The sequence below is a fragment of the Marinovum sedimenti genome (assembly GCF_054052205.1).
In genome coordinates, this window is sequence record NZ_CM133223.1 from 1,363,363 (window position 1) to 1,478,373 (window position 115,011).

Genomic DNA, 115,011 nt, shown 5'->3' on the forward strand with positions numbered 1-115,011 from the left:
TTACGCTGCCAAAACGCGCAAGCTTTTGGACGACAGCAACACCGATCTGACAGTTGAAATTGACGTGCTGCGCGACAGGCTGCAGCGCGAAGGGGTGCGGCTCGACTGAGCCGACACCGGTATTTACGGGGAAGGGAAACCCATGTCGCAAAATGTACGTGAGAGAGCCGAACAGGATTTGGCAATGGTTGAACAAGTAAGTGCGATGGTTCTGCCCGAACCAGTTGATGCCAACGCAATTGTGTCGTTGGAACAGGCCGATCCGGTGGTGGGTGGCGAAATCCGCCAGCGGATGGACGAAATCGACATGGACGATACCAATTCCATCGTCTCGTTCGGCTCGGCCGCCCAAGCGGAATTGCAGGAAATCAGCCAAGCGATGCTGCAGGACGTGCGCAACAAGGATGTCGGCCCCGCTGGCGACAGCCTGCGCAGTATTGTCACCACCATCCGCGGCTTTTCCGTCAACGAGCTTGATGTGCGCCGCGACCGGTCGTGGTGGGAAAAACTGCTCGGCCGCGCCGCGCCGTTTGCCAAGTTCACCGCGCGTTTTGAAGAGGTGCAGGGCCAGATCGACCGTGTCACCGACAATCTATTGACGCATGAGCACAAGCTGCTCAAAGACATCAAATCGCTTGATATGCTGTACGAAAAGACGCTCAATTTCTACGACGAGCTGGCGCTGTATATCGCCGCCGGTGAGGAAAAGCTGAAAGAGCTCGACTCGCAGGACATTCCGGCGAAAGAGGCCGAGGTCAAAGCCGTGGCCGAGGATCAGCAGGTGATGAAAGCGCAGGAATTGCGCGATCTGCGCGCCGCGCGTGACGATCTTGAGCGCCGGGTGCATGACCTCAAACTGACCCGTCAGGTGACGATGCAATCGCTGCCCTCGATCCGTCTGGTACAGGAAAACGACAAATCGCTGGTGACGAAAATCAACTCGACGCTGGTCAACACCGTGCCGCTTTGGGAAACCCAACTGGCGCAGGCCGTCACCATCCAACGCTCGGCCGAGGCCGCAATCGCAGTGCGTGACGCCAATGACCTGACCAACGAATTGCTGACCGCCAACGCCAAGAACCTGCGCGACAGCAACAAGGTGATACGTCAGGAAATGGAGCGCGGCGTGTTCGACATCGAAGCGGTCAAACAGGCCAACGCCGATCTGATCGGCACCATTCAGGAAAGCCTTCAAATCGCCGACGAAGGCAAAGCGCGCCGCGCCGCCGCCGAAGAAGAGCTTAAGCGGATGGAAAAAGAGCTGCGCGATACGCTGGCCTCGGCCAAGGCGAAAAAGACCGGGCTTGGCGATACCGCCGGCACCGCCGTTCCGGCGGCCTGACGCGATGGGCGGTTTGCGGACCTTTGCCGTGATCATGGGCAGCGCGCTGGCGCTGTCCGCCTGCGCGGTGCCGGTCGATCCTGTGCCCGTTCCGCCCGAACGCCCGGCGCAGCCCGCCCCCAAACCTGTGATCCAAACCAAGGCACCGTCCGAAGACAGCCTGCGCCTTGCCGCCTATTACACCCGCGTCGAAAGCGAGCTGGTGGCTCAGGGGCTGCTGCGCACCGGTGGCGGCGGGCCCGACACCCAGTTCAGCCGCCGCATGCTGATCGAGAACTTCGAGCGCATCGCGTTTTACGATGAATACCTGCGCGGCGGCGGGCTTCAGGCCGCGCGCGGGGGCGAAAGCCGCCTCAAACGCTGGTCGCAGCCGGTGCGCGTGACGGTCGAGTTCGGCAGCACTGTGACCGACGCGCAAAAGGCGATCGACCGCGGCGAGGTCAAACGCTATGCCGCCCGGCTGGCGCGCATCTCGGGCCACCCAATCACCGTGACGGACAACAATCCCAACTATCACGTCCTCTATATGTCCGAGGATGACGGCGATGTCCTGCCCGACCGGATCAAGCAACTCGTACCCAATATCAACGAAAACGCGCTCAACATTTTCCGCGATCTGCCGCGCGCCATCCATTGCCTTGTCATCGCCTTTTCCAGCGAACCGGGCGGCCATGAATACGCCAAGGCCATCGCCTTGATCCGCGCCGAGCACCCCTCGCTTTTGCGCAAAAGCTGCGTCCACGAGGAACTGGCGCAGGGCCTCGGCCTTGCCAACGACAGCCCGCGCGCGCGGCCTTCGATCTTTAACGACGATGACGAATTTGCCCTGCTGACCACACATGACGAATTGCTGCTCAAGATGCTCTACGACCGGCGTCTGACGGCGGGCATGTCGTGGAACGAGGCCAAACCGATTGTCGAAACACTTGCCGACGAAATGCTCGGCGGGCCCAGCTAGGGCCAAGGTTCAGTAAGGGAGACACGCCCGATGGGTATTTTCGATTTTCTCAGCGGACAATTCATCGACGTCATTCATTGGGTGGATGACAGCCGCGATACCATGGTCTGGCGGTTCGAGCGCGAAGGCCACGAAATCAAATACGGTGCCAAGCTGACAGTCCGCGAAGGACAGGCAGCGGTGTTCGTGCACGAAGGCCAACTGGCCGATGTCTTCACCCCCGGTCTCTACATGCTCGAGACCAACAACATGCCGATCATGACGAGCCTGCAACATTGGGATCACGGCTTCAAAAGCCCGTTCAAATCCGAGATCTATTTCGTCAACACCACCCGTTTCAACGATCTGAAATGGGGCACCAAGAACCCGATCATGCTGCGCGACCCCGAGTTTGGCCCAACGCGCATCCGGGCCTTTGGCACCTACACCGTGCGCATCAAAGACCCCGCGCTGTTCATGACCGAAATAGTCGGCACCGACGGTGAATTCACCATGGACGAAATTTCTTACCAAATTCGTAACATCATCGTGCAAGAATTCTCGCGCGTGATCGCTGGCTCCGGCATCCCGGTGCTCGACATGGCCGCCAACACCGCCGATCTGGGCAAGATGATTGCCGCCGAAATCAGCCAGATCATTGCGGGCTACGGCCTTGTTATCCCTGAATTCTATATCGAAAATGTCTCCCTGCCCCCCGCGGTCGAACAGGCGCTCGACAAACGCACCTCGATGGGCCTCGCAGGCGATCTGGGCAAATTCACCCAGTATTCCGCCGCCGAAGCCATGACCAAAGCCGCCTCTAATCCAAACGGCGGCGGCGGCATGGGCGCAGGCCTCGGCATGGGGATGGGCATGGCGATGGCCAACCAGATGTCCGGTAACATGGGCGGCCAGATGGGCAACCAAGGCCCCTGGGGCGCGCAACCCGCCCAGCAGGCCACCCACGCCGCCCCGCCCCCACCTCCGGTCGAGCATGTCTGGCACATCGCCGAGAACGGCCAAACCACCGGCCCCTTCTCCAAGGCCAAACTGGGCCGCATGGCCACCAGCGGCGAAATCACTCGTGAAACCTATGTCTGGACCGCCGGGCAAGACGGCTGGAAGCGGGCCGAAGACGTCCAGGAACTGGCGCAACTCTTCACCATCCTGCCCCCACCGCCCCCCGGCATGTAACAGCAAAACGCCCCCGGCTTCTTCTGTTCAAAAATACCTCGGGGGGAGGACGCAGACGGGGAAGCAGTACGGGGGGGCAGCGCCCCCCACCCCCAACGGCGCCTCCCCTCCGAACACCCGAAAAAGGCAACGTCCCATGACCGACACCTTCACGCCCCCCCCTGCCCCAGACGCCCCCAAAGACGAACACAGGTTCCCCTGCGATGTCTGCGGGGCCGACATGCGCTTTGATCCGGGAACGGGCGGGCTGAAGTGTGATCACTGCGGAAACACCGACGAAATCGGGGCCGGTCCCTGGGGCGGTGCCGCCCTCCGAGAGCTGGACTTCCAAACCGCCCTCGCGGAAAAACTGCCGCAAGAAGAGATCGAGGAAACCCGCGTCTCCAAATGCCCGAACTGTGGCGCCGAGGTCGAATTCGACGCCCAGATCCACGCCCGCGAATGCCCGTTCTGCGCCACGCCGGTGGTGATCGACACCGGCCTGCACCGCCATATCAAACCGCGCGGCCTGCTGCCCTTCGCGCTTGAGGAACGTCAGGCCCACAAGGCAATGACAGATTGGCTCGGCAAACTGTGGTTCGCGCCAAACGGGCTTCAGGAATATTCCCGCAAGGGCCGCAAGATGGACGGCATATACGTCCCCTACTGGACCTTTGACGCCGACACCAAAAGCGCCTATCGCGGCGAACGCGGCACCGTTTATTACGAAAATCGCACCGTCACCCGCGATGGCAAACGTGTCACCCAGCGGGTCGCCAAGGTACGCTGGCGCAGCGTCTCCGGCCGGGTCGCGCGCTTCTTTGACGATGTGCTGGTACTGGCCTCGCGCTCGCTTCCCAAACGCTACACCGACGCGCTGGAACCTTGGGATCTGGCCGCGCTTGAGCCCTATCGCCCCGAATTCCTTGCCGGTTTCCGCGCCGAGGGCTATGCGGTTGAACTCAGCGAAGGCTTTGCCGAGGCCCGCGCCCATATGGACCGCATGATCCAGCGCGACGTGAAATTCGACATCGGCGGCGACCGCCAGCGCATCCACGACATCGACACCACCGTGCGCGATGTCACCTTCAAACACATCCTGCTGCCGGTCTGGCTTGCCGCGTACAAATACCGGGGCAAGACCTATCGCTTTGTGGTCAACGGCCGCACAGGCCGGGTCCAGGGCGAACGCCCGTGGTCGGCCATCAAGATCACAATCACGGTGATCCTCGGGCTGATCGTCGCCGGCATTGTCGGATATTTCTGGGCGATGTCACAACGGTAGGCTGACGCACCTCCCAGGCACGTCAGCCATCACCGAAGGCATGTTCTCTTACGAGAGGATGCAAGCTTGGTCCCCTCAAAGGTTGACATAACGGGCCAATCTGCTCCCATTACCCACGCAATTGGCACCGACTTCGGTGACGCGATTATGGCATAGAGCGATAAGGAAATACCGCATTCCCCCGAGACATGTTGCCTCAGTTTGCCCTAACACTTGCGCCAAATCCGAGAATCCGTCATGTTAGCGCCAACATTTTAATCTCAAAAACGGGAATACGCTATGATCCTCTGCTGCGGAGAATCGCTGATCGACATGTTGCCGCGCGAATCGACCCGGGGTGAGACGGCTTTTGCCCCCCACACCGGCGGCGCGGTTTTCAACACTGCCATCGCCCTGAGCCGGCTGCGCGTTCCCACCGGATTCTTCGGCGGTCTAAGCCATGATCTCTTCGGTCGCCTGCTCGAAGACGAGCTCGCCGCCTCCAACGTCGAAACCCATCACTGCCCGCGCAGCGACCGGCCAACCACGCTGGCCTTTGTCACCCTGACCGATGGCCAGGCGAGCTATTCGTTCTACGATGAAAACACCGCTGGCCGGATGCTCTCCGAGGCTGATCTGCCCGATCTCCCCGACCAACTGTCGACGCTGTTCTTTGGCGGCATCAGCTTGGTCAGCGAGCCCTGCGCCGACACCTACACCGCGCTGGCCGAACGTGAGGCGGGCAAACGCCTGATCATGCTCGACCCCAACATTCGCCCCAGCTTCATCAAAGACGAAGCCCGCTACCGCGCCCGCCTCGACCGGCTTCTGGCGCTGGCCGATGTGGTCAAGGTTTCGGACGAGGATCTCGGCTGGATCACCGGCAGCCCCGACCCGCAATCCCTGGTCGACAAAGGCGCCGGTCTGGTGCTGATGACCCGAGGCGGCGACGGCGTGCTGGCGCAAAACGCCACCGGCACGCTCGATCTGCCCACCGTCAAGGTCGAGGTGGTCGATACCGTCGGCGCGGGTGATACCTTCAACGCTGGCATGCTGGCCGGTCTGCACCAACAGGGCATTGGCTTCAAAGACGCCTTCAAGCAAGCCTCGCTCGAAGACATCCGCCCCGCGATCGAGCTTGGCATGCGCGCCGCCGCCGTCACTGTCAGCCGCGCCGGTGCCAACCCACCCTGGGCGCACGAACTGTCGTGAGAGCGCTGCTGCAACGGGTATCCGAGGCCGCAGTCCGGGTCGATGGCACTGTCATCGGCCACTGCGGCCCCGGCCTGTTGATCCTGATCTGCGCGATGCAGGGCGACACCGAGGCCGAGGCGACAAAGCTCGCCACCAAGGCCGCCCGCCTGCGCATCTTCCCGGACGAAAACGGCAAGATGAACCGCGCAATCACCGACATCAACGGCGAGGCGCTGGTGATCAGCCAGTTCACGCTGGCCGCGGACACAAGCCGCGGCAACCGCCCCGGCTTTTCCGCCGCCGCCCCGCCTGAAACCGGCGAAGCGCTCTACCTCGCCTTCGCCGAGGCCCTGCGCAGCCAGAACATCGCCACCCAAACCGGCCAGTTCGGCGCCGACATGAAGGTCAGCCTCACCAACGACGGCCCAATCACCATCTGGCTCGACACCGAGGCCTAGAGCGTGACGCGCAAAACCTGACGCACCCAACACTGCCTGAAATCAATGATTTCAACGCATTAGGTGAGGCTCGTTGTCTCAGGGAAGGCGCGTAACGCCCAAAGCCCCCTACCCCTGCCGTTTGACAAATTCCGTAAGGATCACAATCCGCTGGCCGTCCACCCGGCCCTCGATATGGCCCGCATTCTCCGCCACCAGCGAAATCCCACGCACCGCCGTGCCCCGCTTGGCCGTGAACCCCGCGCCTTTAACCGGCAGATCCTTCACCAAAACCACGGTATCCCCGGCGCTCAACACCACCCCATTGGCGTCGCGATGTACCACATCAAGCGCCAAACCCACGCGCGCCGCCTCAACCAGATCGTCCTCCAGCGCGCCACTGGCCAGCACATCCTCGGCCCAAGGCGCCTCCAACCTGATCAGGATCTGCGCCGCCGCCAATTTCGCAGCAGGGTTCTCCGACCAAACCGCGCCATGCAGACACTGCCAATGCGGCCCATCCTCAACCACACCAGCCACACCCGCACCGCAAACGCCACACAGCGCAACCGCGCCTTCTTCTACCGCCTCAGGCGCTCCACACAGCTCACAAGTCATCGATGTCCTCCGGGGCTTCTTCTCGTTCTAAAGCGTTACGCGAATTACCTAAAACAACAAACATCACCTAATGCGTTGAAATCTTTGATTTCAGGCAGTGTTAGGTGATTCAGGTTTTTCGCGTAACGCTGTAACTACGCATATCCCGCGTCCGCCACCAGAGCCGCCGCCGAAATTCCGGGCTCACCGCGCCGCAACCGCCAAAAACCGGCGCGCCCACAGGGCGCTCCTTGTGAAAACCTCAGCCTTCCCGAAGCGCCTCACGGCTCTTGTAGAGTGGCTTCATCAGGTACTGCAAAACCGTGCGCTCGCCGGTGTGCAATTCCACCTGCGCCTGCATGCCGGGGCGAATTTCGATCTGGGCCTGCCGGTCGGTCAGGCTCGCCATATCCACCCGAAGCGTCACCCGGTAATGCGGGTTCTGCTCGGCCTCGCGCACCCGTTCATCCTTGAAGGTATCGGCGGAGATGAAATCCACCCGCCCCTTCAATGTGCCATAAATCGTGTAATCATAGGCGGATAGCTTGATCGTCGCCTCCTGCCCCCGGCGAATGTTGGCAATGTCCTCGGGCCGCACCTGCGCCTCGACAAACAGCTCTTCATCCATCGGAATGATCTGCAAAATCTCTTCGCCCGGCCGCACCACGCCGCCAATTGTCGTCACGTTCAGGTTGTTCACCACCCCGTGCATCGGCGAGCGCAGGATTGTCCGGTTGAGCTGATCGAGACTGGATTTGAGGTTCTGCTTCAGCGTCGCCAGCTCTTTGAGCGTCTCGGAATATTCCTCGGCGCGTTGCAGATCGGTCTGCGTCACGACCTCGTCATAGCGGATCTTGGCGTCGGCATGGGCCTTGCGCGCCCGCGTCACCTCGATCAACGCCACCACCTCTTTGGCCAGCATGTTCTCCATCAGCCGCAGCTCGCTTGCCGCCTGATCCATCACATGTTTCGCGCCCGTCTTGCGGCTGACGTAATCGGTTTGCCGCGCTACCAAAAGCGCGCGCTCCGAGGCCACCATCTCTGGCAACCGCACCCCCAGCACCACCGGCACATTGAAATCATCCGCTCCGGCCAGCTCGGCCTCGATACGGATGCGGCGGATTTCCAGCGCCGCGATCTGATCCTCCAGATCGTCCACCGAGGTTTGAAACTGCGTCGTGTGCAACCGGGCCAGCATATCGCCCTGCATCACCACATCGCCTTCGCGCACCATCAGCTCCGCCAAAATCCCGCCTTCGAGGTTTTGAATGATCTGCGGCCGCGATGACGAGATAAACGCCCCGTCCGCGCGCACAATCTCATCGATCCAGGCAAACGCCGCCCAAAGGATAAAGGCCCAGACCGTGATCGCACAAAGCCAGATCGTCAGCGATGGCCCCCGCAGCCGCGCCTGCATTTGCCCCGCCAATTGCGTCGATGTCGCGCTCATCCGCGGACCTCCCGTGCGTTGGTAAGATGCTCCAGCACCTTGTCGCGCGGCCCGTCCACCGCCAGCCGCCCGTTCTGCAACACCATCGCCCGCGTCGCCAGCGACAGGATCGGAACGCGGTGGGTGGCAATCAACGCCGTCCGCCCGTCAAGCCAGCTTTCCAGCCGTGAAATCAACGTCTTCTCCAGCGTTTGGTCCAGCGCCGCCGTCGGTTCATCCAGCAGACAGATCACCGGATCCTGCAGCCAAAGCCGCGCCCAGCCGATGCTTTGCCGCTGGCCAATCGACAGCCCGGCCCCGCCATCACGGATCTCAAGATCCAGCCCCTTGGGATGGGTTTTCACGAATTGCCCAAGCCCCGCAAAGTCCAGCGCCTCGAACAGCCGGTCGTCATCCTGCTCAAGCAGGTTAAGGTTAAGGTTGTCGCGCAGCGAGCCCGAAAACAGCCGCACCTCCTGCCCCAAATACCCAACCGAGCGGCGGATATCGCGCGGCGCGATTTGCCCCATATCGGTGCCATCAAGCAGGATACGCCCCGTCGTAGGCGCGTACAGCCCGGTCAACAACTTCAACAGCGTCGATTTACCCGAGCCATTGGCCCCGAGAATGGCGATCTTTTGCCCCGGCGTGATGCCAATACCGGGAATGTCGAGCACCGCTGGCGCATCCTCGTCATAGCGATAGGTCAGCTCGCGAATTTCATAGCCGCCGGCGAAACTTTCGCGCCGCAGATAGCTGCGCGCAGGGTCTTCGTCCTGCGGCGCTTCGGCCACGCCGTCCAGCCCATCCAGTGCTGCGCGCACATTGCCCCAACGTGCCATAGTGGCCGCCAATTGCGTCAGCGGGGCCAAGGTCCGCCCGGTCAGAATACCGGTGGCGATAATCGACCCAACGGTAAATTCGCCTTTGAAAACAAGGTACGTCCCGGCAATCACCGCACTGACATAGGTCGCCTGCTGCACCCCTTGGCTCCAGAACGTCAGCGCCGAGGCCAGCCTGCGCTGGTCCGAGGATTTCAGCGATTGCAGCGCGGTCAGCTCGGCCCAAAGCCGGCGAAACCGGTCTTCGCCGCGCTGCGTTTTGACGGTATCGAGCTCCGACACCGCCTCATGCAACAGCCGCGACGATTTCGTCGACGCCCCCTGCATTTCCTTGGTCAGCCGGATCATTTTGCGCTGCAAGAACACCGACGGCAGCACCATCAGCGCGCCGCCGAGCACCAGCACCCAAACCACATTGCCTGCGATCGAAGCCACCAGAAACAGGAACACAAAGACAAACGGAATGTCGGCCACGGTGCCCACGGTCGAGGCGGTAAAGAACTCGCGCACCGAGGAAAATTCCCGCATCGAGGCAAACAACTGCGACGGCGAGCGCCCCGGCAAATCCGAGCGCATGCCCAGCACCCGGTTCATCAACAGCGTCTGCACGTTCAGCTCGATCTGCCGCCCGGCGCCGTCAATCAACCGCGCCCGCGCCAGTTTCAGCGCCGCTTCCAGCACCAGCGCCAGCATCGCGCCGCCCGCCAGCACCCAGAGCGTGGCCTCGCTTTGGTGCGGGATCACCCGGTCGTAAACCTGCAAGGAAAATAGCGCCACCGCGACGGCCAGCAGGTTCGCCACCAGCGAGCCAAGCGCCACTTCGGCGAAATAGCGCGAGAATTTGGGGAATTGGCTCCAGAACCAATGGCTGCGGCCCTGCCCGGTGGCGTGGCTCGCCGCCACATCCTCGAGCGGCGCTTCCGCGCGCACCAGATGACCGGTGAAATACGGCGTGAACTCGGCCAGCGGCACCGAGGTGCGATTGCCCGGACAGCTGGCGTCAAACACGCTGAGGTGCCCGGCCTCCTGCCCCAGCACCAGCACCCATTGCCCCGATGTCATCTCGGCCATCGCAGGCCAAAGCGATGCGTCAAACTTCGTCGTCGGCGCGACAACCGCCAACAGCCCGGTCGCGGCCAAGGCATCGGCCAACGCGCTGGCGTCAATCTCGCCCTCGGCTCCGGCGTTTTCGCGCAGGCTGGTTTCGATATCGCGTGCCAACACCTCGCGGCCCAGCAGGCCAACATAGGTCTTGGCCAAAGCCGCGCGGGTCTTGATCCGGGCATCGCGGCGCGACGGTTCCGGTGCCAGCGTGGCGCGGGGTTCCGAGTCCTCGACCGGCCGCAATTCGGGTTTGCCCGCCATGCGCGGGGCCACGGATTTCAGCCAGGCCGTCAAATCGACCGCCCGTCAGCCAAAAGCCCATAGTCGCGCGCGAGGGCAATCTGCACCCGCGCCAGATCATATTTCAGGGAAATCGCGGTCTTGGATTGCTTGGCCCAGGTTTCATACACCCCGACCACATCCATCACCTGCCGCGCCCCGCCTTTGTACTGCGCCTGAAACAGATCAAGGTTGCGCTTGGCCTGCCGCGCCAGCTTGTTCGCCTCAACCAACTGTTTCGCCAGCGCATTTTCGCGTTGGCGCAGGGCGGCCATCTTGCGGCGGGCATCCTCATCAGCCTGTGTCACCTTGCGCTGCGCCGCTTCGCGCGCGGCGTCAATCGCCTTGAGGCTGGCCCCGGTGCCCAGACCCAACAGCTGATCAGCGGCGACCGACAGGCCATAGTCCGCTCCGTCCCCCGTCACCGTGCCACTGGCTTTCAGCCCCGGCAGATGACCGGCGCGGGCAATCTTGGCCTCGGCAATGGTGCGGTCCCGGTCTGCCTCGGCGCGGAGCACTTCGAGCGGCTGTGAGCGGCCCGCATCGACATGCATCGCCGGCACGCCGCGCTGATGGTCAAGCGAGGTTCCGGCCATCGCCGCCAGCTCTGCCAAAGCGGCACGGGCATCACCCTGCGCCGAGTCACGCTCGGCCCGGATCTCGGCCAGCTTTTGTTGAATGATGTTAAGGTCAGAGCGGTCCGAAACGCCGCCTTTGACCCGTTCGTTCATCACCCATTCGAAATGCCCCATATCGGCCAGCGACCGGTCCGAAACAGAGACCTGCTCGCGCCCCTCTTCGCCCGACAGATACAGCGACAGCGCGTCATGCACGCGGGCGTTGCTGTCTTCCGACAGGCTGACGGCGGAAAATTCCACATCATGGGCGGCATAATCGCGCTCGGCCTTCTTGCGGCCGTTGTCATACAGCACCTGCTCGACCAGCAGCGATGTCACCAGCTCGCCCAAGGAGTTGAGCGAGATGTTCGGCCCGATGCTTGGCAACCAGTTCTTTGACGCCGCCTGTGCGCGCAGCCGCGCGGCCCGCAGTTCTGCCTCGGCGGAACGTGCCGAAGACGCCATGACCGCATCAGCCACCGCGCCATAAGGAGATTTCGGTTCCAGGATCGACCGTCGGGATTGCAGCGTTGCGATGATGGCCGAGGCCTCACCGCGCTTCATCGCCGCCTGCTCGGTGCTCGCCGCCTTGCTGTCGGCCGCCGGTTCGGCCTGCATAAAACGTGTGACTGCATTGCCGGTGCCATCGCCGCCCGCCATACACCCGGTCAGCAACAGTACACAGGGCATAAGCCCCACCACACGTTTCCCCCTCGTCTCGATCCGCCGCATCCGCGCACTGCCTTTCGCGCTTGTTATTGGTGTCAGGGACGCCACAGCCAAGGCCGAGGCGTCCCCGAAGCTGGATCAGATCACCACGTTGGTGATGTCGTCATCGATCAGCACCGTGGCACTGCCAAGTTGGTATTCCACAAAGGTCTGGCCACTTGGATTGGTGACTGTCCCCACCTGTGTCGCGCCTGTCAGCGTCACCTGATCGTCCACCCCGCCATAAACCGCCAGCGTATCGCTGCTTTGCGACAGCGCGAGGATATCGGCCTCGGTCAGCGTCAGATGCGCCTCTTCGGCAAACTCCAGATCGACGATCTCGACGTTGTGCGCCCCAAGGCTTGGGTTGTCCAAAGACACTTCGGTGCCCGCAACCTCATCATCAAGCACAAGGTAGGTCGACCGGGTGTTGCCCGCGCCGTCCGCCGTTGAGACAATCAGATCCGAACCGTCAGGCACGGTGCCGGAGAAGAAGTAATTGGTCTCTCCGATCGCCTGAACATCAAAGGAGGTCATCGCCACATCGCTGATGTTGCCGAATTCCGAAACCTCCAGCACGTCCTGCGGATCAGCGACCAGTTGGGTCGAGATGCCACGAATGCCCGAGGTGTCCTGCGTGATGCTTTCCACAATCGGGCCTTCGGGGGCCAGAGTGTCGATGCGCAGGGTTTCGGTGGTCTCAAGGGTGTTGCCCGCCGCATCGGTGGCCGAGATCACAAAGTTGGCGTCATATTCGCCCGGTGCCACATCGGCAGCGGGGATATTAACCGACCATGCGCCGCTTCCGCCGACAGTCGCCGTGTAGGCGGTGCCGTTGAAGTTGAGCACAACCGAAGAGCCTGGCTCGACCTGCCCCGACAGCATCAGCACACCGCCCGCTTGCAGCTCTTGCGCGCTGACGATGCCATCGGCACCCGCCGAGGTGCCGCCAACGTTCAGCGTGTTGACGAAGGTATCCACCCGCACCGGTTCGCTTAGCTCGGCGACGTTGCCCGCGGCATCCGTGCTTTCGACATGCACCATCGAGGCATATTCGCCACCCGGGATCGCGCCGCCCTCGAAAAAGGCCGACCAGTTGCCATTTGCATCCACAGCCGCCGGACGGGTCTCGCCCTCGATGGTGACCATGACCGTCGCGCCCGGCTCGGTGGTGCCGGTGATGGTGACGCCCTGGTTGGCCTCGTCATTGTTGATAAGATCGTCGGCCCCGGCCGAAACCGTCAGGTTGGCGAAGTTATCAACCTCGGTATCAACATGCACCGTATCGCTGACGCTTAGGGTGTTGCCCGCCGGATCGGTGATTTGCGCAGTGATGTCGGCGGTATAGGTGCCGGGCGCAATTTCCGAGCCGGTGTAGGTGGTTGTCCAGTTGCCGTTGATGTCGGTCACTGTGGTGTGGGTCACGCCCTCAAGCGTAACGGTCACCACCGCACCCGGATCAGACGTCCCGTGGATCACCACGCCATCCGAAGCTTCGCGGTCGTTGATCACGTCATCGCCCTCAATCGGGTTGGTCGACAGCGCCAAGGTGCCCGCCACCGTGTCAAAGGTCACGTTTTGGGTTTCGGTGCGGGTGTTGCCCGCCGGGTCTGTCGCCGCCAGCGCCAGCGGAACGCTGACCTCGCCTGCGGGCAATTCACCCGGCATGAAGAACACGCTCCACGCGCCGGTTGCATCCACAGTCGCCGCGTGGCTGGTGCCGTTCAGCGACACGACAAGCGTGCTGCCCGGTTCAACCTGCCCCGTCAGGCTCAGCCCTTGCGAGACTTCCTGCGCGTTAACCACACCATCCGCGCCGCCCGGCGTCACACCCAGCGACAGCGCGTTGACCGCGGTATCGACAGTCACAGCGCCGGTTGTGCTGGCGGAGTTGCCCGCCGCGTCGGTCGATGTGACACGCACCGGCACGTTAAGCTCGCCCTCGGGCAGATCACTCGCCGCATAGGTCACGGTCCAGGCACCATTGGCACCGGCAGTGGCGGTCTGGGTGATGCCGTTCATCAAGACAGAGACCGATGCACCCGGCTCGGCTGTGCCGCTGACATCCACCCCGTTGGTGCGTTCGACCGCGTTGATCACGCCGTCGCTTGCGATGCTGGCATCGTCAAGCGTGACGGCGGTTTCGGTATCGACGTCAAAGCTGCCGTTGGTGGTGGCGGTGTTGCCCGCCCCATCCGTGGCTGTCGCTGTGACGGGCACGTTCTGCGTACCGGTCGGCACGTCGCTCGCATTGAACGACACCGTCCAATTGCCCGCCGCATCCGCCACCGCGCCCTGCGTCACACCCGCCATCACCACATCAACTGTGGCACCGGGCTGCGCTGTGCCGGTGATCGCAACACCCGCCGCATGTTCGGCGGCGTTCACGGTGCCGTCACCGCCAATCGCACCCTCATTGATCGTCACCGACGTTTCAGTGTCGATCTTGACCGAGCCTGTGGTGGTGGCAGTATTGCCCGCCGGACCGGTCGAGGTGACCGAGACCGGAACGGTCTGCTCGCCCGTCGGGATCTGCGCCGTATCAAACGTCACAGTCCAGTTGCCCGAGGCATCCGCGACCGCGCTTTGCGTTGCACCTGCGATGGTCACATCCACCGTGGCGCCCGCTTCTGCGGTGCCGGTGACATCGACACCCGCATCGCGCTCAGCGGCACTGATCACGCCGTCGCCGGCGATGATTGCATCGTCCAAAGTGACGGCGGTTTCGGTATCAACATCAAAGCTGCCCGTGGCTGTCGCGTTGTTGCCCGCAACGTCGGTAGCTGTCACCGAGACCGGAACTGTCAGCGTGCCGGTCGGCACATCGGCAGAAGCGAACGTCACCGTCCAATTGCCCGAAGCATCCGTCAGCGCGCTTTCGGTCACACCTGCGATTACGACTTCAACCGTGGATCCGGGCTCGCCCGTACCGGTGATTTCAACACCCCCAGCATGTTCGGCGGCATTCACCAAGCCATCGCCACCAATCGCACCCTCGTTGATCGCCACCGAGGTTTCGGTGTCAATCTCGACAGTGCCAGTGGTCGAGGCGCTGTTGCCCGCTGCGTCCGTCGCGGTCACAGAGATCGGAAGGCTTTGCGTGCCAGTCGGCACATCGGCCGGGGCAAAGGTCACGGTCCAGTTGCCAGAGGCATCCGCCACCGCACCCTGCGTCACACCCGCCATCACCACATCAACTGTGGCACCGGGCTGGGCTGTGCCGGTGATCGCAACACCCGCCGCATGTTCGGCGGCATTCACGGTGCCGTCACCGCCAATTGCACCCTCATTGATCGTCACCGAGGTCTCAGTGTCGATCTCGACCGAGCCTGTGGTGGTGGCCGTGTTGCCCGCCGGACCGGTCGAAGTGACCGAGACCGGAACGGTCTGCTCGCCAGTGGGGATTTGCGCCGTATCAAACGTCACAGTCCAGTTGCCCGAGGCATCCGCCACAGCGCTTTGCGTCGCGCCTGCGATGGTCACATCCACCGTGGCGCCCGCCTCTGCGGTGCCGGTGACATCGACACCCGCGTCGCGCTCCGCGGCACTGATCACGCCGTCGCCGGCGATGATCGCATCGTCCAAAGTGACAGCGGTTTCGGTATCGACATCAAAGCTGCCGCTGGCTGTCGCAGTGTTGCCCGCAACGTCGGTGGCTGTCACCGAGACCGGAACATTCAGCGTGCCAGTCGGCACATCAGCCGAGTCAAACGTTACCGTCCAATTGCCCGAGGCATCGGTCAGCGCGCTTTCGGTCACACCTGCGATAACAACCTCAACCGTGGCACCGGGCTGCGCCGTGCCGGTGATCTCAACACCCCCGGCATGTTCGGCGGCATTCACCAAGCCATCGCCACCAATCGCACCCTCGTTGATCGCCACCGAAGTCTCGGTGTCAATCTCGACAGAGCCGCTTGTGGTGGCGGTGTTGCCCGCCGGATCGGTCGACGTGACCGAGATCGGCACGGTCTGTTCGCCGGTCGGCACATCGCCTGCGTCAAAGGTCACGGTCCAGTTGCCCGAGGCATCCGTCACAGCGCTCTGCGTTGCACCTGCGATGACCACATCCACGGTTGCGCCCGCTTCTGCGGTGCCTGTCACCTCTACGCCAGCGTCGCGCTCAACAGCGTTCACCACACCGTCGCCCGCAATCGCACCCTCGTTCAGCGTGACAGAGGTTTCGGTGTCGATCTGAAGCGTGCCGGTCGCGGTCGAGCTGTTGCCCGCCGGATCTGTCGCTGTCACCGTCACCGGAACGTCAACTTCACCCGTCGGAACATCCTCGGGATCGTAAGTGACCGTCCAGTTGCCGCCCGGACCGGCGACCGTGGTTTCGGTCACGCCGTTCATCTCCACCTCAACGGTGGATCCGGGTTCTGCGGTGCCTGTCACATCCACGCCATCGGCGCGCTCTTCTTCGTTGATCACGCCATCGGTTTCGACAGTCGTGTCATTGATCGAAACTGTGTTCTCGGTATCGATCTGAACCGTGCCCGAGGTGCTGCTGGTGTTGCCGGCGGCATCTGTCGACACCGCAGTGATCGGCGCATCATAGGCCCCATCGGCAAAGCTGTCGGCGGGCAGCGTAAAGCTCCAATCGCCTGCGGCATCCGCCGTCACCGTCTGGGTGATCCCGGCCACAGTGACCTCAATCGTTGCGCCCGCTGTTGCGGTGCCGCTGATCGCCAGGTCGCCTGCGGCTTCCATGCCGTTGACAACGCCGTTGCCGCCGATTGCACCGGTGTTGATGGTGATATCGTTGGGAATGGTGTCAACCGTCAGCGTCTGCATCAAGGTCGAGGTATTGCCGTGGATGTCGGTGGACACGATTGTCACGTCAGCGGAATATTCGCCGGTGGCGATTTCCGTCGATGTGAAGTCAACGCTCCAGTTGCCGTCGCCATCGACAGTTGTGTCATGGGTCGCGCCATCGATGGTCACAGAGATCGCCGCCCCGGCTTCGCCCGTGCCTGTCACGGTCACGCCGTTGGGATGGCCCGCCAGATTGACAAGATCGCCAACATCCGCGGTGCCGTCAGTCACGGCAATAACCGGTCCGGTCAGATCGATCAGAATGCTCGGGCCGGTGAGAGTTTCCGAGTTGGTGCCCTCGGACACAGTAACCTCGGCGACGTAATCGCCGTCTGCCGGGAAGTTGGGGCCGTCGAAGACAACCGACCAATCGCCATTTTCATCAATTTCGTTCACGACGGTGATGCCGCCGATCACAACCGAGACCTCTGCGCCGGGATCGCCGGTGCCGGTGACGGTCACAACCTCGGTGGCGCCATCGCCACCCACAACAACCGCGGTGTCATCCACAGTCGGCTCAACCCAAGTCGGGTCGCCGCCGCCAGTATCTCCGCCGCCAGTATCGCCACCGCCAGTATCGCCGCCGCCAGTGTCGCCGCCGCCAGCATCTCCGCCGCCAGTGTCGCCGCCGCCAGTATCACCACCGCCAGTGTCACCACCGCCAGTATCGCCGCCGCCAGTGTCGCCGCCGCCAGTGTCTCCGCCGCCGGTATCGCCGCCGCCAGAATCGCCACCGCCGGTATCGCCGCCGCCAGTGTCGCCATCTCCAGAACCATCGCCAGAGCCGCCACCCGAACCGTCGTCACCATCACCGAGGAGAGCCGCCGCACCGACCGCAGCCGCCGCGCCAGCGGCCCCGACACCAAACAGCGAGCTTCCGCCAAGCAACCCCGCCGCCAACATCGACACGTCGTTTTCGCCGGTGCCATAGGTCTCGACCGAGGCCACCTCGGGCCGGTCGTAATAAATCAGCGCGTCGTCAGGCGTCCACTTGCCCCACTCGGCCGTGCGGCCATATTCCGCGAACAATACGCCGCTGTCACCCTCGGCAAAGAACACCTCATCCAGCACGCCATCGGTGCTGAGAAACAGCCTGGGCTTTTCGCCGCTTTCCGCGAAATAGCCCTGCAACACGATCACCCGCCCATCGGCCAGCTCGATATGCAAATCCTGATCGACGCGGGTGTAGCCGCGCATGTCAGATTTGGACAGGTTGAAGGAGGTTTCAGAACCGGGAAGGGCCTGAACAAGTACGGGGTCGGATTGGGCCGTAACAGCATCACGCTGCACGGAACCCGCCCGCGTACGGACGACGTAATCGATCGCATTCATTATATCACCGCTCTACATCGCGCGACCTCATTCAAACGCGGGTCACGTCGTTTCATTGCTTTAAGAACTAACTGATCCGATTGCCCCAAAAAAGACTTTTTTAGAACCAATCCGCCAAATAACCGGCAAAACCAGTGACATCGGACACAGTTTGCCTGTCGACCGGTTGTGCATCTGACGTGTCGTGAAATGGATTTTGGCCCGGAACGCCCTGAAATTGTTTGGCCCCGTTCCGACTCACTGCACCGGCATATTCTGATAGGTAGATCCAAGCTTACCCAACGCCATCTCGGGTTGCATTATGAGACTGTGGCACCGAAGTCACGAGAAACCGCGCAAAACTGCTTAAAATTTAGGCGTTTGTGAGATCACCCCGCCAAGCGCCGAGGCACCCTGCATCCGAGTCAGGGATCGCCCAACCCATTGGCAACGGTAGATTACGTGGCGGAAAGCGCCTGATCAACGGCCTCTAAAAGGTTAACGCGAGATACAGGTTTCATCAACCGAATATCCTCGGGCCGAAGTCCGTTGCCATGCACCGTGGCCTCGCTGGCGTAGCCCGACATAAAGATCGCCGGCAGATCGACATCGATTTTACGCAGCTCGCGCGCCAGTGCCGGGCCCTGCAATGCGCCGGGCATAACGATGTCGGTGATCAACAGATCGTAGGGCCGGTTCGCGTGAAACATCTCCAGCGCCTGCGTGCCGTTCAAAGCGGTTTCAACCTCATAGCCATTGGTCGTCAGCGACCGCCGAAGCACGTCGAGAATCTCGGGCTTGTCGTCCACCAGCAAGACCCGCACTCCGGTGGGTTCCGCCGCTTCGACAGGGGGGCGCACGTTGGTCACGATACTCTCACTGTCGGCATCGACAGCGGGGAAATACATCTTGATCGATGTGCCGCTGCCCAGCTCGGAATAGATCCGCACAAAGCCGCCACTTTGCTTGACGAACCCCTGCACCATCGACAGGCCAAGACCGGTCCCGGCCCCCACCGCCTTGGTGGTGAAGAACGGATCAAACACCTTTTGCAGCGTCGCTTCCTTGATCCCGGTGCCGGTGTCCGTCAGCGCCAGCATGACATAACGGCCCGGCGGCACATCCTCTTCGATATCATCGGCATGGGGCTTGTCGACCCTGAGATTGGTGGTCTCGATCGTCAACTTGCCGCCGTCGGGCATGGCGTCGCGGGCATTGACCACGGTGTTGATGATCGCGCTCTGAAGGCTGGCCGCATCCAGGTTCACTGGCCAGCACCGGCTTTGCAGATTGGTCTCGACAGCGACATTGGCCGGGATGGCGCGCAGCAGCCAGCCTTCGGTTTCCTTGACGATGGCATTGACGTCCAGAACCACCGGGTCCAGCGGCGATTTGCGGGCAAACGCCAGCATCTTCTTGACCAGATCACCGCCGCGCCAGGCCGCAGACAGCGCCGCCTGCAGGGTTTCCTTTTGGCTATAAACGCCCTCTGCTTCGGTGTCGTCCGCCTCGTCGATGGCCAATTCCAGATTGCCGATGATCACCGCCAACAGGTTGTTGAAGTCATGCGCAATACCGCCGGTCAACTGGCCGATGCTTTCGGTTTTCTGCGCCTGATAGGTCAGCGCGCGTTGCCGTGCCAATTCCCGTTCCTGGGCGTATTGTTCGGTCTGGTCGACCACGAGAACCATCCAGCGCACCGCGCCGTCCGGCAGCCGCTCGGGAAGCCCACGCGCGAAGAGCAACTTTCGTTCGCCCGTGGGCGTGGTGATCGGACAGATCATGCTCAGCGGGCCAAGCGTGTTCATAGAGGCGATCAGGGCCGCCGCGATATCCTCACGGGCTTTGGCAGACGACAGCATATCCCAGATCGCGGAGGAATTGCGCTCGACCGTTTCGGCATCGACCCCCCACAGCTTCATGCAGGATTGAGGGTTGAGGAACTTCACTTTGTCGTTGTCCCCGGGCGTGGTGTTGCCTGCGGGGATGGTATAGGTCAGCGCGGACCCCGGCAGGTTTTTCAACAGACCGCTCATCTGAACCTTGGCGTGTGACAGATCGCTTCGGGTGGCCTGGTTCCGCATGGCGAACCAGTTGGCAGCAATCACCGGCAACAACACCAGCAAACCGAGCAAGGCGTCGCGGATGCGAATAGCGCGCATTTCGGCGGCTTTGGGCGTCCACCCGGTGCTGGGCCGCAGAAAGAACAGAAACTCGCCGGACGGATACCGGATTGACGCGCGCATCGGTTCAAAATCGCCTTCACCCTGCATGTTTTGCGGAAGGTCGGGCGGCGGCGCGTTGGTTGGCTGGAAGGCATAAAAGTAGTCCAGGGGCCCCAAAAGGGTGTCACCGGCAATCGCGCCAATGTCCAAATCGAACCGCGTGACCACAGACACCAACCCTGTCAGGACAATTGTATCCTGTTGGGAGGCCCGCACTCCGGCGCGGGCACGCACCTCGACCCGCCCCTCGAGCGACACGTTGATATGGGTCAGCGCCGCCGGTACGACATGCGCCAACTGAGCTGCCGGATCAACCGGTTGCGGCCCCTCCTCCACAATCGGGCTGCTTCCGATGTAAATCTCGTTGCCCTCAGTGGGATGGACAATTTGCGTCACAAAGCCCGGTGCCAATTCGACCCGATCCAGCGTGCCGGACACATCGACGTAAGTGTCGACAAGGTCCGCAAAAGCCGTTTGGTCGATGTCAAAGTCGGTGTCGATCTGATCAGCCAACCGCCGCGCGCTTCTTTGCGTAGAGGTGACGGTGGCTTCGACGCGCTGCTGCGCCGTCGCAAGGATCGTATCGGCCTTATCGCGCCTGTCGTGCAGCAACGCCGTCACTTCCAGACGGTCCGCGACAAACATCCCGATCAAAAGCGCCAGAGCAACGATCATCGAGGGAAGAAACCTCAGCACGTACATTCACCATTCCAGCGCAACCTATGCGATCCTGCGAGTTTTAGCGAAAACACGGTTTCCGTCAATGTCTGCCACCGCGGCTTAAGGCTTCTGACTGCACGTCTTTTTAGCGATTTCTCTGGTTTCTAGAAGAAACACAGAACAAACGGTGCCTAAAGGGCAACCCCCGCGCGGCCCTGATGAACGACACCGTTAAACAACACTGGTAAACGACACTGGAAAACCACACAGGAGCCAGCCCCGCGCAGGCCCGCAAGCGCCCACAGGTCAGCCCACCGCACTGGGATAGACCATCGCATCCGGCCAACAAGACTGGGTTAACAAGGCTGGGTTAACGGGGCTGGCCAACGGTATTGGGTAACAAGACTGGCCAACCGGCCAAGCCACTGGACCAAGGCGTCCGAAAAGCCGATTGCGCCTGATCTATAGTTAGCCACCCCGAGCGCAGAACGCCAAGGCTTCCTCACACCACCACAGCGGCCCCGGCCTCAGCCCTGCGAATGCCAGTCAGCACGCAGGGCAACACAGCCCAACGGCCCACTAACACAGCAACCCGCCCGCAAACCTACCCGTCGACCCGCTCCATCACCTCGCCAAGAACGCGCGTCAGCGCCGCGTCCGAAAACGGCTTGTCCAGCTTGGCCGTGATATACCCCGCCGCGCCATCGGGCATTTCGGCATATCCTGTCGCCAGAATGATCGGCAGCATTGGGCGCAGCTCGCGCACTTTGCGGGCCAGTTCCGCGCCGGTCATACCGGGCATCGCGTGGTCGGTGATCATCAGATCAATGTCGTCGCGCGCCTCTATTATCGCAAAGGCCTTGGCCCCGGAATGCACTTCGATCACCTCGTGGCCAAGATCCTCAAGCATACCAACCGTGCCCATCGACACCAGCACATCATCATCAACCGCCAAGATCGTCATCCGCGATTTGGCACCCTGTGTGCCACTCGCGTCGGGCACAACAGCGGCCTCCGGTTCAGGTTTGCGAACCTCATCCTGCGACACCGGCAGGTAAATCAACGCGCGGGTGCCCTTGCCCGGTCGGCTCTCAAGCTGGAACGACCCGCCCGATTGCTTGGCCAGACCATGCACCATCGACAGCCCCAGTCCGGTGCCCTTGCCCACGCCCTTGGTGGTGAAAAACGGCTCCATCGCGCGGGCCAGCGTGGTCTCATCCATCCCTTCGCCGGTGTCGGCCACGCCAATCTCGACATAGGCACCGGGGTCAAGATCGCGCGACGCCGAGGCATCTGTCGCCCGCGCCGTCAGCGTCAGCCGCCCGACGCTGTCCATCGCATCGCGACCGTTTACCGCCAGATTAAGCAGCGCCATTTCAAGCTGGTTGGTGTCGGCCTTGACCTGCGGCAGCCCCTCGGGAACATCAACAACAATCTCGATCTGCGGCCCCAACGAGCGTTGCAACAGGTCGCGCATTCCCGACAGGGTTGGGCCAATCTCGATCGTGCCGATATCCAGCTCTTGCTGGCGCGCAAAGGCCAGCATCCGCTGCGTCAGCCCCGCCCCGCGGTCGGTGGCGGCAATCGCATTTTCAAGGTAACGCCCCACCGTATCGTCCGGCACCATGCGCCGCCGCGCAAGGTCAAGGCTCGAGCGGATCGCCATCAGCAGATTGTTGAAATCATGCGCAACACCGCCGGTCAGCTGCCCGATCATCTCAAGCTTCTGACTTTGCCGCAGCGCGGCCTCGGCGCTGGCCAAAGCCGCATCATTCTTGCGCCGCTCGGTGACATCGCGCCCCGACGCGAATATCCGCCCGTCCTGCCCCGAGGCCGTCCAGGCAAACCAGCGATAACTGCCATCGCGGTGTTGCAGACGGCATTCAAACGGCGCCGTCACCGGCTGTTCCGCCACATCGGCAAAGGTTTTGCGCGTCTTGCGGAAATCATCCGGGTGCACCAGCCGGATGATGCTGCGGCCCAACAGTTCGCCCTCGGTCCAGCCCAGCAGCCGGCTCCACGCGCGGTTTACCACCAAAAGGTTGCCGTTTTCCTCCGACACCGCCATCAGATCAAGCGACAGGTTCCAAGCTTCGTCGCGCTGGCGCGTCAGATCGCCAACAGTTGCCTCGCGGGCCAGAACCTCGTCATGGATGTCGGTGCAAGAGCCGTACCAGCGCACAATGGCACCGGTTTTTTCGTCCCGCACCGCCTGCGCACGGCCCAGCACCCAGCGGTAACTGCCGTCCCGGTGGCGCAGCCGGTATTCAATCTCATAGGGTTGCCCGGTTTCCAGCGAGGTGCGCCAGACTTCCCAGGCGCGCTCTTGATCGTCGGGATGGAACATGCCGTTCCAGGCCTCGCCATCGGTCGACCCCTCCGGCACGCCGGTAAACTTGTACCAACGGTCGTTGTAATAGTCGTGGAACCCGTCTGGCAGGGTCGACCAGATCATCTGATCGATAGAATTGGCAATGGTGTGGAACTTGGTCTCGCTCTCGCGCAACTGCGTTTCCCGCAGGATCAGCTCCTCCATCCGCTCGCGCGCCTCATACTGGCGATGGCGCGCCTTAAGCGCCGAGCGCACGGCCCGCAGCAATTCTTCCGCATGCAAAGGCCGCGACAGCAACACAACGTTGCCGAGCAGATCAATCTGTTGCTGTGCATTCATCGACCGGGCGCTGCCGGTGCCATTGGCCAGCACGACAAAAGGGATGTCCGCCCATTCCGGCTGATGCGCGAGGGTGTCTTGCATGTCAGAGCGGTCAACGCCGATCAGGGCCTCTTCGGTGACAAGAACCGCCCCCACCCCAACGCGGATGGCCATGCCCAATTCGGCAAGGCTGGGCATGATCAGACAGGCAATGCCCTCCGCCAGCAACAGCCTTTGCGCCACGGCGGCGTCCCGGCCATGCGGGGCCAGAATTGCCACAGTCTGTTCCGACGCAGCGGGCTGTTCGGAGAGGCTGGGCTGTTCAGATGCAGCGCGCGGTTCCGTCGCCTCACCCTGCGCCGTCACCCCGGCATGCTCCGTCACCCCAGATAGCCCAGTCGCCCCGGATATCTCCGCCGTCCCGGATTGCTCCGTCGTACCGGAGGCGTCGTCGGCCTGGGAGGTCACTCTTTGCGGCCCCGGGCCGAACGGCTCAGGGTCATCAGCTCACTGCCGTCGCGCGAATACACCGGGCTGCCGCCCAGAATGTCGGAAAAGCTGCTGATCGGATCGCCAAACTCGATGCCGCCACTGTCGATCCTGAACTCTCGGATCGAGCGTTCATGGTCAGAGGTCCGCGTCTTGATCACAGCGATGGATTTGCGCATCTCGCCCTTGGCCTCGAAGAACCGCAACAGCATGACCGTATCGGCCAGATAGCTGATATCAACGTCGCTGCGCAGATCGCCCATCACCCCATGTTGGCCCAGCACCAGCAAGGACACCACGCCTTGCTGCGACAGATAGCTCAGCAATTCGTGCATTTGCAGCACAAGAAAATTGTCGCTCGGCATCGCGTGCAGATAGGCGTTGAGGCTGTCAATCACCACCACACTGGCATCGTCGCGCTCAACAGCCACCCGCACCGCGCTGGCAAATTCACCGGGCGAAAGCTCGGCCGGATCGATCTGGCGGATCATCAACTGGCCATTGTCGACATAGGGCTGCAAATCCATCCCAAGGCTTTTAGAGCGGATCATCAGCGTCGACAGCCGTTCGTCAAACAGGAAATACGCCGCGTTCTGCCCGCGCTTGAGCGCCGCCATCATGCAGCACACCGAGGTTGTCGTTTTGCCCACGCCCGCCGGGCCGGCCAAAAGCGCGTTGGTGCCGGGGGCCAGCCCCTCACCCAAAAGCGCATCCAGCCCGGGCATCCCGGTGGTCACCGGCTCATTGGAAAATGCGCGCTTGTGATTGGCGGCAATCAGACGCGGATAGACCTCGATGCCGCCCCGCTCGATGGTGAAATCATGATAGCCGCCGTGATACTTCAGGCCGCGCATCTTGATGACGCGCAGGCGGCGGCGCTCGGACCCGAAATCATTGGCCAACTGCTCCAGCGAAATCACCCCATGCGCGATGGAGTGCAGCTGCAAGTCGCCGGGCTCTGCCGTGCGGTCATCCAGCACCAGCACAGTGCAATTGCGCTTGGCAAAGAAATGCTTGAGCGCCAGCACCTGACGGCGATAGCGCAGCGGGTTTTGCGCCAAGAGCCGCAGCTCGGACAGGCTATCGAGCACCACCCGCGTCGGGTTGACCTGTTGCACCTTCTCGATCACGCCGCGCACGGTTTCGCCCAGTTCAACCTCGCTTGGGTGCAGCAAAGATTGCTCGTTGGCGGCCCCGAATTCATCCTCGGCCACCATCTCAAACAGGTTGATCCCATCCAAAGACCAGCCATGCGAATAGGCCACGGCCTGCAGCTCGGCCTCGGTTTCCGAGAGGGTGATATACAGCCCGGTTTCCCCGGACGCTTGCCCCTCAAGCAGGAACTTCATCGCCAGCGTGGTCTTGCCCGAACCGGGGGTGCCCTCAACCAGATAAAGGCGGCTGGCCGTGATGCCGCCGCGCAGAACTGCGTCCAATCCATCGGTTCCGGTCAGGATGCGGCCGGGGCCGCTGTGGTCAATTCTGTTCATGCTACCTTCATCTGACTAAACGTATTTCATGGCCCACACACCGAGCTTCTCTGCGTATACTTGGCGCAGCCCATGCATATTGCAAGCCGAACGACGCGCGTCCCGCAGGCATTTGCCTTGTAAACGCGCGACGGCGCGAATGGTTCCGCCGCCCTTAAAACGCTTTTGAGGATTGAGACAGACTGGGAGAGTTGCGCCACGACAGCCCGCCCGCACACACACAGGCACCGCTGCGCTCAAGGTCGCTGTGACAGGGAATGGCGGCGCAGGATTGGCTGTGATCACGGGGCCCGCCACCGCCCCTGTCGGCCCCCAAGGGCCGACAGTCGCAACGCTCTGCGCCCGGCCTTAGGCGCGCCGTGGACGCAGCCGCGCGAAAACGCTCCGGCGCAGCTCGGCAGGCGTAAACGCAAAGATCAGCACCAAAAGATCGATGGCAAGGATGCTCGTCGCAATCGGCCGCTCAAGAATGAACCACGCGCCATCGTCGGAAAACAGCAGCGTGCGGCGGAAACTGCCCTCGGCAATCGGCCCCAGGATCAGCCCGATCACAATCGGCGCCAGTGGATACCCATAGCGGCGCAGACCAAAGCCGAGCACGCCAAATATCAACATCACCCACAGGTCATCCACCCGCGACTGCACCGAGTACACGCCAACGATCGACAGCAACAGAACGGTCGGCACGAGGTACTGCTTGCGCACCTTCAACACCCGCACAAACAGCGGCGTCATCAACATGCCAACAAAGAACAGCACCACATTCGACACCAGAAACGCGAGGAAAATCCCCCCCACCGCATCGCCCGACAGCGAGAACATCTGCGGCCCCGGCACCAGCCCCAACAGCAGCAACGCGCCGAGCAAGACGGCAGTGGCCGCATCCCCCGGAATGGCCAGCGCCAGCGTCGGGATCATTGCCCCGCCACAGGCCGCGTTGTTGGCGGCTTCGGTGGCGACAACGCCGCCCTCGGCCCCCTCACCATATTTCGCGTCGCCCTCAAGCGGGTGACTGCGGGCAATGGCATAGGCGGTGAACGAGGCGATGATGCCGCTTGCGCCGGGCAAGGCGCCAAAGAACACCCCAATCGCGGACGAGCGCAGCAGGTTCTTCCAATGCCGCAGCGCCATCCACAGCGCGCGCATCGAAATGCGCACCGGCTGCACCTCTGGCTTCTTGCGAAACCCACCTTCAAGAATTTGAAACGCGGCCTCGGACAAAGCAAACAGCCCGACAATGATGGCCACGATATGAATGCCCCCCGACAGCGCGTTGGTGCCAAAGGTAAAGCGCGCGGCGTTCGACAAAGGGTCACTGCCGATCATCGCGATCAACACGCCCAGCGCGCCGGTCATCAAGCCTTTGATCGTGCTCTCATTCGACACAACCGAGATCGACAACAGCCCGGTGATCGCCAATGCGAAATACTCCGGCGGGCCAAAGTTGGTGGCCACATCGGCCAAGGCCGGCGCGCCAAAGATCATCACCACCCCGCCCAGAATGCCGGCCAAAGCGGACGAGGCAATCGCCAAGCCAATGGCATCCGCCGCGCGGCCATTCCGCGCCATCGGATAGCCGTCAAGCAGGGTCGCGGCGGCCAAAGGCGTGCCCGGAATGCGCAGCACAATCGCGGAAATCGCCCCGCCGCAGGAGCCTGCGACAAAGATCGCCATCAACAGGCCCATGCCCGCCACCGGCTCCATATGGAAGGTCACCGGCAGCATCAGGATGATCCCGATCAGCGGCCCAAGGCCCGGCAACACGCCGACAATCATGCCAACCACGGTGCCGAAAATCACGCCGCCAATCACTTGCCAGGATTGGAAACTGTCGAGGCCAGAGAGCAGAATATCAAACATGGTCTCTATCCCTGTCCCAATAGGCCAAGCCGCCCCTGCGGCAGCACCACCCGCAAAAGCTCTTCAAACACATAGCCCACCGCAAAGGTCAGCAGCACCGCGACCAGCAGCGCCATCCAGATGGGCCGCGCCTTGAGCAACAAGAACAGCGCCAGCAAGAACGCCCCCGTCGCGGGGTAAAAGCCAAGCAGCGGCAGCCCAAGCAGATAGGCAACCAGCGCCGCCGAAGCGACAAGGCAGCGCAGCGCATGATCGCGCGTGGTGCCGTGACGAAACTCAGAGCTCAACAGCACACGGCGGCGCAAAAGCTGCACCAGTTGCAGCGCACAAAGCCCGAGGATCAGATTGGCCACCAGCCGGGGAAACAGCGCCGCATTGTTGACGGCATCGCCGCTGGCATAGCCCTGATCGGTCAGCGGCCCGAGGATTTGCTGATGTACGAAAAGCGCCACTGCGGTGAACACCGCCAGCAGCGCCCATTCCCCGGCGGCCACGCGGTCCACCACATGGGGTGGCATGTCCGGATCGGGCCGTCCTGTTTCGGTCTCGCTCATCTGCGCCTCCCCGCTTGTACGATGGGCCGCACCGGATGCTCCGGAACGGCCCTTGGTGTCGTTAGTGGTTTACTTCTTAAGCTGTTCAGCTTCCCAGGTGATGGCATCCTTGGCAGCCGCAATTTGCTCACCAATCGGGCCAACGATTTCTTCGTAGCGCTCTGGCGGATACATCGTGGGCAGGAAGCCCGCCGCCTTGAGCTTGTCCTGCACTTCGGGGCGGTTCAGCGCCGCTTCCATCGCGGTGTTCAGCGTGGCGACAACATCCTCGGGCGTGTCCTTGTGCACGAGGAACCAGTTCCAACCCGACGGCGCAAGCCCGGTCAAGCCGATGTCGAGGCCGAGATCGTCAAGCGTCGGGGTGTTTTCGTCATAGGCCGCAGCCACGTCTTTTTCGTTGGTGAAGGCCACCAGCGTCTTGAACGCGTCTTTGTTGGATTGAAAGGTGATCGGGTCATTGAAGCTGAAATCCAGCAGCCCGCCGCGCAGATCCTTGAACGCATCGCCATCCTGGGGATAGGGGATGTTGCGGGCATAGACGCCCTCGGTCTGCATCATCTTGGCCAGCACCATATGCGGGATATTGCCAATCGAGCCCGAGGAGTAACGCGCCTTGCCGGGGTTGTCCTTGAGGTACTGGATAAAGGCCGCATAGTCGGGGAACCGTTCGTCATCCTTGCGCACAACCACGGCAAAGGGCACGCGGGTGGCCGACCACAGCGGGGTGAAATCGGTGTGGGTGAACTCGGTGTTGCCTGCCAGCGGTTGCAGCACCAAAGGCGCGACCCAACCGTCGATCAAGGTATAGCCGTCCGCCGGCTTTTCCATCGCGGTGTTGAAGGATTTGACGCCAGCGGCACCGGGGGTCGAGACGACACTGATATTGGTGCCAAGCTCGTCGCCCATCGCGTTGGTGATGATCTGCGCCATGGCGAAGGCCGATCCCGGCCCCCATGGGAACATCATCTCGATATTGCGCGAGGGGTAATCCTCGGCGGCACTGGCCACACCCGCGATGGGGGCGATCAGGGCCGCGACGGCGGCGGTTTTGATGAGGGTTTTAAGCATAGGTCCTCCCTAAGGTTTGCTTATAGGTGTTTGATGTCAGGATGCACTTGGCATCGTTTGGCTGTCGGCAGGTTGGGCAGCACCGGTCGTGTCACTGGTCGTGGCACTGGTCGCAGCCCCGGTCACAGCACCGGTCACAGCACTGGCCGCTTCGCTGCTCGACCGGGCGATCTGCGCCGCACCGGCGACGTAAACCGTGGTGCCGGTGGTAAAGCTGTTGTCGGGCGCAAGCAGAAACAGCGCCGGGCGCACCACGTCTTCGGGTTGCCCTGCCCGTCCCGCCGGATTGGCGCTGCGGATAAACTCTTGCCAATCGGCGCTGTCAGCGCGGCGAAAGGCGTTGCGGTCGGTCTGGATCAGGCCGGGCGCGATATTGTTGATCATCACGTTGTCACGGGCGCATTGCACCGCGAGGTTTTCCACCAGATTGCGCAGCGCCGCCTTGGTCATCGCATAGATCGGCATCTCTGCCCCCGGCGCGACCTCTTGCACCGACCCGATGGTGAGGATGCGGCCGTATTGCTCGGCTTGCATCCGGGGCAGCACCGCCTGCAACAGTGCGATATTGGCGGTGATGTTCACCTGCAACTGTGTGGCAATGTCGCTCGGCGTCTGACGCCAGAACACCTTGTTGACCTGCGCGCTGGCCGACAGCACCAGCGTATCAATCGCGCCAATCTGGCGCTCGCAGTCGCCCACCAAACGCGCGGCAGCATCAGCCTCGGCAATGTCACTCTCAATCGCCACGGCCTGTCCACCGCTGGCCTTGATCTCAGCCACCAACCGGTCGGCAGCACCCTCGTGGCCCGCTGCGGCATCCGCCCGCGCCGAATAGGAAATCGCCACCTTCGCGCCCTGTTGCGCAAGGCCTTTGGCGATGGCGGCGGCAATGCCGCGGCTGGCTCCGGTGACAAGGGCGGTGTGGCCTGCAAAGCCTGCGTCGGGGGTCATGGCAGTGTCCTTCTGTGTCATGCGTCCGGCCCCGCACCGGGGGTTCCGGCAAAAGAGGCAAGCGCCTGTGGCACGGCGGCCTCGGCGGGCGCCAATGCCGACGTGTCGGGAATAAAGCCGAAGCCGGGGCTTGCAGCAGTGGCCACACGCCCGCCGCCAAGCGCGGCAGGTTCGGGGCGGATACGGGCGGTCATCTCGCTCTCGCCAATCTGGCGCTCGAGGATAAGAAACGCTGGCAGGCTCGCCGCCAGTTCAACCGAAATCGCATCCAGCACCGGCCCCACCGGATTGTGCAGGCTGGTCGCCACACCCGAGGCGGCGGCAAGGCGCAGCATCGCCACCCCCTCTTGCACACCCGTCAGGCGCAGGTCGGGCAGCACAACATCATGGCCACCCTCGGCCAGCAAAGCCGCCATCCCGGCGCACCCGGTCACATTCTCACCCCCGGCCAGCCGCGCCCCGCCGCTATGGCAGGCCGCGCGCAACCGGCGTTGGTCTTCGGGCGCAATCAGCTCCATATCAGCAGGCTCTTCGATCCAGACAACGCCCATCCGGGTCAGCTCGGAAATCACCGTGCGCGCGCCCTGAAGGTCAAACCGCGCGTGGCAATCGACGAACACATCCGCCGTATCGCCCAGCGCCTGACGCACCGCATCAACGCGCGCAAAGCCCTGCTCCATCACCGTGCGCCGCTCGGTCCAATCAAGCAGATCCCAGCGATAGCCATCAAACGGCGCGATCTTGACCGCGCAGGCCGCTGTTGTATCGACCATCTCACGGGCACGGGCGGCAAAGCCATCAGGGCTGCGATCCGCAATCCCCCGGTTGATATTGGCATAAAACGGCACCGCATCGCGGCGCGCCCCGCCCATGATCTCGGCCAATGGCATCCCGGCGCGGCGTGCGGCAAGGTCAAGCCCCGCCTGCTCCACCGCACTCAAAAGCGCGCGGCGCCCCGGTGCAATCTCGGACTGGCGCAGCGCGGCCAGCAGCGGCTGCACACCGCGCACCGGAGCCTCGGCCACAAGCTGCGACAGATGCGCAACCAGCCCGGAAATCTCGGCCTCGTTGCCAAAAGACGTTGCCTCGCCCCAGCCCTCATGGCCCGCCCCGTCGCGCAGACACAGCAACAGCCAGGTTGTCTTGGCCGAGACATCCGCACGCCAAAGCGTCACGTCGGTAAGGGGTGTGGTCAGGGTCATTTCGTCCTCCTTCCCACAATGTGGAACGTTTTTCAGTGTGTGTCAACATGTGAACCATTGCGTTATTCCCTCCCTTTATGTGATACAGTTAGGCAAGTGACCCCGGCGGAACGAAAGGATGAGGCGCATGCAGATCGACGACCCTCTCGAAAATGCCGAGGACGTGCCTGGCGCGCAGTCCCTCACCCGCGGGATCGATTTGCTGCTGCTGCTCGGGCGGTCCTCTCCTCTGACATTCCGGCAGATTCAGGATCATCTGGGCCTGACCAAAGGCTCGTTGCACCGGCTGCTTTCGGCCCTGCGCTCGCGCCGTTTGGTGCGCTATGACCGCGACACCCGGCGCTATGCGATCGGGGCCACCGTGATGTCACTGGCGCGCGGCGCGCTGGACCGCGACGCCACCGTGCGCGCCTGCCAATCCGAGATGTCGCGCCTGTCACACCTGCTCAAAGTGCCCTGCTGCCTTTATGTCAGCGACGACGATTCGGTCTTTGTGCTCGACGCCGCCGATCCGGCAGGGCGCACCGTGCGGGTCTGGCCGCGCCTCACGATCAAAGACAGCACACCGGGACAGGCGATGCTCGCGGGCCGCCCCGCCGAGCAGAAAAACGAATACTCCGCCGACCTGCAGCGCACCCTGAGCAAGGCGCGCGCCCTCGGCTATGTGGCCAGCTACGGCGACCCGCTCGCGGTTGCCGCCTCGGTGCTTGATGGCGAGGGCACGGTGGTTGGCGCGCTCTGTTGCCAGTTCGATGCAGCGGGCACACAGCCCGAAAAGCTGCACGACGCCGGTCAGATGATCCGCGAGGCCGCGCGCCGCGCCTCGCATCATGTCGGCGTCACCCAACGGCTGAACGAACAGGTGATCGCGCCCCGCCCCAAGACCGGCTTCAAGGGCCGCGTGCACGACACCGGCCGCGATTACGTGGGCGAAAGCCCCAGCTGGTGCGCACAAACCGGGCGGCTCTGGTGGCTCGATGTGCTCGCCCCGGCGCTGCGCTGGCTTGATGTCGAAACCGGCGAAAGTGGCCGCACCCTGCTTGAGGGGCTGACCGGCGGGCTGGCGCTGACCACCGGGCCCGAACTGCTGTTGACCGGCGAGAATGGCCTGTCGCTGTTTGACCCCGCCAGCGGCGCGCAAACCCTGCTGATCGACCCCGAGGCGCACCGGCCCGAGAACCGCTTTAACACCGTCGGCGTCGACCCCGAACAGCGGATGTGGGCCGGGACCATGCCGCTCGACAACCTCGAGAAAAGCGGCACGCTCTATCGCATCCACCCCGATCTGACGCCGGAAATCATCCTGCCCGAGATATACCTGCCCAAGAACACCGCGTTCAGTGGCGATGGCCGCCGCGCCTATCTGACCGAGCAAGACCCGGTTGAGGGCCGCGCCGTTCTGATGGCGTATGAGCTGGGCGAGGATGGCCTGCCGGTCTCGCGGCGCGTGCTGTTCGAAGGGTCGGACACCGGTGGCCAACCCGCTGGCCTGACCATCGACGCCGAGGATTGCCTTTGGGTGGCGATGCGCGGTGGCTGGTCGGTGATCCGCCTCGATACCGATGGCAAACAGATCGCGCACCATCCCCTGCCGGTGCCGATGCCCACCGCGCTCACCTTTGGCGGGCCCGACCTCGACAGCCTGTTTGTCACCTCGACCTACCTGCGCCTGCCCCCCGGCTATAACGACATCGCGCCCCTTTCGGGCCGGTTGATCGAGCTGAAACCCGGCGTCGCGGGGCGCGCACCTGTCCGCATGAACCTGACGACCTGACGCCACTCCACCTGCATGACACTGGAACGCCCATGACCCCGACCGATTTCGATTTCACCCTGCGCCACGATGCGATGGCGCTCACTGCCGAGGTGCCGCTTTGGGATGCCGAGCGCGGCTGCCTGTGGTGGGCCGACATCCAAGGCCAGCGCCTGCTGCGCCATGTGCCGGGCGGCGCGGAGACGATGATCGCCCTGCCCGGCCAATGCGGGCTGATCGCGCTGGGTGAAAGCGGGCGGCTGGTGCTGGGGCTGGAAAACGGGCTGGTTGCGCTCGACCCGGAAACGATGGTGTGGGAGAGCCTGAGCGACACCGAATCCGACGCCCCCGAACGCCGCCTCAACGATGGAAAACCTGACCGGCGCGGGCGGCTCTGGTTCGGCTCGATGGACATGTCGGGGCGCGGCATTCCCACCGGCGGGCTGTTCCGGCGCGACACCGACGGCACTGTTGTCAAAGTCCTAAGCGACATCGCCATCCCCAACGCCATTGTCGGCGATCCGCAGGCCGATGCGATCTGGTTCACCGACACGCCAAGCCGCAAACTTGAACGGCTCGACCTTGACCCCGACGGCAATATCGCACAGCGCAGCACTCTGCTGACCCTGCCCGAAGGCGCCCATCCCGATGGCATGAGCATGGACGGCGAAGGGCAGCTCTGGCTTGCGCTTGTCGGTCCGGGTGAACTGCTGCGGATCGATCCGGCAAACGGCGAAATCCGCACCCGGCTGTCCCTGCCGGTGCGCCGCCCGACGATGGCGGTCTGGAGCGACACCACGCTGTTTGTCACCAGCCAGCGCCGGTTCCTGAACGCCGAAGAGCTGGGCCAGCAACCGCTTGCCGGCAATCTTATTGGCGCAGACGGTCCTTGCGGAGCCGGGCCTGTTTTGCGGGTCGCAGGGGTCTGACACCAGCCCCGGCCCGTCACTCCGGCCTGTCACTCCCGCCTGCGCCACGGCACGGGCCGGAAAGACAACACAGCAGGCCTGACCCCGCGCCAGAACCGCATTATAACGCTGGCATTCCCGGCAATTTGGAGATTGAGTGAGGCCAAATCGGGCTTTCACGCGCTTGCACAGCCAAGCCTTGGCCCCGGATCAAACCCCGTGCCAAGGTGCGCAAATGGAAGACCTCCACCGATCAATCCGGCTGCTCTACACCGGCCAAAGCCTGCGCGCCCGGCGGTTTCGCTATGGCGTGATTGTGTTTGACGCGCTCACCATCGGGTTTTTCATCGCCACCGCGGCGCTGCCGACCACCCCAACCCTGACCGCGCTTAACACCGCGCTCGGCGTTGTCATCGTGCTCGACCTTGCGGCCCGGCTGTGGATCTCGGACAACCGCCGCCGCGAGCTGACGCGCATCTATACGATCGCGGATGTGATCGTTGTGCTGTCGCTGCTGCTTGCGCCGTTCATCACCGGGAACTTCGCGTTCCTGCGGGTGCTGCGCGGATTGCGGCTGATCCATGCCTATCACCTGCTGCGCGATCTCAGGCGTGACAGCCTGTTTTTCCGCCGCCACGAAGATGCGATACTGGCCGCCGTCAACCTGCTGGTCTTTATCTTCGTAACCACCTCATTTGTCTTCGTTCTGGCGTTTGAGGAGGGCGCGGGCATCGCAGGCTACGTCGACGCGCTGTATTTCACGGTGGCCACACTGACGACAACCGGCTTTGGCGACATCACCATGACCACCACCAGCGGCAAGCTGTTGTCGGTGTTCATCATGGTGGTGGGCGTTGCCTTGTTTGTGCAACTGGCGCGCGCCATTTTCCAGCCCTCGAAGATCAAATACAAATGCCCGGACTGCGGGCTAAACCGGCATGAACCCGACGCGATCCACTGCAAACATTGCGGCGAACCGTTGAAGATTGAGACTGAGGGCGACACCGGGACATAGCCAAAGCACCAAGCCCATGGCGCGCGATCACAGGCTGACCGCCTCGATCTGGCGCAAGATTTCCGAGGTCTGATCCGCCGCCCCCTGCGCCAGCCTGTCGCGCGCAAGGCGGGCCGCTGGCGCAACCGAGGCCGGGCTGAAAATGTCTTGCGCCGCGCCGCCGCGACGGCGGATTGTCAGATAGGCCAGATGCGTATCAACCGCGCCGTACTGGTATTTATAGGGCTCATTGCCATGGCCCAGCTCATAGCGCGTCACCCCCATACCAATCGCCGCCTCAATGCAAAAGGCGTTCAACAACAACCCGATACAGGGCAAATCATCCCGGTGGTCGCGCGCCGCAATCAGGCCTTTCATCACCCTGCCCGGCCGGTCCACCAGCCGTGCCAAAACACCGATCGGCTGCTCCGCGCGCCAAAGCACCGGCATGAACAGCGCCCTCCGGCTTTCGCATCGCTGCAACAGCGCACGCTGCTTGGTCTGGTAACGCCGCATCGCCTGCCCCGAGAGCGTCTCGCCCCAGCGCGCGCGCCAAAGCCGCTGCAAGATGTCGGCGCTGGCGTCGAAAGTCTGCGGCGTGGTCAGCGTGATGCGATAGGGTCCATCGTCCAGATAGCGGCGGCGAAACCGGCGGATCTTGCTGCGAGTGCTCTTGCTCACCACGCCCTGCAAATAGCCCTCGAAACTGTCGGGCAACGCCACACTCGGCACCCGAAGCTGATCGGTGGTGCTGGTGTTGCCGGTGTAAGTCGGCCAATCAACGCGAAACCCGTCATCCTCAAACGCCTTGGCAAACAGCACGGCACGATGCGGCGCGGCGACATAGCGCAAAGAAATGCGCTTCCACGGCAGACGCGTCAGCTGCTGCGCCAGCGCCTCAATCGCGGCCTCTTCCCGGTCGGGGTCGCACAAAAACCCGGTGGCGTCGCTCAGCCCAAGCCGACCAGCGGCCTCATAGCGCGTCTGACACGCCGCACTGCTTTCGCTCCAATGAAAGGCGTGGCGCAGGGGCAGGATCGCAACAATATCCTGCGGATCGCCGCCGCGCACCACCAGCACATGCCAGGTGCCGGGGTTGTCGGTCAGCAGGCTGTTCATCCAGTCCCAAGACAGGAAAAACCCCGCGTGCGGGTCGATCCGGGCCAGATGCTCCCAGCCAGCGCGCAGCCGGTCCAGCGCCTCGAAACGATCAATCACCTCGGTGCGAAGGTCACTCTGGGGTGCGGGTTTCAAAGCGGCTGTCAGGTGCAAGGGGCATCTCCGTTCGATCTTTGCAATGACCCCTAGCAGGCAAATGCGGAGCGAATGTGCCGTAAATGGGAAGCCGCAAAGGCCGCACGAACGCGCCATGTTGCGCCATGCGCGGCAACGCTCTTGCGCGCGGCCCGCGCCGATCCGCGACCGCCCGCTGACCGCAGTGCCCTTGCCGCAGACCCGCGCGCGACCGGGCAGGTTCGATCAAAAGACCGCCGGCGCGCTATTGCGCGCACCGGATAAGGCCGCGGCAGCATCGCCGCTGCGCTGGCCTGGGCACTGCTGGCGCTTACAATGCCAGCGCGCGACGCGCCGGCCACAGTGCGCGACCATCGGCGCGACCGGGACGGTTTAGGCACCACCATCGCGCGTCATGCCGAGCAGCCAGTCGCGCACACGCAAGGACGCGTCCGACGTGCCCTGCCGGGGCGTCAAAAGATGGAAGTCCGATCTCCCATCAAGCGCGCTGTCAATCGGCTGCACCAGACGCCCGGCGGCGAGGTCACGCTGCACAAGGTGGCGACTGGCCAGCGCAATGCCCTGCCCCGCAAGCGCCGCATCAAGGCTCAGCGTCGTCTGGTTAAACCGAAGCCCACGCGGCAGCTTTGCCTCCCTCCCGAACGCCGCGTCAAAGAACGCCGGCCACAGGTCGTGCGTGTCATGCAGCAAGGTCATACCCGACAGCGCCGCCGCGTTGAGCGGCAGATCCTGCCCGTCCACCAAACCCGGCGCGCAAACCGCAATCACCTCTTGCGCGAACAAAAGATCGGCCCGAAGGCTCGCCCCAAACGGCGGCCGCCCCTGCCGCACCGCAAGGTCAATCCCGTCGGCATGAAAGCTCGAAACGCGCTCGGTGGCGGTGATGCGCAGATCGATGTCGGGATGGGCCTGCGTGAACTCTGCCAACCGCGGGATCAGCCATTTCGACGCGAAAGTGGGCGTCACGCTGATCGTCACCCGCGACGGGGCCGAGCGCAGCGCCGCCGTCGCGTCAGTGAGTTGCGCGAACGCCCGCGACACCGCCGCGTGATAGGCGCGGCCTTCATCGGTAAACGCCAAACCGCGCGGCTCTCGCAGGAACAGGCGCAGACCCAGATGCGCCTCAAGCCCGCGCACCTGCTGGGCGACGGCCCCTTGGGTCACGCCAAGATCCTCGGCTGCCGCGCGAAACGACAATAGCCGGCCCGCGGCCACAAAGGCTTTGAGACTGTTCAGAGGGGGAAGGTCGGTTTCCGTAAGCACGATAGTTTTCCTACACCCACACAACAGGACATCTGGCTGGTTGCACCACTCTAAACCCCTTATCTGCTTAACGATAGGAAAAACCAACACTTCCCCACCGGCAAGGAGCACACATCATGACAATAGAAAAAGTAGCGTTGGTCACCGCAGGTGGCAGCGGCACCCTCAAGGGCGGGCAGATCGCCTTTGTGGTGAAATGGGTGGCCTCAATCATCCAGATCCTCGGCTACACGGCCACCGGCTTTGGCTGGTCGCCGTGGAACCTCTACCTGTTCCTCGTCGGCGTGTTGGGCTGGCTGATCGTCGGCGTATTGTGGAACGACAAGGCCATCATGCTGATCCACCTCGTCGCCCTCGGCTCGATGCTCGTGGGCATGGCGAGCCAGTGAGGCAAGGCCCCGCCCGCGCCGCCGCTTTCGGTCAGGCGGACGGCCTCATACAGCATCCCGCACGCGGTGACCGGGGCAACAGTGACAGACAGCAAGGGTCGCACTCCGCACCACCACCACTGACGGTAAGCGCGAAACGCAAAGGGCCGGCGGCACCTAGCCGCCCGTCGCCCTCTGAGGTCAGTACAGCCCGGCGGACCGGGCGCGCAGACGGACCAGACCAAGCACCGTATCGATGGTCGGTGTCGGGGTGTCAGTCACCCGCCCCAGCTCCTGCACCGAGGCGACAAGCGCGTCGATCTCCATCGGGCGCCCCTGATCAAGGTCTTGCAGCATCGAGGTCCGGTGCGCCCCCACCGCCGCGCCCCCATCGATCCGGCGATCCACGTCGATCGGAAAGCGGATGCCCAGCGCCTCGGCCACCTCCTGCGCCTCAAGCATCATGGTCCGGGCCACCGCGCGGGTGCCGGGATCGGTGCACAGCACATCAAGCGTCGCATGGGTCAGCGCGGAAATCGGGTTGAACGACAGGTTGCCCCAGAGCTTCACCCAGATCTCATCGCGCAGCTTGGGCCGCACCGGCGCTTTCAACCCAGCCGCCGAGAGCGCCCGGGACAGCGCCAGCGCCCGCTCGGATTTCGTTCCGTCCGGCTCGCCCAGCGAAAAGCGATTGCCCTCGATATGCTTGACGACACCCGGCGCGATCACCTCGGCCGCCGGATAGACAACGCAGCCGAGCACCCGGTCGGGGCCAAAGCCGTCCCATTGCGCATTGCCGGGATCGACAGTCTCTAGCCGCGTGCCCTCCAAAGCGCCGCCGTGTTTGTGGAAATACCACCACGGCACACCGTTCACACCGCTGACGATGGTTGTGTTCGGCCCGATCAACGGGGCCATCCCGCCCACCAAGGGCGGCACCGAATGCGCCTTGAGCGTGACAACCACATAGTCCTGCGGGCCGAGGTCCGCCGGATGATCCGAGGCCGACACCGGCACGCGGATCTCGCCGCTGTCTTCGATAAGCCGCAGCCCGTTTGCCTTCATCGCCGCAAGATGCGGGCCGCGCGCGACCAGGCTGACATCGGCCCCGGCCTGCGCCAGTTTGGCCCCCATATAGCCGCCGATGGCACCGGCGCCGAAAATACAGATCTTCATGTCGTCGTCGCCTTATGCCGGTTCCGTCAGCCCCAGCTTCTCGGCCATGCCGATCCGCTGCATCTTGCCCGTCGCGCCCTTGGGGATCTCATCCAGGATCACCACCTTACGCGGCACTTTGAAATCGGCCATCCGCCCGGCGGCAAAGGCGCGAATGCCCGCCTCATCCGTCCCTGCGCCGTCCTTCAGCACCACAGCCGTCGCCACCTCTTCGCCAAGCTTGGGATGCGGCAGCGCGAAGGTCACAACCTGCGCAACGTCGGGATGGTCCATCAACACGCCGTCCACCTCAAGCGGCGAGACCTTTTCGCCGCCCCGGTTGATGATCTCTTTCAAACGTCCGGTCAGGCTCAGGAACCCCTCGCCGTCCAAGGCCCCCTGATCGCCGGTGCGAAACCAGCGCCGGCCCTCGGCCTCAAAGAAAGTCTTGGCATTGGCCTCCGGGTTGCCTTCATATCCCGGCGTCACGTTCGGACCCGAGATCACCACCTCGCCGGTGCCCTCCATCAGCCGGTTTTCGGTCTCATGCGCAATGCGCACCTCGGGGCCTGCCGCCACCCCGACAGAGCCGGGTTTTTGCAGATCAAGCCGGTTGCAGCACATCTGATGCGCGGCTTCGGTCATGCCATAGGCCTCGATCACCGGGGCCTGAAAGGTGTCGTGCAACTGCGCCATGACCTGCGCGGGCAGCGAGGCCGACGACGAGCGCAAAAAGCGCAGCGGCACCCGGCGGATTGTCTCGGCATTGCGCCCGGCGCGCGACAGGATCGCCTGATGCATGGTGGGCACGGCGGTGTACCAGGTGGGGCGGCTGTCCTCGAGCAAAGCGAAAAACGACAACGCGTTGAAACCGGGGGTGCAAAAGATCGACCCGCCCGCCACCAGCGTCGCCGACACGGCGGCGATCAGCCCGTGAATATGGAACAGCGGCATGACGTTCATGCAGCGGTCCTTGGGCGACAGCGCCAGCGAACGGGCAATGTTTTGCGCCGAGGCGGTGACGTTGGAATGCATCAGCGGCACGATCTTGGGGCGCGATGTGGTGCCCGAGGTGTGCAGGATCAGCGCGACATCCTCGGCCTGCGTCTGTGCCTCCGGCGCGGGGGCCGCCGCTGCGGAGGGTTCAAGCCGGAAGCCGCCCGCGGTCTCGGGATCGGCGTGCAGCCACAGGATGGTCAGCCCCGCCCGGCGTGCCGCCGCATGGGCCGGACCGTCAAAACCAGCCTCAAGGATGATCGCCTTGGCGCTCAGGTCGTTGAGGTAAAAGGTATATTCCTCCTCGCGGTACGACGGGTTCAGCGGCGCGGTCGTGGCAGCCTGTGCCACCGTCACAAAAGCCGAGGCCATGGCGGCGCCATTGGGCAGCACGATGGCCACCCGGTCCTGCGCGCCGATCCCCGCCGCCCGCAATTGCGCGGCGACATCGGTTGAGAGTTTGCGCAGCGCGCCATAGCTCATCCAGGCACGGTCTGGCGCGCCAATCGCGGGGGCGGCGTCGGGATGGGGGGCAAGAAGCTCGGTCAGGGTAGTGATCATGGGATTGGTCCTTGTCGTTCGCAGTCATTCAAACTTTGGAATCGGTGAGTTTCGGGCGCTTGCTGGGAAAGTGCGGATGCTCTTTGCCCCGGCTGCGCAGGGTGGCGGCCAGCGGCCAGAGGAAGAACAGCAGCGCAATCGCAAGAAAGCCGGCCGAGAGCGGACGCTCGACAAAGGCCATGACATTGCCCTGCTCAGCGATCAGCGTCTGACGAAAGCTCTTCTCCATCAGCGGCCCCAGCACCAGCGCCAGCACCAGCGGCGCCAGCGGATAATCGGCCTTGCGCAGCGCATATCCCGCGATGCCAAACCCGGCGATCAGCCAGACGTCATGCATCTTTTGCGAGGGGGCGAAGCCGCCGACGATGCAGAGCACCAGCACCAGCGCGCAGAGCACGGTAAACGGCATCCGCAGCGCCCAGACAAACAGCGGGATCAGCGCAATGTTGATGGCGACCGCGGCGAAATTCGCGGTGTAAAGCGACGAGATCAGGCCCCAGACGAAATCCGGCTGTTCGAGAAACAGCATCGGGCCGGGCACCAGCCCCCACATCACCATCCCGCCCAGCAACAGCGCCGTGGTCGGCGAGCCGGGAATGCCCAGCGTCAGCATCGGCAACAGCGACCCGGTCGAGGCGGCGTTGTTGGCGGTCTCGGGGGCGACGACGCCTTCGATATTGCCCTTGCCAAAGCTGTCGGGGTCTTTCGACGTTTGCTTGGCGATGCCATACGCCATAAGCGAGGCCGGAGTGGCCCCGGCGGCGGGCAGCATGCCAACAAAGAACCCCATAAACGAGCCAAGGCTCATGGTCTTCCACAGCCGGCTCATCGCGCGCAGCCCATCCGCAAGTTCGCGCAGGGTGATCTTGGCCGGGGTGACTTGCGGCGCCGTCTTTGAGGTCTCGATGGTATACAGCACCTCGCCCACCCCATAGACGCCAATCGCCAGCACCAGAAACGAGATGCCCGCGTAAAAGCCGGGCATATCGCCGAAAATCAACCGCGGCTGGCCCGAGATCAGGTCAAGCCCGACGGTCGACAGCACCAGCCCGAGGCAGATCATCACGATGGTCTTGAGCACGTCATCGCCGCCCAGCCCTACAAAGGTGGTGAAAGCCAGCAAGACCAGCGCAAATTCCTCGGCCGGGCCGAAAGCCAGCGCCAGATCGGCGAGCGGCGCGGCAAAGATGGTGAACAGCACCACCGACAGCGTGCCCCCGACAAAAGAGGCAACAGCGGCGGCAATCAGCGCCAGCCCCGCGCGCCCCTGTTGCGCCATAGGGCGGCCATCAAAGGTGGTGGCCACGGCGGTCGAGGCGCCGGGAATGCCCAGCAAGATCGAGCTGACCGCACCGCCATACATTGCGCCGTAATAGATCGCGGCAAGCAGGATGATCGCCGACGCGGGCGGCACGATAAAGGTCAGCGGCAGCACGATGGCCACCCCGTTGACCGAGCCAAGGCCCGGCATCGCGCCGATGAACAGCCCGGCCGTGACGCCAAGGATCACGATCATCAGATTGACAGGAGACAGCGACGTGGCAAAGCCATCCGCGAGAAGTGCTAAGGTTTCCATAGAGTAGCGCCCCTTAAAAGAACATGGCGTAAAGCGGGAAGAACAGCGGTTCCGTGATGCCTTTGGGCAGCAGGATCTTCAGCGTGGCTTCGAAGAAAAAGAACAGGAACACCGGCGTGGTCAGGGTGATCGACAGCACCAGCACCCAGCCGTGTCCGCCGTAAACCTTGAGATACCAAAGCAAAAACAGCACCAGCGCGACATAGGCGCCCACGACCTGCATCAGAAAGATCGTGACCAACAGCGCGCCCGTTACCAAAAGCACCGGCCGCAACATGGAGCGATCAAACGAAACGCTGGCCACCGCGCCCGCCGCAAAGCTTTTAAACAGGATGCCCCCCGAGGCCAGCAACATCGCCAGCGACAGCCAGAAGGGAAAGGCACCGCCCCCCGGCCCGCCGGTCTGGCCGTTCCACCCGATCGGCAGCGCCACCGCGTGCCACATGAAATACGCCGACAAGGCCATGATGGCCCCGGCAATGGTCCGATCCGCCGTCATCATCGTCCGGCTCCCCCCAATGTTCGAAAATCTGACAGAACTGGCCGGTCCGCAGACCGGCCATGAAAAAGGTCTTGGCCAAGTTAAATCTTGTGACCAAAACAGTCGCTATGACGGGATCAGGAGTTTCCGGCCATCTCGGTCAGGATGGCGTCATGCTTCGACCGTTCCTCGAGGAAATAGGCCTGCAAGTCCGCCCCGGTGAGCATATCTGACACCAGCGCCTTCTCCCGCGCATAGGTCTGCCATTCCTCGGTCTCGCTGAGCTTCATCAGCATGTCGGTGTAATAGGCCACCGCCTCGGCGGGCATGCCCTTGGGCGCCACGAAAGACCGCTGCATCCAGTAAACGATGTCATGGCCCTGTTCGCGCGCGGTCGGCACGTCGGGAAAGACATCAAGCCGCTCGGGGGTGAAGGCCACGATCGGGCGCACCTTGCCCGCCTGCCAAAAGCCCATCTGCTCGGCCGGATTGTTCACGGTTGCGTCGATGTGGTTGCCGACAAGGTTCTTGGCCACAGTGCCGCCGCCCTTGAACGGAACATAGGTGTGCTTGATGCCGAACTGCTTTTCCAGCATCGCGGTCACAAGGCTGTCTTCCTGCCCGGTGCCGGTGCCACCCATCTTCCATTTGCCATCCGCGGCCTTGACCGCCGCCACATAGTCATCAAGCGTTTTGATGTCGCTGTCGGCATTCACCCAAAGCACAAAGGTGTCCATCGCCATGCGCGCCAGCGGCTGGAACTCGGCGATGTCGACGCCAATGTCGGTGCGCAGCGGCGTGGTGTAATAGCTGTTGAGCGTCGCCATGATGGTATGGGTGTCGCCCTCTTTGTCTTTCAGATAGCGCAGCGCCTCGGCCCCGGACCCACCGCCCTTGTTGACCGGCAGAACCGGCATATTGGACAGGCTTTCCTTCTGGATGATCGACTGGAACAGCCGCGCGATCCGGTCGGCCCCGCCGCCCTGCCCGGCCATGATCACCATTTCCACCGGCTTTTGCGGCTGCCAGCTGTCTGCCAAGGCGGGTGCCCCAGCCATAAGGCTGGCGACAGCGACGGCCATGAACGTCCGGCGTTTCATCGTGTTAATCATGTTAGTCCTCCCAAAGACGGTGCCGCCTTGCCCTCCCGGCACCCGAGGCCCAAACCCCGGAAAGCAGCGCTTTTCGATGGGATCACTTTGGCGGAGACTGGCAAAACGTCACGAAAAACCGGGTATGGACGTAAATACATATTGCAACATGTGAATTTGTTGTAACTATTGTAAACATGACAAAGACCCTGATCGGCCCCAAGCTGCGCAACCTCCGGCGGCTTCACAACGAAACGCAGGCCGAAATGGCCCGCAAGATCGGCGTGAGCGCCGCCTATGTGAACCTGCTGGAAAACAACAACCGCAGCCTGTCGGTGCAAGTGCTGATGACCCTGACCGAGGTCTACGGCGTCGATGCCAAGACCCTTGTGCAAAACGATGAGGCGCGGCTTTTGTCCGAACTGCGCGATGCCTCGCGCGATGCGATCTTTTCCGGCGAGGTGCCCGACCTGCAAGAGCTGCGCGCCGCGTTGGACCATGCCCCGCGGCTGGCCGACCAGTTCCTGCGTCTGCACCGCTATTTCCGGGTGCTGGCCGATCATGTCCAAAGCCAGGAAGCCACCGGCGAGGGCGTGACCCGCACGCCGCAGATCGAGATCGACCAATACTTCCGCGCCAGCGCCTGCCATTTTCCCCGGCTGGAACAGGCGGCCAACGACATCCGCTCGCGGATCGCCGGCACGCAAGACGATATGTATGCGCTGCTCAAGCGGCATCTGCGGGTCGAGCATGGCTTTCAAAGCGAACTGCGCCCCCTGTCAGAGATGCCCGACAGCCTGATGCAATTCGACGAAGAGGCCCGCCACGTTGCCCTGTCGGAAGCGCTCGACCAGAGCAACCGCAACTTTCAACTGGCGCATGTGATCGGCCAGATCGAGGTGGGCGACAGCGTGCGGCAGATGGTGGTCGAGGCGGCACTGGAAAGCGCCGATGGCCCGGCGCGGCTGGAAGTGGAGCTGATGAACTACCTCGCGGCGGCGATCCTGATGCCCTATGCGCCCTTCCTCGCCCTCGCGCGCAAGACCGACTACGATCTCGACCGGCTCTCGGCCAGTTTCGGCGTGACCTATGAGCAGGTCTGCCACCGCCTTGTGACCCTGCAAGACCCGGCAGATCGCGCCATCCCCTTCTTCCTTGTGCGGCTCGACCGGGCGGGCAACGTCACCAAACGCTTCAGCGCGCTGCCCACCGCGCTGGCCGAGCGCGGCGGCAATTGTCCGGTCTGGAACATCCACCAGGCGTTTCAACAGCCCAGCGTGATCCTGCCGCAGTTCATCCAACTGCCCGAAGGCGCGCGGTTCTTCACCATCGCCCGCACCTCGGACCGGCCAGTGTTTTCCCGCAGCACCCAGGATCGCCGTGTGGTGGTGGCGCTCGGCTGTGCCAGCGAACATGCGGCGCGGGTGACCTATGCCCAAAGCCTCAACGCCCGCGACCCGGATGCCTATGCGCCGATGGGCATCAGCTGCCACACCTGCCCCCGGCAGAAATGCGCACAACGGGCGCACCAGCCGCTGCACATGACCCTGACCGTCAACAGCCACCGCCGCGGCGCAACGCGGTACGAGAGCTGACGGGGTTTGGCAACGAGACAGTGAACGAGGCAGGACCTGTCACATACGTTCCCGTCGCCCAACTCACCTAGGCTCCAGACTCATTACCTTATAGCCAAAACAGGACGGTTGCCGCGAGAGCGATGGCAGATAGGAATACCTTGGGACAGCGGTCGTATCGGGTGGATATCCTACGCCCGTCTTTCAGACGACCGAACATGATTTCGATCCGGTTGCGTCGCTTGTACCGGCGCTTGTCATACTTCACCGGTGTCTTACGCTGCTTTCCGCCGGGGATGCAGGCGCGTATGCATTTGTCTTGCAACGCTTTTCTGAACCAATCGGCGTCATAGCCGCGATCCCCGAGCAACCAGTCGACATCCGGCAGGCTGCTGAGCAGGGCCCGTGCCCCGATGTAATCACTTCTGTGGTTGCCGCCCGTAGTGCAAGAAGCTTTTGACCCTATTAGCGTGTGATCGAGTGCGAACTTCTGTCAGGCCTTCATGATGCGGCGTTTCCAGAAGCCGCGGGCCGGGATGGTGATCAGCAGATTGGGTCCAAATCTCACTTTCGAGCTCAAAGCTCGTAGCGATTTACTGGTCTTCCCAATCCAGATCTGTTCGATCATTTTGTCCATTCAGGTCGTCGTCTTCTCACACTCCCCTCGGCACGGGCCCTAGCGGTTCGACATGAGCATCATGCCACGACCGCCATTGCCGGATCTCCGTAATCTTTGTTCTTTGTCAGCATCGCCCAAATCTGGCGGGCCATCTTATTGGCGAGCGCGATCGCGACCAGCAACTTGGGTTTGCGCATCAACATGCGTGATAGCCAGCGACCCTCTGCAATGGTGCGCTGTCCAAGCCAGTTCAGTCGCGACATTGCGCCGATGATCAACAGGCGTCGGATATCAGCTTGACCAGCCTTGGTCATGCGACCAAGGCGCTCCTTTCCTCCGGAAGAATGTTGCCGAGGCACAAGGCCCGACCAAGCCGCAAAGTTGCGCCCAGTTTTGAAGTCCGCCATGTCGGGACCGAACGCTTCGATTGCGACAGCCGTCAGCGGTCCAACACCCGGCATCGTCTGGAGCCGGCGTGCACTGTCTGACTGGGCGGCCAGCGTCTTGAGCTTCGTGGTGCGCTCAATGATACGCGCGGTTTTCTCTGCGATTTGCACGAGTAAGTCCAAGCACTCTTCCCGGATCAGTGCATGCAGGTCGCCGGTCTCATCCTGCACAAACGCCGTCATACGAGTGAGGTGGGACATGCCGATTGGAAACATATGGCCGTGTTCATAGAGGAGCGCCTGCAACGCATTCACATCTGCGGTCCGCTGATGCACCAGGCGTTCCCGGGCACGGAAAACGGCAGCGCAGGACTGCTGCTCGACGGTCTTGGGCTCCACGAAACGCATCTCGGGCTGGCGTGCCGCAATGACAATCGCGTCGGCATCGGCCGCATCATTTTTCTGCCGCTTCACAAAGGGGCGCACATATTGCGGTGCGATAAGCTTTACCTCGTGCCCAAGAGCTTCCATCTCACGGGCCCAGAAATGCGCGCTGCCGCAGGCCTCGAAAATTACCATGCCGGGCTCTTGCTGCGCCATGAACGCGGGAAATTGGCTCCGCGTCAGCTTCTTGCGGAACTGAACCTCTCCCGTTCGAAGGGCACCATGAACTTGGAAAACTGTCTTTGCCAGATCGACCCCGATCATCATATTCTTCATCTCGCCGTCCTCCTCTGCACGTGGCGTTGAACACCACGACCTTGGCACATTGCGATGCCGTCCAGGGAGGGCGGCAACCACTCCATCTGACCCGCTGCCCGGCAGTCGAAACGCAGTTTCGATGAGAGGGGGGCCGGCAGAGACAAAGAAGTTGATCGGACGGCCCTTGCTGTCGCAGATGGCATGTAGCTTGGTGTTCATGCCGCCATTGGTGCGGCCCCCTCTCGGGCATTGCTGCGCAATACCCTGCCGGGCAGTGGATCGGGCGGCCACGCCCCCTTTTTTCGCGCCCAGACTGGACGCTGTGCAATGCGCCTGCAGGTAAGTGGCGTCGATCATCACTGTCTTCTCTTCGCCGTGCTGAGCGGCCAGGCCAGCCATCATCTGCGCAAAAACACCCTTGTCTCTCCATCGCTTCCAACGATTGTAAAGTGTCTTATGGGGACCATACTCTTTGGGCGCATTGCGCCACCGTAAGCCAATGCGGTTTATAAAGATAATCCCGCTCAGGACGCGCCGGTCGTCAACGCGAGGCTTGCCTTGGGACTTCGGAAAGTAAGGCTCCAAGCGCGCAATCTGCGCCTCGGTCAGCCAGAAGAGATCAGACATGTCACCACTCCGTTTTCAAAGCCGTGAAACACGCAACAGACCCAAAATCAATGGGTCCTGACCCTTAAAAACAACCCTTTGACCAGCCAACGATATTCGGGTTTCGGCTACCAGTGGTGGATTCAAGAGAGCACAGGAGCCATTTGGGCCGACGGCTATGGCGAACATTTCCTTATGATTGATCCCGCTCATGAACTCGCGCTGGTCGAGCGCAACTTTAGTGGAAACTCGCTGCTCAGCACAGTCCGCTGGATGTTAAGCCGCATCAAGTTTTCAGGATCGTTAGGCGGGCTGATGGCCGCGCATACGATGTTGGTACAAAATTCCGGCGGCTGACGGACACCGTGTCATGTGTTGAGCCACATTCCAACTTGCACGCGAAGCCAAAGCGATCACCTACAACTGCTTCATTAACGGCCGCCTTGCCGACCACCGTGCCGATAAAAGCGAATATCCACGTCCCGCCCAGTCTGCCAAAGCGTTGCCTTCGGTCTTTCGCTGCTCAAGTTGTGGATGGCTGGGTGGGTCCGCCAAGATGCCGCGGAGCTAGCAAGATCCTGGAGATGCCGCGCTGCGTCGGAGGTTGGCTCAGTGCCCAATCCTACAGACACGCGTCTTTGCGCCAGCCGGTTTAGGGTGTATCCTCGAGGCGTGGAGGGCGCGATTGATGGTCGACACGCGTGATTTCGAAAAGATGGAGCGCGATGGATGGGGCACACCATCAATTGCAAGAAACTATGCCGATGGTTTCGACATGGCCACTCGACTTGTCGCCCGAAAGCTGGCGGATGCTATAAACGCCGGACCGAATGCCGAGGTTCTCGATGTATGCACTGGTCACGGTGTGGTTGCAGCAGAGCTCGTCGAGAGAGGAGCGACGGTAACCGGGCTGGATTTCTCGGAAGCCATGATCTCGCTCGCCCGTGACGCTGTTCGCGGGGCGCGGTTCCTTCAAGGGGACGCCATGGACATGGATTTTCCCGACGCGAGCTTCGATGCCGTGACAATCGGCTTCGGGGTGCCCCATTTCCCTGACCCTGTCCGTGGCCTGAAAGAGGCCGCCAGAGTTTTAAAACCGGGAGGCGTAATCGCGTTTTCTATTTGGCACGGCAAGGGCTCGGACGGTTCGTTCGGCTGGCTATTCGATGCCGTCGGTCGGCTCGCCGATCCGTCGGTTACCCTGCCGGAAGGGCCGGACGCGCATGTGCTGGCTGACATCTCTGTCGCCAGGCCACTGGTTGAGGACGCGGGCTTTGCTGACGTCAAACTCGTTGAGGTCAAATCTGAACTGAGTGTTCCCAGCCCTGACGCGCTTTTCGATATCTTCGACGCTGGTGCAGTGCGCGCCGCTTCGCTGCTCCGTCGACAACCCGCTGCGAGGCGGGCCGCCATCCGAAATGATTTGGCGAAGCGAACCTATGCAGAAGGGACCAAGGTGGCGCGGGGTTTTCTTGTTCCAGCTCCATCTGTCGTCGTATCGGCTGTGCGTTCCTGACAATGACCTGCTTGAGTGATCGTTACGCGCTTCAGGTGAACGGCAGGTTCGCCCTCAACTGGACTGTACATAGAGCATTGGCAAGTGTTTGAGGACGCTCCCAGCGCTTGACGCCCCAATTTGCCTCAGGCCTGTGCCGCGTTCCATGAGCACACCCGCGCGGCGACCGACTCGAGGTGCTCGTCGAGGCTCTTCCCGGTCAACCGTTTACGCGGTTTTAGGTCGTGGTCGCCGTCTTCCAGCCAGAACAGATTGACAGCGGCCGAGAGCGAATAGCCAGCGACCTCCTCATGGGAGCCGAACGTGTCTCGGGTACCTTGGCAGATGAGCGTGGGACAGGTGAACTCGGTGAGATGGTCGTAACGGGTCTTCTCGGGTTTGTTCGGCGGGTGGAACGGGAAACCGAGGCAGATCAGTCCTTTGATCCGGCCCGCGTCGTAAAGGCTCTGAGCGGCAAGACTGGCGACACGGCCGCCCATGCTCTTGCCACCAATAAAAAGCGGGCCGTCGCACGCGAAGGCGTCGATGGCGGCGAGGTACTCGGGCACATAGGTCTCGGCCTTGGCAGGCGGGCGCTTGGAGCCGCCTGTGCGGCGAGCCGCCATATAGCTGAACTCGAACCGAGCGACGCGCAGGCCACCTTCGGCCAGCGCTTCGGCAACCGTGGTCATCCAAGGCGTGTCCATAGCTGCGCCTGCTCCGTGGGCCAGGAGGAGGGTCGTCCGACCAGAACCGTCACCGTTCAGCAGGAAATCCATGAGGCTCTCCAGATATAGTAAAGGCGCCCATTGGGCGCCCTAGATGTTGACCATGTCCGGTCTTCGCGGGATCCTTGCCCCGATTCCGAGACAACTTTGCCCCGTTTCACACCCTCAGTGCGTCCACGGGCTCCGGCGATCGACGGCAAAGTTCTCGGCGTAGCCGCGCGCGCGGACGTTAGGCTTGCGCGTCTTGGGATCGCTCACCACGGTCTCGATCCCCCGGTCGCGGGCATAGGCCAGCGCCGCTTCCTTGCTGTCAAAGGTCATGCGAACCTGCGTCTGCGTGTCCTGCGACGATGTCCAGCCCATCAAAGGGTCTACCTCGCGCGACGCGGATGGGGCGAATTCCAGCAGCCATTGCCGGGATTTCGCAGTCCCGGACTGCATTGCGTTTCGGGCCGGTTGAAAAATGCGTGCGCGCATAGGTATGTCTCCGAATGTTGCCCCGGTTATCCACAATCGCGCAGCGTTTTTCAAGCGCATACAGACTCGTACGCGATTCCCGTGAACACTTACCTAACACGCGATTTCTCAAGCAATTTCTGTGGGATACGCAAGCACAGCTTGGCTGTCAGTCGTGTCGCGGGGAGCGAGGGGTGGGTAGTTGCGACACATTCGACAGCCAAGCCTGCTGCTTGCAAAAAAAAGTTACTATTTCGTAAACTACATTTGCAATGACTTTTCTGAAATAAAATTAGCCTGCCGATGCATATGATCGAAGAAATCTATCATAAGCCCCTGTATTCCCAGCAGGATACAGCGACCCACCCACCCGAAAAAATTGTTTAATCTGAGAAGTTTAGCAATTTAATTCGCTGCAAAAGTTTCAAAACGCCACCAAATCGCGGAAATCAGCACACACCAAATCACCCCACGCCGCTCCTCTGGGGCCTTGCATCAGGCGGCAAACGCGCCACATTGAGGCGGCAAGGAGCAGGCCTGATGTTTAACAACTCCCCCGATACCCTCCCCGTCCTCAATGCCCCGGCACCGGACGTGAAGACCCGCGAAAAGCTGGAAGGCGGGCGGACCTTTGTGTTGGAGACCGAATTTTCACCCGCGGGCGACCAGCCAACGGCGATTGCCGAGCTGACCGCAGGCATCCGCGAGGGCGAGCGCGATCAGGTGCTCTTGGGCGCGACCGGCACCGGCAAGACCTTTACGATGGCCAAGATCATCGAAGAGACCCAGCGCCCCGCCATCATCCTGGCCCCGAACAAAACCCTGGCGGCACAGCTGTATGGCGAGTTCAAAAGCTTCTTCCCCGACAATGCCGTCGAATATTTCGTCAGCTTCTACGACTACTATCAGCCCGAAGCCTATGTTGCGCGCTCCGACACCTATATCGAGAAGGAATCGCAGATCAACGATCAGATCGACCGGATGCGCCACTCGGCCACACGCGCGCTTCTGGAACGCGACGACGTGATCATCGTCGCCTCGGTCTCGTGCATCTATGGCATCGGCTCGGTCGAAACCTATGGCGCGATGACGCAGGATCTCAAAGCCGGGCAGGAGTACGATCAACGCTCCATCATGGCCGATCTGGTGGCGCAGCAATACCGGCGCAACGATGTGGGCTTTGCGCGCGGCTCGTTCCGGGTGCGGGGCGATGTGCTGGAAATCTGGCCGGCCCACCTTGATACCCGCGCCTGGCGGCTCAGCTTCTTTGGCGAAGAGCTTGAGGCGATTACCGAATTTGACCCGCTGACCGGCGAAAAAACCGACTCCTTCGAACAGATCCGCGTCTACGCCAATAGCCACTACGTCACCCCGCGCCCAACGATGCAGCAGGCCATCATCGGCATCAAGAAAGAGCTGCGGATACGGCTGGATCAACTGGTCGGCGAGGGCAAACTGCTCGAAGCACAGCGGCTGGAACAGCGCACCAACTTCGATCTCGAGATGCTCGAAGCGACCGGCGTCTGCAACGGCATCGAGAACTATTCGCGCTACCTTACAGGTCGCGCCCCCGGCGAGCCGCCCCCCACCCTGTTCGAATTCATTCCCGACAATGCAATTGTCTTTGCGGATGAATCCCACGTCTCGGTGCCGCAAATCGGCGGCATGTTCAAAGGCGACTTCCGGCGCAAAATGACGCTGGCGGAACATGGCTTCCGCCTGCCCTCCTGCATGGACAACCGCCCGCTGAAGTTCGAGGAATGGGATGCGATGCGGCCGCAATCGGTCTTTGTCTCGGCCACGCCCGCCAAATGGGAGCTTGAACAAACCGGCGGCGTCTTTACCGAACAGGTGATCCGCCCCACCGGCCTGCTGGATCCGATGGTCGAGATCCGCCCGGTCGACATGCAGGTCGACGATCTGCTGGACGAGGTGCGCAAAGTCACCGCCGACGGTTTCCGAACGCTCTGCACCACGCTGACCAAACGCATGGCCGAAGACCTGACGGAATACATGCACGAACAGGGCATCAAAGTGCGCTACATGCACTCGGACATCGACACGCTGGAGCGGATCGAAATCCTGCGCGACCTGCGGCTCGGAGCCTTCGACGTGCTGATCGGCATCAACCTGCTGCGCGAAGGGCTCGACATCCCCGAATGCGGGCTGGTCGCGATCCTTGATGCCGATAAAGAGGGCTTCCTGCGTTCGGAAACCTCGCTGATCCAAACCATCGGCCGCGCGGCGCGCAACGCCGAGGGTCGCGTCATCATGTACGCCGACCGCATCACTGGCTCGATGGAGCGCGCCTTGGCCGAGACCGACCGGCGGCGCACCCGACAGATCGCCTATAACGAAGAGCATGGCATCACGCCCGAGACGGTCAAGAAGAACGTCGGCGACGTGCTGTCGGGGCTTTATAAGGGCGACACCGATATGAACCGCGTGACCGCAAGCATCGACAAAGGGCTGGCCGGGTCGAACCTGCAAGCCGTGCTCGACGGGCTGCGCACCGACATGCGCAAAGCGGCGGAAAACCTCGAGTTCGAAGAGGCCGCCCGCCTGCGCGATGAGGTCAAACGGCTGGAAGCGGTGGACCTGGCGGTGGCCGACGATCCGCTGGCCCGGCAATATGCGGTCGAAAAGGCCTCCGAGGCGGCGGTCAAGGCCAAGGGCCGCTCGACGGCAGGGCGGCCGGGGCAACATGGCGGCAATGTGCAGCGGCGCAAGCGGCACGGCGGGGCTTAACCGCGCCTTAACCACCTTTGCGGCATGCTGCGGGGCATGAACACCCGTATGTCTCCATTGTCGTCCGAGGTCTGGCTGCGTGATCTGTTTACGTCAAAGGCCGTGCAACAGGGCGGTGTGATCCGGCGCAAGGCCCGCGATGTCGAGCGTTTCGTCGGGCTAGACCGGTTTTTGGCCGAAATTCACCGGCGCGGCTATCATGTGGCGGAAAACTCCGGCCAATTCGTGATCTTCTGCAATCGCGCGCCCGTCCGATGGCTCACCGCTCCGCCGCAGCCGCATTCTTTCAAAGAATGCGGGCCGAAATCTTCAAAAGATTTCGATCCCCCCTGACCGCCCACGCCCCGCCGCCTGTCGCACCACGAAATCATCGCGCTGCAATTGCGGGTATTGCTCCTGCCAATCGCGGAACCTGTCGTTTGACACCACCCGCGCCTTGCGCCGCACCGCGTCGGCCAACAGCAGCGGATCGGCGGGCGTGCCCTTGGGCGCGATGAAAACCCGGCCCTTCGGCAGCCCCAGCCGTTTGGCCAGTTCCGCCGGGCGCATATATCGATCCGCAACCTTATAGCCAACATTGGCGTCAAACCACAGGATCGGCGTATACCCCTGTGTCCTGATTCCATTCGCAACAAGGCGCACCCGCTCCAACGACGGGCCATCCCCGCTCCAGTGCATGATGTTGGACCCGTCCAAAACGATCCACCTGCGCGGCGGAAACATCCAGACCCGGACCAGCAGCACCAAGGCCGCCAGCCCGGCCACGCCGCACAACAGCGCAAAATCCTCCAGCGCCGGATCCCGGCGCAAAACAAGCGCAATCGTCGCGGCGCTGAACGTCACAAAAAGGAGGGCAGGCAGGATCATTTGCGGACCCTACCACCAAATTCCGATCACTCAAGCCGCCCCTAAGATACGGACCGTTCCGACCCTAAGCTGTCCAATCCGCGATCACGTCAAAGCCCTGCGGCGTCGGCATCCCCTCAAGGAACGCGGCAAAATTGCCCCAGATCGCTTTGACCTTCTCAGCATTGCCCTCAGACGAGGCTTTGTCCGACACCAGCGACACAATATAGCCGCTGCCGTCTTCGTTCATCGCGCAGGTGAAATGCGCCATCCCCGGCAGGCCAAGGATCTCGCCCTTCAGCTCCTCCATCTTGGCCAAAGCGCCCTCTTTCGAGCCGGGTTTCATCTTAAATTGTGTAATTCGTGCAAACATCTTGATCCCCACTTCCGGGCCTGAATTGACCCTAGGTAAACTTATAACACAGTTTCGCAAAACCGCGCGGCTCCAATGCGCCCCCCTCGCGGCACGAGGCCGCTGAAAATTATTCACGCGCCCCCTCTTGCAGCCCCTCTGCGCCACACCATCTCCCACTCATCCGGGTGCGAGGCTCCGCCCGGCGGCTGCACGGGCAATGATGCCCCGAGAGCGCTTTCCTCTCCCGAGACATTGCCCATGCGCACCCTGATCGCCGCAACCCTGGCCATTCTGGCCGCCGTCCCCGCCATCGCTGACGAAACCGAAGGCCTCGTGCTCGCCTATGACCGCCAGGCCAACGTGCTGGTGCTGACCGATAAAACCATCTGGTCCCTGCCGTCCGAAATCACCCTTCCCGAAGACCTGATCGCCGGCGACCGCGTGCACCTTGTCTATGACACCGCAGGCGAAGACGGGCTGACCAAGATCGAAGCGATCCACCGTCTCGCCATGGCCCTGCCCGAAGGCACCGACGGCGGCAGCTAAAAACTTACGGGAACAATTGCACCGGGTCCTGCGTTGACTGCTCAGAACACAAAACGCAAACAACCCCGGAGTAAGTAACATGGAATTCGGACTTTTTGGCCTGATCATCCTCGTGATCGACATCTACGCGATCTATCAGGTGCTTTCGTCGGGCGCATCGACACTGTCCAAACTGATCTGGACGCTCGTTATCCTCGCCCTGCCGGTGCTTGGCTTTATCGCCTGGCTCATCGCGGGCCCGCGTGGCGGCAAAGTCCACGCGTAACGCACGCCCAATCAACCAGACAGGCCAGTCAATCCGACAGGCCAGTCAACACACTACCACATCTCCAAACGGGTCGCTCACGCGGCCCGTTTTTTCGCATCACACCATCCAACGCCACTACCGCCTGCCCCGCAGCCCTGCTACCCTCTCTATATGCTTACAGGTTTCGATCACGTTAACGTCCGCACCGCCAATCTCGAGGCCATGATCGCATGGTACGACGCGGTGCTTGGCCTGTCCTCTGGCAAGCGCCCCCCCTTTCCGTTCCCCGGCGCATGGCTCTATCTCGGCGATCGCGCCGTCGTCCACCTTGTCGGCGTTAACCATCCGCCACAGGCCGGCGGCGACATCACGCTGGAACATTTCTCGTTTCGCGCCAAAGGCATGGCCGAATTCACCGCCCGCCTTGAGCGCAACAACGTGCCCTACGTCGCCAAACCGGTGCCCGGCATCCCGCTGACCCAGATCAACCTGCATGATCCCGACGGCAACCACATCCATGTCGATTTCGACACCTCGCAGGACTCTCCTTAAAATCCCCCTCATTTTCGCCAAACTTCGCTAATATCCATTAAGGAACGCATGCGAGGAGTTGAAAATGGCCGTCATTCCCATCAATCCCGACACGCTCGCCGTGGATGCCAAAGCGGCGCAGGCCGCGGGCAAGGCCGCCTCCGAGCAGTATCGCAGCACCAAACCCTACCCCCACGGCAGCTTTGAAAACTTCCTCCCCGAAGAGATCCTCGACCGGGTGATCGCCGAGCTCAAGGCCCTGCCCGAAGCCGAAGGCAGCTTTAACCGGCCACAGGAAAAGCTGAAAACCTCCTATCTCCCCGAACGCCTGCCCCCCTACACCCGACAGCTGTTTTACACGCTGAACGCCCGCCCCTTCGTGCGCTACCTTGAGGAGTTGACCGGCATAAATGGGCTGATCCCCGATCCCTATTTCGCTGGCGGCGGGGTGCATGTGGTGGCCAATGGCGGCCATCTCGACATCCACGCCGACTTCAATCACAACGCCAAGCTCAACCTTGAACGACGGCTCAACGTCCTGATCTACCTCAACAAAGATTGGAAAGCCGACTACGGCGGATCATTCGAAATCTGGAATGAAGACATGAGCGTGAAGGTCGCGAGCTTTGTGCCCGAGTACAACCGCATGTGCTGTTTCAACACCGGCTCCGACACCTGGCACGGCAATCCCGAAACGGTAAACCATCCGGACGGCGTGCCGCGCATGTCGATGGCGCTGTATTATTATACCGCCACTTGGGACAACACCAAGCGCAGCCACACCACGCTGTTCCGCCCCCGCCCCGGCACCCACGATCAGGCCGACAAAGAGGTGCGCCGGCTCGAGCTTTTGCAAGACATGCTGCCGCCCATTGTGTTCCGGCGGGTGATCGGGCCGCTCAGGCGGCTGGGCTTCTGATCAATTTTTGATTTCGTTGCCAACGTCCTGCACGATATCAATAATCTGCCGCGCGTATTCGCCGATAATCGGGATGAATTCGATCTGCGCCAGCGTCCAAACCACAACCGACAAAAGCAGCGTCGCCCCGACGACGGTGCCAAGGCCCATCATCAAACCGCGCGCCAACGAGTGCCAGACCATGGTCCAGAACTTGTCGTGAATGCGAAAAAACCGATGGCCGTTGAGCCGCTCGATTTCCTTACGCAAGGACCTGATTTCGTTAACTAGATCATCTGACATAGGGCAAAACTAGCGCGGCCAAGGCCCCTTCGCCAGCCCTTACTTTGCGAAACCGCCCGCAAGTCGCCCCACCGTGGCACGATGCACAAGGCGCGTGCAGATCGCCACACCCGCGCACGCACGGCTCCCCCGCGCCACGCGGGCGAAAATTGAGCGTAAACCCGCCCCAATCGCGCGGGCAAACCTGCAACAATGTGCTAGGTATCCGGCCATGAGCCTGTTCCACATCACCCGCGCCTTCTGGATTGTCCTCGGTTTCCTCGCCATCGCGTTGGGCGTGCTCGGCATTTTCCTGCCCTTGCTGCCCACAACCGTTTTCCTGCTGCTCGCCGCCTTCTGTTTCGCCCGCTCATCGCCGCGCCTGCACAGCTGGCTGCTCGCCCACCCAAGGCTCGGCCCGCCCATCGTCAACTGGCAGGAATACCGCGCCATTTCCCGGCGCGCCAAAATCGCAGCGCTGGCCTCGATGGCCGTCGTTCTGCTGGGGGGATCCCTCCTCGGCCTCAGCCCCAAAGTGCTGGCCATCCAAGCCGTCGTTCTGGCCTGCGTCGCCGGGTTTATCCTGACCCGCCCGACCCCGCCCCTGGCCTAGGCCCTAGCCGACATCCGGCGCCCCGTGTTTCAAAATCACCGGCACGACAAGCTCTTCCTCATCCACCAAATGCCGGTCCAGCAACCGGGTAAACCCCTGTAACTCCGTATGAAACCCGCCCGGCTCACCCCCGCGCAACACACCATTCGCAGCATCGGCAAACCGCGAAAGCAGCCCGTCCATCGCATGATGATCCTGATCCAGAAGGTCAAACCCACGTTGTAACCGCCCGTCCATCTGCGCCAGTTGCGGAAAGTAATGCATGTCCTCGATCTGATGATGGCCGTGCAATTGATCAAGCAGCATACCGCCATAGCGCCCGAGCCGCTGGTCATACTGCTGCCGGTCCATGTTGCCGTCGATCACCGCCCGCGCATCCGTTTCAAGTGCCGCGGTCAAGCGGCGAAACATCAGATGCCGGTCGAGCCAAAACGCCACCAAGCCGCCAAAATCGGGGTGCGCCTGCCAGCCGTCGCGCGGATAGTCCTGCAACAGCACCCGCAGCGCATCCGGCAGGCCGCCCCGCAGCGCAAGCGCCGAGGCACCGCCGGGAAAATCGCTCTCCAAGATCAGCGGTTCACCTCAATCAAACGTCGCGGCCACGTCATACATCACCGGCTCGAAACTGCGGCACATGTCGTGGATCTTGCGATTGCGCTCGCGCATCTCGGGCGAGCGTAACATGGCCAGAAAATCCTCGCGGCTCTGCCATTGCGAATAATTCGCGATCCGGGTCTGCGCGTCATTCACATGCAACCCGGCGGCGACAAAGCCCTTCTGTTTCGAAATGAAACTCTGGTACGCATCCTGCAAGGCATCCAGCAGATCCTGACAGGTGCCGGGGGTCATCTCAAAGGTGGTGATCACAGTCTGAAGCTGGGCGTCGCGCTTGATTTCGGGCATGGAAATTCCTCCTGTGCCCCACCCTGCCACGGCGCATCCGCCAGACAAAGCCTATTTTCCCAGCGACTTGCCCAATTTCAAACGTTGGGTTCGCCCTGAAGCCCCAGAAGCTTGCGCATCCCCGTCCAATACCCCGGAAGCCGCGGCGGGCGCTGCAAGTCCGGCAGCGCTTCATCCGCCCAGCGCGGCATCTCGCGGTTGACGAAATCGCGCCCCCAGGCAAGGAAAGCCTCGCCATCATCGGGCCGCAACCGACAGGCCGACCCGACCAGCCCAACAAGCGTTTCCGGCGCGGAATACCACTCATCCTGAATGCCCGTCACCCGGCCTTTGAACACCGGCCCCACCGCCCGCATCAGCGCACTTTCCGAAAACAGCAGCAAAAACTGCCCCATTTCCTCGCGCGAATAGTGGATAAGTGGCGGGAAAGTATCGAAAAACACGGCCCTCCCCTCGGCCACAGAAAAATTGCGGATCGAGGGGTGAAAGCCGATGCGCGTGCCGAACTGATCGGCGTTGTTCCAGAACCGGGCAATCACCTGCCCCGCCGCTTCCATCATCTCAATCGCATCCGAAACCGAAGCCGCCTGCATCTGCGGCCGCATCATCGTCTCGGCCGGCAGCGCCTCTTGCACGATCACCGGAACCTGCACATCGCCCTCGGGCAGCAGGTGAAACTCGGTCGCCGGCACCGGCACGCCCGTCGTGGTTAACGCCGCAACATAATCGTCATGACACTGCGCCATCCGCGCCATCAAAGCCCTATCCCCCGAGGCGCGATACACCTTGATCACCCGGTCCGACAGCGGGCCACTGGCCGGGCGGAACGGCGCGCAGAAATAGCCCAGTTTCGAAATCGCCTGCCCGCGCGCGGCGCTGTCTTCGCGGATCAGTCGGGCCAGTTCTGTCAAGTCGGTCATATTCGGTCCTGCCATGTGTCGCGGCTGTATATTCGCTCGCCCCCGGCTTGGCCAGCGGACGGATGTTAACGCCATGTTTACCATCTCCCGACACACTTTGACCGGCAAGCACAGACTCCGCAAGCAGACCCACAAAGGGGAAAAACCGCGCATGGTGCGACCGGCAATCCTGATCCTGGCCATGGCCCTGACACTGCTTTCCCTGGCGGCCCTGCCAACAGTGGCCCACGCCGGGGCATGGTCGCGGGAAAAGGGCACTTGGTTCACCGCCAGCGCCGCCGAATTCAGCGGCTATCAAGACATCAACGGCGACACGCAGATCAAGGTTTTCAACAACCTCTACCTCGAATACGGCCTGACCCAATCGCTCACCATCGGCCTCGATGTCGGCCACACCCCCGGCACCTATCCCGATGCCCGCGTCTTCCTGCGCCTGCCGGTGCTGAAACGCGGCGCGCATATTCTGTCGGTCGAGGCCAGCACCGGACATGCGGGCGGGCTGGTCAGCGGCCTGCACTATTCCTCCCTCGGCGCCAGCTATGGCCGCAGTTTTCAGCTCGCCGGTCACGACGGCTGGCTCGGCCTCGACACCCGCATCGTTCAGGGCCACGGCCCCGCCGCCGAACACATCAAGCACAGCAAACTCGATCTCACCCTCGGCCTGACCCACGCCAACGGCCTGAAATCAATGGCGCAAGTCTTCCATACCCAGGTCGGCGACTCCCCCTACACCACCTTCGCGCCCAGCCTTGTCGTGCCGGTCGGGCGCAAGCTTAAAATCCAGACCGGCCTGCTTGTGGATCTGCACGCAACCGGGCCGATCGAGCATAAACTTGGCCTCAAACTCGGACTCTGGCGTGAATTTTGAACAACGAGACACGATTTACGTCGCGCCTCCAAAGGTTTAGACTGCTGCGGATTGTCACTCGGGAGAACATCATGCCTGACCGTCGCAGCGCGCGCATTTTCGCACTTCTCGCCGTGGTGATTGCCATCGCGGTGGCTTGGGGGCCTCGCTCCGCCACCGCCTTTGACATCCGCTTGCTCAATGCCCATCCCGAAGGCTGTAGCGCCCGCGCCGACGGCATCATCGCCCCCGGCGACCTGGCCAAACTCAAGCGGATCCTGCCCGGCGGCACCGAGGGCGCGCAGTATTTCACCGCCCCGCGCCTTTGCCTCAACAGCCCCGGCGGCGACTTCCTCGAAGGCATCGCCATCGCGGAATACCTGCGCGACATCGGCGTCACCACCCACGTCGCAGACGGCGATTCCTGCCTAAGCGCCTGTGGCCTCGCCTTCCTTGGCGGCACCAGCCTGCGCTTCGAAGACGCCGTGGTCCGCACTGTTGACCGCTCGATCCATGCCAATGCCGTGCTCGGCTTCCACCCGCCCCGGCTTGATGTGCCCTCGGATGAGTTCACCGAAGAGAAGGTGCGCGCGGCCTTCGACACCGCGATGCAGGCCGCCGGCGCGTTCTTTGGCAAGCTTGACCAACTCGGCATCAGCGGCAAATTCGCCCTCGAAGTCTTTGCCGTGCCCGCGGGCGAAATCCTCTACATCGATACCGTCGGCCGCACGATTGACGCCAATATCCGGGTTGAGGGCCTGCGCCCCCTGCCCGAAGAAATGAGCCAGACCCAGCTGCGCGAAATCTGCGAACGAATCGATCCCGAGATGCGCCCCGAACATTTTGAGCGCCCCGAAAGCACCCGCCGATTCCAATCGGTCGCCGGCATGACGCTTTCGCCCGCCGACACCGGCGCGCGGCGCGGCGCATGGCTCACCGGCTATCACTCCGAGGGCGATCTCTATTGGACGGTCTGCGAAGTGCGCTGGTTCCAGCCCCGCAACGGCGAAGGCGGCGTGTCCGCGCGCGTCCTGCAACAGGCGGCGTGGAACGGCCAAAGCGATGCCCCAACCGACGCCCCCCCCACCGAGGCCGAAATCGAAAGCCTGCTGGAACAGGCCATTGGCCCGTTTACCTTCTTCCTGCCAATCGCGATTTTTCCCGCCGCAACCAAACTGCCCGATCTGGTAGGCGACGGCGAAGAGCTGCCACCAGTGGCCGCAGGCGCGCTCTGTGGTCCGGGGGCCAAGCGCTATCAGGTGTTCAACGTCAACGAATTCGCCACCCTCCGAACCGCTCCGGGGTTTGACGCCGAAGTCGTGGCCGAGGCCGCCAAAGACGCCATCGTCACCCCCGCCGCCGACGACGAAACCGCCTATTTCATCTCGTCCGACAGCTGCCGCCTCGCCTGTGATCACGCCACCCGCGACGGCCTCAGCGCCGCCGATTTCCAAGCCGCCGCCGAGTGCCGCCGCTCCAACGATGTCTGGTGGCAGGTAAACGCGGGCGACGCCACCGGCTGGATGTCCGCCCGCTTCCTGCGCGTGCGCTAAACGAAAAAGGGCCGCGGCACCCAAATGCCGCGGCCCATTTCAAACCAACCCGATCAGGCGTCCATACGCATGGTCACGCTCACCTTGCCACGCACCGCCGACGGCCAGAAAATATCAATCCGGTCGTTGTTCGGCCCCTGCCCGACCTTGGTATAAGGCATCGCCCATTGCGCTACATTCGAGCTGTTGGCGATCTTGTCGGTCGCCACCAAAGCCTCGACCTTGCGTGCCTCACCCCCAAAGGCCAAAACATCCGACCCCGGCACCTGCCAGGTCGACGCCTCCGTGCCCTGATTATGCTCGACCACACAGGGATTTTCCGTCGTTTTCAGCACGTTGTTGAAGGTGTTGTTGGCGAAATACACATTCTTCATGTTGCTGTAGTTCAGATCGGCAAAGCTGGTATCCACATTCTCGGCCTGCTGAATCACCGTGCCCACACCGCGAAACAGATTGCCGGTCACATTGAGCCCGTTAAAGAAGTGCCCGGTGCCATACGGCTTGACCACGATCCAGGCAAACGACGCAATCACCTCGCCACACAGGAACACATTGTTGGTGATCGACAGCCCGGCAAAGCCAAAACCGCCCACAAAATCCGGCGCAACCTCGCGCTCGTTGGTCCATTCGATAAAGCAATTGTCGACGTAATTGCCCACCACCGTCGCGTTACACGATCGCAGCGCAAAGATCAGACCGGCCAGACGCACCCCATTGGGCTGGCCATCGCCTTGGAAAAAGTGGTTGCCCTGCACCACCGAATTCGACCCGCTCAGCATACAGAAATGCCGGAACTGGCTCGCCCGGTTGTTGCGCAGCTTAACGTCATTGGCGTTGGCATTGATCGCAATCGACACCCGGCTCTGCGCCGGAACGCTGCCTTCCGAAGACAAAAACTGACAACGATCGACCAACATCCCCTGACAGCCATAGCCAATCGAGGTGATCCCGCGATACTTGGGCCGGGTGAAATAGCAATCGCGCACCTGAAACACCGTGCCGGTCTTGGCCAGCATCAGCGCACTTGCCTTGTTGTTGCACTGAAACTCGATATCCGAGAACGAAAAGCTGGTCAGCTTCTCGAAGCCACTGAAATCAAGCATGTATTTGAACCGGGTAAAGGTAAGCACCTGCGTCCCCGTCGCCGCGCCCATCGGCTGCGACAGGATGATTTCCCCCGCCGAAACATTCTTGCCCCGCACATAGGTTTCGCGCGCCACACCATTGCCAGTGATCAGTGATCCCACCGGAATATTGGCAACATTGGTCACATTGGTCAGCGTGGTATCGGCATTCGCGGCATAGGTCGCCTGCGAGGTAAAGACATCCGGATCCCAAACCGTATCGCCGGTGGCATAGAACTGACCGTTGGCAATATGGCGGCGCTGGGCATAATCGGTTTTGTTGTTGACGATGGCCTGCATGTCCATCGGCCCCGAAATCGAAACCCGCCGGCCGCCCATATCCAGGCTTTCGTGGTCGGCATTGTTGAGCAACGACTGAAACGCCTTTTTGAACGCGGTCTCTTCGTCGCCAAACGCATCGATATAGGTGCCAAGATCAAAGTTCCGCGTCAGCGACAGGATCGCGGCCACCGGCATCGTAACAGTGCCTTCAAAGCGGATCCGCGAATTGATCGTGACGTCATTGGCCAAAAGATAGGTGCCGTCCGACACCAGAACCTCGCGCCCATCGGCGGCCGTGTCCGCCGCCTCGAACGCGGCGCTGTCATCGGTCGTGCCATCGCCGAGCGCGCCATAATCGCGCACATCCACCGTGGCCAATTGTTCGCCCAAAAAGACACTGGTGATGTCTTCAAACACCAGATCATCAATCCGCACAATGCCGCCATTGGCTCCGGTCAGGTCCAGCCCGAAATGGGCAAAAACCGGCGCCGTGCCCCAGATCATATCCACCCCGCCCCGGTTGCCCGGCCCGATGATCGCCGAAACTTCCAGCACATCGCCATAGGAATTGAGGCTGACCGACGGCCCGGCAAGGGGCACCCCACCGGCGGCCGTGCCATTAACCAGCGCCGGATATCCAGCGATCCGCACATCAGGCAGGTTGCCCGCCACCGCCTTGACCCGCGCGGACACCCGCAGGTAACAGCCCGGAAGCATTGGCGTTTCGCCCATATAGCGCAGCTTCTGCACCGACGCGGTTTTCTGAAGTTCGAGACAGCCGCCAAAGTCCTGATCCGCCGGCACAAAAGCGGCGTTGGCAGCGCCATCATAGGTGTCATCGCCCGGACGCCCGTTCTGGCTTGACCAGACATCAAGGCCACTGGCGAATGGCGTCGGCATGAAAACCACGCCCTCGGTAATCGCTTTGTTCATGAAGATCCCTTTCCCACATCGCGCGCGTCATGCGCCATGGCGGACGTGAGGCCCGCCGATTGGGAAAGAGGTATCAATTTAATCTTAATTCAGTCTGAGATCACCGCGCGCACCCCGCGCAACACCCCAACAGCCACCCTGATCCATCAATGGATCAGTCCCGATCTGTCAACAGATCGGCCCCCGCACACCAAGCCGCGCAAACTTCGCCACAAACACCCTGATCCATCAATGGATCAGCCCCAATCTGTCAACAGATCGGCCCCCGCGCACCAAGTCACCCAAACTTCGCCACAAACACCCTGATCCATCAATGGATCAGCCCCGATCTGTCAACAGATCGGCCCCGCGTCAGACCGCAACATCCGGCGCAGGAAGAAACTGAACGCCCCCGATGGTCCAACCGCCGTCGCCCGCTTCCATCTTATAGCCGAGGTAGTGTCGCTTGCCCGCCTGATCAATGATCTCGACCCGCTGCCACAGGTCGCCGCCGATATCGGCCAGATCAAGATAGGTTACCGCGCCCGGTGCCATGACCATCGGATAGCCGCGCTGGACCATCACACCAAAGTTCTCGGCCGTCCCGAAGATGCCCTTGATCGTCGGGCTGGCGAAGGTAAACGCGCGCGCCACATCATTGGCCTCAAACGCGTCAAGCTGATTGCCAATCACCGCTTCAATATCTGGGTTCTTCGGCTGCGCCTCCTGCCCCAACGCGGGAAACGCCATCAGCACTACAGCGCAGGCGACCATTACAAATCGAAACATAACGGGACACTCCAAAAGGAAAGACCGCCTATCACCTAGCCCGCGACAGCCCCCCGTCAAATTGGTCGTGCCCCGCAGACGCGCCTAGCCCAACTTGCCGGCCAAGCCCTGCTCGATCAGTGCCACAGTTTCGTCGACGCCATAAAGTGCGATGAACCCGCCAAAGCGCGGCCCCTGGCTTGCCCCCAAAAGCACCTCATAAATTGTCTTGAACCAATCGCGCAGCGGCTCGATTTCATGCACCTTGCCCACCGCGAACACGATGGATTGCAGGAACTCCTCATCGGCGAAATCCACCTCCGGCAGCGGCTCGTCATTGCCCACGATCGCATTCTTGCGCCCAATCAGATCCCGCGCATAATCGCCATCGCGCAGCGCCTTCGCCAGATCCTCCAGCGCGGCACGTTCCTGATCGCTCGGCGCACGGAACACCTTGGCCGGCTTCACGAAATCCTGAAAATAGCGCACCGCATGACCGGCCGAGGCATCCATGCCCGGATGGGTCTCAGCGGTGGCATCCGGAGCGTATTTGTTGATAAAGCCCCATAGCGTTTCCTTGTCGTCGGCGCTCGACGCGCTGGCCAGATTAAGCAGCATCGAAAACGGCACCACCATATCCGAAGCCGGCACATCGCCGCCGTGGATGTGAAACACCGGGTTGTTCAGCCGCGCGGCCGTGTCCTGCGTCGCATAAGCCCGCAATTGCTGGTGATACTCGTCCACCGCCTTGGGAATCACGTCGAAATACATCCGCTTTGCGGTTTTCGGCTTGAGATACATGAAATAGCTCAGCGATTCCGCCGAGGCATAGCTCAGCCATTCATCAATCGAAATCCCGTTGCCCGACGACTTCGAAATCTTCTGGCCCTTGTCGTCCAGGAACAGCTCATAGGTGAAATGCTCCGGCGGACGCTGCCCCAAGATCGAGCAAATCCGGTCGTAAATCGGCGTATTGGTCGAATGATCCTTGCCGTACATCTCGAAATCCACGCCCAGCGCCGCCCAGCGCGCGCCGAAATCGGGCTTCCACTGCAATTTCACATTGCCGCCCGTCACCGGCAGCGTCCATTCGCGGCCATCTTCGTCGTCAAAGGTGATCTCACCCTTAGCCGCATCGACATGTTTCATCGGCACATACAGCACCCGCCCGGTGTCCGGATGGATCGGCAGGAAAATCGAATAGGTCTGCCGCCGCTCCTCGCGCAGGCTTTTCAGCATCACCGCCATCACGTCGTCATACTTCTCGCAGGCGCGCAAAAGCACCTCATCAAACTGGCCCGTGCGGTAAAATTCGGTTGCGGAGTAAAATTCGTACTCGAACCCAAAGGTATCAAGGAACCGGCGCAGCATCGCATTGTTATGGTCGCCAAAGCTGTCATGCGTGCCAAATGGATCAGGCACCGAGGTCAGCGGCTTTTGCAAATGCGTGGCCAGCTCTTCGCGATTGGGCACGTTGCCCGGCACCTTGCGCATCCCGTCAAGATCGTCGGAAAAGCAAATCAGCCGCGTCGGAATATCCGAAATCACTTCGAACGCCCGGCGGATCATTGTGGTGCGCAGCACCTCGCCAAAGGTGCCAAGATGCGGCAAACCCGATGGGCCATAGCCGGTTTCAAACAGCACATAGCCCTTTTCGGGCGGTGTTTTCTGAAACCGTTTGAGCAAGCGACGCGCTTCTTCAAAAGGCCAGGCTTTCGAGACAAGGGCGGCGTCGCGCAGGTCAGACATATCAGAATTCTCCGGTAAGCCCGCGCGCCCGATGCGCGCAAGCTCGCCCTCCCTATTGCGGGCGGGCCTCGGGGTCAATATTCTGCACTGCAACAGGAGACCACAATGACCAATGATATTCCCCATTCGCTCAGCCCGCAGGACTGCCTTGTCGTGCTGATGATCGCCGTATCGGCCTCAGACGAAAATCTGCGCACCGCCGAACTGATCAAGATCGAAAGCGCGGTGAACAACCTGCCAATCTTTGCCGACTACGATATCGACCGGATGAACGTGATCGCCCAGACCGTCTTTGACCTGTTCGAACAGGAAGACGGCCTCGATGCCCTCTTTGGCCTGGTCCGCGACAATCTGCCGGAGCGCCTGTTCGAAACCGCCTATGCGCTGGCCTGCGATGTCGCCGCCGCCGATGGCACCCTGCACGAAGAAGAGCTGCGCCTACTCGAAGAAATCCGCTACGAGCTCAACATCGACCGCCTGCATGCCGCAGCCATCGAACGCGGGGCCCGCGCAAGACACCTCTCCGCCTAGCTGTTGGCAAAGGCCTGCCCCCAACGCTGCAACAACCGCTGTTGCAGCTTGCGGGACCGCACGTTCCATTCCCGCCCGCCTTCGGGCCGCTCGCGTTCCTCTTTCGACAGCGCATCGCGCCGCGCGCTGTCGGCGGTGAATATCGCAAAGGCCATCTCGCTGCCGTCGATCGCCGTGCTATATCCCGCCAAAGCCGAGACAAAATTCAACGTTCCGGTCTTTGCATCCACCTCAACCGGATGATCCTCCACAATCTTGCGGCTTTCGTCCCGCATTGGAATCGGTTTCATCAACTCCCGCAAAGGCCCCGCCACACGCGCGCCCCGCAAGATCAGCACCATATCGCCGGCCGTCATCCGGCTCAGCTCACCCAAACCCGAGTGATCAACAAAAGTGACCCCGTCACTCAACCCATATTCCGCCCGCACCCAATCGGTCATCGCACGCGCCGACCCTGCAAGGCTGTCTGCCCCGCCCGTGCGCGCCCGCGTCGCTGACATACCGACCACTTCAGCGGTCAGATTCGTAGAGTACAGCAGCATATCTTTCAAAATCGTTGACAGAACCTCGCTGTCCACCTGCGCCACGACGCTGCCCCCCGGCGCAGCCGTGATAACCTTGGGCGCCTTAAGCACAATGCCCTGACTGCGCGCCAAAATCTGGAACACTTCGCCAGTGTAAATCTCGGGCTTGCGCACCGGCAACCACCGCGCGCCGCCATTGCCCAGCGCGCCCCGCGCTACGGTCCAATCATCCCGGCCATTGCTGCTCGCATATGTGTAAACCGGCAAAGAACGGTCGATCACCGCCATGCGGGCAAAGGCCACATCCGGCCGGTATTTGCCGCTGCGCGCATCCATCGTCACATCATAGGCGCTGCCCTCTTTCTTCCATTGAAAGTGGACGCGATTGTAATTGAGGTTAATCCCCGACACCGCCGGATTATACCCCACATGCTCGGGCTGAAGATCGTCAATCCCTTCTGAAAACGGCAAAAATCCGCCCCAGACCAGGAAATCGCCGCGCACTTCGGTGATGCCCGCCGCCTTAACCTTTGCGGCAAGATCGGCCAAACGGTCGGTGTCGAGCGTCGGATCACCGCCCCCCGCCAGCACCAGATCGCCGTTCAAAACGCCGTCGGTCACCGTCCCCACCGCATGCACCGAAGTGGTAAACCGGTGATCGGCCCCAAGCGCCGCCAGCCCATAAAGCGCCGTCACCGCCTTGGCCACGCTTGCCGGCGGCAGGCCCAGATCGGCCTGTCCGGCCTCATGCAACTGGCCGCTCGTCACGTCCATCACCGCATAGCTGACCTCGCCGGACAGCCGCGCCTTGGCCACCAATTCTTCGGCGGCGGGAAAGACTTTGGGGATCGGAATCGTACTGCCGGGCCGTGCCACCGGTCGAAGCGACCGTGCCGGGCCCGCGCCCATCGCCTGCCCGGCGAAAAAGCCGAGGGCGGAGCCAATAAACAGACGTCTGGAAAATGCTTTGGTCATGGCGCGATTAAACCTCAGCCTTAAGGGTCAAACAAGCGAGTCCTTTTTTCTCTAACATCAATTTTAACGGAGTTTTCACCGCCTTGGTGCAAAGTAACGTGTATTCTGAAACCAGCGGCGCGCCGCCCGCATCGCTACACCCACGCCCAAGTCGAAAGGCCCCGCCCGATGTAGAAATCAGCCCCAGCCACCCCGCGCGCGGATCGCGCTTGAACTGTCGCCGCGCATCGGCACGTTCACGAAACACCACGCCGGAGCCTCGGCCGTGGCAAGCTTGCGCGACTCGCGGCCGCGAATCCGCGCACCGGAATACACCCGCGCCGCTTTGGAGTTGCGCGCCCTGATCCTGTCGCCGGGGCGTGCCAACACGCCAATCGGAACGGTCTCCATGATCCGTTCCCAATCCTGCCACTTCGGCAATTGCACCAGATTGTCTGCACCCATGAGCCATACGAAGTTCACGCCTCGATATTCTTGCATCAATGCATCCAACGTTTCAGCGGTATATCTTGTTCCGGCCCGCGCTTCAAAATCGCTGATTTCCACCTTGGGGTGCTGCATGATCTTGCGCGCCGCCGCCATCCGTTCGGCCAAAGGCGCGGGGCCGTGGTCTTTCAACGGGTTGCCGGGGCTGACCAGCCACCACACCCGGTCCAGCCCGAACCGTTTAAGCGCTTCACGGGTGATGTGCACATGGCCGGGGTGCGGCGGATCAAACGACCCGCCCAGCAGACCAACAGTCTGACCGCGTCGCAGGCCAGGAAATCGCAGGCCGGATATAGGCGGCGTCGGGAAATGGGTCAAAGGCTGTAATCCCTGATCAAAACCCAGCCATGTCAGGGGTTTCGCACCGGTTTGTCAATCAATTGGCCGCACCATATCACCGATTTCCAGCCGCCCGGGCCGGATCACCTCGGCCGTCATCCCGCCATGCCCGCGCACCGCGGCATAGCCACCGGGGCCAAACACCTCATCCATCCGGCTGCAGGGCGCACAGGGTCCGGTGATCAACAGCACCGCCTCCCCCACCTGCACCTCGCGCTTGCGCAGCCCGATCAGGTTGATCCCCGACACCACAATATTGCGCCGAAGGTCGCCCGGCCGCACGCCCCGAAGGCCCAGAAACGCCGCGATCACATCCAGGTGTTCGGCCTGCACCAGCGTCACCGCCCGCTTGCCCTTGCGCGCCCGGTCGCCCGCCAGCCCGGCCAGCCCAATCTCAGCCGCCTCCACCGCGCGCATCTCGGCCCGCCGCGCCGGCCGCACCCCGATCCAGCCAACCCGGCCCTCCCGCGCATTCCGCGCGATCATCGCGCCCAAGTCCGTCATCTTTCATTGCCCCTGCCTGCCAACTTCGATACCACCCCATCTGTCTCTTTTTCCAAAGCACCCGAGGATCTCATGGCCGCTTATCAGTACGTTTACCACATGCAGGGCGTCTCCAAGACGTATCCCGGCGGCAAGAAATGCTTTGAGAACATTCACCTGTCCTTCCTGCCCGGTGTAAAAATCGGCGTCGTCGGCGTCAACGGGGCCGGTAAATCGACCCTGCTGAAAATCATGGCCGGCCTCGACACCGAATTCACCGGCGAGGCTTGGCGCGCCGAGGGGGCCAAAGTTGGCTACCTCCCGCAAGAGCCGGAACTCGACGCCTCGCTCGATGTGCGCGGCAACGTCATGCTCGGTGTGGCCGCGAAAAAGGCCATCCTCGACAAATACAACGACCTCGCGATGAACTATTCCGAGGAAACCGCCGATGAAATGGCGGCGCTGCAAGACCAGATCGACAGCGAAGACCTTTGGGATCTCGACAGCCAGATCGACGTCGCGATGGAGGCCCTGCGCTGCCCGCCCGATGACGCCGATGTGACCTCGCTTTCGGGCGGTGAAAAACGCCGCGTCGCGCTGTGCCAGCTGCTGCTCGAAGCGCCCGACATGCTGCTGCTCGACGAACCGACCAACCACCTCGACGCCGAAACCATCGCCTGGCTGCAACAGCACCTGATCGCCTACAAAGGCACCATCCTCTGCGTCACCCACGACCGGTATTTCCTTGATGACATCACCGGTTGGATCCTCGAACTCGACCGCGGCAAAGGCATCCCCTACGAGGGCAACTACTCGGCATGGCTGGAACAAAAAGCCAAACGCCTGAGCCAGGAAGCCCGCGAAGACAAGGCCAAGCAAAAGACGCTCGAGCGCGAACTTGAATGGATGCGTCAGGGGGCCAAAGCCCGCCAGGCCAAGTCCAAAGCCCGGATTTCCGCCTATGAGGACATGGCCAACCAATCCGAGCGTGAAAAGGTCGGCCGCGCCCAGATCGTCATCCCCAATGGCCCGCGTCTTGGTGGCAAGGTGATCGAAGTTGAGGGTCTGAAAAAGGCGATGGGCGACAAGCTCTTGATCGAAGACCTGACCTTCTCGCTGCCGCCCGGCGGCATTGTCGGCGTGATCGGCCCGAACGGCGCGGGTAAATCCACGCTTTTCAAGATGTTGACCGGTCAGGAACAGCCCGACGAAGGCTCCGTCACCTATGGCGACACCGTCGATCTGTCCTATGTCGATCAGTCTCGCGATGACCTGAACGCCACCGACACCGTGTGGGAAGGCATCACCGGCGGGGCCGAAATCATCCAGCTTGGCGATGCGCAAGTGAACTCGCGCGCCTATTGTTCGTCGTTCAACTTCAAAGGCGGCGACCAGCAGAAAAAGGTCGGCCAGCTGTCCGGCGGTGAACGCAACCGTGTCCACATGGCGCGCCTGTTGAAAGAAGGCGGCAACGTTCTCCTCCTCGATGAACCGACCAACGACCTTGACGTCGAAACTCTCCGCGCTTTGGAAGACGCCCTCGTTGATTTCGCCGGCTGCGCGGTTGTCATCTCGCACGACCGTTTCTTCCTCGACAGGATCTGCACGCACATCCTCGCCTTTGAGGGCGAAGCGCATGTGGAATGGTTCGAAGGCAACTTCGAAGACTACGAAGAAGACAAGAAACGCCGCCTCGGTGCCGCCGCGCTTGAGCCCAAGCGCCTGAAGCACAAAAAGTTCTCGCGTTAATCAACTCTGGAGGGGGCGTAGCCTGCGCCCTCTTCCACTCTGCGGCCCTTTTCTGTCTCCAACCTTGCCGCCGCGGCCACGTATTCATTCCAAACGGGTGTAAGCCACCGCCCCTGCCGCAAATCGCGCACAAAGGCGGGTGGCAAACCCACAGCCCCCATCTCCGAAATCGGAAACGGCACTCTTCTGTGCATTGTCGCCCCTCCGCAAATCACGGTGGATCGAGACTGCCAGCCAGTCGTCTGCCCGCGCGCCGCGCGATCGTTGGTCTGAGGTCATTTTCCATGGCGCGATCATCCCACCGCAAGGTTAAAATACCCTTACCATCGGTCGCGCCGCACATCCCCCCGTACGATGCCCCACAGCCAAGGGCATCTGTACAGAAAAACAGGTCAAATCGCCCCTAACGCCGCAAACGCGCCGCTATCCCGGCACCACACGCGGCTTGCCGTCTTCGTCGATGGCCACGAAGGTAAAAATCGCCTCCGTCACCTTTTCACGCCCGCCAAAACGCCCGCGCCTCACCCAGGCTTCGACCTCGATTCCCATCGACGTCCGCCCCTGCCGCGCCACGTGGCAATAGACGCACAAAACGTCGCCCACCTTGACCGGCCGGATAAATTTCATCGCGTCCACCGCGATGGTCGCAACCCGGCCCTGCGCCCGTTCGCCCGCCACGATTCCGGCCGCCATATCCATCTGGCTCAGCACCCAACCGCCGAAGATATCGCCCGAGACATTGGTGTCCGCCGGCATCGCCAGCGTCCGCAGCGTCGGGTCGCCATGTGGTTCTTCGTCCATTCAAATCTCCCTGAAATCAAACACTTATTGGCACGAAAACGGCGTCTCACTCTTGGCCCGCATCTGCGCATTGCTCAGATTGACCACCGGCAGCGCCACCCCGCTCCACGTCTCATAAAGGTCCGCGATGGCTTGCGCCACGGCGCGATCGCCATCCACATCCGAGCGCTGACAGCCGCTGAGGTAAAACACCCCCTCAAGCACGTTCTGATCGGCCAAATCCGCCACGGTATACTTGTCCCAATTCCACAGCACAAATTCGTTCACCGGCCAATCGGTATGCCCCAGATCAATCGATTGCCGCACGTCGACCCAAGTCTCAAACGCGCCCTTTTGCAGCGAACAAATCAACGACCCGGCATAAGACGCATAAGCGCGATTGTCCGCCGTCACCAAGGTATCAAAATCCGCCTCATAGGCCCCGGCACTGTCACCAACAGGGCAACTTCCCTGCGCATCGAAATGCACGATGCCGCTGTTCTCGGTCACGCCACATCCACGGTTGCTGCGGTGGCCGGTATCGCCATCCAGCGGATACATGCAGCCCAAGTTATCATCTTGATTCATATAGGAATTACTGAAAATCAGCCCATAGTGTTTGTCGAAACTATCCGAGCACACCACCTCGTCGTCTTTCCCCGGTTTGGCCCCGCGGATCAACGTATCGGCGCGGACATAGGTCCAGGACGACGCGTCGCTCAGCCCGCCAGTGTCGGGGTCGTGGTTCGACCCGCACCACGGCAGGAAATGCCCCTCGGCCAGATAGTCTCCGCAGGTTTTCTCGGTGTCCACCGGCAGCGCTTCAAGCGCGGCCATGTCAAGGTATCCAGGCTGTCCCGGCGGTGTTCCCGGCCCGTGAATCGTGTGCACGATCAAGCCAGAGTCCACCGGCAGTTCCCCGTTCGGACCCTGCCCGCCAATCGTGGTGAATCGGGTGTTGAAATCCGCCACCGCACCCGTGCAAAGGCTGTTGCCCTGAGCGGTCGACGGCTGCGCAAAGACGGTCGCGGCCACAACCGCAACGCCAAAAGTGAAAAAGGAGAAGTCATGCATGGCAACAAGATCCTGTCGTGAAGTGAAAAACGGGCCGAGGCAATGACGCGAATGGTACACAAATCGTTCTACCCTGCATAGCGACAGCTAAATGTTGAGTGCGCCCCGCGCTCGCCCGGCGATTCCTTGCCAACTCGACCGCAAGAGCGATGATAACCCTTGCATACGAGCCGTCTTGGTGGCATATCCCCGCTTGCTAACGATCTTCTTTTCGACCTTCTGTTTTCCGTTACCGGCAACAAAGTCTTCGATCCAGACGTGACTTCGCCGGGCTGTCGCATACTGCGGGCAGCGTTGAAAACTAAGGATACTTCACATGGCTACTGGCACAGTGAAATGGTTCAACACCACCAAAGGCTTCGGCTTTATCGCTCCCGATGGCGGCTCCAAGGACGTCTTCGTGCACATTTCTGCAGTTGAGCGTTCGGGCCTGACCGGTCTGGCCGACAACCAAAAAGTCACCTTCGACATCGAAGCTGGCCGCGACGGCCGCGAAAGCGCGACCAACCTCGCACTGGCGTAAGCCACGATTGGCGTAAGCCAAGCTTTCACGATATTCAAAAGGCGCGCTTCGGCGCGCCTTTTTTGTTGCCCGCATGGTATTTTCTGCGGGCACACCGCTGGTAAAAATGCAGCCCCCTTCCCGCCTCGTTGGAACCAGTTCGCGCCTCGTGCGTTATCTCGTCACAGCTTCAGGCACCCAAGCAGATCAGAAGCAAGCCACGCCAGTTCGTTCGGATAATCCGATCCCTCCCCTGGCCCCTTGTTCGGACGCGATCGGTGCCATTGGCATTAACAGTGAAGGACCGCACCGATGCTTTATACAATTCTGATCGTCGTTCTTATTCTGCTCTTGATCGGTGCTTTGCCGCGTTGGGGCCACTCGACCAACTGGGGCTATGGCCCCTCTGGTATTCTCGGCCTGATCCTCGTGGTGCTGCTGATTCTTGTCCTGCTGGGCAAGGTGTAGCGCGACTGAATTGGAGGGGTCAGGAATACCCGACCCTTCCGGAATTCCAGACTACCGACACAGGAGCTTTTGCCGCACTCTTATCGGCAGGAGGATACCCCAATGACCCGCCAAACACACCAGAAGACAGAGACCAAATCACCCGTGGCCCACCTGCCCCTGCCTGGACCACGGATGCCCACAACTTGGCGTCATACGGATTGGGCCGCTATTTAAGGCCCATGTGTGCAGGGCGGACTGCCTGTCCCTCCCCAAATGTCAGTCCGCCCTGCTCCGTCATGCACCGCCAAACATCAGCGCCGTCACCCACATGCCGAGGCCAAACACGGTATGCGCAATCAGCCCCATGATGCGGCCTTTCCACGGGCGGGGCGTGCGCGACAAAGCCCATCCCAGCCCCATGCCCGGCTGAAGCAGAAACCAACCGGCCCCGATGGTGATCAACGCAAAGATCCACACCGGCAAGAACGTTGGCGCGGCCATCCAATCCGCCCCCGCCAGCAACGCGAAGATCACGCCATAGAGGATGCCAACGCCGTAGTGCACCAGCCATCCCAAACGGCTTTCACCCGGCACCGAGGGCACTTTGCCAATATCCTCGTGAAACACTTGGCCGCGCGTCACTTGCGCTGACCATCGCCCGACATTGCCCCAATTCGGCCGCGGCTGGCTAAATCCGCGGGCCAAAATCTCGGCCCAGATGTCCATCGCCACGGTGCCACCAAGCCCGATCAGCGCCCCAAACCCTATCAATTCAATCATGCAATTTTCCTATCTTGCGCGCGCCGTACCGGCCAAATCACCGCTCGGCCCTGTGCCCTTGTGCGCCCGTTTGCTCATCCGGCCACACCTTTGCCCGCTTGATACGCCGCCGCAGCCAGCGGCACCAGAAGGCACCGCCCCGAAACTCGAAACCCCGCCGCGCATCCGGCCCATGGCCCGCAAAGTCACCGGTCGCGTTGCACGTGGCCCACAGACGGGCACAGTCACGAATACCAGACTCCCGCTTGGCGCCACTCTGGCATATAATTCCCTCGCTCACTTCTGGAGGGATGACATGAAGACCACGCGCCGCACCTTTCTCGGCTCGGCCGCCGCAGCGCTGGCGCTGCCCGCAGCGGCCCAAGCGCAATTCCAACTCGATCCGAAATTCGCGCCGCAATACGTTCGCGTGCGCGCAGACATGGCCCCGGGCCAGATCATCGTGCTGCAAAAGGCGCGTTTTCTCTATTTCATCGAGGAACAGGGCCGCGCCCTGCGCTATGGCATCAGCGTTGGCCGCACCGGGCTGGAATTTTCCGGCACCGGCACGGTTCAGGCCAAAAAAGAATGGCCCACCTGGCGGCCCACCAACGCGATGATCGAACGCGAGCCGCAGACCTATGGCCGCTTCAAAGGCAACGATTACGTCCAGCCGGGCGGCCCGGGCAATCCGCTCGGCGCGCGGGCGATGTATCTGTTTCAAAACGGAATAAACACCTATGCCGCGATCCACGGCACCGACAATCTTGCCTCGATCGGCAAAGCGGCGTCGAACGGGTGTTTCCGCATGGCCAATGCGCATGTGATGGATCTTTATCCGCGCATTCCGATTGGCACCACCGTCACGGTGCTTTGACGCCAACTGCCCGATGTCCAATCAACCGGGGCGCAGGTCTGCCAACTGCGCCCCTTTTGGTGAATGCCCCTTGACCACGCCCAACCCAGCCCAGCCCAGCAAGAAAAGAGCGCGGATGAATTTTGATGTCATCGTCATCGGTGCCGGTCCTGCCGGTGCGTCTGCTGCCCGAACCGCGGCCAGCCTTGGCCTGCGGGTTGCTCTTGTCGATAAGGCGCGGTTTCCGCGAGAAAAGCTCTGTGGCGGCGGCTTTACTGGCCGCGCCGCGCAGTATTACCGTGAGATTTTCGAGCGGGATCTGCCGGCCGAGTTCGACAGCAAAACAGCCGTCGACCTCTACGGATTTGGCGAAAAACTTGGCGTGATTGACGACATTCCGCCGGTTTACCTCACCATGCGCCTGTCGCTTGACGCGCATCTCTATGCCTTGGCGCTCGACGCCGGAGCCGTTGATTTCACAGCACAAAAGATCTCGACGATGGACCCGGAGGCCGGCACCGTCACCCTCGCCTCTGGCACAAAGTTGCAGGCACCGGTGGTGATCGGGGCGGATGGCGTCAACAGCGCCGTCGCGCGCGCGCTGTTTGGGCGTGCCTTTGATCCCGACCGGATCGGTTTCGCGCTTGAGGCAGAGGGCCCGGCGCTGGCCGACGATGCGCCGCTGCGGATCGACATGGGCGCAGCCAATTGGGGCTACGGCTGGTCGTTTCCCAAGACGGGCTCGCACACCGTTGGGGTGGGCGGTGTCCACAGCCGCAATCCCGAACTCAAGGCGCTGATGAAGGGCTATATGGCCGATCTTGGCGTGCCTGCGGACACAAGGATCAAGGGGCAATACCTGCCGTTTGGTCAGGCCCGCCGCTGTCCGGGGCGCAGCAACGTTTTGCTGGTCGGTGACGCCGCTTGGCTGGTCGATCCGGTCACTGGCGAGGGCATCGCCTATGCGCTGAAGTCCGGGCAAATGGCCGCGCTGGCCGCGCGCGATGCGCTTGCGCGCCACGAACCGGATGCGGCGCTGATGCTGTACCGGGCACGCCTGCGGCCGATCCTGACCGCCATGCGCCATGCTAACCGCGTGCGGCTTTTGCTGTATTGGGGGCCGTTCCGTCAGGGTTTCCTGCGCGCGGCGCGCAAATCGGGGACCCTGCGGTATGACTACATGCGGCTTTTGGGCGGCGAGATTGAATACACCGATCTGATGCGCGCGCTGGCGCGACGCCTGCCAAACTATCTGTCGCGCGCGTTTGGCGGCAAACAGGGCGCTTGACCTATCGTCAGGTGGCACCGCCCCTTAGCGCCGACGGCCTCCCCTGAAGCGGGCCATAGCCCCGGCGAATTTACACAACTGACACGAGAAAATCACTTGAAACGGGTGATTTTCGGTCGCATATTTTCCGCGCGAAGTTAACTATCGACCACTGCTGCTCTACGGCTCAGTCTCTCGATCTGCATGACTAAGCCGGGCTGCCGCAGTTGGGCGGGCAGCAACACCAAGGAGGAAACACATGGCCACTGGCACTGTGAAATGGTTCAACGCAACCAAGGGTTTTGGCTTTATCGCACCCGATGGCGGCAGCAAGGATATCTTTGTGCATATCTCTGCGGTCGAGCGTTCGGGGCTGACCGGGCTTGCCGACAATCAAAAAGTCACCTTCGACATCACGCCGGGCCGTGATGGCCGCGAAGCCGCCGAGAACATCTCGCTGGCGTAAGGCTTGGCCTGAAAGCTGAGCTGACACCACCTGACCAAACCACCCGAGACCCCACCGACGCGTGGGGTCTTTGTTTTTGCGGGCCACCCTCAGGGCACAACGTCACTCTACCGCGTCGATCAGCTGCGCAATATACGGCCCGATGCCCGCAACGATAAGCGCCACGCCTTTGCCGTTGGGGTGGATGCCGTCGGCTTGGATCATGTCAGCGGCCTGCACCGGATTACCGCCCTCGGGCAGCAGGATATCAAAGAACGACGGCGTTTCGATCGCCCCGTACTCCTGGGCAAGCGCCGGATAGATCGCCTCGAAATCCGCTTTGTACTCTGGCCCGTAGTTGCCCGGCGCGCGCATTGGCACCAGCATCACCGGGATGTCACGCGCGGCGGCGACCTTGAGGATGCCATCGAGGTTGTCGCGCGCCATTTTCGTCGGCAACCCGCGCAGCACGTCGTTGCCCCCCAGCGCCACGATCATCGCATCGACCTCGGGCGTCAGGCTCCATTCCACCCGCGCCAGCCCGCCCGCCGTGGTATCGCCCGACACCCCGCCATTGACCAGTTGCACATCGTGGCCCTGCTCGGCCAGCCAGCCGCGCATTTGCGGCACAAAGCCCTCTTCCTCGACCAATCCGTACCCTTGGATCAGGCTGTCGCCCAAGGCCAGAATTTGGATCTCTTCGGCGGCTGCCGGTGTGCAGAGCGCCAAAAGTACCGCCGCCGCCTTGCCCACGCGCGCACATTCCCCATATGTCAAAAGTTGATACATTGCCTGAAAGGCCCTTTGCATGACTGATCCCGTTCTTTCCCTTAAAGATGTGCATTTGGCGCTGGATGGCAATGCCGGGCGGGTCGAGATTTTGCATGGCATCTCGTTGGACGTTGCCAAAGGCACCTCTGTCGGGCTGATCGGGCCGTCGGGATCGGGCAAATCTTCGCTGTTGATGCTGATGGGCGGGCTCGAGCAATCGACCGGCGGCAGCATCACCGCGTTGGGTCAGGATCTGACTGCGATGAACGAGGATAAATTGGCGCGGTTCCGGCGGGATCACATGGGCGTGGTGTTCCAAAGCTTCCATCTGATCCCGACGATGACCGCGTTGGAAAACGTCGCCACGCCGCTGGAATTGGCCGGGCACCGCGATGCGTTTGAGCGCGCCGAAGCCGAACTGGTGGCGGTGGGGCTTGGCCATCGTGCGGGGCATTACCCGGCGCAGATGTCGGGCGGTGAACAGCAACGGGTTGCCCTGGCACGGGCCTGTGCGCCCCGCCCGGCGATCCTGTTGGCGGATGAGCCCACCGGCAACCTTGACGAGGCCAACGGCAGCGCGATCATGGACCTGCTGTTTGGCCTGCGCGACCGTCACGGATCAACGCTGGTGCTTGTCACCCACGCCCCCAGCCTTGCGGCGCGCTGTGATCAGGTGATCCGCCTGCGAGATGGCCGGATCGACACCGATGTGCCTGCGGCGGCGGAATGAGCCTGCCTGCGCACGGCCGCGCCAAGAGCCTGTCGACCGCCGCCCGTTTTGCCCGCCGCGAGTTGCGCGGCGGTTTGCACGGATTTCGCATCTTTCTGGCCTGTCTCGCGCTTGGTGTTGCGGCGATTGCCGGGATCGGCATGGTGCGCACTTCGATTGAAATGGGGCTGGCCGACACCGGCGCGGTGCTGCTCGGCGGCGATGCCGAATTGCGCTTTACCTATCGGTTTGCCTCGCCCGCAGAGCGCGCATGGCTGGAAGACCGCGCGCTTGCGGTGTCGGAAGTCACTGAATTCCGCTCGATGGCGGTTGTGGGTGACGGCGACATCGCCGAACGCGCGCTGACACAGGTGAAGTCGGTTGATGCCGCCTATCCTCTGCTTGGTACTATCGAGCTTGACCCGCCGATGCCGTTGAACGACGCGCTTGCCGGGACAGGCGCGGTGATGGCCCCGGTGCTGGCCGACAGGCTGGGTCTTGCGCCCGGCGATACCTTCCGCCTTGGCACGCAGGATTTCACCCTTTCGGCGCGGATTGCCACCGAGCCGGACGATGCCGGCGGCGGCTTTGGCCTTGGCCCCCGCACACTGGTGCGGACCGAGGCGTTGGCAAACTCCGGCCTGCTGCAACCCGGCACACTGTTTGACACCCATTACCGCGCGACCCTGCCCCCCGGCACCGATCTTGACACAATCCAGACTGCCGCGCGCGAGGAATTCACCAACACCGGCGGGCGCTGGCGCGATGCGCGCAATGGCGCGCCAGGGATACGGCGGTTTGTCGACCGGCTGAGCAATTTCCTGATCCTCGTCGGCCTCTCGGGGCTTGCGGTGGGCGGCGTTGGCGTGTCGGCGGCGGTGCGGGCGTACCTCGCCTCCAAAACCTCGGTGATTGCCACCCTGCGCACTTTGGGCGCGACGCGCGGGGTGATTTTCCTGACCTATTTCATCCAGATCGGCGTGCTAAGCCTGATCGGCATCACCCTTGGCCTGGCACTTGGCGCGCTGGTGCCGCTGTTGTTGGGGCCGCTGATGCAGACGCTGTTGCCGGTGCCTGCGGTCTTTGCCCTGCACCCGCAACCGCTGATGGAGGCGGCGCTGTATGGCGTGCTGACCGCGCTGATCTTTACCCTCTGGCCGATTGCGCGCACCGAGGAAATCCGCCCCGCCACCCTGTTCCGCGATGCGTTAGACACCGCGCGGCTGTTGCCCCGCTGGCCCTATGTCGTGGTGACGCTGGGGCTTTTGGCGCTGTTGCTCGGTGCGGCGGTGGCGTTTTCCGGCGCGTCAATGCTCACGCTTTGGACGGCGGGCGGCATCATCGCGGCGCTGGCGGTTCTGGCGCTCACCGCCTTTCTGATCCGCCGCATCGCGCGCCATTCGCAACGTGCCGCGCGCCACCGCCCTGCCCTGCGCTGGGCCTTGTCGGCAATCTCGGGCAGCCACGAGGGCGCGGCGGCCACCGTCCTGTCACTGGGCCTTGGCCTGTCGGTTCTGGCCGCAGTCGGCCAGATCGAGGGCAACATGCGCGCCGCGATTCAGACCGACCTGCCTGACGTAGCGCCGTCGTTCTTTTTCGTCGACATCCAGAAAGACCAGATGCCGGGCTACCGCGCACGGCTTGACGATGATCCGGCGGTGAGCAAGGTGCAAAGCGCGCCGATGCTGCGCGGCATTGTCACCCGGATCAACGGCCAAGCGGCGCGTGACGTGGCAGGCGATCACTGGGTCATTCGCGGCGACCGGGGCATCACCTATTCCGCCGCCATGCCCGAAAACACCACGATCACCGCTGGCGAATGGTGGCCCGAAGATTATGACGGCCCGCCGCTGATCAGCTTTGCCGCCGAGGAGGCCGAGGAGATCGGGCTGGAGCTGGGCGATGAACTCACCGTCAACATCCTTGGCCGCGACATCACCGCCACCATTGCCTCGTTCCGCGAGGTGGATTTTTCGACCGCTGGGATCGGCTTTGTGATGTCACTGAACCCTGCGGCCCTGCAAGGCGCGCCGCATTCCTTCATCTCGACGGTCTATGCCGAAGAAGAGGCCGAAGCGGCGATCCTGCGCGATCTGGCCACGGCCTATCCCAATATCACCGCGATCCGGGTGCGCGATGCGGTCGACCGGGTCGCCGAGATTATGGGCGGCATTGCGCGGGCCACCGCCTGGGGCGCTGCTGCGACGCTTGTGACCGGCTTTCTGGTGCTGATCGGCGCGGCGGCGGCGGGCGAACAGGCGCGCACCTATGAGGCTGCCGTGCTGAAAACGCTGGGGGCGGCGCGCGGGCGGATCTTGCAAAGCTTTGCGCTGCGCTCGGTTCTGTTGGGCGCTTCGGCGGGTCTGGTGGCCTTGGGCGCAGGGATCGCAGGCGGCTGGGGTGTGATGACCTATGTGATGGAGACCGATTTTTCGGTGCAATGGGGCAATGCCCTGCTGATCGTGACAGGCGGGGTTCTGGCGACCTTGCTGGCCGGGCTTGCCTTTGCCTGGCGGCCCCTGTCCGCCCGTCCCGCCCAAGTGCTGCGCGCGCGCGAATAGCCCTGCGCGCAGCAATCCTAGCTTGAACCTGCGCCTTGGGGCTGGCACACCCTGAGGCACCCCCAATGAATCGGAGCCCCCATGTCGGACAACCTGCCCATGGCCATCCATGCGCCGCTCACCCGCGCGCAGAAGACCGCCCTACTTAACCTCGTGCGCCGCGCCGCCAAGGCCGAGATCCTGCCGCGCTTTCGCGCCCTCGACCCGTCGGAAATATCCGAAAAGACCAGCAAGCTGGACCTCGTGACTGCCGCCGATGAGGCCGCCGAAGCAATGATCACCCGTGGTTTGCAGATGGCCTTTCCCTCTGCCGTGATCGTCGGGGAAGAGGCCGCATCGCGTGACCCCAAGATTGTCGATGCGCTGAAAGATGCCGAGCTTGGCTTTCTGATCGATCCGGTCGATGGCACCTGGAACTTTGCCCATGGGCTATCGCTGTTTGGCACGATGGTTGCCGCCACCCGCTTTGGCAAACCGGTCTATGGCATGATCTACGATCCGCTGAACGATGACGTGGTTGTGGCTGACGAAGACAGTCTGACCACCTGGACCGGTCCGCGTGGCCGCCGCCGTACGCTCACCACCGCCGAGCCCAAAGCGCTGGCGGATATGGTCGGGTATATCCATCTCAAGCTGATGCCGGCGGACGTGCAGCCGCAGGTCGCCGCAACCTTTCCCCGGATTGGCCGCCCCGATTCCCTGCGCTGTTCGGCGCATGAGTACCGGCTGTTGGCCGAGGGCCATTGCGACTTTGTGCTGTCGTGCAAGATGACCCATTGGGATCATGCCGCCGGTGTGCTGCTGTGCCAAAAGGCGGGCGGGCATGTGGCGTTTCTCGATGGACGCGACTATTCGGTTGCGGAAAAAGAGGGCTATCTGCTCGCCGCCGGGTCCGAGACCGCGTGGAAAACCGTCGCCGAAGAGATGTCATTTCTTCTGGGTCCAAAGCCGGAAGAGGCGCCGACTGAAAGCTGAGGCTTTGTACGGGGGACACAAGTTGCCCCCCGTCGCTCTCTGAGACGGGCCAGCGGCTGCCCGCGGGATTGCGCTGCGACGCCCCTGTTGGGCGCTTTATCGCGCCAAATCCGTATACCCTTTGACCGTTACGCTTAGATCAGCCAAAGCGGCAGCCCGGGGGGCGGGCAGCCGCTGGCCTCTCGAACCTTGCAAGCAAGGTTCTGTCGGCAGACGTTTGCACCGCAAACGTCGAGAGACCGGCGGGCTACGCCCTTGATCCCGGGCCTAGTTGCGCCTGATTGCGCCTTATTCCGCCGCTTCGGCATAGTCCTCCATCGGCGGGCAGGTGCAGATCAGATTGCGGTCGCCATGCACGTTGTCGACGCGGTTGACCGGCGGCCAGTATTTGTCCACCCGGAAGGCACCTGGCGGGAAACACCCCTGCTCGCGCGAATAAGGCCGGTCCCAATCGCGCACCAGATCTTCCATCGTGTGCGGTGCGTTTTTCAGCGGGTTGTTGGCGCGGTCCATCCGGCCCTCTTCGATCTCGCGGATCTCGGCGCGGATCGCCAGCATCGCATCACAGAACCGGTCCAGCTCGGCCTTGGTTTCGCTCTCTGTCGGCTCCACCATCAGCGTGCCTGCCACCGGCCAAGACATTGTCGGTGCATGGAAACCGCAGTCGGCCAGCCGCTTGGCAATGTCATCAACCGAGACATCGGCGCTGTCGGCAAAGGGCCGCGTGTCGATGATGCATTCATGCGCCACCCGGTCATTGCGACCGCGATACAGGATGTCGAACGCGCCCTCCAACCGCTTGGCGATGTAGTTGGCGTTCAGGATCGCGACCCGCGTCGCTTGCGTCAGCCCTTCGCCGCCCATCATCAGGATATAGGCCCAGGAAATCGGCAGGATTGACGGCGAGCCATAAGGCGCGGCACTCACCGGCCCCTCGTCGCCCCCGGTCTCGGGGTGGCCCGGAAGATGCGGCACGAGGTGCGATTTTACCCCAATCGGACCCATGCCGGGGCCGCCGCCGCCATGCGGAATGCAGAAGGTCTTGTGCAGGTTAAGGTGGCTGACATCGCCGCCCAGATCGCCGGGGCGCGACAGGCCGACCATCGCGTTCAGATTGGCCCCGTCGATATAAACCTGCCCGCCAAGGTCATGGGTGATCTGGCAAACGTCCTGCACGGTCTCCTCAAACACCCCATGCGTCGAGGGATAGGTGATCATGCAACCGGCAAGAGTGTCGGCGTGCTTTTCGGCCTTGGCGCGAAAATCCTCAAGGTCGATATCGCCGTTTTCCGCCGATTTCACCACGACAACCTTCCAGCCGACCATCTGCGCCGAGGCCGGGTTGGTGCCATGCGCCGACATCGGAATCAGGCAGACATTGCGGTGCCCCTCGCCCTGCGCCCGGTGATAGGCCGCAATCGTCAGCAGCCCGGCGTATTCCCCCTGCGCACCGGAATTCGGCTGCATTGAGAAATCATCGTAACCGGTGATGGCACAAAGCTTTTCGCTGAGGTCGTCAACCAGATGCTTGTAGCCCAGCGCTTGGTTGGCGGGCGCAAACGGGTGCAGCACCGAGAACTCACGCCAGCTCACCGGCATCATTTCGGCGGCGGAGTTGAGCTTCATCGTGCAGGAGCCAAGCGGGATCATCGCCCGGTCTAGCGCCAGATCGCGGTCAGCCAGACGGCGCATATAACGCATCATCTCGGTCTCGGCGCGGTTCATGTGGAAAATCGGATGGGTCAGATACGCGGAGGTGCGCAGCAGATCCTCGGGCATTTTGTAGACCGGGGTGTAATCGTCGTCCTTGCGCTCGATGCCAAAGGCGCGCCAGGCCGCTTCGATATTCGAGGGCCGGGTGCATTCATCCAGCGTGATGCCAACGCGGTATTCGCCGACGCGCCGCAGGTTCACCCCCTCATCACGCGCCGATTTCAGCACGGCGGATTGCAGCGTGCGCACATCCACGGTGATGGTGTCGAAATAGCTTTGCGGATCAACCTTAAAGCCAGCCTCTTCCAACCCCTGCGCCAAACGCACAGTCTTGCGGTGAATCCGCTGGGCGATGGCTTTCAGCCCCTCAGGCCCGTGAAACACCGCGTACATCCCGGCCATCACAGCCAGCAGCGCCTGCGCGGTGCAGACGTTCGACGTGGCCTTTTCGCGGCGAATGTGCTGCTCGCGGGTTTGCAGCGACAGGCGGTAGGCGCGGTTGCCGTGGCTGTCGACCGACACGCCAACAATCCGCCCCGGCATCGCGCGTTTATACGCGTCGCGGCAGGCCATATAAGCGGCATGCGGGCCGCCATAGCCCATCGGAATGCCAAAGCGCTGGGTCGAGCCGACAGCAATATCGGCCCCCATCGCGCCCGGCTCTTTCAACAGCGTCAGCGCAAGCGGGTCGGCGGCGACGATACCAATGGCCTTGGAGGCATGCAGCGTCTCCATCTGCGGCGTCAGATCGCGGACGTGGCCGTAGGTGCCGGGGTACTGGAAGATCGCGCCAAAAATCGCCTCGGGGTCTAGGTTTTCTGGCTTATCCACAATCACCTCGATGCCCAGCGGCGCGGCGCGGGTCTGCATCACGGCGATGTTCTGGGGATGGCAATCGCGGTCGATGAAAAAGCCCTTGGCCTTCGATTTCGACACCCGTTGCGCCATGGTCATCGCTTCGGCGCAGGCGGTGGATTCGTCCAGAAGCGAGGCGTTCGCCACCTCCAACCCGGTCAGATCGGTGACCATGGTCTGGAAGTTCAACAGCGCCTCAAGCCGGCCTTGCGAAATCTCGGGCTGATAGGGGGTGTAGGCGGTGTACCACGCCGGATTTTCAAGAATGTTGCGCTGGATCGCGGGCGGTGTGACGGTGCCGTGATAGCCCTGCCCGATCAGCGAGGTCAGCACCACGTTCTTTGACGCCACTTCGCGCATATAGCGCAGCAATTCGCGCTCGGATTTCGGCTTGCCAAAGTTCAGCGGCGCGGCCTGACGGATCCGCTTGGGCACGGTCTGATCAATCAGCGCCTCAAGGTCGTCGACCCCCAACACATCAAACATATCCGCCATTTCGGCGGGCGACGGCCCGATGTGCCGACGGTTGGCGAAATCATACGGCAGATAGTCGGTTGGTTCGAAAGTCATTCTCGAAGCTCCTGCTTCAGTCTGTGCACTAGGTCCGGCAGAGGCACACCGCGCGCCTCCGCCGGAAAGTCTGGATCAGCCGATGAAGTCTTTGTACGCGGGCTCGTCCATGTAATCGTCCATCTGGCTCAGGTCTTCGGCCTTGATTTTGAAGAACCACGCCTCGCCTTCGGGATCGTCATTCACCTTGCCCGGCTCGCCAACGATGGCCTCGTTGACCTCGACAATCTCGCCATCAATCGGGGCGAGGATATCGCTTGCCGCTTTGACGGATTCGATCACGACAACTTCGTCATCTTTGCTGACCGAGGTGCCGACATCGGGCAGTTCAACAAAGACCACATCGCCCAATTGCTCGGCGGCGTGGGTCGAAATGCCAACGGTTACGATATCGCCATCGGCCTCAAGCCATTCATGTTCTTCGGTATATTTCATCACTTAGTCTCCTGTTGGACCTATCTTTTGAAACCTTGTTCGACAAAGGGCAGCTTCGCCACCTTCACCGGCAGCCGTTTGCCGCGCACTTCGCCATATAGCAAGGTGCCTTCTGTGCTCAGCGCTGTCGAGACATAGCCCATCGCCACCGGACCGCCCACGGTGGGGCCAAAGCTGCCCGAGGTGACGCGGCCCACGGGTTCGCCACCGGTTTCGCTGGCAAAAATCTCGACACCTTCGCGCATCGGGGCGCGGCCTTCGGGGCGCAGGCCGACGCGTTTTTGCGCGCAGCCTTCGGCCAGATCGCTGAAGATCTCCGAAGCACCGGGAAAGCCGCCTTCGCGCGCGCCACCGGGGCGGCGCACTTTTTGCATCGCCCATGTCAGCGCGGCAGAGACCGGCGTGGTGTCGGCGTCAATGTCATGGCCATAGAGGCACAGCCCGCCTTCAAGCCGCAGGCTGTCACGTGCGCCAAGGCCAATCGCCTCGACGTCGTCATGCGCCAGCAGAGCCTTGGCCAGATCCGCCGCTGCAGCCTCGGGCACCGAAATCTCGAAACCGTCTTCGCCGGTGTAGCCCGAGCGCGAGACCCAGCATTCCGCCCCCGCCAGCGGCAGAGTTTCGACGTCCATGAACTTCATCTCGGAAATCGCCGGGTAATGCTCGGCCAAGACCGCCTCGGCCCCTGGCCCCTGCAACGCCAAAAGCGCGCGGTTGGTGATTTCCTTGACCGTGACCTCGGGTTCAAGCGCCTCCCGCATCCGCGCGATATCGGCTTCTTTACAGGCGGCATTGACCACGACGAACAAGTGATCACCGCGGTTGGCGATCATAAGATCGTCTTCTATCCCGCCGTGATCATTGGTGAAAAACCCATAGCGCTGCCGCCCCTCAGCGATGCCCAGCACATCCACGGGCACCAGCCGCTCCAACGCCAGTTTCGCCACCTCGGGGTCATTGGCGCGCAGCACCACCTGCCCCATGTGGCTGACGTCAAACAGCCCGGCCTTGGCGCGGGTGTGCAGGTGTTCCTTCAACACGCCAAGCGGGTATTGCACCGGCATGTCATAGCCCGCAAAGGGCACCATCTTGGCCCCAAGGGCCACATGCAGATCATAAAGCGGCGTGCGCTTCAGCGCATCAACATCATCGGACAAACACACGTCTCCCGTTTGCGGGCCGGTGTGTCCTGTCTGGATACATCCCGGCATCTCCAAGCCCTGACCCTCAGGTCAACACGGCGATGCCCCATCTGTCCTTTTGCCTGAGATCGTTATCCCTTCGGCGCCCCGGTCAAGCCGAGGTCTCTCCAGATTTTCAGTGACAGCAGCGGTCCTCGGGGCCTGAGAGTTTCCGGGGCGGTTGCTCCTTCGGCACCGGCACAAGGCCAGTTCTCCCGCTGAGTCGCCGCGAATGTATGCGATGGGCCACTGACTTGACAACGGCAAAAATTAGGCGCGTTGGCACTCAGTTGGTGACAGGATCGCCAGCAGCGGGGCGTTGCCGCACACCAGCGCCTCCAAAGTCACATCATCGAGCCGCGCATAGAACACTTCGCAGGCATCTGCCAAAGCTTCGCGCAATCGGCAGGCCGAGACCAGCGGGCAGGTGTTATCGCCATCGGCAAAGCATTCGGCCAGTGGCACCGGGGCCTCCATCGCGCGAAAGACCTCGCCGATCTGGATGTGGCGCGCGGGGCCGGCCAGCTCTAGCCCGCCATTGCGGCCCCGCCGGGTGTTGATAAAGCCAAGCTTTCCCAATTGGTTGATCACCTGCGCAAGGTGGTTTTCCGAGGCATTGCAGCGCGCGGCAATCTCGGATTTTGTCACCAGTCGGCCGGTGTTGGCCGCGCAGTACATCAGCACCCGAATGGCAATATTGGTTCGTTTGGTCACACGCATCAGGCCGATCCTCCTTGTGGGGTCACAGGTGACGGTGACAGAAGCCGCGAAAGGAGGGTTTGACTTATATCAATTCGGGGTCACATTTGGCCTATGAATGACCCTTATTTCTTTGGCTACGGCTCGCTGGTGAACACCGCGACCCATACGTTTCACAACATCCACACCGCCCGCGCCCGAGGATGGCGGCGGGCGTGGCGCCATACCGCGCTGCGTTCGGTCAGCTTTCTGACCGTGGTGCCCGACGCGCTGACAGCGATTGACGGCGTGATCGCCTCGGTGCCCGGCGCTGATTGGGCCGCTCTGGACCTTCGCGAAGGGGCGTATGACCGCGTGCCCGCCAGCGATCAAATCGACCACGACCTGCCCGGCACGCATGACATCGCGATCTATGCCATCCCCCCCGACAGGCACGGCCCCCCGACCGAGGCGCACCCGATCCTGATGTCCTATCTTGAATGCGTGTTGCAGGGCTATCACCTGCGCTATGGCCCTGCGGGTGTGGCGCAGTTCATTGCCACCACCGACGGCTGGACCGCGCCAATCCTCGATGACCGCGACGCGCCGCAATACCCCCGCCACCAGCCGATCACCCCCGAAGACCGCACGCTGTTCAACGATCACATCACCGACGCAGGCGGCCGTATTCTCATGAGCCTCGCATGATTTCCCGCGCGCTTATCATCGCCCGGCGGATCTGGACCAAGCTGTGGGTCCGGGTGGTGCTGTTGTCGCTTACCTCGCTTTTGGCGCTGGCGGTGGCCCCCTTGCTCACCGGCTATATCCCCGAGGACATCAAGTTCAAACTCGGCCGCGACGCCATCCTGCCGGTGCTGACCATCCTGGCCAGCGGCATGCTCGCCGTCACCACATTTTCGCTCAACGTCATGGTCAGCGCCTATCGCACGGCCTCGTCAATGGCGACGCCGCGGGTGTACCGCCTGCTGCTCGAGGACACCGTGACCCAGAGCGTTCTCGCCACGTTCGTCGGCGGCTTTGTGTTTTCGCTGAGCGCCGTGATCCTGTTTCACGCCGATGTCTATTCCACCGACGCGGCGGTGGTGGTCTTTGCCTTCACCATCTGCGTGGCCATGCTGATTGTGCTGGCGATCTTGCGCTGGATTGATCACCTGTCCGATCTTGGCAGCATGGACCACACCCTGCGCCTGATCGAAGACCGCACCCGCGAAATCATGAGCCGCCGCGCCGCGCACCCCTGCCTTGGGGCGCGCGAAGCCGATGAGAACGATATCGTCACCGACAGCGCCCGCACCATCCGCGCCGTGGAAAGCGGCTATATCCGGTTTGTCGATATGGCGCGGCTGAATGAACTGGCCGAAGAGGCCGGCACCGATGTGCATATCTTCCGCGTTCCCGGTGATTTTATCCTGCGTGGCCAACCGCTTGGCACGATGAACATCGGCGATGACGAAAGCTGCGACGCCGCCGCCCGCACCTTTGACATCGGCGATGTGCGCAGCTTTGATCAGGACCCGACCTTTGGCCTGACGCTGCTGGCTGAAAGCGCGCAACGCGCCCTGTCGCCCGGCATCAACGATCCCGGCACCGCGATCGAAGTGCTGGGCCGTCTGGAGCGGCTGCTGTGGGAAGAGGTGCCCAACGCGCCGGTGGACACGGTCGAACACACCCCCGAATTCCCGCATGTCACCATGCCCTCGGTGCAGGCCGAAACCCTGCTCGACCGCGCGCTTCTGCCGATCCTGCGCGATGGCGAGGATGATCCGGCGGTGGTGGAACGGCTCGAAGACGTGCTCAAAAGCCTGTGTGAGCATCCCAATTCGGACATGGCCAAGGCCGCCGGGATCATGCGCAGCGGGCTGACTGGCGGTTAAACGCCTCAGTTAGCGCTTGCCAAGGAACAGCTCCAACAGCCTGCCCCGGCGGGTAAACGGCGACATCACCGCCACATGCCGAAACAACGATCCGCTCAGGAACCTCGCATTGGTCTTGGCCGCGCGCACGCCCTCCATGACCCAACCCGAACACATGCCCGCAGCCCTCCCCAGCGCAAGCCTGCACACCGCCCCAACGACCACCGCGTCAGACCTTCTTCTGTTCAAAAATACCTTGGGGGCCCGGGGGCAAAGCCCCCGAATTACTGAGGTCCGGAGGGCAAAGCCCCCGAAATACATAAATCCAGCGGGCGATGCCCTCGCAATACTGGGGGTCTGGGGGCAAAGCCCCCAGCCTGTCGACACGCGCAGGCGTGGCGAAAATCATCCGGCTAGAAAGCCAGCCAGGCGAGGCTCAGCGCGCCTTGACCACCTGCAACAGCGGCATCACGTCCGACATATCCGGCCCGCGTTCCATCCCGGTCAACGCCTTGCGCAGCGGCATGAACAACCCGCGCCCCTTGCGTCCGGTTGCGGATTTCACCTCGGCCGTCCACTTGCCCCAGGTCTCGCCGTCAAACGGCCCCTCGGGCAGCAGCGCCATCGCCTCGCGCACAAACTCCGCGTCGTCCTCGGCAATCTGCGGCTCTGCCCCATCGCGGAACATCTGCCACCAACCGGCAAGGTCGCCACGGGTCGAGATATTCTCGCGGGTCACGCTCCAGAACTGCGCGGCCAAATCGTCTGGCACGCCCAGCGCGGCAATCTCATCCGCCACATCCGCATGGCTCAGCGTCTGCAAATACCGACCCGTCAGCGGGTACAGATCCTGCTCGTCAAACTTCGTCGGGGCCGAGCCGAATTTCGACAGGTCAAAGCCCTCGATCAGCTCCGCCATCTCGGTCCGAAGCTCCACCGGCTCCGACGATCCCAGCCGGGCCATCAGGCTCAGCACCGCCATCGGCTCCACCCCATTGGCGCGCAGATCGCGCAGCGACAGGGTGCCCAGACGCTTCGACAGCGCCTCGCCCTGCGGCCCGGTCAACAGCGAGTGGTGCGCAAACGACGGCGGCGTGCCGCTCAGCGCCTTGATGATCTGGATCTGTGTCGCGGTGTTGGTCACGTGGTCCGAGCCGCGCACCACATGGGTCACGCCCATTTCGGTGTCATCGACAACAGAGGCCAGCGTATATAGCATCTGTCCGTCCTGCCGGATCAGCACCGGGTCCGAGACACTGGCCGCATCAATCGAAATATCGCCAAGGATGCCGTCGGTCCACTCAATCCGCTCTTGATCAAGCTTGAAGCGCCAGACACCCTGCCCGCGCTCAGCCCGCAAAGCCGCCTTTTCGTCGTCCGACAGCGCCAACGCGGCGCGGTCATAGACCGGCGGCTTGCCCATGTTCAGCTGTTTCTTACGCTTGAGGTCCAGCTCGGTCGGCGTCTCAAACGCCTCATAAAACCGCCCATTGGCGCGCAGTGTCTCGGCCGCAGCTTCATACTGTTCCAGCCGCTCGGATTGACGTTCGACCCGGTCCCAATGGAGGCCCAACCAGTCGAGATCCTGCTTGATCGCGTCGACATATTCTTCTTTCGACCGCTCGGGATCGGTGTCGTCGATCCGCAGGATAAACGTGCCGCCCGCCTTGCGCGCGATTAGCCAGTTAAATAGCGCGGTGCGCAGGTTGCCGATGTGGATGTAACCAGTGGGCGATGGGGCAAAACGGGTGGTGGTCATGGGGGTCTCCTGTTGGCTGGCCGTGTCCCATGAACGGCGCCGTTTGTCCAGTATCTCCGGCTGTGCGCTCTTGCGCCCTCAGGTCGGCTCTACCGGCCAGTGTGTGGCCAGATCGGCCAGCCCGGCGCGGATCAGCGCTTCCAGCACCTCGGTGTCGATATCCGCGAGCTTGTTGATATAGAGGCAGGACTTGCCGGTCTTGTGCTTGCCCAACTGAGCCAGCAGCGCGGCGAAATCGCCATACCCCGGCATGATATAGATCGACAGGTTGGCCTTGCGCGGGGAAAATCCGGTGGCGAGGAAATCGCCTTCGCGGCCACTGGCGTAGCGGTAATGATACTGGCCATAACCGATGATCGACGGCCCCCACATCCGTGGCTCAAACCCGGTGACCCGACGAAACACCCCGTTCAGGGCAATTGCGTCCTGCCGCTTGGCCTCTGGCACGACACCGGCCAAGAAATCCGCCACCGCAACCTCGGTGATTTGCGTCTTGTTCTGAGCACTGCCCATAAAATCGCCCCCGATAATATTACCGCCCGGCCCGTCACAAATGCGTGAAACACAGCGACAAGTTACAATCCAAGGATATCATGCACCCTACCTTTAATGGAGACTCACATGTCCAATATCATTTCCCGGCGCAGTTTGCTCGCCTCTGCCGCCGCTGCCCCCTTTGCTGGTCTGGCAGCCGGAGCCGCGCGGGCCTCTGCGCCACAACAAGGTATTTCCACCACCGATTACCGCCGCGTCAAGCTTGGCGAGTTCGAAGTCACCACCCTTTTGGCCGGCACCCGCGCCGTACCCGATCCGCAGACCATCTTTGGCCTCAACGCCAGCGCCGAGGAGTTTGCCGAAGCCTCCGAGGCCGCGCATATTCCGATCGACATGTCGCAGTTTTTCTTCACCCCGACGCTGGTCAACACCGGGTCCGAGCTGGTGCTGTTTGACACCGGCCTGAACCCCGCCGGCATCACCGCTGCCCTCGCCGCCGCTGGCCATACGCCGGATGAGGTCGACACCGTGGTGATCACCCACATGCACGGCGACCATATCGGCGGGCTTGCTGGCGACGCTGGCGCAACCTTTGCCAATGCACGCTATGTCACCGGTGCCACCGAGTTCGATCACTGGGCCGCCGCCGAAAACGACGGGTTCGAGGCCAAGGTGCGTCCGCTCGCCGAGAACATGGAGATGCTGAAGGATGGCGGCGCTGTCACCTCGGGGATCGAGGCGATGGCCGCCTTTGGTCACACCCCCGGTCACATGGTGTATCGTCTCGAAAGCGGCGGTCAGAACCTGATCATCGCCGCCGATTTCGCCAATCACTATGTCTGGTCGCTGGCGCACCCCGATTGGGAGGTGAAGTTCGACATGGACAAATCCGCCGCCGCCGAGACGCGCAAAAAGCTGCTCGGCATGATGGCCGCCGAGAAAATGCCGTTCATCGGCTATCACATGCCCTTCCCCGCGATCGGTTATGTCAACCAGCGCGACAGCGGCTATCAATACGAAGCGATGAGCTATCAACTGATGCTCTGATCGGCCCCGCGCCCGCCCTCAGCGGCGGGCGCATCGACGTTTTAGGCCCGATTTTCCCGTATTTTCGCACCTGCGGGGCAATTCCGGGCTGGCTTCCCGCAGTGTGACCCGGATAATGTGAGCGCTAACTGCGCCAAACCCGGAAGCCATGATGCAAACCAATATCCTGACCATCACGCTCAACCCGGCGGTCGATTTCGCCACCTCCGCGCCCAAAGTCTATCCCGAGCATAAACTGCGCTGCTCTGATCCGAGCATTGACCCCGGCGGCGGCGGCATCAATGTGGCCCGCGCGGTGCAGATGCTCGGCGGCCATGCCACCGCGCTCATCGCTATTGGCGGCGCGACCGGGGCGCAACTGTTGCAATTGCTGGCGCTGGAGGGCGTACCGACGGTGGCCTTTCAGGGCCCCGGCGAAACCCGGACCAGCTTTTCGGTCACTGATGAATCCGACAACCAGCAATACCGTTTTGTCCTGCCCGGCGACCCTTGGGAAGAGCATGATGTTGACCGCGGCCTGCGCTCGATTGATCAGGCGGCGGCGGACAATACTTTGGTGATCCTGTCCGGCTCGCAGCCCCCCGGCGTGGCCAAGGAATTCCCCTCGATCCTCGCCGCCCACATCAAAGGACGCGGCGCGCAGATCCTTGTCGATACCTCTGGCCCGGCGCTGTTCCAGCTTGCCCGCGAGCCGCATGAAACCATCTTTGCCCTGCGCATGGATGGCCCCGAGGCCGAAGAGCTGGCCGGTCGCCCCCTGCCCACCCGCGAAGACAGTGCGGCCTTTGCCCTGACCTTGGTCGAGCGTGGCGTGGCGCGCAATGTCATCGTGGCGCGCGGCGCGGATGGCTCTGTGCTTTCGAATGCCGAAGGCAGCTGGCACGCGGTTGGCCCGAAAATCGAAGTGGTGAGCAAGGTTGGCGCGGGTGACAGCTTTGTCGGTGCATTCGCTTTGGCGCAGGCGCGCGGCGAACCGGTCGAGGAATGCCTCAAGGTGGGTGTGGTCGCGGCCGGCGCGGCCTGTATGACGCTGGGCACGCGGCTGTGCGAAAAGGCCACGGTGGAACGGCTCCTGCAGGACGCCATCCTGACCCGGCTTTGAGCGACGCAGACGACACCTCGGCGGAGGGCTTTGCCCGCCTGGCCGCCGAGGCGATTGACAGCCTGCCCGATGCCTTCGCCACCGCCGCCCGCGCCGTGATCCTTCAGGTGGTGGATTGGCCGTCGGACGAGATGCTGCGCGCGTTGGAGATTGACGATCCGCTCGACCTGACCGGCCTTTACGAAGGCATTCCACTGACCCAGAAATCGAGCTTTGATCAGCCGTTTGCGCCCGATATGGTCTGGCTGTTCCGTGAACCGATCCTTGAGGAATGGCGCGCGCGCGGCGATGTGGCGCTTGGCGATCTGGTCCGTCACGTCCTTGTGCACGAGTTTGCGCATCATTTCGGCTGGTCCGATGACGACATCGCCTTAGTTGACCGTTGGTGGGAATGAGCGCGCCGCGCTTGCCGGTCAGGAAAGGTCTGTCACCATGCGGGTTTTGCTATTTCTTCTGTTTGCCACCCTGCCCCTTAGCGCCATTGCCGAGACACGCGTGCTGGTGCTTGGCGATTCCATTCTGGCGTGGAACACCCTGCGCGGCGGGTCCATTCCGCAGCAGTTGAACCGCTACAAGGGGATTTCGGTGCGCAATGAGGCGGCCTCGGGGGCGGTGTTTTCCGGCTCTAAGGGGCTGTTTAATCGCGAAATCACCAAGCAGTTTCCCGGCGGCACCTGGGATGTGATCGTGCTTGACGGGGGCGGCAACGACCTGATGCGGGAATGTGGCTGTGGCCGCTGCAATGCGGTGCTCGACCAGTTGGTTTCCCCGGATGGCCGCAGCGGCGAGATCCCGGCGTTTCTCGATGCATTGGCGCAGCGCAGCAACCGGATCATCTGGCTCGATTACTTCCCGACCTCAGTCCGCGGCGGCCCCTTTGCGCCCTGCCGCGATGAACTGGCGGTGCTGGAACAGCGGATGCAGGCCGTGGCGCGGCGGCGCGGCAAGGTGACCTTTGTCGATGCCGGTGCGGTGTATGACCCAAGCGACATGTCGCTTTATGCCCGCGATCTGATCCACCCGACACCCAAAGGCGGCGGGCGGATTGCTAAGTTACTGGCCCAGACGATTGTGCGTCAGGACTGATCCCGAAACCGGTTCACAATCGGATAACGCCGGTCAAGCCAGAACGCCCGCTTGGTTAATCGTGTGCCAGGCGCGGACTGGAAGCGTTTGTATTCGCTGATATAAAGCAGATGCTCGACCTTCTTGGCCGTCGCCCGGTCAAAACCCGCCGCAACGCAATCCTCGATCGATCCATCCAGATCGACAAGGATGTTCAGGATCGCGTCAAGCTCGGGATAATCCGGCAGGGAATCGCTGTCTTTCTGATCGTCGCGCAGCTCGGCTGAGGGCGGTTTGTCGATGATCGACACCGGAATAACCTCGCCCTCCGGCCCCCTCATCCAATCGCGGTGATTGGCGTTGCGCCAGCGGCATTGTTCAAACACCCGCGTTTTATAGAGGTCTTTGATCGGATTGTAACCGCCTGACATATCACCATAAATCGTGGCATAGCCCACCGCGACCTCGGATTTGTTGCCGGTGGTCAGCAGCATCTCGCCAAACTTGTTCGACATCGCCATCAACAGCAATCCGCGCAGACGCGACTGGATATTCTCTTCGGTCAGCCCCGGCTCGGTGCCTGCAAACAGCGGCGCCAGCGTATTGGTGATCGCGGCGCGCCCCTCGGCAATCGGCACGAAATCATAGCGACAGCCAAGCCGCTCCGCACAGTCCTTGGCATCGTCGAGCGAGCCTTGCGAGGTATACTCGGACGGCAGCATCACACAGCGCACATTTTCCGGCCCCAGCGCATCGGCGGCAATCGTTGCCACCAGCGCGCTATCGATCCCGCCCGACATGCCCAAAAGCACCTGTTTGAACCCGGTCTTGCGCATATAATCGCGCAAAGCCAGCACCATACAGTTGTAATCCTGCTCCCACGTATCGGGGTGCAGCGCGACCTTTCCGGGCACAATGCGCCAGCCATCCGGCCCACGCGCAAGATCAACATGCGCCACTTCTTCCGTGAACACCGGCAGTTTGAACGCAATCTCACCGTGGGGATTAAGCCCGAACGTGCCGCCATCAAACACCTGATCATCCTGCCCGCCCACGCAATTCAGATAGATCAACGGCAGATCGGTCTCGACCACGCGGCTGACCATATGGGTCAGGCGCACATCGAATTTGCCGCGATAATAGGGCGAGCCATTGGGCACGAGCAGGAACTCGGCCCCAGTCTCGGCATGGGTTTCGGCCACGTCTTCGTACCAGCTGTCTTCGCAGATCGGGCTGCCGATGCGCACGCCATCAATGGAATACGGGCCACCCATTGGGCCGCTGTCAAAGATCCGCACCTCATCAAACACCGTCTCATTCGGCAGGTGATGCTTAAGCTGCGTCGCGGCAATCTTGCCGTCCTTGCAGATCAGATAGGCGTTATACAGCGCCGCCCCCTCGACCCAAGGCGCGCCCATCGCAATCGCCGGACCATCGGCGCAGTCAATCGCCAGCGCCTCAACCGCCTGGATTGCGGCGGTGTGAAACGCGGGCTTCAGCACCAGATCCTGCGCATTGTAGCCGGTGATGAACATCTCGGGAAAGGCCACAAGGTCCGCGCCTGCATCCTTGGCCGCTTGCCACGCCTTGCGAGCCATTGCGGCATTGCCGGCGATATCACCCACCGTCGGGTTCAACTGAGCGAGCGTGATGCGAAACTGATCTTTCATCGCGCGGGTCCTTTCAAAAGTCCCTGCCCACATACCAGATACGCAACGACAGAAAAGACCTTGGCCGCCAATGTCGCCCCCAATGGCACGGATTGCGGCCAGATGCGGCGAAATCCCGGGGCCGCGCCCGCCTTTGCCGCAGCTGTTCGCGCGGCCTCACCGGCAAATCGCCGCCGCCGGGATGACGAATAGCGTCAGAACAAGCGCCTGTGATCAAAAGGCATTGTCTGCGCTGGCCCGCTCCTTTACCTTTGCACCAAAGCATCTTCCGGGGAATGTTGGGCCACATGAAGCAATCCATTCGCATCGCAGGCGTAGCACTCGCGCTTTTGGCGGCAACTGCCGGGCACGCGCAGGACGACGAAGTCCTGACCAAGCAATATGACGATGGCGGTGTCTATGAGGGCACCTTCCAGGACGGGTTGCAGCACGGCGAAGGCAGCTATCGGTTGCCCAACGGCTATGAATACCGCGGCGATTGGGTCGCGGGTGAGATCAAAGGCGATGGCGTCGCACGGTTCCCCAACGGATCGATCTATGAAGGCGAATTTGCCAAGGGCAAACCGCATGGCGTGGGCAAAATCACCTTTACCGATGGCGGCACCTATGAGGGCACTTGGGACGACGGCCAGATCACCGGTCAGGGCGTTGCGATCTATGCCAATGGCGTGCGCTATGAGGGCGCGTTTCGCAATGCGATGCACCACGGGCGCGGCACCATGACAAGCCCTGGCGGCTATCTTTATGACGGTGATTGGGTGAACGGTGTCAAAGACGGCAACGCCGCGATCACCTATCCCGACGGCTCGATTTACGAGGGCCGCGTGGCCGATGGATTGCGCGATGGTCAGGGCAAATTGGTGATGACGGACGGGCTGATCTATGAGGGCCTTTGGCGCTCGGGTCAGATTTCCGGGATGGGCAAGCTGTCGCAACCCAATGGCGACATCTACGAGGGCGAGCTGATCGAGGGCCGCCGCGAGGGCCAGGGCCGCGTGACCTATGCGAATGGCGACGTCTATGAAGGCACGTTCCGCGACGATCAGCGCAACGGCAAGGGCGTGTTCACCGGCGATGACGGCTATCGCTATGAGGGCGACTGGGCCGATGGCAAGATCCAGGGGCTGGGCACCGTGACCTATCCCGACGGGTCGATTTACGTCGGTGAATTCCGCGATGATCTGGCGCATGGGGTTGGCAATATCACCTATCCCGACGGCTCGACCTATGAGGGCGATTGGGTTGACGGGGTGATTGAGGGCGAAGGAAAAGCCACGTATCCCAACGGGTTGGTCTATGAAGGCGGGTTTTCCAACGCCCGCAATCAGGGCTTTGGCGTGATGACCTATGCCGATGGCTATCGGTATGAGGGCGAATGGGATCGCGGCCGTCGCCATGGCAAAGGCACCGCCACCTACCCCGACGGCACGGTCTATATCGGCCAGTTCGCTGATGGGCAGCGCCAAGGCGAAGGCGAGATTTCCATGCCCGACGGTTTCAAATACATCGGCGAATGGAAGAATGGCGAGATTTCAGGCCAAGGCGTGGCGACCTATGCCAACGGCGATATTTACGAGGGCACCTTTGTTGCTGGCAAACGTCAGGGCGAAGGCATGATGAAATACGCCGCCGGGCAAGAGGCCCAAGGCGAGTGGAAGAACGGTGCGCTGGTACAGGCGGATGAGCCGGTGGTCGAAGAGCCTGCCGACCCCGACGCCGAAACGCCCCCCGCAGAAACCACCGAATAACCGCTTTTGCTGCGACTGTCGGCCGGGCTTAAGCTCCGGCCCCCGTCATACCGTCTTGCCATCCGACAGGTCCGTCAAAAACGCTTCTGCCTCATCCACGATCTGTGCGCGCTTGGCATCGTCCATCCTGTCCCACGTGCGGTACATATTGCCCATCCGTGGGTTATCCCCAAGCTGATCACGCTTGCGATCCAGAAAATGCCAGTACAAAAGGTTGAACGGACAGGCCCCCTCGCCCAGCTTTGTCCCCACCTTATAGGCGCAATTCTTGCAGTAATCGGACATCCGGTTGATATACGCACCGCTTGAGACATACGGCTTGGACGCAAACAATCCACCGTCGGCAAACTGGCTCATACCGACGGTATTGGGGGCCTCGACCCACTCATACGCGTCGATATACACCGCGAGATACCACTCATGCACCTCGGCCGGATCGACCCCGGCCAAAAGCGCGAAATTGCCCGTCACCATCAGCCGTTGGATATGGTGGGCGTAGGCGTCTTCTTTTGTCTGTTCAACGGCTTTCGCCAAACAGTTCATCCGCGTCTCCGCCCCCCAGTACAGCGGCGGCAGCTTGCGCTGTTGGCGCAATTTGTTCTGCTTTGGATAGTCCGGGCCTTCGAGGAAATAGATGCCCCGGACAAATTCACGCCAGCCGATGATCTGGCGGATAAACCCCTCGACCGCGTTCAGCGGCGCATCCCCGGCCTCATACGCCGCCACAGCCGCCTCGCAAACCTCGCGCACGTCCAACAGGCCGATGTTGATATAGGGTGACAAAACAGCGTGATAGAGGAAGCGGTTGCTGTGCATCATCGCATCCTGATAATCGCCAAATTTCGGCAGTGCGCCCGTGATGAAATGGCTGAGCGCCCGCCGCGCCTGCCCCCGGTCGGTTGCGAAATGAAACGGGTGCAGATCGCCGAAATGCGCCCCAAAGCGCGCCTCGACGAGCGCGAGCACCTCTTCGACAGTGTCATCCGGGGTGAACTGCATCGGCCCGCCAAAATCCACCGCCTCCGGCGCGGCTTTGCGGTTGTCCTTGTCGTAATTCCATTCCCCGCCCGCAGGCGTGTCGCCCTCCATCAGATAGCCGGTCTTGCGCCGCATATCGCGGTAAAAATACTCCATCCGCAGGCTTTTGCGCCCCTCGGCCCAAGCCTCGAATTCCTGATGCGACGCCAAAAACCTGTCGTCATTCAAAAGCGTTACCGGCAGCGGCGCGCTCTGCAAGGCCTCGATCAGCCGCCATTCCCCCGGCTCGGTCGCCAGCACCTCTTTGGCCCCGGTCTCTTCAGCACGGCGCAGCAATTCACCGACAATCGAACCGGAATTTTCGGAATCGTCCAGCTCGGAATAGCGCACATCCCAGCCCTCCGCGCGCAGCGCCTTGGCAAATTTGCGCATCGCCGCCAGCACCAGTGCGATCTTTTTGGGGTGGTGGGGCACATACGTCGCCTCGTCCGCCACCTCGGCCATCACAACCACATCACTGGCCTTATCCGCCGACCTGAGCGCCGCAACATTTGGCGAAAGCTGATCCCCCAGAACCAACACAAGACGGCTCACCATTCGACCTCGCTGCCGGCCCAATCATAGAACCCGCCGCTGTCCTCAACGGCCAATCCTTCGATCACCGACAACAGGTTTCCGGCTGCGTCCTGTGGTGCCACCGTTGGGTGACGTCCTTGATAATTCTGGGTAAATCGCGTTGCCACAGTACCCGGATGCAGCGCCACACAGATCGCGCGGCTGTGGCTGCGGCCCAGCTCAATCGCAAAGCTGTGCACCATCTGATTGACCCCCGCCTTGGCCACCCGATAGGAATACCAGCCGCCCAACCGATTGTCGCCAATCGAGCCGACGCGCGCCGACAGCACCGCCATCACTGCCCGCCGATCCTTGGCCAAAAGCCGGGCACCGTGTTTCAGCACCATCGCCGGGCCAATCGTGTTCAACGCGAACTGCGCCGCCATCGCCTGCGGCTCAAGATCGCGGATCGTCTTTTCCGGCGCGGTGCCTTCGATCTCAAGCGCGCCAGTGGCGACAAGGATCAGATCATATCCCGGCTCAAGCGCCGACAGGTGGCGCACAATGCTGGTCTCTTCGGTCACGTCAAAGCCATCGGCAGACCGGGAAAGCCCTGTGACGTCAACCCCTTGCGCGCGCAAATTGGCGCTGACTGCGCCGCCAATTCCGCCCGATGCGCCAATGATCAGCGCGCGTTTTATCCGTTCATCTTTGGTCATGACCCCCAATTTAGCGCACACCCCCGGCGTTTCCCGTCAAAAAGACACTTTTCATTCAGAGCGGGCCGCGTATAGTCGCCGCATGTTGACCCGTGGCCATACCCCGACCCTGCACTGCGCACCCCGCGCAGCGCTGTCGCTTGGCCTGCTTCTCCTAGCCCGCCTCTGAGCGTGCCTTTCGGCGCGACCGCTCAGAGGAGGCTTGTTCGCGCCCGAACCCGGAGAAACTTTCAAGAGAATTGCCAAAATGACCCAGACTGACAAAGATCGTGTGTTGATCTTCGACACCACCTTGCGTGACGGCGAGCAAAGCCCCGGCGCAACCATGACCCACTCTGAAAAGCTCGAGATTGCCGAGCTGCTTGACGATATGGGCGTCGACATTATTGAGGCGGGGTTTCCCATCGCATCAGAGGGCGATTTCGCCGCGGTGTCCGAGATCGCCAAACGGTCGAAAAATTCGGTGATCTGCGGCCTCGCGCGCGCGCAACTGCCTGATATTGATCGCTGCTTTGAGGCGGTGAAACAGGCGGCCCAACCCCGTATCCACACCTTTATTGGCACCTCGCCGCTGCACCGCGCCATCCCCAATCTCTCGATGGATGAGATGGCCGAGCGTATCGAACAAACGGTCACGCACGCCCGCAATCTTTGCGACAATGTGCAATGGTCGCCGATGGATGCAACGCGGACGGAGTGGGAATACCTGTGCCGCGTGATCGAAATCGCGATCAAAGCCGGGGCCACCACGATCAATATTCCCGACACCGTCGGCTATACTGCGCCGCGCGAATCCGCCGCCCTGATCAAGCGTTTGATCGAAACGGTGCCGGGCGCGGATGAGGTGATCTTTGCCACCCACTGTCACAACGATCTTGGCATGGCGACAGCCAATTCTCTGGCCGCAGTCGAGGCAGGCGCGCGTCAAATCGAGTGCACGATCAATGGCTTGGGCGAACGTGCCGGCAACACCGCGCTCGAAGAAGTTGTCATGGCGATGAAGGTCCGCAACGACATCATGCCGTTTTCAACCGGCATCGACACCCGCAAGATCATGCACATCTCGCGCCGGGTGGCGACGGTGTCGGGCTTCAACGTGCAGTTCAACAAGGCCATCGTCGGCAAGAACGCTTTCGCCCACGAGAGCGGCATTCACCAGGACGGCATGCTCAAGAACGCCGAAACCTTCGAAATCATGCGCCCCGAAGACGTTGGCCTCTCTGGCACCTCGCTCCCCTTGGGCAAACACTCGGGCCGTGCGGCGCTTCGGGCCAAGCTCAAAGAGCTCGGGGTCGAGGTCGGGGACAACCAGCTCAAAGACATCTTTGTGCGGTTCAAGGAATTGGCTGATCGCAAGAAAGAGGTGTTCGACGACGACATCCTCGCGCTGGTTTCGGCCACCACCGAAGGCGCGGCGGACCAGTTGCAGCTGGTCAACCTCAAGGTGGTCTGCGGCACCGGCGGCCCGGCGGAAGCGACGCTGGAAATGGAAATCGGCGGTTCAGAACACAGCGCCACCTGCTTTGGCGATGGCCCGGTCGATGCGGCGTTCAAGGCAGTGCGCGAGGTGCATCCCAACACCGCGCGGCTCCAGTTGTATCAAGTCCATGCGGTCACCGAAGGCACCGACGCGCAGGCCACTGTCTCGGTGCGGCTGGAAGAAGACGGCATGATCGCCACCGGCCAATCCGCCGACACCGACACTGTCGTTGCCTCGGTCAAAGCTTACATTCAGGCGTTAAACCGGCTTCTGGTGAGACGTGAAAAATTCGGCCCGGGCGCAGATGCCCGTGAAATCAGCTACAAGGAACTTGGCTAAAGCCTCGCCGCGCCTGACGCGCGTCGACCAACCGGGGGCGCTGCCCCCGGACCCCCGAGGTATTTAGGAACAGAAGAAGACCAGGCGTCGTCCCCCTGCTTCTTCTGTTTAAAAATACCTCGGGGGAGGCCGCAGGCCGGGGGCAGAGCCCCTAGACTGCGCCGTCCGTGCCGTCAGGACCGGCCTTTCCAGGGCACCATCACCCGCTCAGCCTTTCGCATCAGCATATCGATGCCAAAGCCAATCACGCCGATCAGGATGATCCCCATGATCACGATATCGGTGAGCTGAAACTTTGACGCCACCATGATCATCATGCCCGCGCCTTTTTCAGCCGCGACCAGTTCGGCCGCAACCACCGTGCCCCAGCACACCCCCATCGCCACCCGCGCGCCGGTGAAAATCTCGGGCAGGGAGTTCGGCACGATGACATGCCGCATGATCTGGAATTTGCTCGCGCCGAGCGAATAGGCCGCGTGGACCTTGGTGATGTTCACGCCAGACACACCTGACCGGGCGGCAATTGCCATGATCCAGAGCGCGGCGAGGAACAGCAGGATGATCTTGCCCGCCTCGCCAATGCCCGCCCAGATGATCACCAGCGGGATCAGCGCCAGTGGCGGCACGGGGCGCATGAACTCCACAATCGGATCGAACCAGCCGCGAAACCACGCCGAAAGCCCCATCGCATAGCCCAGCGGGATGCCCACAAGCGCCCCGAGGACAAAGCCCACGATCACGCGGAACAGGGAATAGCCCAAATGCTCCCACAGCGTGCTACCGCGATAGCCGTCGCTGGCGATGTCGCCCAGCCGCTGCACAACCGCTTCGGGCGATGGCAGCCAGATCGGCTCCATCTGCCAGCCCTTGGCCGGTTCAAAGTTCAGCGTGCCTTTCTGCGACATGCCCACCCGGCCAAAGTCGGTCTGCACCTCGCCGCCGGGCGCAATGGGTTTGCCGTTGATGGCGATCACCGTATGGCCCGCATCGCGGCCCTTTTCATCGTTTTGATCCACCCGCATCAGGCCCGAGCGCCAGGTGCCGATGGTGTAAGCGTCGTTCTTGGCCCAGCCGCTGCCCGGCTCGATGGCCGGATCGTCGGGCGACTGCGCGGCCGGATGCACCAGCACCGTGATGGTGGCGGCGTCGGTGGTGCCGTCGCCAGCCTCGGCGGTGTACTCGAATGTCGCGACGCCCTCAAACGGCCCCGGCGCGTGCATGAACTTCGGAAGCAGCGTCGATCCGGTGAACGCCGCCCACAACACGAAGATTGTCAGGATCGAGATCACGCTGGCGAACCGGTTGGAATTGACCGAACTTTCATCGCCAAATGTCACCGTCTTACGGGCGTCAAAGCCTTTGGCCGTCTGGTCAACGATCAGGCGCACCACAAAGAAAGAGCCGACAAAGATCGCAATATAAATTGCAAAGATAATCATTCTGCACCCTCCGAACGGCCCATGATTTCTTCTTCCATGTCCCAGATCATGCCAAGAATTTCCTCACGCCGCTCGCCAAATTCCGGGTGTTTCTTGACTTCGCGCAGGTCCTGCCCGACGCCCAGATCGGCAAACGGCAGCCGGTATTCGCGGTGGATGCGCCCCGGTCGCGGGGCCATCACAATCAGCCGCTCGCCAAGCAAAAGCGCCTCTTCAACCGAGTGGGTGATCAGGATGATGGTCTTGCCGGTCTCTTTCCACAGCTTGAGCACCAGAGACTGCATCTTTTCGCGGGTCAGCGCGTCAAGCGCGCCCAGCGGTTCGTCCATCAGGATCACGTCGGGGTCATTGGCAAGGCAGCGCGCCAGCGCCACCCGCTGTTGCATCCCGCCAGACAGTTCATAGATCGCCTTTTCCTTGAAATCCTGCAGGCCAACGACATCGAGCAGGTGATCGACTTCCTGACCATAGGTCTTTTCGCCCTGCCCCTTCATCCGTGGCCCAAAGCTTACGTTTTCGCGCACGCTCATCCATTCAAACAGCGCGCCTTGCTGAAACACCATGCCGCGTTCGGCGTCGGGTCCGGTGACCTCATGGCCGTTCAACGTGATCTTGCCGTCGGTCGGCGCAAGGAAGCCGGCGACGATGTTCAAAAGCGTGGTCTTGCCGCAGCCCGATGGCCCAAGCACCGACATCAGCTCGCCCTCGGCAAGCGAGAGCGACACGTCTTGCAACGCCTGTACATGGCTGCCGTTCGGAAGGTCAAACCGCATGGAGAGGTTTTCGATCTGTAGTCCTGACATTGCGCGCCTTTGTTCAGAAAAAGAGGTGCGCCGCCCCCGCGCCCGGCCCCACACAAAAGGGGTCAGGAACAAGGGGGCGGCGCTTGTTTGGATCGGCGGGGCTTACATGTCCAGCGCGGCTTTCATCGGGCCAGCGTTGACCTGGCTGTCATAGCTGTCGAGCGCGCCATCGATCGAGCCTGCCGCGACAAAGACGTCCGCGACGCCTTTCATGAAGGACTGCACGCCGCCGCCCAGCCATTTTTCGCCAAGCTGCTCATCCGCAGGCGGGAAAATGAAGGTCGAGATGGTCGACATCGTTGCCTCTTCGTCCATGCCCGCATCCTGTGCGATCACCGGCAACATCTTGGCGTGGTTGGCTTCGTCCGCCCACATCGCGTTGGCATCGGCGGTCACCTTCAGGAAGGCCGCGACCGTGTCGGAGTTTTCCGCAACCCAAGAGGCCGGGCCGGTGGTGGCGTCAAACACCAGAATGCCCAGCTCTTCTTTCTCGGCCCCGGTCAGCAGCACATTGCCGTGTTCCTTCATCCGGCGCAGCGAACCGCCCCAGCCACAGGCCATGTCGACCGAGCCCTGTGCAATCGCCGCCGCGCCGTCTGGCGGGGCCATGTCAACCACATCCATCGAGGCAAGTTCGACGCCGAAGTGGGTCATTTGCTTGAGGAAACCAAAGTGCGCCGCCGTGCCCAGCGGGACGGCAACTTTCTTGCCAGCCAGCTCGCCCGCGCTCATCTTGTCGATTTCCAGATCTTCGCGCACGACGCAGTTGTCGTTCTCGGAATAGCTGACCGCGACGTCGAGGATCTGAAGGTCCTGCCCGGCGCTGGTGGCCACAACGAACGGCGGCAGACCTTGGCTCACGCTCATTTGTACATCGCCCGAGGCCATCGCCGCCGACATCGCCGTGCCAGTGTCAAAGCTGACCCAGTTCACCGGCATGCCAAGCGCGTCGTCATACATGCCTTCGACTTTGGCGTATTGGAACGGCATCGGCCATTCGAGGAAATAGCCCACGGTGATGCCGTCGCTGTGGCCCGCCGCAAAGCCAGCTTGCGCAGAGGCAAGCAGCGCCGCAGCCGCCACCGTGCCCAGAACATGTTTTGTCTTGGTCATTTCATTCGCTCCCATGTTGGTCCTGCCCGTTTCGGGCTTGTGTTTGGCCGAGGTTCTCCAGCCACGCCGCGAGATCACCCGGACGTTGCCTTGATCCGACTTGAAATTGGGCAACCGATCAACGAAAAACTTTGGCTCTCAGGCGGGGATTTTGCGGCCCGGTGCCCCCTCTCGCAATTTTACGCATGTAAATCAGCCGCTTGCTATGCGTTGAATTTTAGTTCAAAAATATTCTTGTCAGACTGGACTCAGTGAGACTTTGAAATTGGCCCTATCTTTTGCTGCATTTCAGAGCTTTCCATTGCACAGGCGACAAATCTCTTGCGGGAGGTATTTCCGCACGAACGTATTCCTATATTCAAAGGTGATGCTATGGATGGCAGTCTGAGCGAGAATGATATCAGCCGTGTGGTCGAGGCCGATAAGGCCCACATCTGGCACCACCTCACCCAGCACAAGACCTTTGAAACCTCTGATCCGCGGATCATCATCGAGGGCAAAGGCATTCACGTCTGGGACCAGCACGGCACCCGCCTGCTTGATGCCGTGTCGGGCGGCGTCTGGACCGTTAACGTCGGCTATGGCCGCGAACGGATTGCCAATGCGGTGCGCGACCAGCTGTTGAAGCTGAACTATTTTGCGGGCTCCGCCGGGTCGATCCCCGGATCGCTGTTTGCCGAGAAGTTGCTGGAAAAGATGCCGGGGATGAGCCGGGTCTATTATTGCAACTCCGGGTCTGAGGCCAACGAAAAGGGCTTTAAGATGGTGCGCCAGATCGCGCACAAACGCTATGGCGGCAAGAAGCACAAGGTGCTCTACCGCGACCGCGATTACCACGGCACCACCATCAGCTGTCTGTCCGCCGGCGGGCAGGACGAGCGCGGCGCGCAATACGGGCCCTATACGCCGGGCTTTGTGCGGGTGCCGCATTGCATGGAATACCGCAAGCACGAACAGGACGGCGCGCCGGATGAGAACTATGGCGTCTGGGCCGCCGAGCAGATCGAACAGGTCATCCTGCGCGAGGGTCCCGACACCGTTGGCGCGCTGTGTCTTGAGCCGGTGACGGCGGGGGGCGGTGTGATCGTGCCGCCCGAGGGCTATTGGCAGAAGGTGCAGGAGATTTGCCGCAAGTACGATATCTTGCTGCATATTGACGAGGTGGTCTGTGGCGTAGGCCGCACCGGCACATGGTTTGGCTATCAGCATTACGGCATTCAGCCCGACATGGTGACGATGGCCAAGGGCGTGGCCTCGGGCTATGCCGCGATTGCCTGTCTGGTGACGACTGAAGAGGTGTTTGACCTGTTCAAAGACGATTCCACCGACCCGCTGAACTATTTCCGCGACATCTCGACCTTTGGCGGTTGTACCGCCGGTCCGGCGGCGGCGCTCGAGAACATGGCGATCATCGAAGAAGAGGATCTGCTGGGCAATACCACCGCGATGGGCAACCACATGCTCGACGCGCTTGGCGGGCTGATGGAACGGCACAAGGTCATCGGCGATGTCCGCGGCAAGGGGCTGTTTCTCGGGGCGGAACTGGTCACGGACCGCGACAGCAAAGAGCCGGTGTCCGAGGCCCAGATCGGCGCTGTGGTGGCCGATTGCGCCCGTCAGGGTGTGTTGATCGGGGCCACCAACCGCTCGGTGCCGGGGCGCAACAACACGCTGTGCTTTAGCCCGGCGCTGATCGCCACCAAAGACAACATCGACGAAATGATCACCGCCGTTGATGGCGCGCTGACGCGGGTGTTTGGGTAACGAGTCCGGTTAAGGTCATGCGTATCACCGCGGGGGGCCGGGGGGCGCAGCCCCCCGGCCTGTCGACGCGCGAAGGCGCGGCGAAACCGGTTCTGCACGATCTGCGAAACGGCAATGACGTAACGACGCGGCGAAAACACTCCCGCCCGGCTTAGGTCCAGATTGCGTCCCTCATAACTCCAGACTACCCTCGACGCATGGCTGTTCCCGTCGAAGCCCTGTTTCTTGATCCACATGCGCAGGGCACCCTTCAGGTGCGCATCCAGCAGATGATCGCCCAAGGCATCCTCTCGGGCCGCCTGATGCAAGGTGAAAAGCTGCCCTCCACCCGCAAGCTTGCCAGCCATCTCGGCGTCAGCCGGATCACCGTGACGCTGGCCTATACCGATCTGGTGGCCAATGATTACCTCGCGGCGCGCGGCCGGTCGGGCTATTTCGTCTCCGACAACGCCCCCGGCCCGCCGAATTTTTCGCCCGCCCCCGAACAGCACCACACAGTGGATTGGTCGCGCGCGCTTGGCCGGCGCTTTGCCGCGCAGGCGCAGGCGCTCAAGCCCGCCGATTGGAACCGCTACAAATACCCCTTTGTCTATGGCCAGGCCGACCCCAAGCTGTTTGACCACGCCAACTGGCGGCTCTGTGCCATGCGCGCGCTTGGCCTTGCCGATTTCAACGCGCTGACCTCGGATTACTACGACCGTGACGACCCCGAGCTGGTGTCGTTCATCGCCCGTCACACCCTGCCCCGGCGCGGCATTCAGGCCCGTCCGCAGGAGATCCTCGTCACCCTTGGCGCGCAGAACGCGCTTTGGCTGGCGGCGCAGGTGCTGCTCACCCGGCGGCGTGTGGCCGCGATAGAAGACCCCGGCTATCCGGCGCTGCGCGATATTCTGGTGCAGGCGCGATGCCAGTTGGCCCCGGTGCCGATTGACGCCGATGGCTTGCCACCCGAGAGGATCCCCGACACCGCCAACGTGATTTTCGCCACCCCAAGCCACCACAGCCCGACCTCGGCCACCATGCCGATGGAGCGCCGCACCGCGCTGCTCGCGCGCGCGCATGACCTTGATGCGCTGATCGTCGAGGACGATTACGAATTCGAGATGTCCTATCCCGCCGCCCCCCATCCGGCGCTGAAATCGCTGGATCGCGATGGCCGGGTGATCTATGTCGGCTCGTTCTCGAAATCGCTCTTTCCCGGTCTGCGGCTGGGCTATCTTGTCGGCGCCGAGCCGTTTATTCGCGAGGCCCGCGCCCTGCGCACCAGCGTCCTGCGCCACCCCCCCGGCCATGTGCAGCGCACCACCGCGCATTTCATGGGCCTTGGGCATTACGACGCGCTGATGCGCCGTCAGGCCCGCGCCTTGCATGGCCGCCGCGAAGTGATGGAAGCCGCGATTGCCACCCACGGGCTGGCGGTGGCGGGGCAGACCGGCATTGGCGGGTCGTCCTTCTGGATGCGCGCGCCGGGCCATGTTGACACCGGCGCATTGGCGCAGGCGTTGCAGGCGCAATCGGTGCTGATCGAGCCGGGCCACAGCTTCTTTTCCGGCGAGGATGTGCCGCGCAATTATTACCGTCTTGGCTATTCCTCGATCCCCTCGGCGCGGATCTCTGACGGTGTGGCGCTGATCGCCAAGGCGATTAACGCGGCTTAGGGGCGCGGCTAAGCGGTTGATTCAATAGGCAGGAAGGGCGCTAATCGTGTTAGCGGAGTCGTGTCATCTGCGCCAATGGGTCGGCACGATGATCAGCGCGCCAATCGACGAGGCGATGGCGTTCAACCCCGGCGAGGAAAAGCCGATGCCAAACATGATCCGTACGAAATAGAACAGGAACGCACCGCCAACGCAGATGATGATGCTCTGCACATAGCCGTTATGGGTGAACCCGGATTTCTCGGCCGCGTAGCCGATGATCCCGGCAATCACGACTGTCCCGATCATCACTGGAAACATCAGCTCTCCCCCAGTTTCATGCCTTTCGGCAGCGCCACACCGCGCAGAAAGGTCTCAGCATCCTGAGCCGCTTTGCCCGCCCTTTGCAACGTCAAAAGCCGCACCGCGCCGCTGCCACAAGCCACGGTGATCGCATCATCGAGGAGCGTGCCGGGGGCACCCTCGCCCTCCGTCAGTTCCGACATCAAAAGCTTGATCCGTGTGTCGCCCGCCATCGTCCAGGCCCCGGGAAACGCCGACAAGCCGCGAATTTGCCGGTCGATCTCTTCGGCGGGCCGGGTCCAGTCTATCGCCGCCTCCGCCTTGTCGATCTTGCTGGCGTAGGTCACGCCCGCCTCGGGCTGCGTCACCGGCGTCAGCCCGTCCAACCCGGCGAGCGCCGCAACGATCAGCGCCGCGCCCATGCCGCTTAGACGGTCATGCAAAAGGGCGGTGGTGTCTTGTGTCGTGATCCGCGTGATGTCGCGCATCAGGACTGGTCCAGTGTCGAGCCCGGCCTCCATCTGCATGATGCACACGCCAGTTTGGGCGTCGCCCGCCATGATCGCGCGGTGGATCGGCGCGGCCCCGCGCCAGCGCGGCAACAGCGAGGCGTGGATGTTAAGACAGCCCCGCGTCGGCGCATCCAGCACGACCTGCGGCAGGATCAGCCCATAGGCCACCACAACCGCCACATCGGCGTTGAGCGCGGCAAAGTCCGCCTGCGCCTCAGCTCCTTTGAGCGACACCGGGTGGCGCACCTCAAGCCCCAGTGCCTCGGCGCGGGCATGAACCGGCGTCGGGCGGTCCTTCTTGCCGCGTCCGGCGGGGCGCGGCGGTTGGCAATAGACGGCGGCAATCTCGTGACCTGCGTCCACCAGCGCCTCAAGCACCGGAACCGAGAAATCGGGCGTGCCCATGAACACCAGTCTCATGACAGCTTCCTTGCCTTGCGGATCAACATATCGCGTTTGACCTTGCTCAGCCAGTCGAAATACATCCGGCCATTCAGGTGATCGATCTGGTGCTGGACCGAGGTCGCCCAAAGCCCGACCAAATCGCGATCTTCGCTCTCGCCCTTTTCATTGAGGAACCGCACGGTAACGGCGCGGGGGCGTTTGATCTTGGCCGACATGCCGGGAAGGTTAGGGCTGGCTTCCTCGTGTTCACGCAGATGGATCGAGGCGTGCAGCACCTCGGGGTTGGCCATGCGGATCACCTTGCCGCGTTCCTCGGAGGCATCGACAACGGCCAGCCGCAGCATCTCGCCCAATTGCGGGGCGGCAAGGCCAACGCCGGGCATCGCCTCCATCACCTCGACCATCTCGTCCCAAAGGGTGCGGATTTGATCGGTGATGTCAGTCACCGGTGCGGCGGGGCTGCGCAGACGTTTGTCCGGCCAGGGGATCACTGTGCGGGTCATACAGGCGGGGTAGTGCAGCATCGCCGATCGGGCAAGGCGATTTGTCAACAAATCGCAACCGATCCGTCAACGGATCGGCGTGGCCGTGTCATAGGCCGCGTGCAGGGCGGCAGCGGCCTCCGGGGCAAGCCGGTCAAAGATCACCTTGCCGTCGAGATGATCCAACTCGTGTTGCGCACATTTGGCGGCCATGCCGGTCAGGCGCAGCTCTTGGCGCGCGCCGTTTGCGACGGTGAACCGCAGGGTGATCTCGGCGGGGCGGGTGACATCTGCGGTGACGCCGGGGATCGAGAGACAGCCCTCGTCGCCGCCGGCCATATCGTCGGACACAGAGATAATCTCGGGATTGATGCAGGCTATCGGCGTGCCCGGCCCGTCTTTCCACGTCACGTCCATCACAAACAGCCGCAGCGCCAAGCCCACCTGCGGCGCAGCAAGGCCCCGGCCCGGCGCGGCATACATCGTGTCGAACATATCGGTGATCAACTCCGTCACCTCACCTCTCACCTCACCCGCCACTGGCCTGCACACCTGCTGCAACACCGGGTCCGGCCACAGGCGGATCGGCAAGACGCTCATTCCGAGCGCGCCATTTCCCGCTTCAGCTTCTGCATCTTGCGGGTGATCATCTGACGCTTGAGCGGCTTGAGGTAATCGATGAACAGCTTGCCATCGAGGTGGTCGATCTCATGCTGAACACAGGTCGCCCAGAGGCCGTCCATGTCACGCTCTTGCAGCGTGCCGTCGCGGTCAAGCCAGCGCACGCGCACCTCAGACGGGCGGGTGACATCGGCAAACTGATCCGGGATCGACAGACAGCCCTCTTCGTAGGTGTTGAGATCGGCCGAGCTACCGATGATCTCGGGGTTGAACATCACCACCGGTTTGGGCGTGGCGCTGTCTTCTTTCTCGCAATCGAGCACAATCAGCCGCTCGAGCACGCCGATCTGCGGTGCCGCGAGGCCAATGCCGGGGGCGACATACATGGTTTCCAGCATGTCATCGGCAAGCGCGCGCAGATCGTCCGAGATATCGGCAACCGGGGCGCACAGCTTTTTGAGCCGGGGATCGGGGTGAATGAGTATGGGCCGTTTCATGGGGGTGATTTAGGGCAGCTTTCACAAAAGCGCAACGGGGCGGCGGAGCAAGGCCGATTTGTTGACAAATCGGGACCGATCCATTGATGGATCGGGCGCGCTCAGCCGCGCAGCACCGCGCCGGGGTTCATGATGCCGTTGGGGTCAAGCGCCGCCTTGATCGCGCGCATCGCGGCCAGTTTGGCAGGGTCGCCGTAGCGCTCAAGATCGCTGACCTTCAGCCGCCCCACCCCGTGTTCGGCGCTGAACGACCCGCCCATCTCGACGCAAAGGTCATGAACTGCCTGCTGGATCGCGTCACGCTGATCGCTGTAGTCGGCCTTGGACCGGCCCTGCGTAGGGAAGACGTTGTAATGCAGATTGCCGTCGCCAAGATGGCCAAAGCAATTGATCCGGATGCCCGCGAACCGGGCCAAAGCTGCCGGAGCCTTTTCGATGAACTCGGCCACAAGGCCGAGCGGCAGCGCAATATCATGCGACGAGATCGCACCGATGGCGCGGTTGGCAGTGGGGATCTCTTCACGGATCGCCCAAAGCCCGGCGCGCTGGCCCTCGCTTTGCGCAATCACACCGTCGCTGGCCAGACCGGCCTCTAACGCCTGCATAAAGATCGTTTCCATCGCGGCCAGCGGGTCGCCCCCCTGTGCCATGCCAAGCTCGATCAGCACCAGCCACTCGGGTTTGTCCGCGAAAGGCTGGCGGATCTGCGGCAGCTTTTCCGACAGGAACTCCAGCCCCATGCGGCTCATCAATTCAAAGGCCGAGACCGTGTCGCCAGCAACATCCCGTGCCAGCGCCAGCAGCGACAGCGCCGCCGCCGGGCTGTCGACCACGATCATCGCGGTGCCCGTCGCGGCGGGCCGGGGCGAGAGCCGCAGGCTGGCGGCGGTGATCACCCCAAGCGTGCCTTCGCCGCCCATCAGCAGGTGTTTCAGATCATAGCCGGTGTTGTCCTTGTGCAGCCGCTTGAGCCCGTTCCAGACCGTGCCGTCGGGCAGGACCGCCTCAAGCCCAAGGCAGAGCGCGCGGGTATTGCCATAGCGCAGCACATTGACGCCGCCCGCGTTGGTCGACAGACAGCCGCCGACCCGCGCACTGCCTTCGGAGGCAAGCGACAGCGGGAACAGCCGGTTGACCTCGGCGGCGGCGTTCTGGACATCCGCCAGGATCGTGCCCGCCTCGGCGATCATCACGTTTTCCTCGGGATAAACCGCGCGCACCGCGTTCATCCGGTCAAGCGACAGGATCAGCGGCACGGTGCCCTCGGGCTTGACCTGCCCACCAACCAGACCGGTGCCGCCACCATAGGGCACGACGCCAACGCGCGCGGCGTTGCAGGTGGCGACGATCTGCGCCACCTCGGCAACGTTGCGCGGCAGGGCGACGAACGCCCCCTGCCCCTGCCAATGGCCGCGCGGCTCTTCGAGATAGCGCGGCTCACTCGGGCGCAGGGTGCCCTCGGGCAAAGTGGCGCCTAGGCGCGCGGCAAAATCGGCGTCCGCCGGGGTCAGTTGGGGCATCGCACTCTCCTTGCCGCGATGTTTAGGACAAATGCACGGGGAAGGCTATTCACCGTCGCGCAGCCAATCCGGGCGCAGGATCACAACGGTGGGGCGGCGGGGCAAGGTGGCGAGGCTGACATCAATCGACGCGCCGCCGGGGCGGAGGATGTCGAAGTCATCGGCCATGCCGGCGGCGAATTGATCGAGGCCGTAGTCGGAAAACCAGTGCATCGGCAGGACAATCGAGGATTTAAGCCGTTTCAGGATGCGGATCATGGTCGCCAGATCGACGGTCATGCCGCCATCGACTGGGGCCATCACCACATCGAGCCGCCCGAGTGCTGCATATTGCCGGTCGTCGGGTTCGTGGTGCAGGTGGCCGAGGTGGCCAATGCACAGCCCCTCGACCTCGAACACGAAGATCGAGTTGCCTTTGGGTTCGACCCCGCCGCCCGAGCGAATATCGGTCGAGACGTTGCGCACCACCATTTCGCCAAGGTCGACGTAGTGGTCGATGCCTGCGCCAAAGGTATCGCCCCAGCCACGCAGGGCGTGGGGGATGGCCGGATCGGGGGCCGTGGTGAAATGCGACGAATGCGCGTGGTTCATGGTGACCACGTCGGGCAGCATCTTCGTGGTGCCGATGAAGCCGGTGAAATCGGTGACGGCGTTCAGCCCGCCTTGGGTGCGGATCAGAAAGGCGGAATGCTGGATATACTGGATGCGCACGGTATAGGCGGGCAGCGGATCGCTCCAGGCGGCTTTGTGGATGTATTCGATCCCCGGCGCGGCGTCGGCGATGGCGATACAATGGGACGGGCGGCGGTCTTGGGCGCTGGCGGTGGTGGCCGCGAGCAGGAACAGGGGGACGAGACATCGCAACATGGGGGCACCTCATTACTCTCTGCGAGGAGGTTACCCTGATTCTCGGATTGGTCACGGGCTGTTGATCACGCGGGTCAAAGAGGGATCGGAAAAAGCGGCAGACGATGTCGAAAGTGGCGGAGGCGGACAGAAGGGGGCGCTGCCCCCTCGGCCTTTGGCCTCACCCCCGAGGTATTTTTAAACAGAAGAAGCAGGGGGTGTGCTGGACGGCGGGCGTTGGTGCGCGGTTTGTATAGCACAGGAGGGCGTGCTGCAGCTCAG

The 115,011-nt window shown here is 62.3% G+C and carries 104 protein-coding genes, 2 pseudogenes and 1 riboswitch (2 of these 107 cut by a window edge); of the genes and pseudogenes, 43 read left to right on the forward strand and 63 right to left on the reverse strand.

The features are described from left to right. The 7 genes from ACW9UO_RS06540 to dtd form a co-directional block, all read left to right on the forward strand. Positions 1-109 carry the final stretch of a 5-bromo-4-chloroindolyl phosphate hydrolysis family protein gene (locus ACW9UO_RS06540; protein WP_457088162.1) on the forward strand. It extends 785 nt beyond the left edge of the window, so only the last 109 of its 894 coding nucleotides appear in the window; the start codon falls outside the window, past its left edge; its stop codon occupies positions 107-109. A gap of 33 nt (positions 110-142) precedes the next feature. Further along, entirely contained in the window at positions 143-1,342 is a 1,200-nt protein-coding gene (locus tag ACW9UO_RS06545; protein WP_457088163.1) for a toxic anion resistance protein, read from the forward strand. 4 nt (positions 1,343-1,346) lie between these two features. Next, positions 1,347-2,300: a DUF2927 domain-containing protein gene (locus tag ACW9UO_RS06550; protein ID WP_457088164.1), complete on the forward strand. Its 954-nt coding sequence runs from the start codon at positions 1,347-1,349 to the stop codon at positions 2,298-2,300. Positions 2,301-2,330: 30 nt separating this feature from the next. Beyond that, positions 2,331-3,473: an SPFH domain-containing protein gene (locus ACW9UO_RS06555; protein WP_457088165.1), complete on the forward strand. Its 1,143-nt coding sequence runs from the start codon at positions 2,331-2,333 to the stop codon at positions 3,471-3,473. A gap of 136 nt (positions 3,474-3,609) precedes the next feature. Further along, positions 3,610-4,737 carry a TFIIB-type zinc ribbon-containing protein gene (locus tag ACW9UO_RS06560; protein ID WP_457088166.1) on the forward strand — a complete coding sequence of 376 codons (1,128 nt, stop codon included), beginning with the start codon at positions 3,610-3,612 and terminating at the stop codon, positions 4,735-4,737. 279 nt (positions 4,738-5,016) lie between these two features. Continuing rightward, a complete protein-coding gene (locus ACW9UO_RS06565; RefSeq protein WP_457088167.1) occupies positions 5,017-5,928 on the forward strand; it encodes a carbohydrate kinase family protein in 912 nt (303 codons plus the stop codon). Beyond that, positions 5,925-6,368, forward strand: coding sequence for a D-aminoacyl-tRNA deacylase (gene dtd / locus ACW9UO_RS06570; RefSeq protein WP_457088168.1), 444 nt, complete (start codon positions 5,925-5,927; stop codon positions 6,366-6,368). The genes ACW9UO_RS06565 and dtd overlap by 4 nt, the downstream gene beginning before the upstream one ends. Positions 6,369-6,476: 108 nt before the next feature. Here the strand turns inward: dtd and ACW9UO_RS06575 are convergent, their stop codons facing one another. The 13 genes from ACW9UO_RS06575 to ACW9UO_RS06635 all read right to left on the reverse strand — a co-directional run bounded on the left by ACW9UO_RS06575 (position 6,477) and on the right by ACW9UO_RS06635 (position 31,198). After that, positions 6,477-6,965 (reverse strand): alkylphosphonate utilization protein, encoded by a 489-nt coding sequence (locus ACW9UO_RS06575; protein WP_457088169.1) that lies wholly within the window; start codon positions 6,963-6,965, stop codon positions 6,477-6,479. A gap of 241 nt (positions 6,966-7,206) precedes the next feature. After that, positions 7,207-8,394 (reverse strand): HlyD family type I secretion periplasmic adaptor subunit, encoded by a 1,188-nt coding sequence (locus ACW9UO_RS06580; protein WP_457088170.1) that lies wholly within the window; start codon positions 8,392-8,394, stop codon positions 7,207-7,209. Beyond that, positions 8,391-10,580 (reverse strand): ATP-binding cassette domain-containing protein, encoded by a 2,190-nt coding sequence (locus tag ACW9UO_RS06585; protein ID WP_457088613.1) that lies wholly within the window; start codon positions 10,578-10,580, stop codon positions 8,391-8,393. The genes ACW9UO_RS06580 and ACW9UO_RS06585 overlap by 4 nt, the downstream gene beginning before the upstream one ends. Before the next feature lie 29 nt (positions 10,581-10,609). After that, positions 10,610-11,905: a TolC family protein gene (locus tag ACW9UO_RS06590; RefSeq protein WP_457088171.1), complete on the reverse strand. Its 1,296-nt coding sequence runs from the start codon at positions 11,903-11,905 to the stop codon at positions 10,610-10,612. 117 nt (positions 11,906-12,022) lie between these two features. Next, complete coding sequence (locus ACW9UO_RS06595; RefSeq protein ID WP_457088172.1) at positions 12,023-18,067, reverse strand: Ig-like domain-containing protein; 6,045 nt, start codon at positions 18,065-18,067, stop codon at positions 12,023-12,025. 437 nt (positions 18,068-18,504) lie between these two features. After that, positions 18,505-20,967 (reverse strand): response regulator, encoded by a 2,463-nt coding sequence (locus ACW9UO_RS06600; RefSeq protein WP_457088173.1) that lies wholly within the window; start codon positions 20,965-20,967, stop codon positions 18,505-18,507. A 568-nt stretch (positions 20,968-21,535) separates the two neighbouring features. Next, positions 21,536-23,968, reverse strand: a complete 2,433-nt coding sequence (locus ACW9UO_RS06605; RefSeq protein WP_457088174.1) for a hybrid sensor histidine kinase/response regulator — start codon at positions 23,966-23,968, stop codon at positions 21,536-21,538. Between the two features lie 80 nt (positions 23,969-24,048). Next, complete coding sequence (locus ACW9UO_RS06610; RefSeq protein ID WP_457088175.1) at positions 24,049-25,563, reverse strand: ATPase domain-containing protein; 1,515 nt, start codon at positions 25,561-25,563, stop codon at positions 24,049-24,051. A 348-nt stretch (positions 25,564-25,911) separates the two neighbouring features. Next, a complete protein-coding gene (locus tag ACW9UO_RS06615) occupies positions 25,912-27,423 on the reverse strand; it encodes a tripartite tricarboxylate transporter permease (protein ID WP_457088176.1) in 1,512 nt (503 codons plus the stop codon). 5 nt (positions 27,424-27,428) lie between these two features. Next, positions 27,429-27,977 carry a tripartite tricarboxylate transporter TctB family protein gene (locus tag ACW9UO_RS06620; protein ID WP_457088177.1) on the reverse strand — a complete coding sequence of 183 codons (549 nt, stop codon included), beginning with the start codon at positions 27,975-27,977 and terminating at the stop codon, positions 27,429-27,431. Between the two features lie 69 nt (positions 27,978-28,046). Continuing rightward, on the reverse strand, positions 28,047-29,045 hold the full coding sequence (locus ACW9UO_RS06625) for a Bug family tripartite tricarboxylate transporter substrate binding protein (RefSeq protein WP_457088178.1): 999 nt from the start codon (positions 29,043-29,045) through the stop codon (positions 28,047-28,049). Positions 29,046-29,081: 36 nt separating this feature from the next. Continuing rightward, positions 29,082-29,996, reverse strand: coding sequence for an SDR family NAD(P)-dependent oxidoreductase (locus tag ACW9UO_RS06630; RefSeq protein ID WP_457088179.1), 915 nt, complete (start codon positions 29,994-29,996; stop codon positions 29,082-29,084). A gap of 17 nt (positions 29,997-30,013) precedes the next feature. Continuing rightward, positions 30,014-31,198, reverse strand: coding sequence for a mandelate racemase/muconate lactonizing enzyme family protein (locus tag ACW9UO_RS06635; RefSeq protein WP_457088180.1), 1,185 nt, complete (start codon positions 31,196-31,198; stop codon positions 30,014-30,016). 127 nt (positions 31,199-31,325) lie between these two features. Here ACW9UO_RS06635 and ACW9UO_RS06640 point away from each other — a divergent pair, with 127 nt between their 5' ends. The 3 genes from ACW9UO_RS06640 to ACW9UO_RS06650 all read left to right on the forward strand — a co-directional run bounded on the left by ACW9UO_RS06640 (position 31,326) and on the right by ACW9UO_RS06650 (position 34,874). Further along, positions 31,326-32,972 (forward strand): SMP-30/gluconolactonase/LRE family protein, encoded by a 1,647-nt coding sequence (locus tag ACW9UO_RS06640; protein WP_457088181.1) that lies wholly within the window; start codon positions 31,326-31,328, stop codon positions 32,970-32,972. A 32-nt stretch (positions 32,973-33,004) separates the two neighbouring features. Further along, positions 33,005-33,880 (forward strand): SMP-30/gluconolactonase/LRE family protein, encoded by an 876-nt coding sequence (locus ACW9UO_RS06645; RefSeq protein WP_457088182.1) that lies wholly within the window; start codon positions 33,005-33,007, stop codon positions 33,878-33,880. Between the two features lie 214 nt (positions 33,881-34,094). Further along, on the forward strand, positions 34,095-34,874 hold the full coding sequence (locus ACW9UO_RS06650) for an ion channel (protein WP_457088183.1): 780 nt from the start codon (positions 34,095-34,097) through the stop codon (positions 34,872-34,874). 27 nt (positions 34,875-34,901) lie between these two features. Here the strand turns inward: ACW9UO_RS06650 and ACW9UO_RS06655 are convergent, their stop codons facing one another. Both ACW9UO_RS06655 and ACW9UO_RS06660 read right to left on the reverse strand, forming a co-directional pair. Then, positions 34,902-36,107, reverse strand: coding sequence for a GNAT family N-acetyltransferase (locus tag ACW9UO_RS06655; protein WP_457088184.1), 1,206 nt, complete (start codon positions 36,105-36,107; stop codon positions 34,902-34,904). A gap of 372 nt (positions 36,108-36,479) precedes the next feature. Then, on the reverse strand, positions 36,480-37,370 hold the full coding sequence (locus tag ACW9UO_RS06660; protein ID WP_457088185.1) for a LysR substrate-binding domain-containing protein: 891 nt from the start codon (positions 37,368-37,370) through the stop codon (positions 36,480-36,482). A 116-nt stretch (positions 37,371-37,486) separates the two neighbouring features. On the opposite strand from ACW9UO_RS06660, the gene ACW9UO_RS06665 reads away from it, so the two are divergent. Further along, positions 37,487-37,759 carry a DUF6552 family protein gene (locus ACW9UO_RS06665; protein WP_457088186.1) on the forward strand — a complete coding sequence of 91 codons (273 nt, stop codon included), beginning with the start codon at positions 37,487-37,489 and terminating at the stop codon, positions 37,757-37,759. A 180-nt stretch (positions 37,760-37,939) separates the two neighbouring features. Here ACW9UO_RS06665 and ACW9UO_RS06670 read toward each other — a convergent pair whose 3' ends face one another. The 5 genes from ACW9UO_RS06670 to ACW9UO_RS06690 all read right to left on the reverse strand — a co-directional run bounded on the left by ACW9UO_RS06670 (position 37,940) and on the right by ACW9UO_RS06690 (position 43,619). Beyond that, the gene (locus tag ACW9UO_RS06670; RefSeq protein ID WP_457088187.1) at positions 37,940-38,914 is read right to left on the reverse strand and encodes a 2-dehydropantoate 2-reductase; all 975 of its coding nucleotides are present in this window, start codon (positions 38,912-38,914) and stop codon (positions 37,940-37,942) included. 12 nt (positions 38,915-38,926) lie between these two features. After that, complete coding sequence (locus ACW9UO_RS06675; protein ID WP_457088188.1) at positions 38,927-40,450, reverse strand: acyl--CoA ligase; 1,524 nt, start codon at positions 40,448-40,450, stop codon at positions 38,927-38,929. A gap of 28 nt (positions 40,451-40,478) precedes the next feature. After that, positions 40,479-42,026 carry a tripartite tricarboxylate transporter permease gene (locus ACW9UO_RS06680; protein ID WP_457088189.1) on the reverse strand — a complete coding sequence of 516 codons (1,548 nt, stop codon included), beginning with the start codon at positions 42,024-42,026 and terminating at the stop codon, positions 40,479-40,481. A 13-nt stretch (positions 42,027-42,039) separates the two neighbouring features. Further along, positions 42,040-42,528: a tripartite tricarboxylate transporter TctB family protein gene (locus ACW9UO_RS06685; RefSeq protein ID WP_457088190.1), complete on the reverse strand. Its 489-nt coding sequence runs from the start codon at positions 42,526-42,528 to the stop codon at positions 42,040-42,042. Positions 42,529-42,644: 116 nt separating this feature from the next. Beyond that, on the reverse strand, positions 42,645-43,619 hold the full coding sequence (locus ACW9UO_RS06690; protein WP_457088191.1) for a Bug family tripartite tricarboxylate transporter substrate binding protein: 975 nt from the start codon (positions 43,617-43,619) through the stop codon (positions 42,645-42,647). Between the two features lie 176 nt (positions 43,620-43,795). On the opposite strand from ACW9UO_RS06690, the gene ACW9UO_RS06695 reads away from it, so the two are divergent. Further along, on the forward strand, positions 43,796-45,193 hold the full coding sequence (locus ACW9UO_RS06695) for a helix-turn-helix domain-containing protein (protein ID WP_457088192.1): 1,398 nt from the start codon (positions 43,796-43,798) through the stop codon (positions 45,191-45,193). A gap of 88 nt (positions 45,194-45,281) precedes the next feature. Here the strand turns inward: ACW9UO_RS06695 and ACW9UO_RS06700 are convergent. From ACW9UO_RS06700 to ACW9UO_RS06715, 4 genes and pseudogenes are all read right to left on the reverse strand, one after another. After that, positions 45,282-45,596 (reverse strand): annotated as a pseudogene (locus ACW9UO_RS06700) (transposase); the annotation flags it as partial. A gap of 69 nt (positions 45,597-45,665) precedes the next feature. Continuing rightward, on the reverse strand, positions 45,666-45,800 hold the full coding sequence (locus ACW9UO_RS06705; RefSeq protein WP_457088193.1) for a hypothetical protein: 135 nt from the start codon (positions 45,798-45,800) through the stop codon (positions 45,666-45,668). A gap of 68 nt (positions 45,801-45,868) precedes the next feature. Beyond that, positions 45,869-46,897 (reverse strand): IS110 family RNA-guided transposase, encoded by a 1,029-nt coding sequence (locus tag ACW9UO_RS06710; protein WP_457088614.1) that lies wholly within the window; start codon positions 46,895-46,897, stop codon positions 45,869-45,871. A gap of 132 nt (positions 46,898-47,029) precedes the next feature. Continuing rightward, a pseudogene (locus ACW9UO_RS06715) lies at positions 47,030-47,506 on the reverse strand (IS5 family transposase); the annotation flags it as partial. A 78-nt stretch (positions 47,507-47,584) separates the two neighbouring features. Between ACW9UO_RS06715 and ACW9UO_RS06720 the strand changes: the two are divergent. Both ACW9UO_RS06720 and ACW9UO_RS06725 read left to right on the forward strand, forming a co-directional pair. Then, positions 47,585-47,842 (forward strand): hypothetical protein, encoded by a 258-nt coding sequence (locus tag ACW9UO_RS06720; RefSeq protein ID WP_457088194.1) that lies wholly within the window; start codon positions 47,585-47,587, stop codon positions 47,840-47,842. A gap of 331 nt (positions 47,843-48,173) precedes the next feature. Next, positions 48,174-49,001: a class I SAM-dependent methyltransferase gene (locus tag ACW9UO_RS06725; protein WP_457088615.1), complete on the forward strand. Its 828-nt coding sequence runs from the start codon at positions 48,174-48,176 to the stop codon at positions 48,999-49,001. 125 nt (positions 49,002-49,126) lie between these two features. Here the strand turns inward: ACW9UO_RS06725 and ACW9UO_RS06730 are convergent, their stop codons facing one another. After that, positions 49,127-49,759 (reverse strand): alpha/beta family hydrolase, encoded by a 633-nt coding sequence (locus ACW9UO_RS06730; RefSeq protein WP_457088195.1) that lies wholly within the window; start codon positions 49,757-49,759, stop codon positions 49,127-49,129. Positions 49,760-49,873: 114 nt separating this feature from the next. Next, entirely contained in the window at positions 49,874-50,185 is a 312-nt protein-coding gene (locus ACW9UO_RS06735; RefSeq protein WP_457088196.1) for an ETC complex I subunit, read from the reverse strand. A gap of 519 nt (positions 50,186-50,704) precedes the next feature. Between ACW9UO_RS06735 and uvrB the strand changes: the two genes are divergently transcribed. Both uvrB and ACW9UO_RS06745 read left to right on the forward strand, forming a co-directional pair. Then, on the forward strand, positions 50,705-52,912 hold the full coding sequence (gene uvrB / locus ACW9UO_RS06740; protein ID WP_457088197.1) for an excinuclease ABC subunit UvrB: 2,208 nt from the start codon (positions 50,705-50,707) through the stop codon (positions 52,910-52,912). Positions 52,913-52,948: 36 nt separating this feature from the next. After that, positions 52,949-53,245 (forward strand): aspartate aminotransferase, encoded by a 297-nt coding sequence (locus ACW9UO_RS06745; protein WP_457088198.1) that lies wholly within the window; start codon positions 52,949-52,951, stop codon positions 53,243-53,245. On the opposite strand, the gene ACW9UO_RS06750 is transcribed toward ACW9UO_RS06745, so the two are convergent. Both ACW9UO_RS06750 and ACW9UO_RS06755 read right to left on the reverse strand, forming a co-directional pair. Beyond that, on the reverse strand, positions 53,222-53,779 hold the full coding sequence (locus ACW9UO_RS06750; protein WP_457088199.1) for an NYN domain-containing protein: 558 nt from the start codon (positions 53,777-53,779) through the stop codon (positions 53,222-53,224). The genes ACW9UO_RS06745 and ACW9UO_RS06750 overlap by 24 nt on opposite strands. Positions 53,780-53,843: 64 nt before the next feature. After that, on the reverse strand, positions 53,844-54,104 hold the full coding sequence (locus ACW9UO_RS06755) for a hypothetical protein (protein WP_457088200.1): 261 nt from the start codon (positions 54,102-54,104) through the stop codon (positions 53,844-53,846). Positions 54,105-54,371: 267 nt separating this feature from the next. Between ACW9UO_RS06755 and ACW9UO_RS06760 the strand changes: the two genes are divergently transcribed. From ACW9UO_RS06760 to ACW9UO_RS06775, 4 genes are all read left to right on the forward strand, one after another. After that, a complete protein-coding gene (locus tag ACW9UO_RS06760) occupies positions 54,372-54,659 on the forward strand; it encodes a hypothetical protein (RefSeq protein WP_457088201.1) in 288 nt (95 codons plus the stop codon). 79 nt (positions 54,660-54,738) lie between these two features. Next, on the forward strand, positions 54,739-54,924 hold the full coding sequence (locus ACW9UO_RS06765; RefSeq protein WP_457088202.1) for a PLDc N-terminal domain-containing protein: 186 nt from the start codon (positions 54,739-54,741) through the stop codon (positions 54,922-54,924). A 153-nt stretch (positions 54,925-55,077) separates the two neighbouring features. Beyond that, positions 55,078-55,458, forward strand: a complete 381-nt coding sequence (locus ACW9UO_RS06770; RefSeq protein WP_457088203.1) for a VOC family protein — start codon at positions 55,078-55,080, stop codon at positions 55,456-55,458. Positions 55,459-55,522: 64 nt separating this feature from the next. Next, positions 55,523-56,356, forward strand: coding sequence for a 2OG-Fe(II) oxygenase (locus tag ACW9UO_RS06775; protein WP_457088204.1), 834 nt, complete (start codon positions 55,523-55,525; stop codon positions 56,354-56,356). On the opposite strand, the gene ACW9UO_RS06780 is transcribed toward ACW9UO_RS06775, so the two are convergent. Then, positions 56,357-56,638 carry a DUF5665 domain-containing protein gene (locus ACW9UO_RS06780; RefSeq protein ID WP_457088205.1) on the reverse strand — a complete coding sequence of 94 codons (282 nt, stop codon included), beginning with the start codon at positions 56,636-56,638 and terminating at the stop codon, positions 56,357-56,359. Positions 56,639-56,849: 211 nt separating this feature from the next. Between ACW9UO_RS06780 and ACW9UO_RS06785 the strand changes: the two genes are divergently transcribed. After that, complete coding sequence (locus ACW9UO_RS06785; RefSeq protein ID WP_457088206.1) at positions 56,850-57,230, forward strand: YbaN family protein; 381 nt, start codon at positions 56,850-56,852, stop codon at positions 57,228-57,230. Between the two features lie 3 nt (positions 57,231-57,233). On the opposite strand, the gene ACW9UO_RS06790 is transcribed toward ACW9UO_RS06785, so the two are convergent. The 3 genes from ACW9UO_RS06790 to ACW9UO_RS06800 all read right to left on the reverse strand — a co-directional run bounded on the left by ACW9UO_RS06790 (position 57,234) and on the right by ACW9UO_RS06800 (position 59,053). Next, positions 57,234-57,797, reverse strand: a complete 564-nt coding sequence (locus ACW9UO_RS06790) for a hemerythrin domain-containing protein (protein WP_457088207.1) — start codon at positions 57,795-57,797, stop codon at positions 57,234-57,236. 15 nt (positions 57,798-57,812) lie between these two features. Further along, a complete protein-coding gene (locus ACW9UO_RS06795; RefSeq protein WP_457088208.1) occupies positions 57,813-58,133 on the reverse strand; it encodes an antibiotic biosynthesis monooxygenase family protein in 321 nt (106 codons plus the stop codon). A gap of 77 nt (positions 58,134-58,210) precedes the next feature. Continuing rightward, positions 58,211-59,053, reverse strand: a complete 843-nt coding sequence (locus ACW9UO_RS06800) for a DUF6206 family protein (RefSeq protein ID WP_457088209.1) — start codon at positions 59,051-59,053, stop codon at positions 58,211-58,213. Between the two features lie 97 nt (positions 59,054-59,150). Here ACW9UO_RS06800 and ACW9UO_RS06805 point away from each other — a divergent pair, with 97 nt between their 5' ends. Both ACW9UO_RS06805 and ACW9UO_RS06810 read left to right on the forward strand, forming a co-directional pair. Next, a complete protein-coding gene (locus ACW9UO_RS06805; protein WP_457088210.1) occupies positions 59,151-59,921 on the forward strand; it encodes a hypothetical protein in 771 nt (256 codons plus the stop codon). A 71-nt stretch (positions 59,922-59,992) separates the two neighbouring features. Continuing rightward, positions 59,993-61,453 (forward strand): hypothetical protein, encoded by a 1,461-nt coding sequence (locus ACW9UO_RS06810; protein ID WP_457088211.1) that lies wholly within the window; start codon positions 59,993-59,995, stop codon positions 61,451-61,453. A gap of 53 nt (positions 61,454-61,506) precedes the next feature. Here the strand turns inward: ACW9UO_RS06810 and ACW9UO_RS06815 are convergent, their stop codons facing one another. From ACW9UO_RS06815 to ACW9UO_RS06825, 3 genes are all read right to left on the reverse strand, one after another. Then, positions 61,507-63,792, reverse strand: a complete 2,286-nt coding sequence (locus ACW9UO_RS06815) for a glycosyl hydrolase family 28-related protein (RefSeq protein WP_457088212.1) — start codon at positions 63,790-63,792, stop codon at positions 61,507-61,509. A 351-nt stretch (positions 63,793-64,143) separates the two neighbouring features. Then, on the reverse strand, positions 64,144-64,560 hold the full coding sequence (locus ACW9UO_RS06820; protein WP_457088213.1) for a DUF4864 domain-containing protein: 417 nt from the start codon (positions 64,558-64,560) through the stop codon (positions 64,144-64,146). Between the two features lie 84 nt (positions 64,561-64,644). After that, on the reverse strand, positions 64,645-66,288 hold the full coding sequence (locus ACW9UO_RS06825; protein ID WP_457088214.1) for a lysine--tRNA ligase: 1,644 nt from the start codon (positions 66,286-66,288) through the stop codon (positions 64,645-64,647). A 105-nt stretch (positions 66,289-66,393) separates the two neighbouring features. Here ACW9UO_RS06825 and ACW9UO_RS06830 point away from each other — a divergent pair, with 105 nt between their 5' ends. After that, positions 66,394-66,819, forward strand: coding sequence for a tellurite resistance TerB family protein (locus ACW9UO_RS06830; RefSeq protein WP_457088215.1), 426 nt, complete (start codon positions 66,394-66,396; stop codon positions 66,817-66,819). Here ACW9UO_RS06830 and dacB read toward each other — a convergent pair. The 3 genes from dacB to ACW9UO_RS06845 form a co-directional block, all read right to left on the reverse strand. Further along, entirely contained in the window at positions 66,816-68,318 is a 1,503-nt protein-coding gene (gene dacB, locus ACW9UO_RS06835) for a D-alanyl-D-alanine carboxypeptidase/D-alanyl-D-alanine endopeptidase (protein WP_457088216.1), read from the reverse strand. The two genes, ACW9UO_RS06830 and dacB, sit on opposite strands and share 4 nt — an antisense overlap. 177 nt (positions 68,319-68,495) lie before the next feature. Then, entirely contained in the window at positions 68,496-69,089 is a 594-nt protein-coding gene (locus ACW9UO_RS06840) for a nicotinate-nucleotide adenylyltransferase (RefSeq protein WP_457088616.1), read from the reverse strand. Positions 69,090-69,176: 87 nt separating this feature from the next. Beyond that, positions 69,177-69,647, reverse strand: coding sequence for an MOSC domain-containing protein (locus ACW9UO_RS06845; RefSeq protein ID WP_457088217.1), 471 nt, complete (start codon positions 69,645-69,647; stop codon positions 69,177-69,179). 72 nt (positions 69,648-69,719) lie between these two features. On the opposite strand from ACW9UO_RS06845, the gene ettA reads away from it, so the two are divergent. Beyond that, positions 69,720-71,375 carry an energy-dependent translational throttle protein EttA gene (gene ettA, locus ACW9UO_RS06850; protein ID WP_457088218.1) on the forward strand — a complete coding sequence of 552 codons (1,656 nt, stop codon included), beginning with the start codon at positions 69,720-69,722 and terminating at the stop codon, positions 71,373-71,375. A gap of 423 nt (positions 71,376-71,798) precedes the next feature. Here ettA and ACW9UO_RS06855 read toward each other — a convergent pair whose 3' ends face one another. Further along, positions 71,799-72,176: an acyl-CoA thioesterase gene (locus ACW9UO_RS06855; RefSeq protein WP_457088219.1), complete on the reverse strand. Its 378-nt coding sequence runs from the start codon at positions 72,174-72,176 to the stop codon at positions 71,799-71,801. A 24-nt stretch (positions 72,177-72,200) separates the two neighbouring features. Further along, a complete protein-coding gene (locus tag ACW9UO_RS06860) occupies positions 72,201-73,229 on the reverse strand; it encodes a hypothetical protein (protein ID WP_457088220.1) in 1,029 nt (342 codons plus the stop codon). A gap of 316 nt (positions 73,230-73,545) precedes the next feature. Here ACW9UO_RS06860 and ACW9UO_RS06865 point away from each other — a divergent pair, with 316 nt between their 5' ends. Then, positions 73,546-73,752 carry a cold-shock protein gene (locus ACW9UO_RS06865; RefSeq protein WP_054002685.1) on the forward strand — a complete coding sequence of 69 codons (207 nt, stop codon included), beginning with the start codon at positions 73,546-73,548 and terminating at the stop codon, positions 73,750-73,752. 291 nt (positions 73,753-74,043) lie between these two features. Next, a complete protein-coding gene (locus ACW9UO_RS06870; protein ID WP_457088221.1) occupies positions 74,044-74,199 on the forward strand; it encodes a DUF3309 family protein in 156 nt (51 codons plus the stop codon). Between the two features lie 276 nt (positions 74,200-74,475). Here the strand turns inward: ACW9UO_RS06870 and ACW9UO_RS06875 are convergent, their stop codons facing one another. Continuing rightward, on the reverse strand, positions 74,476-74,961 hold the full coding sequence (locus tag ACW9UO_RS06875) for a DUF2938 domain-containing protein (RefSeq protein WP_457088222.1): 486 nt from the start codon (positions 74,959-74,961) through the stop codon (positions 74,476-74,478). A 295-nt stretch (positions 74,962-75,256) separates the two neighbouring features. Here ACW9UO_RS06875 and ACW9UO_RS06880 point away from each other — a divergent pair, with 295 nt between their 5' ends. From ACW9UO_RS06880 to ACW9UO_RS06890, 3 genes are all read left to right on the forward strand, one after another. Next, the gene (locus tag ACW9UO_RS06880) at positions 75,257-75,817 is read left to right on the forward strand and encodes a L,D-transpeptidase (RefSeq protein WP_457088223.1); all 561 of its coding nucleotides are present in this window, start codon (positions 75,257-75,259) and stop codon (positions 75,815-75,817) included. 115 nt (positions 75,818-75,932) lie between these two features. Further along, positions 75,933-77,084 carry a geranylgeranyl reductase family protein gene (locus ACW9UO_RS06885; RefSeq protein WP_457088224.1) on the forward strand — a complete coding sequence of 384 codons (1,152 nt, stop codon included), beginning with the start codon at positions 75,933-75,935 and terminating at the stop codon, positions 77,082-77,084. Positions 77,085-77,322: 238 nt separating this feature from the next. Further along, on the forward strand, positions 77,323-77,529 hold the full coding sequence (locus ACW9UO_RS06890; RefSeq protein WP_457088225.1) for a cold-shock protein: 207 nt from the start codon (positions 77,323-77,325) through the stop codon (positions 77,527-77,529). A gap of 102 nt (positions 77,530-77,631) precedes the next feature. On the opposite strand, the gene ACW9UO_RS06895 is transcribed toward ACW9UO_RS06890, so the two are convergent. Then, positions 77,632-78,285: an arylesterase gene (locus ACW9UO_RS06895; protein WP_457088226.1), complete on the reverse strand. Its 654-nt coding sequence runs from the start codon at positions 78,283-78,285 to the stop codon at positions 77,632-77,634. A 31-nt stretch (positions 78,286-78,316) separates the two neighbouring features. On the opposite strand from ACW9UO_RS06895, the gene ACW9UO_RS06900 reads away from it, so the two are divergent. The 3 genes from ACW9UO_RS06900 (at position 78,317) to ACW9UO_RS06910 (ending at position 82,524) form a co-directional block, all read left to right on the forward strand. Continuing rightward, positions 78,317-79,009, forward strand: a complete 693-nt coding sequence (locus ACW9UO_RS06900; RefSeq protein ID WP_457088227.1) for an ABC transporter ATP-binding protein — start codon at positions 78,317-78,319, stop codon at positions 79,007-79,009. Next, positions 79,006-81,549, forward strand: coding sequence for an ABC transporter permease (locus ACW9UO_RS06905; RefSeq protein WP_457088228.1), 2,544 nt, complete (start codon positions 79,006-79,008; stop codon positions 81,547-81,549). Before ACW9UO_RS06900 ends, ACW9UO_RS06905 begins: the two co-directional genes overlap by 4 nt. An 81-nt stretch (positions 81,550-81,630) precedes the next feature. After that, complete coding sequence (locus tag ACW9UO_RS06910) at positions 81,631-82,524, forward strand: inositol monophosphatase family protein (protein WP_457088229.1); 894 nt, start codon at positions 81,631-81,633, stop codon at positions 82,522-82,524. 288 nt (positions 82,525-82,812) lie between these two features. Here ACW9UO_RS06910 and gcvP read toward each other — a convergent pair whose 3' ends face one another. From gcvP to ACW9UO_RS06930, 4 genes are all read right to left on the reverse strand, one after another. Continuing rightward, positions 82,813-85,662 carry an aminomethyl-transferring glycine dehydrogenase gene (gene gcvP / locus ACW9UO_RS06915; RefSeq protein WP_457088230.1) on the reverse strand — a complete coding sequence of 950 codons (2,850 nt, stop codon included), beginning with the start codon at positions 85,660-85,662 and terminating at the stop codon, positions 82,813-82,815. A gap of 75 nt (positions 85,663-85,737) precedes the next feature. Then, positions 85,738-86,097: a glycine cleavage system protein GcvH gene (gcvH, locus tag ACW9UO_RS06920; RefSeq protein ID WP_457088231.1), complete on the reverse strand. Its 360-nt coding sequence runs from the start codon at positions 86,095-86,097 to the stop codon at positions 85,738-85,740. Between the two features lie 20 nt (positions 86,098-86,117). Beyond that, the gene (gene gcvT / locus ACW9UO_RS06925) at positions 86,118-87,254 is read right to left on the reverse strand and encodes a glycine cleavage system aminomethyltransferase GcvT (RefSeq protein WP_457088232.1); all 1,137 of its coding nucleotides are present in this window, start codon (positions 87,252-87,254) and stop codon (positions 86,118-86,120) included. Between the two features lie 163 nt (positions 87,255-87,417). After that, positions 87,418-87,506, reverse strand: a riboswitch (glycine riboswitch). 42 nt (positions 87,507-87,548) lie between these two features. Further along, a complete protein-coding gene (locus ACW9UO_RS06930; RefSeq protein WP_457088233.1) occupies positions 87,549-87,998 on the reverse strand; it encodes an RrF2 family transcriptional regulator in 450 nt (149 codons plus the stop codon). Positions 87,999-88,091: 93 nt separating this feature from the next. On the opposite strand from ACW9UO_RS06930, the gene ACW9UO_RS06935 reads away from it, so the two are divergent. Next, a complete protein-coding gene (locus ACW9UO_RS06935; protein WP_457088234.1) occupies positions 88,092-88,664 on the forward strand; it encodes a gamma-glutamylcyclotransferase family protein in 573 nt (190 codons plus the stop codon). After that, on the forward strand, positions 88,661-89,851 hold the full coding sequence (locus ACW9UO_RS06940; protein ID WP_457088235.1) for a DUF2254 domain-containing protein: 1,191 nt from the start codon (positions 88,661-88,663) through the stop codon (positions 89,849-89,851). Before ACW9UO_RS06935 ends, ACW9UO_RS06940 begins: the two co-directional genes overlap by 4 nt. Positions 89,852-89,860: 9 nt before the next feature. Here ACW9UO_RS06940 and ACW9UO_RS06945 read toward each other — a convergent pair whose 3' ends face one another. The 3 genes from ACW9UO_RS06945 to ACW9UO_RS06955 form a co-directional block, all read right to left on the reverse strand. Then, entirely contained in the window at positions 89,861-90,007 is a 147-nt protein-coding gene (locus tag ACW9UO_RS06945; RefSeq protein ID WP_457088236.1) for a hypothetical protein, read from the reverse strand. 259 nt (positions 90,008-90,266) lie between these two features. Beyond that, a complete protein-coding gene (gene gltX / locus ACW9UO_RS06950; protein ID WP_457088237.1) occupies positions 90,267-91,589 on the reverse strand; it encodes a glutamate--tRNA ligase in 1,323 nt (440 codons plus the stop codon). A 78-nt stretch (positions 91,590-91,667) separates the two neighbouring features. After that, positions 91,668-92,102, reverse strand: coding sequence for a DUF1801 domain-containing protein (locus tag ACW9UO_RS06955; RefSeq protein WP_457088238.1), 435 nt, complete (start codon positions 92,100-92,102; stop codon positions 91,668-91,670). A gap of 108 nt (positions 92,103-92,210) precedes the next feature. On the opposite strand from ACW9UO_RS06955, the gene ACW9UO_RS06960 reads away from it, so the two are divergent. The 4 genes from ACW9UO_RS06960 (at position 92,211) to ACW9UO_RS06975 (ending at position 95,319) form a co-directional block, all read left to right on the forward strand. Further along, positions 92,211-93,131, forward strand: coding sequence for an MBL fold metallo-hydrolase (locus tag ACW9UO_RS06960; RefSeq protein WP_457088239.1), 921 nt, complete (start codon positions 92,211-92,213; stop codon positions 93,129-93,131). Between the two features lie 148 nt (positions 93,132-93,279). Continuing rightward, on the forward strand, positions 93,280-94,233 hold the full coding sequence (locus ACW9UO_RS06965) for a 1-phosphofructokinase family hexose kinase (RefSeq protein WP_457088240.1): 954 nt from the start codon (positions 93,280-93,282) through the stop codon (positions 94,231-94,233). Continuing rightward, positions 94,230-94,628 carry a metallopeptidase family protein gene (locus ACW9UO_RS06970; RefSeq protein ID WP_457088241.1) on the forward strand — a complete coding sequence of 133 codons (399 nt, stop codon included), beginning with the start codon at positions 94,230-94,232 and terminating at the stop codon, positions 94,626-94,628. Before ACW9UO_RS06965 ends, ACW9UO_RS06970 begins: the two co-directional genes overlap by 4 nt. Positions 94,629-94,665: 37 nt before the next feature. Further along, entirely contained in the window at positions 94,666-95,319 is a 654-nt protein-coding gene (locus tag ACW9UO_RS06975; RefSeq protein ID WP_457088242.1) for an SGNH/GDSL hydrolase family protein, read from the forward strand. On the opposite strand, the gene ACW9UO_RS06980 is transcribed toward ACW9UO_RS06975, so the two are convergent. After that, positions 95,310-96,968, reverse strand: coding sequence for an NAD+ synthase (locus ACW9UO_RS06980; RefSeq protein ID WP_457088243.1), 1,659 nt, complete (start codon positions 96,966-96,968; stop codon positions 95,310-95,312). The genes ACW9UO_RS06975 and ACW9UO_RS06980 overlap by 10 nt on opposite strands. A 287-nt stretch (positions 96,969-97,255) precedes the next feature. On the opposite strand from ACW9UO_RS06980, the gene ACW9UO_RS06985 reads away from it, so the two are divergent. After that, on the forward strand, positions 97,256-98,716 hold the full coding sequence (locus tag ACW9UO_RS06985; RefSeq protein ID WP_457088244.1) for an MORN repeat-containing protein: 1,461 nt from the start codon (positions 97,256-97,258) through the stop codon (positions 98,714-98,716). A 45-nt stretch (positions 98,717-98,761) separates the two neighbouring features. Here the strand turns inward: ACW9UO_RS06985 and ACW9UO_RS06990 are convergent, their stop codons facing one another. Further along, entirely contained in the window at positions 98,762-100,291 is a 1,530-nt protein-coding gene (locus ACW9UO_RS06990; RefSeq protein ID WP_457088245.1) for a cryptochrome/photolyase family protein, read from the reverse strand. Further along, a complete protein-coding gene (locus ACW9UO_RS06995; protein ID WP_457088246.1) occupies positions 100,285-100,968 on the reverse strand; it encodes an SDR family NAD(P)-dependent oxidoreductase in 684 nt (227 codons plus the stop codon). Before ACW9UO_RS06995 ends, ACW9UO_RS06990 begins: the two co-directional genes overlap by 7 nt. A 247-nt stretch (positions 100,969-101,215) precedes the next feature. On the opposite strand from ACW9UO_RS06995, the gene ACW9UO_RS07000 reads away from it, so the two are divergent. Then, positions 101,216-102,787, forward strand: coding sequence for a 2-isopropylmalate synthase (locus ACW9UO_RS07000; protein ID WP_457088247.1), 1,572 nt, complete (start codon positions 101,216-101,218; stop codon positions 102,785-102,787). A gap of 173 nt (positions 102,788-102,960) precedes the next feature. Here the strand turns inward: ACW9UO_RS07000 and ACW9UO_RS07005 are convergent, their stop codons facing one another. From ACW9UO_RS07005 to ACW9UO_RS07015, 3 genes are all read right to left on the reverse strand, one after another. After that, positions 102,961-104,226, reverse strand: coding sequence for an ABC transporter permease (locus ACW9UO_RS07005; protein WP_457088248.1), 1,266 nt, complete (start codon positions 104,224-104,226; stop codon positions 102,961-102,963). Beyond that, on the reverse strand, positions 104,223-105,029 hold the full coding sequence (locus tag ACW9UO_RS07010; RefSeq protein WP_457088249.1) for a taurine ABC transporter ATP-binding protein: 807 nt from the start codon (positions 105,027-105,029) through the stop codon (positions 104,223-104,225). Before ACW9UO_RS07010 ends, ACW9UO_RS07005 begins: the two co-directional genes overlap by 4 nt. A gap of 102 nt (positions 105,030-105,131) precedes the next feature. Beyond that, complete coding sequence (locus tag ACW9UO_RS07015; protein WP_457088250.1) at positions 105,132-106,142, reverse strand: taurine ABC transporter substrate-binding protein; 1,011 nt, start codon at positions 106,140-106,142, stop codon at positions 105,132-105,134. A 372-nt stretch (positions 106,143-106,514) separates the two neighbouring features. Between ACW9UO_RS07015 and ACW9UO_RS07020 the strand changes: the two genes are divergently transcribed. Next, positions 106,515-107,906, forward strand: coding sequence for an aminotransferase family protein (locus ACW9UO_RS07020; RefSeq protein WP_457088251.1), 1,392 nt, complete (start codon positions 106,515-106,517; stop codon positions 107,904-107,906). Between the two features lie 197 nt (positions 107,907-108,103). Continuing rightward, positions 108,104-109,564 carry a MocR-like pyridoxine biosynthesis transcription factor PdxR gene (gene pdxR, locus ACW9UO_RS07025; protein WP_457088252.1) on the forward strand — a complete coding sequence of 487 codons (1,461 nt, stop codon included), beginning with the start codon at positions 108,104-108,106 and terminating at the stop codon, positions 109,562-109,564. 63 nt (positions 109,565-109,627) lie between these two features. On the opposite strand, the gene ACW9UO_RS07030 is transcribed toward pdxR, so the two are convergent. From ACW9UO_RS07030 to ACW9UO_RS07065, 8 genes are all read right to left on the reverse strand, one after another. Next, a complete protein-coding gene (locus ACW9UO_RS07030) occupies positions 109,628-109,864 on the reverse strand; it encodes a hypothetical protein (RefSeq protein ID WP_457088253.1) in 237 nt (78 codons plus the stop codon). Beyond that, positions 109,864-110,778 carry a methionyl-tRNA formyltransferase gene (fmt, locus tag ACW9UO_RS07035; protein ID WP_457088254.1) on the reverse strand — a complete coding sequence of 305 codons (915 nt, stop codon included), beginning with the start codon at positions 110,776-110,778 and terminating at the stop codon, positions 109,864-109,866. Before fmt ends, ACW9UO_RS07030 begins: the two co-directional genes overlap by 1 nt. Beyond that, positions 110,775-111,266, reverse strand: a complete 492-nt coding sequence (gene def / locus ACW9UO_RS07040; protein ID WP_457088255.1) for a peptide deformylase — start codon at positions 111,264-111,266, stop codon at positions 110,775-110,777. Before def (ACW9UO_RS07040) ends, fmt begins: the two co-directional genes overlap by 4 nt. Before the next feature lie 66 nt (positions 111,267-111,332). After that, positions 111,333-111,845, reverse strand: coding sequence for a peptide deformylase (def, locus tag ACW9UO_RS07045; protein WP_457088256.1), 513 nt, complete (start codon positions 111,843-111,845; stop codon positions 111,333-111,335). After that, a complete protein-coding gene (gene def, locus ACW9UO_RS07050; protein ID WP_457088257.1) occupies positions 111,842-112,363 on the reverse strand; it encodes a peptide deformylase in 522 nt (173 codons plus the stop codon). The genes def (ACW9UO_RS07045) and def (ACW9UO_RS07050) overlap by 4 nt, the downstream gene beginning before the upstream one ends. Before the next feature lie 101 nt (positions 112,364-112,464). Beyond that, positions 112,465-113,883, reverse strand: a complete 1,419-nt coding sequence (locus tag ACW9UO_RS07055) for an FAD-binding oxidoreductase (RefSeq protein ID WP_457088258.1) — start codon at positions 113,881-113,883, stop codon at positions 112,465-112,467. A gap of 45 nt (positions 113,884-113,928) precedes the next feature. Next, positions 113,929-114,750, reverse strand: coding sequence for an MBL fold metallo-hydrolase (locus tag ACW9UO_RS07060; protein ID WP_457088259.1), 822 nt, complete (start codon positions 114,748-114,750; stop codon positions 113,929-113,931). 257 nt (positions 114,751-115,007) lie between these two features. Then, a protein-coding gene (locus tag ACW9UO_RS07065; protein WP_457088260.1) for a GNAT family N-acetyltransferase crosses the window boundary here: on the reverse strand, positions 115,008-115,011 show its end. It continues 584 nt past the right edge of the window; only the last 4 of its 588 coding nucleotides appear in the window; its start codon lies beyond the right edge, outside the window — the gene reads right to left on this strand; it ends in the stop codon at positions 115,008-115,010.

Coding starts and splice junctions, on each gene's coding strand:
- ACW9UO_RS06545 (WP_457088163.1), top strand. CDS start 143: ATGTCGCAAAATGTACGTGAGAGAGCCGAACAGGATTTGGCAATGGTT.
- ACW9UO_RS06550 (WP_457088164.1), top strand. CDS start 1,347: ATGGGCGGTTTGCGGACCTTTGCCGTGATCATGGGCAGCGCGCTGGCG.
- ACW9UO_RS06555 (WP_457088165.1), top strand. CDS start 2,331: ATGGGTATTTTCGATTTTCTCAGCGGACAATTCATCGACGTCATTCAT.
- ACW9UO_RS06560 (WP_457088166.1), top strand. CDS start 3,610: ATGACCGACACCTTCACGCCCCCCCCTGCCCCAGACGCCCCCAAAGAC.
- ACW9UO_RS06565 (WP_457088167.1), top strand. CDS start 5,017: ATGATCCTCTGCTGCGGAGAATCGCTGATCGACATGTTGCCGCGCGAA.
- ACW9UO_RS06575 (WP_457088169.1), bottom strand. CDS start 6,965: ATGACTTGTGAGCTGTGTGGAGCGCCTGAGGCGGTAGAAGAAGGCGCG.
- ACW9UO_RS06580 (WP_457088170.1), bottom strand. CDS start 8,394: ATGAGCGCGACATCGACGCAATTGGCGGGGCAAATGCAGGCGCGGCTG.
- ACW9UO_RS06585 (WP_457088613.1), bottom strand. CDS start 10,580: ATGGCGGGCAAACCCGAATTGCGGCCGGTCGAGGACTCGGAACCCCGC.
- ACW9UO_RS06590 (WP_457088171.1), bottom strand. CDS start 11,905: ATGCCCTGTGTACTGTTGCTGACCGGGTGTATGGCGGGCGGCGATGGC.
- ACW9UO_RS06595 (WP_457088172.1), bottom strand. CDS start 18,067: ATGAATGCGATCGATTACGTCGTCCGTACGCGGGCGGGTTCCGTGCAG.
- ACW9UO_RS06610 (WP_457088175.1), bottom strand. CDS start 25,563: ATGAACAGAATTGACCACAGCGGCCCCGGCCGCATCCTGACCGGAACC.
- ACW9UO_RS06615 (WP_457088176.1), bottom strand. CDS start 27,423: ATGTTTGATATTCTGCTCTCTGGCCTCGACAGTTTCCAATCCTGGCAA.
- ACW9UO_RS06620 (WP_457088177.1), bottom strand. CDS start 27,977: ATGAGCGAGACCGAAACAGGACGGCCCGATCCGGACATGCCACCCCAT.
- ACW9UO_RS06625 (WP_457088178.1), bottom strand. CDS start 29,045: ATGCTTAAAACCCTCATCAAAACCGCCGCCGTCGCGGCCCTGATCGCC.
- ACW9UO_RS06630 (WP_457088179.1), bottom strand. CDS start 29,996: ATGACCCCCGACGCAGGCTTTGCAGGCCACACCGCCCTTGTCACCGGA.
- ACW9UO_RS06635 (WP_457088180.1), bottom strand. CDS start 31,198: ATGACCCTGACCACACCCCTTACCGACGTGACGCTTTGGCGTGCGGAT.
- ACW9UO_RS06640 (WP_457088181.1), top strand. CDS start 31,326: ATGCAGATCGACGACCCTCTCGAAAATGCCGAGGACGTGCCTGGCGCG.
- ACW9UO_RS06645 (WP_457088182.1), top strand. CDS start 33,005: ATGACCCCGACCGATTTCGATTTCACCCTGCGCCACGATGCGATGGCG.
- ACW9UO_RS06650 (WP_457088183.1), top strand. CDS start 34,095: ATGGAAGACCTCCACCGATCAATCCGGCTGCTCTACACCGGCCAAAGC.
- ACW9UO_RS06665 (WP_457088186.1), top strand. CDS start 37,487: ATGACAATAGAAAAAGTAGCGTTGGTCACCGCAGGTGGCAGCGGCACC.
- ACW9UO_RS06670 (WP_457088187.1), bottom strand. CDS start 38,914: ATGAAGATCTGTATTTTCGGCGCCGGTGCCATCGGCGGCTATATGGGG.
- ACW9UO_RS06675 (WP_457088188.1), bottom strand. CDS start 40,450: ATGATCACTACCCTGACCGAGCTTCTTGCCCCCCATCCCGACGCCGCC.
- ACW9UO_RS06680 (WP_457088189.1), bottom strand. CDS start 42,026: ATGGAAACCTTAGCACTTCTCGCGGATGGCTTTGCCACGTCGCTGTCT.
- ACW9UO_RS06685 (WP_457088190.1), bottom strand. CDS start 42,528: ATGATGACGGCGGATCGGACCATTGCCGGGGCCATCATGGCCTTGTCG.
- ACW9UO_RS06690 (WP_457088191.1), bottom strand. CDS start 43,619: ATGATTAACACGATGAAACGCCGGACGTTCATGGCCGTCGCTGTCGCC.
- ACW9UO_RS06695 (WP_457088192.1), top strand. CDS start 43,796: ATGACAAAGACCCTGATCGGCCCCAAGCTGCGCAACCTCCGGCGGCTT.
- ACW9UO_RS06705 (WP_457088193.1), bottom strand. CDS start 45,800: ATGATCGAACAGATCTGGATTGGGAAGACCAGTAAATCGCTACGAGCT.
- ACW9UO_RS06710 (WP_457088614.1), bottom strand. CDS start 46,897: ATGAAGAATATGATGATCGGGGTCGATCTGGCAAAGACAGTTTTCCAA.
- ACW9UO_RS06725 (WP_457088615.1), top strand. CDS start 48,174: ATGGTCGACACGCGTGATTTCGAAAAGATGGAGCGCGATGGATGGGGC.
- ACW9UO_RS06730 (WP_457088195.1), bottom strand. CDS start 49,759: ATGGATTTCCTGCTGAACGGTGACGGTTCTGGTCGGACGACCCTCCTC.
- ACW9UO_RS06735 (WP_457088196.1), bottom strand. CDS start 50,185: ATGCGCGCACGCATTTTTCAACCGGCCCGAAACGCAATGCAGTCCGGG.
- uvrB (WP_457088197.1), top strand. CDS start 50,705: ATGTTTAACAACTCCCCCGATACCCTCCCCGTCCTCAATGCCCCGGCA.
- ACW9UO_RS06745 (WP_457088198.1), top strand. CDS start 52,949: ATGAACACCCGTATGTCTCCATTGTCGTCCGAGGTCTGGCTGCGTGAT.
- ACW9UO_RS06750 (WP_457088199.1), bottom strand. CDS start 53,779: ATGATCCTGCCTGCCCTCCTTTTTGTGACGTTCAGCGCCGCGACGATT.
- ACW9UO_RS06755 (WP_457088200.1), bottom strand. CDS start 54,104: ATGAAACCCGGCTCGAAAGAGGGCGCTTTGGCCAAGATGGAGGAGCTG.
- ACW9UO_RS06760 (WP_457088201.1), top strand. CDS start 54,372: ATGCGCACCCTGATCGCCGCAACCCTGGCCATTCTGGCCGCCGTCCCC.
- ACW9UO_RS06765 (WP_457088202.1), top strand. CDS start 54,739: ATGGAATTCGGACTTTTTGGCCTGATCATCCTCGTGATCGACATCTAC.
- ACW9UO_RS06770 (WP_457088203.1), top strand. CDS start 55,078: ATGCTTACAGGTTTCGATCACGTTAACGTCCGCACCGCCAATCTCGAG.
- ACW9UO_RS06775 (WP_457088204.1), top strand. CDS start 55,523: ATGGCCGTCATTCCCATCAATCCCGACACGCTCGCCGTGGATGCCAAA.
- ACW9UO_RS06780 (WP_457088205.1), bottom strand. CDS start 56,638: ATGTCAGATGATCTAGTTAACGAAATCAGGTCCTTGCGTAAGGAAATC.
- ACW9UO_RS06785 (WP_457088206.1), top strand. CDS start 56,850: ATGAGCCTGTTCCACATCACCCGCGCCTTCTGGATTGTCCTCGGTTTC.
- ACW9UO_RS06795 (WP_457088208.1), bottom strand. CDS start 58,133: ATGCCCGAAATCAAGCGCGACGCCCAGCTTCAGACTGTGATCACCACC.
- ACW9UO_RS06800 (WP_457088209.1), bottom strand. CDS start 59,053: ATGACCGACTTGACAGAACTGGCCCGACTGATCCGCGAAGACAGCGCC.
- ACW9UO_RS06810 (WP_457088211.1), top strand. CDS start 59,993: ATGCCTGACCGTCGCAGCGCGCGCATTTTCGCACTTCTCGCCGTGGTG.
- ACW9UO_RS06815 (WP_457088212.1), bottom strand. CDS start 63,792: ATGAACAAAGCGATTACCGAGGGCGTGGTTTTCATGCCGACGCCATTC.
- ACW9UO_RS06820 (WP_457088213.1), bottom strand. CDS start 64,560: ATGTTTCGATTTGTAATGGTCGCCTGCGCTGTAGTGCTGATGGCGTTT.
- ACW9UO_RS06825 (WP_457088214.1), bottom strand. CDS start 66,288: ATGTCTGACCTGCGCGACGCCGCCCTTGTCTCGAAAGCCTGGCCTTTT.
- ACW9UO_RS06830 (WP_457088215.1), top strand. CDS start 66,394: ATGACCAATGATATTCCCCATTCGCTCAGCCCGCAGGACTGCCTTGTC.
- dacB (WP_457088216.1), bottom strand. CDS start 68,318: ATGACCAAAGCATTTTCCAGACGTCTGTTTATTGGCTCCGCCCTCGGC.
- ACW9UO_RS06845 (WP_457088217.1), bottom strand. CDS start 69,647: ATGACGGACTTGGGCGCGATGATCGCGCGGAATGCGCGGGAGGGCCGG.
- ettA (WP_457088218.1), top strand. CDS start 69,720: ATGGCCGCTTATCAGTACGTTTACCACATGCAGGGCGTCTCCAAGACG.
- ACW9UO_RS06855 (WP_457088219.1), bottom strand. CDS start 72,176: ATGGACGAAGAACCACATGGCGACCCGACGCTGCGGACGCTGGCGATG.
- ACW9UO_RS06860 (WP_457088220.1), bottom strand. CDS start 73,229: ATGCATGACTTCTCCTTTTTCACTTTTGGCGTTGCGGTTGTGGCCGCG.
- ACW9UO_RS06865 (WP_054002685.1), top strand. CDS start 73,546: ATGGCTACTGGCACAGTGAAATGGTTCAACACCACCAAAGGCTTCGGC.
- ACW9UO_RS06870 (WP_457088221.1), top strand. CDS start 74,044: ATGCTTTATACAATTCTGATCGTCGTTCTTATTCTGCTCTTGATCGGT.
- ACW9UO_RS06875 (WP_457088222.1), bottom strand. CDS start 74,961: ATGATTGAATTGATAGGGTTTGGGGCGCTGATCGGGCTTGGTGGCACC.
- ACW9UO_RS06880 (WP_457088223.1), top strand. CDS start 75,257: ATGAAGACCACGCGCCGCACCTTTCTCGGCTCGGCCGCCGCAGCGCTG.
- ACW9UO_RS06885 (WP_457088224.1), top strand. CDS start 75,933: ATGAATTTTGATGTCATCGTCATCGGTGCCGGTCCTGCCGGTGCGTCT.
- ACW9UO_RS06890 (WP_457088225.1), top strand. CDS start 77,323: ATGGCCACTGGCACTGTGAAATGGTTCAACGCAACCAAGGGTTTTGGC.
- ACW9UO_RS06900 (WP_457088227.1), top strand. CDS start 78,317: ATGACTGATCCCGTTCTTTCCCTTAAAGATGTGCATTTGGCGCTGGAT.
- ACW9UO_RS06905 (WP_457088228.1), top strand. CDS start 79,006: ATGAGCCTGCCTGCGCACGGCCGCGCCAAGAGCCTGTCGACCGCCGCC.
- ACW9UO_RS06910 (WP_457088229.1), top strand. CDS start 81,631: ATGTCGGACAACCTGCCCATGGCCATCCATGCGCCGCTCACCCGCGCG.
- gcvP (WP_457088230.1), bottom strand. CDS start 85,662: ATGACTTTCGAACCAACCGACTATCTGCCGTATGATTTCGCCAACCGT.
- gcvH (WP_457088231.1), bottom strand. CDS start 86,097: ATGAAATATACCGAAGAACATGAATGGCTTGAGGCCGATGGCGATATC.
- ACW9UO_RS06930 (WP_457088233.1), bottom strand. CDS start 87,998: ATGCGTGTGACCAAACGAACCAATATTGCCATTCGGGTGCTGATGTAC.
- ACW9UO_RS06935 (WP_457088234.1), top strand. CDS start 88,092: ATGAATGACCCTTATTTCTTTGGCTACGGCTCGCTGGTGAACACCGCG.
- ACW9UO_RS06940 (WP_457088235.1), top strand. CDS start 88,661: ATGATTTCCCGCGCGCTTATCATCGCCCGGCGGATCTGGACCAAGCTG.
- ACW9UO_RS06945 (WP_457088236.1), bottom strand. CDS start 90,007: ATGTGTTCGGGTTGGGTCATGGAGGGCGTGCGCGCGGCCAAGACCAAT.
- gltX (WP_457088237.1), bottom strand. CDS start 91,589: ATGACCACCACCCGTTTTGCCCCATCGCCCACTGGTTACATCCACATC.
- ACW9UO_RS06955 (WP_457088238.1), bottom strand. CDS start 92,102: ATGGGCAGTGCTCAGAACAAGACGCAAATCACCGAGGTTGCGGTGGCG.
- ACW9UO_RS06960 (WP_457088239.1), top strand. CDS start 92,211: ATGTCCAATATCATTTCCCGGCGCAGTTTGCTCGCCTCTGCCGCCGCT.
- ACW9UO_RS06965 (WP_457088240.1), top strand. CDS start 93,280: ATGATGCAAACCAATATCCTGACCATCACGCTCAACCCGGCGGTCGAT.
- ACW9UO_RS06975 (WP_457088242.1), top strand. CDS start 94,666: ATGCGGGTTTTGCTATTTCTTCTGTTTGCCACCCTGCCCCTTAGCGCC.
- ACW9UO_RS06980 (WP_457088243.1), bottom strand. CDS start 96,968: ATGAAAGATCAGTTTCGCATCACGCTCGCTCAGTTGAACCCGACGGTG.
- ACW9UO_RS06985 (WP_457088244.1), top strand. CDS start 97,256: ATGAAGCAATCCATTCGCATCGCAGGCGTAGCACTCGCGCTTTTGGCG.
- ACW9UO_RS06990 (WP_457088245.1), bottom strand. CDS start 100,291: ATGGTGAGCCGTCTTGTGTTGGTTCTGGGGGATCAGCTTTCGCCAAAT.
- ACW9UO_RS06995 (WP_457088246.1), bottom strand. CDS start 100,968: ATGACCAAAGATGAACGGATAAAACGCGCGCTGATCATTGGCGCATCG.
- ACW9UO_RS07000 (WP_457088247.1), top strand. CDS start 101,216: ATGACCCAGACTGACAAAGATCGTGTGTTGATCTTCGACACCACCTTG.
- ACW9UO_RS07005 (WP_457088248.1), bottom strand. CDS start 104,226: ATGATTATCTTTGCAATTTATATTGCGATCTTTGTCGGCTCTTTCTTT.
- ACW9UO_RS07010 (WP_457088249.1), bottom strand. CDS start 105,029: ATGTCAGGACTACAGATCGAAAACCTCTCCATGCGGTTTGACCTTCCG.
- ACW9UO_RS07015 (WP_457088250.1), bottom strand. CDS start 106,142: ATGACCAAGACAAAACATGTTCTGGGCACGGTGGCGGCTGCGGCGCTG.
- ACW9UO_RS07020 (WP_457088251.1), top strand. CDS start 106,515: ATGGATGGCAGTCTGAGCGAGAATGATATCAGCCGTGTGGTCGAGGCC.
- pdxR (WP_457088252.1), top strand. CDS start 108,104: ATGGCTGTTCCCGTCGAAGCCCTGTTTCTTGATCCACATGCGCAGGGC.
- ACW9UO_RS07030 (WP_457088253.1), bottom strand. CDS start 109,864: ATGTTTCCAGTGATGATCGGGACAGTCGTGATTGCCGGGATCATCGGC.
- fmt (WP_457088254.1), bottom strand. CDS start 110,778: ATGAGACTGGTGTTCATGGGCACGCCCGATTTCTCGGTTCCGGTGCTT.
- def (WP_457088255.1), bottom strand. CDS start 111,266: ATGACCCGCACAGTGATCCCCTGGCCGGACAAACGTCTGCGCAGCCCC.
- def (WP_457088256.1), bottom strand. CDS start 111,845: ATGAGCGTCTTGCCGATCCGCCTGTGGCCGGACCCGGTGTTGCAGCAG.
- def (WP_457088257.1), bottom strand. CDS start 112,363: ATGAAACGGCCCATACTCATTCACCCCGATCCCCGGCTCAAAAAGCTG.
- ACW9UO_RS07055 (WP_457088258.1), bottom strand. CDS start 113,883: ATGCCCCAACTGACCCCGGCGGACGCCGATTTTGCCGCGCGCCTAGGC.
- ACW9UO_RS07060 (WP_457088259.1), bottom strand. CDS start 114,750: ATGTTGCGATGTCTCGTCCCCCTGTTCCTGCTCGCGGCCACCACCGCC.